105 protein-coding genes and 3 tRNA genes (2 of these 108 running past the window's edge) are annotated in these 115,343 nt (G+C 31.4%); 51 read left to right on the top strand and 57 right to left on the bottom strand.

All coding sequences use genetic code 11. The features are described 5' to 3' along the window. Positions 1–304, top strand: the final stretch of a protein-coding gene (locus D1817_07360; protein AXT19700.1) for a nitroreductase family protein. The gene continues 386 nt to the left of window position 1, outside the view; the window shows 304 of its 690 coding nt (coding positions 387–690); its start codon lies beyond the left edge, outside the window; it ends in the stop codon at positions 302–304. Positions 305–307: 3 nt separating this feature from the next. Here D1817_07360 and D1817_07365 read toward each other — a convergent pair whose 3' ends face one another. After that, positions 308–994: an NAD-dependent deacylase gene (locus D1817_07365; protein ID AXT19701.1), complete on the bottom strand. Its 687-nt coding sequence runs from the start codon at positions 992–994 to the stop codon at positions 308–310. A 111-nt stretch (positions 995–1,105) separates the two neighbouring features. Here D1817_07365 and D1817_07370 point away from each other — a divergent pair, with 111 nt between their 5' ends. From D1817_07370 to D1817_07380, 3 genes are read left to right on the top strand one after another with little or no spacing between them, the layout of a single operon-like run. Beyond that, a complete protein-coding gene (locus D1817_07370) occupies positions 1,106–1,759 on the top strand; it encodes a TrmH family RNA methyltransferase (protein ID AXT19702.1) in 654 nt (217 codons plus the stop codon). 53 nt (positions 1,760–1,812) lie between these two features. Beyond that, positions 1,813–2,340 carry a polyketide cyclase gene (locus tag D1817_07375; GenBank protein AXT19703.1) on the top strand — a complete coding sequence of 176 codons (528 nt, stop codon included), beginning with the start codon at positions 1,813–1,815 and terminating at the stop codon, positions 2,338–2,340. A gap of 11 nt (positions 2,341–2,351) precedes the next feature. Then, positions 2,352–2,729: a VOC family protein gene (locus D1817_07380; GenBank protein AXT19704.1), complete on the top strand. Its 378-nt coding sequence runs from the start codon at positions 2,352–2,354 to the stop codon at positions 2,727–2,729. Positions 2,730–2,734: 5 nt separating this feature from the next. Here the strand turns inward: D1817_07380 and D1817_07385 are convergent, their stop codons facing one another. Together D1817_07385 and D1817_07390 are read right to left on the bottom strand one after the other, a co-directional pair. Further along, positions 2,735–3,523, bottom strand: a complete 789-nt coding sequence (locus tag D1817_07385; protein ID AXT19705.1) for a carboxypeptidase-like regulatory domain-containing protein — start codon at positions 3,521–3,523, stop codon at positions 2,735–2,737. Positions 3,524–3,611: 88 nt separating this feature from the next. After that, positions 3,612–5,435, bottom strand: coding sequence for an ATP-dependent helicase (locus D1817_07390; protein AXT19706.1), 1,824 nt, complete (start codon positions 5,433–5,435; stop codon positions 3,612–3,614). A 206-nt stretch (positions 5,436–5,641) separates the two neighbouring features. Here D1817_07390 and D1817_07395 point away from each other — a divergent pair, with 206 nt between their 5' ends. Both D1817_07395 and D1817_07400 read left to right on the top strand, forming a co-directional pair. Further along, the gene (locus D1817_07395; GenBank protein ID AXT19707.1) at positions 5,642–6,436 is read left to right on the top strand and encodes an AraC family transcriptional regulator; all 795 of its coding nucleotides are present in this window, start codon (positions 5,642–5,644) and stop codon (positions 6,434–6,436) included. A gap of 74 nt (positions 6,437–6,510) precedes the next feature. After that, complete coding sequence (locus D1817_07400; protein AXT19708.1) at positions 6,511–7,878, top strand: hypothetical protein; 1,368 nt, start codon at positions 6,511–6,513, stop codon at positions 7,876–7,878. A gap of 184 nt (positions 7,879–8,062) precedes the next feature. Here D1817_07400 and D1817_07405 read toward each other — a convergent pair whose 3' ends face one another. Together D1817_07405 and D1817_07410 are read right to left on the bottom strand one after the other, a co-directional pair. Next, on the bottom strand, positions 8,063–8,353 hold the full coding sequence (locus D1817_07405) for an antibiotic biosynthesis monooxygenase (GenBank protein ID AXT19709.1): 291 nt from the start codon (positions 8,351–8,353) through the stop codon (positions 8,063–8,065). 46 nt (positions 8,354–8,399) lie between these two features. Then, positions 8,400–8,984, bottom strand: coding sequence for a non-canonical purine NTP diphosphatase (locus D1817_07410; protein AXT19710.1), 585 nt, complete (start codon positions 8,982–8,984; stop codon positions 8,400–8,402). 140 nt (positions 8,985–9,124) lie between these two features. On the opposite strand from D1817_07410, the gene D1817_07415 reads away from it, so the two are divergent. Together D1817_07415 and D1817_07420 are read left to right on the top strand one after the other, a co-directional pair. Beyond that, positions 9,125–10,144 carry a hypothetical protein gene (locus D1817_07415; GenBank protein ID AXT19711.1) on the top strand — a complete coding sequence of 340 codons (1,020 nt, stop codon included), beginning with the start codon at positions 9,125–9,127 and terminating at the stop codon, positions 10,142–10,144. Further along, entirely contained in the window at positions 10,131–10,370 is a 240-nt protein-coding gene (locus D1817_07420) for a hypothetical protein (GenBank protein AXT19712.1), read from the top strand. Before D1817_07415 ends, D1817_07420 begins: the two co-directional genes overlap by 14 nt. Before the next feature lie 9 nt (positions 10,371–10,379). Here D1817_07420 and D1817_07425 read toward each other — a convergent pair whose 3' ends face one another. From D1817_07425 to rlmH, 3 genes are all read right to left on the bottom strand, one after another. Then, positions 10,380–12,971 (bottom strand): glycoside hydrolase family 2 protein, encoded by a 2,592-nt coding sequence (locus D1817_07425; protein AXT19713.1) that lies wholly within the window; start codon positions 12,969–12,971, stop codon positions 10,380–10,382. Positions 12,972–13,031: 60 nt separating this feature from the next. Next, positions 13,032–13,418, bottom strand: a complete 387-nt coding sequence (locus D1817_07430; GenBank protein AXT19714.1) for a DUF393 domain-containing protein — start codon at positions 13,416–13,418, stop codon at positions 13,032–13,034. 86 nt (positions 13,419–13,504) lie between these two features. Further along, positions 13,505–13,978, bottom strand: coding sequence for a 23S rRNA (pseudouridine(1915)-N(3))-methyltransferase RlmH (rlmH, locus tag D1817_07435; GenBank protein ID AXT19715.1), 474 nt, complete (start codon positions 13,976–13,978; stop codon positions 13,505–13,507). Positions 13,979–14,067: 89 nt separating this feature from the next. Between rlmH and nadC the strand changes: the two genes are divergently transcribed. The 3 genes from nadC to priA are packed head-to-tail and all read left to right on the top strand — an operon-like array spanning position 14,068 to position 18,264. Then, positions 14,068–14,925: a carboxylating nicotinate-nucleotide diphosphorylase gene (gene nadC, locus D1817_07440; protein ID AXT19716.1), complete on the top strand. Its 858-nt coding sequence runs from the start codon at positions 14,068–14,070 to the stop codon at positions 14,923–14,925. A 1-nt stretch (position 14,926) separates the two neighbouring features. Continuing rightward, complete coding sequence (locus D1817_07445; protein AXT19717.1) at positions 14,927–15,802, top strand: YihY/virulence factor BrkB family protein; 876 nt, start codon at positions 14,927–14,929, stop codon at positions 15,800–15,802. Beyond that, on the top strand, positions 15,802–18,264 hold the full coding sequence (priA, locus tag D1817_07450) for a primosomal protein N' (protein ID AXT19718.1): 2,463 nt from the start codon (positions 15,802–15,804) through the stop codon (positions 18,262–18,264). Before D1817_07445 ends, priA begins: the two co-directional genes overlap by 1 nt. A 70-nt stretch (positions 18,265–18,334) precedes the next feature. Here priA and D1817_07455 read toward each other — a convergent pair whose 3' ends face one another. Continuing rightward, positions 18,335–19,030: a DNA-binding response regulator gene (locus D1817_07455; protein ID AXT19719.1), complete on the bottom strand. Its 696-nt coding sequence runs from the start codon at positions 19,028–19,030 to the stop codon at positions 18,335–18,337. 198 nt (positions 19,031–19,228) lie between these two features. On the opposite strand from D1817_07455, the gene D1817_07460 reads away from it, so the two are divergent. The 5 genes from D1817_07460 to D1817_07480 all read left to right on the top strand — a co-directional run bounded on the left by D1817_07460 (position 19,229) and on the right by D1817_07480 (position 22,324). Next, on the top strand, positions 19,229–19,567 hold the full coding sequence (locus D1817_07460) for a 30S ribosomal protein S6 (GenBank protein AXT19720.1): 339 nt from the start codon (positions 19,229–19,231) through the stop codon (positions 19,565–19,567). 2 nt (positions 19,568–19,569) lie between these two features. Next, on the top strand, positions 19,570–19,866 hold the full coding sequence (gene rpsR / locus D1817_07465; protein AXT19721.1) for a 30S ribosomal protein S18: 297 nt from the start codon (positions 19,570–19,572) through the stop codon (positions 19,864–19,866). A gap of 10 nt (positions 19,867–19,876) precedes the next feature. Continuing rightward, positions 19,877–20,326 carry a 50S ribosomal protein L9 gene (locus D1817_07470; GenBank protein ID AXT19722.1) on the top strand — a complete coding sequence of 150 codons (450 nt, stop codon included), beginning with the start codon at positions 19,877–19,879 and terminating at the stop codon, positions 20,324–20,326. 89 nt (positions 20,327–20,415) lie between these two features. Next, positions 20,416–20,886 (top strand): hypothetical protein, encoded by a 471-nt coding sequence (locus D1817_07475; GenBank protein ID AXT19723.1) that lies wholly within the window; start codon positions 20,416–20,418, stop codon positions 20,884–20,886. A gap of 67 nt (positions 20,887–20,953) precedes the next feature. Further along, positions 20,954–22,324 (top strand): histidine--tRNA ligase, encoded by a 1,371-nt coding sequence (locus D1817_07480; GenBank protein AXT19724.1) that lies wholly within the window; start codon positions 20,954–20,956, stop codon positions 22,322–22,324. Positions 22,325–22,380: 56 nt separating this feature from the next. On the opposite strand, the gene D1817_07485 is transcribed toward D1817_07480, so the two are convergent. The 3 genes from D1817_07485 to D1817_07495 form a co-directional block, all read right to left on the bottom strand. Then, the gene (locus D1817_07485) at positions 22,381–28,071 is read right to left on the bottom strand and encodes a choice-of-anchor D domain-containing protein (GenBank protein ID AXT19725.1); all 5,691 of its coding nucleotides are present in this window, start codon (positions 28,069–28,071) and stop codon (positions 22,381–22,383) included. A gap of 172 nt (positions 28,072–28,243) precedes the next feature. After that, the gene (locus D1817_07490; GenBank protein ID AXT19726.1) at positions 28,244–38,083 is read right to left on the bottom strand and encodes a T9SS C-terminal target domain-containing protein; all 9,840 of its coding nucleotides are present in this window, start codon (positions 38,081–38,083) and stop codon (positions 28,244–28,246) included. 400 nt (positions 38,084–38,483) lie between these two features. Continuing rightward, a tRNA-Met gene (locus D1817_07495) sits at positions 38,484–38,560 on the bottom strand. Between the two features lie 131 nt (positions 38,561–38,691). Between D1817_07495 and D1817_07500 the strand changes: the two genes are divergently transcribed. Together D1817_07500 and D1817_07505 are read left to right on the top strand one after the other, a co-directional pair. Further along, entirely contained in the window at positions 38,692–39,081 is a 390-nt protein-coding gene (locus D1817_07500; protein AXT19727.1) for an SRPBCC domain-containing protein, read from the top strand. 51 nt (positions 39,082–39,132) lie between these two features. After that, positions 39,133–39,978, top strand: coding sequence for an aminotransferase class IV (locus D1817_07505; GenBank protein ID AXT19728.1), 846 nt, complete (start codon positions 39,133–39,135; stop codon positions 39,976–39,978). Here the strand turns inward: D1817_07505 and D1817_07510 are convergent. The 5 genes from D1817_07510 to D1817_07530 all read right to left on the bottom strand — a co-directional run bounded on the left by D1817_07510 (position 39,975) and on the right by D1817_07530 (position 44,508). After that, positions 39,975–40,535 carry a YqgE/AlgH family protein gene (locus D1817_07510; GenBank protein ID AXT19729.1) on the bottom strand — a complete coding sequence of 187 codons (561 nt, stop codon included), beginning with the start codon at positions 40,533–40,535 and terminating at the stop codon, positions 39,975–39,977. The genes D1817_07505 and D1817_07510 overlap by 4 nt on opposite strands. Positions 40,536–40,647: 112 nt before the next feature. Further along, positions 40,648–40,920 carry an HU family DNA-binding protein gene (locus D1817_07515; protein AXT19730.1) on the bottom strand — a complete coding sequence of 91 codons (273 nt, stop codon included), beginning with the start codon at positions 40,918–40,920 and terminating at the stop codon, positions 40,648–40,650. A gap of 191 nt (positions 40,921–41,111) precedes the next feature. Further along, positions 41,112–42,065: a methionyl-tRNA formyltransferase gene (locus tag D1817_07520; GenBank protein AXT19731.1), complete on the bottom strand. Its 954-nt coding sequence runs from the start codon at positions 42,063–42,065 to the stop codon at positions 41,112–41,114. Then, the gene (locus tag D1817_07525; protein AXT19732.1) at positions 42,062–43,966 is read right to left on the bottom strand and encodes a RecQ family ATP-dependent DNA helicase; all 1,905 of its coding nucleotides are present in this window, start codon (positions 43,964–43,966) and stop codon (positions 42,062–42,064) included. The genes D1817_07520 and D1817_07525 overlap by 4 nt, the downstream gene beginning before the upstream one ends. After that, positions 43,966–44,508 carry an ATPase gene (locus D1817_07530; GenBank protein AXT19733.1) on the bottom strand — a complete coding sequence of 181 codons (543 nt, stop codon included), beginning with the start codon at positions 44,506–44,508 and terminating at the stop codon, positions 43,966–43,968. Before D1817_07530 ends, D1817_07525 begins: the two co-directional genes overlap by 1 nt. Before the next feature lie 150 nt (positions 44,509–44,658). On the opposite strand from D1817_07530, the gene D1817_07535 reads away from it, so the two are divergent. From D1817_07535 to murA, 3 genes are all read left to right on the top strand, one after another. Further along, positions 44,659–44,952, top strand: coding sequence for a DUF493 family protein (locus D1817_07535; protein ID AXT19734.1), 294 nt, complete (start codon positions 44,659–44,661; stop codon positions 44,950–44,952). Between the two features lie 125 nt (positions 44,953–45,077). After that, positions 45,078–45,728 carry a DUF4290 domain-containing protein gene (locus tag D1817_07540; GenBank protein AXT19735.1) on the top strand — a complete coding sequence of 217 codons (651 nt, stop codon included), beginning with the start codon at positions 45,078–45,080 and terminating at the stop codon, positions 45,726–45,728. Positions 45,729–45,819: 91 nt separating this feature from the next. Then, the gene (gene murA, locus D1817_07545) at positions 45,820–47,127 is read left to right on the top strand and encodes a UDP-N-acetylglucosamine 1-carboxyvinyltransferase (GenBank protein ID AXT19736.1); all 1,308 of its coding nucleotides are present in this window, start codon (positions 45,820–45,822) and stop codon (positions 47,125–47,127) included. Between the two features lie 83 nt (positions 47,128–47,210). Here the strand turns inward: murA and D1817_07550 are convergent, their stop codons facing one another. The 6 genes from D1817_07550 to D1817_07575 all read right to left on the bottom strand — a co-directional run bounded on the left by D1817_07550 (position 47,211) and on the right by D1817_07575 (position 51,411). Next, a complete protein-coding gene (locus tag D1817_07550) occupies positions 47,211–47,786 on the bottom strand; it encodes an RDD family protein (GenBank protein ID AXT19737.1) in 576 nt (191 codons plus the stop codon). A gap of 129 nt (positions 47,787–47,915) precedes the next feature. Beyond that, positions 47,916–48,287: a VOC family protein gene (locus tag D1817_07555; GenBank protein AXT19738.1), complete on the bottom strand. Its 372-nt coding sequence runs from the start codon at positions 48,285–48,287 to the stop codon at positions 47,916–47,918. Positions 48,288–48,319: 32 nt separating this feature from the next. Next, complete coding sequence (locus tag D1817_07560; GenBank protein ID AXT19739.1) at positions 48,320–49,762, bottom strand: amidohydrolase; 1,443 nt, start codon at positions 49,760–49,762, stop codon at positions 48,320–48,322. Between the two features lie 119 nt (positions 49,763–49,881). Further along, entirely contained in the window at positions 49,882–50,244 is a 363-nt protein-coding gene (locus D1817_07565; GenBank protein AXT19740.1) for a nuclear transport factor 2 family protein, read from the bottom strand. Positions 50,245–50,295: 51 nt separating this feature from the next. After that, positions 50,296–50,760 (bottom strand): cell division inhibitor, encoded by a 465-nt coding sequence (locus D1817_07570; GenBank protein ID AXT19741.1) that lies wholly within the window; start codon positions 50,758–50,760, stop codon positions 50,296–50,298. Further along, positions 50,761–51,411: an MIP family channel protein gene (locus tag D1817_07575; protein ID AXT19742.1), complete on the bottom strand. Its 651-nt coding sequence runs from the start codon at positions 51,409–51,411 to the stop codon at positions 50,761–50,763. A gap of 116 nt (positions 51,412–51,527) precedes the next feature. Here D1817_07575 and D1817_07580 point away from each other — a divergent pair, with 116 nt between their 5' ends. After that, a complete protein-coding gene (locus tag D1817_07580) occupies positions 51,528–52,376 on the top strand; it encodes a DUF2911 domain-containing protein (GenBank protein ID AXT19743.1) in 849 nt (282 codons plus the stop codon). A 93-nt stretch (positions 52,377–52,469) separates the two neighbouring features. Here D1817_07580 and D1817_07585 read toward each other — a convergent pair whose 3' ends face one another. The 7 genes from D1817_07585 to D1817_07615 all read right to left on the bottom strand — a co-directional run bounded on the left by D1817_07585 (position 52,470) and on the right by D1817_07615 (position 60,814). Beyond that, positions 52,470–54,296 carry a sodium:solute symporter gene (locus tag D1817_07585; GenBank protein ID AXT19744.1) on the bottom strand — a complete coding sequence of 609 codons (1,827 nt, stop codon included), beginning with the start codon at positions 54,294–54,296 and terminating at the stop codon, positions 52,470–52,472. Between the two features lie 123 nt (positions 54,297–54,419). Beyond that, positions 54,420–56,951 (bottom strand): PIG-L family deacetylase, encoded by a 2,532-nt coding sequence (locus D1817_07590; protein AXT19745.1) that lies wholly within the window; start codon positions 56,949–56,951, stop codon positions 54,420–54,422. Positions 56,952–57,045: 94 nt separating this feature from the next. Further along, complete coding sequence (locus D1817_07595; protein AXT19746.1) at positions 57,046–57,972, bottom strand: septum formation inhibitor Maf; 927 nt, start codon at positions 57,970–57,972, stop codon at positions 57,046–57,048. Between the two features lie 36 nt (positions 57,973–58,008). Beyond that, on the bottom strand, positions 58,009–58,602 hold the full coding sequence (maf, locus tag D1817_07600; GenBank protein AXT19747.1) for a septum formation protein Maf: 594 nt from the start codon (positions 58,600–58,602) through the stop codon (positions 58,009–58,011). Next, positions 58,602–59,513 (bottom strand): prenyltransferase, encoded by a 912-nt coding sequence (locus D1817_07605; GenBank protein ID AXT19748.1) that lies wholly within the window; start codon positions 59,511–59,513, stop codon positions 58,602–58,604. Before D1817_07605 ends, maf begins: the two co-directional genes overlap by 1 nt. A 25-nt stretch (positions 59,514–59,538) precedes the next feature. Continuing rightward, entirely contained in the window at positions 59,539–60,066 is a 528-nt protein-coding gene (locus D1817_07610; GenBank protein AXT19749.1) for an HAD-IIIA family hydrolase, read from the bottom strand. Further along, positions 60,050–60,814, bottom strand: coding sequence for a DUF2520 domain-containing protein (locus D1817_07615; GenBank protein ID AXT19750.1), 765 nt, complete (start codon positions 60,812–60,814; stop codon positions 60,050–60,052). Before D1817_07615 ends, D1817_07610 begins: the two co-directional genes overlap by 17 nt. A gap of 60 nt (positions 60,815–60,874) precedes the next feature. On the opposite strand from D1817_07615, the gene D1817_07620 reads away from it, so the two are divergent. The 5 genes from D1817_07620 (at position 60,875) to D1817_07640 (ending at position 66,555) form a co-directional block, all read left to right on the top strand. After that, positions 60,875–61,258 (top strand): group III truncated hemoglobin, encoded by a 384-nt coding sequence (locus tag D1817_07620; protein AXT19751.1) that lies wholly within the window; start codon positions 60,875–60,877, stop codon positions 61,256–61,258. A 114-nt stretch (positions 61,259–61,372) separates the two neighbouring features. After that, positions 61,373–64,591: a cytochrome C biogenesis protein gene (locus tag D1817_07625; GenBank protein ID AXT19752.1), complete on the top strand. Its 3,219-nt coding sequence runs from the start codon at positions 61,373–61,375 to the stop codon at positions 64,589–64,591. 130 nt (positions 64,592–64,721) lie between these two features. After that, positions 64,722–65,387, top strand: coding sequence for a hypothetical protein (locus tag D1817_07630; GenBank protein ID AXT19753.1), 666 nt, complete (start codon positions 64,722–64,724; stop codon positions 65,385–65,387). Positions 65,388–65,543: 156 nt separating this feature from the next. Next, positions 65,544–66,230 (top strand): aquaporin Z, encoded by a 687-nt coding sequence (locus D1817_07635; protein AXT19754.1) that lies wholly within the window; start codon positions 65,544–65,546, stop codon positions 66,228–66,230. A 1-nt stretch (position 66,231) separates the two neighbouring features. Continuing rightward, on the top strand, positions 66,232–66,555 hold the full coding sequence (locus D1817_07640; protein AXT19755.1) for a hypothetical protein: 324 nt from the start codon (positions 66,232–66,234) through the stop codon (positions 66,553–66,555). 1 nt (position 66,556) lies between these two features. Here the strand turns inward: D1817_07640 and D1817_07645 are convergent, their stop codons facing one another. Further along, on the bottom strand, positions 66,557–67,135 hold the full coding sequence (locus D1817_07645) for a pseudouridine synthase (GenBank protein ID AXT19756.1): 579 nt from the start codon (positions 67,133–67,135) through the stop codon (positions 66,557–66,559). 197 nt (positions 67,136–67,332) lie between these two features. Here D1817_07645 and D1817_07650 point away from each other — a divergent pair, with 197 nt between their 5' ends. From D1817_07650 to D1817_07665, 4 genes are all read left to right on the top strand, one after another. Beyond that, a complete protein-coding gene (locus D1817_07650; GenBank protein AXT19757.1) occupies positions 67,333–68,742 on the top strand; it encodes an MATE family efflux transporter in 1,410 nt (469 codons plus the stop codon). An 81-nt stretch (positions 68,743–68,823) separates the two neighbouring features. Then, entirely contained in the window at positions 68,824–69,996 is a 1,173-nt protein-coding gene (locus tag D1817_07655) for a PLP-dependent transferase (protein AXT19758.1), read from the top strand. Positions 69,997–70,020: 24 nt separating this feature from the next. Continuing rightward, positions 70,021–70,740: a bacillithiol biosynthesis deacetylase BshB1 gene (bshB1, locus tag D1817_07660; GenBank protein AXT19759.1), complete on the top strand. Its 720-nt coding sequence runs from the start codon at positions 70,021–70,023 to the stop codon at positions 70,738–70,740. 73 nt (positions 70,741–70,813) lie between these two features. After that, positions 70,814–70,889, top strand: a tRNA-His gene (locus tag D1817_07665). A gap of 126 nt (positions 70,890–71,015) precedes the next feature. Here D1817_07665 and D1817_07670 read toward each other — a convergent pair. Both D1817_07670 and D1817_07675 read right to left on the bottom strand, forming a co-directional pair. Then, a complete protein-coding gene (locus tag D1817_07670; GenBank protein ID AXT19760.1) occupies positions 71,016–72,563 on the bottom strand; it encodes a peptidase in 1,548 nt (515 codons plus the stop codon). Between the two features lie 109 nt (positions 72,564–72,672). Continuing rightward, positions 72,673–73,710 carry a M20/M25/M40 family metallo-hydrolase gene (locus tag D1817_07675; protein AXT19761.1) on the bottom strand — a complete coding sequence of 346 codons (1,038 nt, stop codon included), beginning with the start codon at positions 73,708–73,710 and terminating at the stop codon, positions 72,673–72,675. A 191-nt stretch (positions 73,711–73,901) separates the two neighbouring features. Between D1817_07675 and D1817_07680 the strand changes: the two genes are divergently transcribed. After that, on the top strand, positions 73,902–76,403 hold the full coding sequence (locus D1817_07680) for a S9 family peptidase (GenBank protein ID AXT19762.1): 2,502 nt from the start codon (positions 73,902–73,904) through the stop codon (positions 76,401–76,403). Positions 76,404–76,482: 79 nt separating this feature from the next. Here the strand turns inward: D1817_07680 and D1817_07685 are convergent, their stop codons facing one another. From D1817_07685 to D1817_07695, 3 genes are read right to left on the bottom strand one after another with little or no spacing between them, the layout of a single operon-like run. Continuing rightward, a complete protein-coding gene (locus D1817_07685; protein ID AXT19763.1) occupies positions 76,483–78,102 on the bottom strand; it encodes a hypothetical protein in 1,620 nt (539 codons plus the stop codon). Between the two features lie 27 nt (positions 78,103–78,129). After that, positions 78,130–79,086, bottom strand: a complete 957-nt coding sequence (locus tag D1817_07690; GenBank protein ID AXT19764.1) for a leucine-rich repeat domain-containing protein — start codon at positions 79,084–79,086, stop codon at positions 78,130–78,132. Beyond that, complete coding sequence (locus D1817_07695; protein ID AXT19765.1) at positions 79,079–80,008, bottom strand: hypothetical protein; 930 nt, start codon at positions 80,006–80,008, stop codon at positions 79,079–79,081. The genes D1817_07690 and D1817_07695 overlap by 8 nt, the downstream gene beginning before the upstream one ends. Before the next feature lie 169 nt (positions 80,009–80,177). On the opposite strand from D1817_07695, the gene D1817_07700 reads away from it, so the two are divergent. Next, on the top strand, positions 80,178–80,585 hold the full coding sequence (locus D1817_07700; protein AXT19766.1) for a hypothetical protein: 408 nt from the start codon (positions 80,178–80,180) through the stop codon (positions 80,583–80,585). A 36-nt stretch (positions 80,586–80,621) separates the two neighbouring features. Beyond that, positions 80,622–82,244: a peptidase M28 gene (locus D1817_07705; GenBank protein ID AXT19767.1), complete on the top strand. Its 1,623-nt coding sequence runs from the start codon at positions 80,622–80,624 to the stop codon at positions 82,242–82,244. A 71-nt stretch (positions 82,245–82,315) separates the two neighbouring features. Here D1817_07705 and D1817_07710 read toward each other — a convergent pair whose 3' ends face one another. Further along, positions 82,316–83,194: a sterol desaturase family protein gene (locus D1817_07710; GenBank protein ID AXT19768.1), complete on the bottom strand. Its 879-nt coding sequence runs from the start codon at positions 83,192–83,194 to the stop codon at positions 82,316–82,318. A 3-nt stretch (positions 83,195–83,197) separates the two neighbouring features. Beyond that, positions 83,198–83,713, bottom strand: a complete 516-nt coding sequence (locus D1817_07715) for a hypothetical protein (GenBank protein ID AXT19769.1) — start codon at positions 83,711–83,713, stop codon at positions 83,198–83,200. Positions 83,714–83,836: 123 nt separating this feature from the next. On the opposite strand from D1817_07715, the gene D1817_07720 reads away from it, so the two are divergent. Next, positions 83,837–84,403 (top strand): Crp/Fnr family transcriptional regulator, encoded by a 567-nt coding sequence (locus D1817_07720; protein AXT19770.1) that lies wholly within the window; start codon positions 83,837–83,839, stop codon positions 84,401–84,403. A gap of 24 nt (positions 84,404–84,427) precedes the next feature. On the opposite strand, the gene D1817_07725 is transcribed toward D1817_07720, so the two are convergent. Both D1817_07725 and D1817_07730 read right to left on the bottom strand, forming a co-directional pair. Beyond that, positions 84,428–85,351: an adenylate/guanylate cyclase domain-containing protein gene (locus D1817_07725; protein ID AXT19771.1), complete on the bottom strand. Its 924-nt coding sequence runs from the start codon at positions 85,349–85,351 to the stop codon at positions 84,428–84,430. 70 nt (positions 85,352–85,421) lie between these two features. Further along, entirely contained in the window at positions 85,422–86,210 is a 789-nt protein-coding gene (locus D1817_07730) for a PhzF family phenazine biosynthesis protein (protein AXT19772.1), read from the bottom strand. Between the two features lie 333 nt (positions 86,211–86,543). On the opposite strand from D1817_07730, the gene D1817_07735 reads away from it, so the two are divergent. After that, positions 86,544–86,999 (top strand): hypothetical protein, encoded by a 456-nt coding sequence (locus tag D1817_07735; GenBank protein AXT19773.1) that lies wholly within the window; start codon positions 86,544–86,546, stop codon positions 86,997–86,999. Between the two features lie 10 nt (positions 87,000–87,009). Beyond that, on the top strand, positions 87,010–87,417 hold the full coding sequence (locus D1817_07740) for a hypothetical protein (GenBank protein ID AXT19774.1): 408 nt from the start codon (positions 87,010–87,012) through the stop codon (positions 87,415–87,417). 53 nt (positions 87,418–87,470) lie between these two features. On the opposite strand, the gene D1817_07745 is transcribed toward D1817_07740, so the two are convergent. The 3 genes from D1817_07745 to D1817_07755 form a co-directional block, all read right to left on the bottom strand. Next, entirely contained in the window at positions 87,471–87,680 is a 210-nt protein-coding gene (locus D1817_07745) for a hypothetical protein (protein AXT19775.1), read from the bottom strand. A 623-nt stretch (positions 87,681–88,303) separates the two neighbouring features. Beyond that, complete coding sequence (locus D1817_07750; GenBank protein ID AXT19776.1) at positions 88,304–88,489, bottom strand: hypothetical protein; 186 nt, start codon at positions 88,487–88,489, stop codon at positions 88,304–88,306. Between the two features lie 207 nt (positions 88,490–88,696). Then, the gene (locus tag D1817_07755) at positions 88,697–88,942 is read right to left on the bottom strand and encodes a hypothetical protein (GenBank protein AXT19777.1); all 246 of its coding nucleotides are present in this window, start codon (positions 88,940–88,942) and stop codon (positions 88,697–88,699) included. A 242-nt stretch (positions 88,943–89,184) separates the two neighbouring features. On the opposite strand from D1817_07755, the gene D1817_07760 reads away from it, so the two are divergent. The 4 genes from D1817_07760 to D1817_07775 are packed head-to-tail and all read left to right on the top strand — an operon-like array spanning position 89,185 to position 92,217. Continuing rightward, the gene (locus tag D1817_07760) at positions 89,185–90,714 is read left to right on the top strand and encodes a hypothetical protein (protein AXT19778.1); all 1,530 of its coding nucleotides are present in this window, start codon (positions 89,185–89,187) and stop codon (positions 90,712–90,714) included. After that, a complete protein-coding gene (locus tag D1817_07765) occupies positions 90,698–91,378 on the top strand; it encodes a hypothetical protein (protein ID AXT19779.1) in 681 nt (226 codons plus the stop codon). The genes D1817_07760 and D1817_07765 overlap by 17 nt, the downstream gene beginning before the upstream one ends. Before the next feature lie 3 nt (positions 91,379–91,381). Beyond that, positions 91,382–91,795 carry a hypothetical protein gene (locus D1817_07770; GenBank protein ID AXT19780.1) on the top strand — a complete coding sequence of 138 codons (414 nt, stop codon included), beginning with the start codon at positions 91,382–91,384 and terminating at the stop codon, positions 91,793–91,795. 41 nt (positions 91,796–91,836) lie between these two features. Then, complete coding sequence (locus D1817_07775) at positions 91,837–92,217, top strand: hypothetical protein (protein ID AXT19781.1); 381 nt, start codon at positions 91,837–91,839, stop codon at positions 92,215–92,217. Here D1817_07775 and D1817_07780 read toward each other — a convergent pair. From D1817_07780 to D1817_07790, 3 genes are all read right to left on the bottom strand, one after another. Next, complete coding sequence (locus D1817_07780; GenBank protein AXT19782.1) at positions 92,171–92,554, bottom strand: DUF3800 domain-containing protein; 384 nt, start codon at positions 92,552–92,554, stop codon at positions 92,171–92,173. The genes D1817_07775 and D1817_07780 overlap by 47 nt on opposite strands. 27 nt (positions 92,555–92,581) lie before the next feature. Continuing rightward, positions 92,582–94,285 carry a hypothetical protein gene (locus D1817_07785; GenBank protein ID AXT19783.1) on the bottom strand — a complete coding sequence of 568 codons (1,704 nt, stop codon included), beginning with the start codon at positions 94,283–94,285 and terminating at the stop codon, positions 92,582–92,584. Positions 94,286–94,761: 476 nt separating this feature from the next. Then, complete coding sequence (locus D1817_07790) at positions 94,762–95,328, bottom strand: hypothetical protein (protein AXT19784.1); 567 nt, start codon at positions 95,326–95,328, stop codon at positions 94,762–94,764. Between the two features lie 120 nt (positions 95,329–95,448). Here D1817_07790 and D1817_07795 point away from each other — a divergent pair, with 120 nt between their 5' ends. The 5 genes from D1817_07795 (at position 95,449) to D1817_07815 (ending at position 100,128) form a co-directional block, all read left to right on the top strand. Then, entirely contained in the window at positions 95,449–96,114 is a 666-nt protein-coding gene (locus tag D1817_07795) for a hypothetical protein (protein AXT19785.1), read from the top strand. A gap of 542 nt (positions 96,115–96,656) precedes the next feature. Further along, positions 96,657–97,973: an integrase gene (locus tag D1817_07800; protein ID AXT19786.1), complete on the top strand. Its 1,317-nt coding sequence runs from the start codon at positions 96,657–96,659 to the stop codon at positions 97,971–97,973. A gap of 16 nt (positions 97,974–97,989) precedes the next feature. Continuing rightward, a complete protein-coding gene (locus D1817_07805) occupies positions 97,990–98,265 on the top strand; it encodes a DNA-binding protein (protein ID AXT19787.1) in 276 nt (91 codons plus the stop codon). Positions 98,266–98,425: 160 nt separating this feature from the next. Next, positions 98,426–98,632: a hypothetical protein gene (locus D1817_07810; GenBank protein AXT19788.1), complete on the top strand. Its 207-nt coding sequence runs from the start codon at positions 98,426–98,428 to the stop codon at positions 98,630–98,632. Between the two features lie 8 nt (positions 98,633–98,640). Continuing rightward, positions 98,641–100,128, top strand: coding sequence for a hypothetical protein (locus D1817_07815; protein AXT19789.1), 1,488 nt, complete (start codon positions 98,641–98,643; stop codon positions 100,126–100,128). Here D1817_07815 and D1817_07820 read toward each other — a convergent pair. Genes D1817_07820 through D1817_07860 form a run of 9 tightly spaced genes read right to left on the bottom strand, consistent with a single transcriptional unit; the run spans position 100,125 to position 110,977 of the window. Further along, positions 100,125–101,012: a hypothetical protein gene (locus D1817_07820; GenBank protein ID AXT19790.1), complete on the bottom strand. Its 888-nt coding sequence runs from the start codon at positions 101,010–101,012 to the stop codon at positions 100,125–100,127. The genes D1817_07815 and D1817_07820 overlap by 4 nt on opposite strands. A gap of 3 nt (positions 101,013–101,015) precedes the next feature. Then, a complete protein-coding gene (locus D1817_07825; protein AXT19791.1) occupies positions 101,016–104,027 on the bottom strand; it encodes a type I restriction endonuclease subunit R in 3,012 nt (1,003 codons plus the stop codon). Positions 104,028–104,031: 4 nt separating this feature from the next. Then, positions 104,032–104,424 (bottom strand): hypothetical protein, encoded by a 393-nt coding sequence (locus D1817_07830; GenBank protein AXT19792.1) that lies wholly within the window; start codon positions 104,422–104,424, stop codon positions 104,032–104,034. Next, a complete protein-coding gene (locus D1817_07835; GenBank protein AXT19793.1) occupies positions 104,417–104,932 on the bottom strand; it encodes a DUF1643 domain-containing protein in 516 nt (171 codons plus the stop codon). The genes D1817_07830 and D1817_07835 overlap by 8 nt, the downstream gene beginning before the upstream one ends. Then, positions 104,925–105,560, bottom strand: a complete 636-nt coding sequence (locus D1817_07840) for a hypothetical protein (protein AXT19794.1) — start codon at positions 105,558–105,560, stop codon at positions 104,925–104,927. Before D1817_07840 ends, D1817_07835 begins: the two co-directional genes overlap by 8 nt. Then, the gene (locus tag D1817_07845; GenBank protein ID AXT19795.1) at positions 105,560–105,814 is read right to left on the bottom strand and encodes a hypothetical protein; all 255 of its coding nucleotides are present in this window, start codon (positions 105,812–105,814) and stop codon (positions 105,560–105,562) included. Before D1817_07845 ends, D1817_07840 begins: the two co-directional genes overlap by 1 nt. 13 nt (positions 105,815–105,827) lie before the next feature. After that, positions 105,828–107,882, bottom strand: coding sequence for an ATP-binding protein (locus D1817_07850; GenBank protein AXT19796.1), 2,055 nt, complete (start codon positions 107,880–107,882; stop codon positions 105,828–105,830). A 6-nt stretch (positions 107,883–107,888) separates the two neighbouring features. Further along, a complete protein-coding gene (locus D1817_07855; protein AXT19797.1) occupies positions 107,889–109,229 on the bottom strand; it encodes a restriction endonuclease subunit S in 1,341 nt (446 codons plus the stop codon). Further along, positions 109,229–110,977 carry an SAM-dependent DNA methyltransferase gene (locus tag D1817_07860; GenBank protein ID AXT19798.1) on the bottom strand — a complete coding sequence of 583 codons (1,749 nt, stop codon included), beginning with the start codon at positions 110,975–110,977 and terminating at the stop codon, positions 109,229–109,231. The genes D1817_07855 and D1817_07860 overlap by 1 nt, the downstream gene beginning before the upstream one ends. A gap of 119 nt (positions 110,978–111,096) precedes the next feature. On the opposite strand from D1817_07860, the gene D1817_07865 reads away from it, so the two are divergent. Beyond that, entirely contained in the window at positions 111,097–111,543 is a 447-nt protein-coding gene (locus D1817_07865; GenBank protein ID AXT19799.1) for a hypothetical protein, read from the top strand. Positions 111,544–111,587: 44 nt separating this feature from the next. On the opposite strand, the gene D1817_07870 is transcribed toward D1817_07865, so the two are convergent. Next, a complete protein-coding gene (locus D1817_07870; protein AXT19800.1) occupies positions 111,588–112,568 on the bottom strand; it encodes a hypothetical protein in 981 nt (326 codons plus the stop codon). Between the two features lie 183 nt (positions 112,569–112,751). On the opposite strand from D1817_07870, the gene D1817_07875 reads away from it, so the two are divergent. The 3 genes from D1817_07875 (at position 112,752) to D1817_07885 (ending at position 114,288) form a co-directional block, all read left to right on the top strand. After that, positions 112,752–113,132, top strand: coding sequence for a hypothetical protein (locus D1817_07875; protein ID AXT19801.1), 381 nt, complete (start codon positions 112,752–112,754; stop codon positions 113,130–113,132). Between the two features lie 355 nt (positions 113,133–113,487). Further along, positions 113,488–113,913 carry a hypothetical protein gene (locus tag D1817_07880; GenBank protein AXT19802.1) on the top strand — a complete coding sequence of 142 codons (426 nt, stop codon included), beginning with the start codon at positions 113,488–113,490 and terminating at the stop codon, positions 113,911–113,913. Between the two features lie 24 nt (positions 113,914–113,937). Further along, positions 113,938–114,288: a hypothetical protein gene (locus D1817_07885; GenBank protein ID AXT19803.1), complete on the top strand. Its 351-nt coding sequence runs from the start codon at positions 113,938–113,940 to the stop codon at positions 114,286–114,288. Positions 114,289–114,837: 549 nt separating this feature from the next. On the opposite strand, the gene D1817_07890 is transcribed toward D1817_07885, so the two are convergent. Then, positions 114,838–114,925, bottom strand: a tRNA-Ser gene (locus D1817_07890). Positions 114,926–115,046: 121 nt separating this feature from the next. On the opposite strand from D1817_07890, the gene D1817_07895 reads away from it, so the two are divergent. Continuing rightward, a protein-coding gene (locus D1817_07895; protein AXT19804.1) for a sulfite exporter TauE/SafE family protein crosses the window boundary here: on the top strand, positions 115,047–115,343 show its 5' end (the start). The gene runs 462 nt beyond the window's last position; the window shows 297 of its 759 coding nt (coding positions 1–297); it begins with the start codon at positions 115,047–115,049; its stop codon lies off the right edge, out of view.

Genomic DNA, 115,343 nt, shown 5'->3' on the forward strand with positions numbered 1-115,343 from the left:
ACCTTGGGTAATTGTAGTTTTTAAAAGAGTATATGAATATGAAGATGATGTAAAGCATAATAATTATTATGTAAATGAATCTATTGGTATTGCTAGTGGAATGTTAATTACAGCAATACATAAAGCAGGCCTGGTAACACTAACACATACTCCAAGTCCAATGAATTTTTTAACTAAATTATTAAATAGACCTAGTAATGAACGTGCTTTTTTATTACTACCAGTTGGTTATGCAAAAGAAACTGCTTACGTTCCCGATTTAAAACGAAAAAGATTAGATGAAATTGCAGTATTTTATGAATAATATTTACAAGTTTTTTTTACTAATTAATGCTATAAATTTAGTCATTCCTTTCGTTGCTGGTTCAGCAATTACAGTAACTTTATTATTACTTTCCATAGCAGGTTTTGGATCTATATAATAAATAGGAATATCCTTTGGAGCATAATGCATTAAACCTGCTGCAGGGTACACTTGCATAGAAGTACCGACGATTAATAAAATATCTGCAGTTTCACAAATCTCTATTGCATGATCAATCATAGGTATTGCTTCTCCAAACCAAACAATATGTGGTCTTATTTGTCCATCTTTAGCACAAGTATCTCCTAAATTTAAATCTTTTGTCCATGACATTATATCATTGTCATCCTTTGTACTTCTTGCCTTTAACAATTCACCATGTAAATGAATAATATTTGAACTCCCACCACGTTCGTGCAAATCATCAACATTTTGAGTAATAATAGTAACCTTATAATCTTTTTCTAATTCAGCTAAAGCAAAATGTGCTGCATTAGGTTTAACTTCTAAAAGCTGTTTCCGGCGTTGATTGTAAAAATCTAATACTAATTCAGGATTTCGAGCAAAACCTTGTGGAGAAGCTACTTCCATAACATCGTGGCCTTCCCATAGACCATCAGCATCTCTAAAAGTATTAATCCCGCTTTCGGCACTTATACCAGCTCCTGTAAGTACAACAATATGTTTCATAGCTTTAAAAGTAATAATAACTTTATTTAATTACGATCTAATTTGTTCCTTTTTTAGGTGAAACGGATTTGCATTTTGTTTTTCATTAAATTGCAATTCATTTTAATTTTTATGACTGATATAAAACTTTTAGAACATCTTGAATCTTATCTTACAGAGCAGCGTTTAGAGCGTTTTAATAGAGTTATTTCGCAACGCACTAAACATTTTACAGTTGCTACAGAAGATGTATATCAATTGCACAATACGAGTGCTGTAATACGTAGTTGTGATGTATTTGGTATTCAGGAAGTTAATATTATAGAAGAACGAAATACTAAACGAATAGATCGAGAAATTGCAATGGGAGCCCAGAAATGGGTTGATTTAAATCGATTTAATTCTGTTGAAAACTGCATTAATAAATTAAAACAAAACGATTATCAAATTATAGCTACAACACCGCACACTAACGATTGTTTACTTAATGAATTTGATGTGACTAAAAAATCTTGTTTTTTCTTTGGAAGAGAAACAGAAGGTTTATCCCAAGAAGTGATTGATAATGCCGATTGTTTTTTAAAGATACCAATGTCTGGCTTTACAGAGAGTTTAAATATATCTGTATCTGCAGCAATTATATTACAACATGTAACCACAAAACTTAAACAAACAAATATAAACTGGAAATTAACACTTGAAGAACAGCAAGAAAAACGTTTAGATTGGTGTAAGAAAACAATAAAGAGTTATGAAGATATAATGACTCGTTTTTATGAAAAATAATTTTTTTGTACTTTTAAATCAAACGGATTTATAATAAACTAACTCTTTAAAGCATGATTTTTATATATGTCATATTAGGAATAATAGCTCTATTTATTATCCTAGCAATAGTCGCTCCTAAAAAATTTAATATTAGTAGAAGTATTGTAATAGAAAAACCTTTACCAGAGGTATTTGAGTATTTAAAATATATTAAAAATCAAGAACAATGGTCACCTTGGAAAAAGAAAGATCCAAATATGAAACAAGAATATATTGGTACTGATGGAGAAGTAGGTTTTATTTCTCGATGGGAAGGTAATAAAGATGTTGGTACTGGTGAACAAGAGATTATAAAAATTACAGATAATAAATCTATAGAGGTACAAATGCGCTTTTATAAACCATGGAAGTCAGAATCTGAAGCATCAACTAATGTTCAAGATATGGGTAATGGTAAAACAAAAGTAACTTGGGGGTTCTTTGGAAAAAACAAGGTGCCTTCAAACATTTTTATGTTGTTTTTTAATATGGACAAAGCTGTAGGTGGTGATTTTGAAGAAGGGTTAGCTAGTTTAAAAGAAATTTTAGAAATTGATTAAAAATAGAAACTATGGAAAATAATTTAGTAGGTTGGTTTGAAATCCCAGTAACTGATATGAATAGAGCAAAAGCGTTTTATGATAAAGTGTTTAATATCAATATTCAGGTTCAAGATTTTGGAGATACTTTAATGGGGTGGTTTCCTTTTGCTGAAGATAAACCTGGAGCTCCAGGATCTTTAGTTAAAAATGATGCTTATGAACCAAGTAATACACAAGGCGTTTTAATATATTTTTCTTCTGAAGATGTAACTAATGAATTGAATAAAGTAGAAATTGCAGGTGGTAAATTAGTTCAACCTAAAACTCAAATTTCTCCAGATATAGGATATATGGCAATTTTTATAGATAGTGAAGGGAATAGAATTGCTTTGCATTCCAGAGAATAAAATACTTAAAGCTTACTTGTTCTGCTTCTATTTAAAACCTTATATTCTTCATAACATTCACTTATAGCGTCTAACATTTGAAGATCATTTGCTGTGTTTATAAAATCTTTAGAGTAGTCACATTCACTAGCAAGTAAATCTAAATCTACTTTATCAATTTTTAATAAAGCAGTAAGCATTTCACGATCAAATCGTGTTGCTAAAAGATTTCGAAGTTCATCATCTTTTTTAAAATCTCTTAGACGACGTAATTCACGAGGTTTTTTACCAAATACGTTATGCAGAAAATCTACAGGATTAAAAATTGCACCTAATGTACGAGTCAATGCGTTTTTAGAACTACGGCCTCCTTCGTAACCTGTAGATGGTAAGCCAGAAATGCTATAACGTACATTTTTATTTAAAGGAACTTGCTGTATATCTAAAGCCAAAAAACCAGTTAATCTTAATTCATTTACCACAACTTCTTCTAAAGCTAATGCTAACTCTGTTAATTGAATTTTTGTAGCTGCAGAAGATTTATATTTAATCCAATCATTAGTTACACGAACTTTAATAGATTTATATCCTAAATAAGAAAGGTGAAGTGTATCATTAACATTTGCTCTTATTTCAAAAGCTCCTAAACTATCTGTTGCAGTACCTTTTACTAGATTTAAATTAACAATATTTACATTCTCTAAAGGAGTAACACCATCAGTTTTAACAATAGTCGCTTTAACGAAAGTTTCTTGAGCATTACTACTAATGCTACTAATACATATTAAAAAGGCTATTATTAAAAATTGTTTCATTAAAATCAATTATGTTATAAAAGTAATAAACAAAACGAATAAAACCCGATTTGAATATAAATTTGACTAAAAATTAACAAGAGGTCTGTTATCTCCTCGAACGCCTTGGTCTTGAAACTCCAGAATTTCCTGAAGATCTTGAATCTGAATTTGAACGCCTCGATCTTGATCTTCCATCACTGTTTCCTCGTCGATCGCCTCTGTTTCCTGAAGATGAAGCTCGTTTTTCATTATCACGCCTTCTTCTACCTCCAGTATTACCTCCACGTCTGTCGTCTCGTCTTCCTCCACGCCCTCTATTTCTGTTACGTCCTCTATCTTCAGAAATTTCTACATTTACAAAGCGACCATCTTGTTTAAAGTCGGTGAAAAATGCTAATACTTTCTCTTGATTAGCTATGTCGGTATTAAAAAATGAAAAACTATCCTTAACTTCTACTTTAAAAACATCATCTTGACCAAGTTCTAAAACTTCCTTTAAAAAATCTTTTAACTTCATCCAATCGTAACCATCTTTTTTACCAACATTAATGAAGTAACGTGTCGCGTTTTCATTATGAACGCTATCACGCTCACTACTATGATTAGCTTCGACATTGAGATCTTTAGCTTTATTATAATAGTTGAAAAACCTAGTAAATTCTACTGAAAAGAATTTTTTAATAAGCTCATCTTTGCTAGTATCTGCAAATAGATCATTAATATTATCTAGATAAGGATCTATTTCATGATTAATCTCTGTATTATGAATTTTATTTGCTAAAGACATTAATTGCACTTCGCAAATTTCTATACCACTTGGAATTTCTTTCTTTTCGAATTTCTTTTTAATAATACGTTCAATGCTTTTTATTTTACGTACTTCACTTTTAGAAACTATTACCATGGATACCCCAGTCTTTCCTGCACGACCAGTACGTCCACTACGGTGTGTATAAGTTTCTGTTTCATCAGGTAATTGATAATTAATTACATGAGTAATATCATCTACATCAATCCCACGAGCAGCTACATCTGTAGCAACTAACATTTGTATTTGTTTATTTCTAAACGAACGCATTACTAAATCACGTTGATTCTGACTTAAATCTCCGTGTAATGCTCCTGCGCTGTACCCATCTTCAATTAATTTTTCGGCCACTTTTTGCGTATCTCTTTTTGTTCTACAAAAGATAACAGAAAATATATCAGGATTTGTATCTGCTAATCGTTTTAAAGCAGAATAACGATCACGAGAGTTTACTAAATAGTATTCATGAGATACTTGATCACTACCTACATTTTTTGAACCAACCGTAATTTCTACAGGCTGATGCATAAACTTTTTTGCAATTGTAGAAACTTCTTTAGGCATTGTTGCCGAAAATAACCATGTATTTTTCTCTTCAGGGGTATGCGATAAAATATCGGTAATGTCTTCATAAAAACCCATATTAAGCATCTCATCTGCTTCATCTAAAACACTATATTCTATTTTAGAAATATTTACTAAGCGTCTGCTAATCATATCTTTCATACGACCAGGAGTTGCTACAATAATTTGCGCTCCCTTTTTTACATCTCTAGCTTGGTCTGTAATGCTTGCTCCACCATAAATGGCAACTACATTAAGCCCTTTACAATATTTGCCATATTGTTTAAGCTCATTGGTAATTTGTAAACAAAGCTCACGAGTAGGCGATAAAATTAAACCTTGAGTCGTACGACTATCAATATTTATTTTTTCTAACATAGGAAAACCAAATGCTGCTGTTTTACCAGTACCTGTTTGTGCCAAGGCAACTAAATCGGTTTCTTGATCTAATAAAATTGGAATTGCTTTTGCTTGAACGTCACTAGGTGTTTTAAATCCTAAATCATCAATAGCTTGTAATAGATCTTGATTAAGACCTAATTCTTGGAAAGTACTCATCTGTGTTTAATATTCGATTATATATGTAGTGTTACATATTGAAGAGTATCGACTTAAATTTTAAACTTCTGAGTAACACATCCTCACCCTGAGGAATTTTTAAAGGCGCAAATGTACAACTTTATTTTAACTACGTTGATTTTGAAATTTAAAACTATTAACTTCGTTATCTTACGGGATAAAACTACTTTTTTATAGTTAAAAAAATGCTACAGCTTAACAAGGGTGAATATACAGGCGAAATTATAAGTAATGTTAATATTGACGGGAGTATTTTAACTACAACTCATTATTCAAATAAAAAGAGTAGCTCAAATTGGCATTATCACGAAAATCTTCATATATGCTTTGTGTTTCAAGGAGGAAGAGCAGATAAAAAAAATGATACTTTATATACGGAAAAGAGCGGTAGTATTTTCTTTTACCATTCTGAAGAGAAACATCGTTGGATTTCTCCTAATCCTATTTCAAAAAGTGCAAATATCGAGATTGATAATACCTTTTTAAAAGAGTACAATCTTTCAGAATTTGATATTAAAAAATCGATAGAGGACAATGTCAATGCTAAGGCATTAATATTAAAAATGCAACAAGAAATGTTACTTAATGATACGACTAGCAGAACTAGTATTAAATCATTATTGTTAGAGTTAGTAAATCATTCAAATAAACCTCAATCAGAGTACATACCTCAATGGGTTAGTGATTTAGAGGAGTTAATTCATGAAAATTGGAATCAACCCATGTCATTATCAAATTTAGCTACTAATATTGGTGTGCATCCAGTAACAATCTCAAAATACTTTAGAAAATATTTTTCTTGCACTCTAGGTGAATATCTGCGTAAACTAAAGATTGATAAGAGTATTGAATTAATTAAAAATGCCAGTATGACACTTACTGAAATTGCTTTTCATTGTGGATTTACAGATCAAAGTCATTTTACAAGAAATTTTAAACAAATGACAGGGTTTTTACCAAAACACTTTAGAAAATTTTAAATACTAGCGCTAATCTCATTCTATTTTAATATATAATTACTATCTAATTTTGGTATAGATATAAAGCTGAAATTATGAAAACAAAACAAGGGGTTATAAAACAAAACAATTATGGAAGGGTTATAGATTATTTGTTAATTCTACTAATAACTTTAATTTTTAACTATACAACTTACGCTCAAAAAGAAGTTACTAATCCTGTTAATGAAAATGAATTAACTATAGTAATAGATTCGATCACTAAATTAGTAGAGCAATACTATGTCTCTCTAGAAATTGGTAAAGAAATTAGTGATTTTATTCAAGCTCAAAAGAAAAGTGGGGCATATAAAGATATAACCAACCCTAATGCTTTAGCAAATCAGTTAACTTCAGATTTACGGTCTGTGAATGGTGATTTGCATATGTCTGTAACATATAGTTTAGAAACAAATGTAGATGATACTTCAAAAGAAAATAAAGTGTCAACCCAAATTGATAATAGAGGCCAATGGACTAATTATGGGCTCCAAGAAATTAAAATTCTTGACGGAAACATTGGCTATCTAAAAATTAATCACTTTACAAGTTGGAATCATTTTGAAGAAGCCAAAAAAGTAATTACTAGATCTATTAATACGATACAAAATACAGATGCATTAATTATAGATGTAAGAAATAATAGTGGTGGTTTTGAAGAGATTGTAGCATATTTGATAAGTTATTTTTTTGATGGAGAATCCATTCATCTATCAGATTATTATTATAGATATTCTGATCAGCGTTACGGTGTTCATACTACTGTAAATATTCCTGGAACTAAGCTTCCTAATATTCCTATATATATTTTGGTGAATAGCAGATCGGCTTCAGCTGCAGAATCATTAGCATATATGTTAAAACACCTTAAACGTGCTACAATTGTTGGAGAGATTACTGCAGGCGCTGGCAACGGAGCAATGACACACCGTGTTAATAGCAGATTTACAGTTACTATTGCTAGTGAAGCTACCATAAATGCAATTACGAAAACTAGTTTTGAGCAAGTAGGAGTAATTCCAAATATTAAAGTTTCAAGTGATGAAGCATTTTCTAAAGGTTATCTGCTAGCTTTAGATTATTTAAAAGAGCATAATTCTGAAAAAATACATCCATCTAATTACGAAAACCTCGTTAATTTTATCCCTCAGGTGAGGGGAGTGAAAAAACTAAATAATGCTGAATATATAAAATACATTGGAAATTATAAGGATGCTAACCTGGAAATTATAATTTCTCTAAAAGAGAAAATTCTATATGCAGAAATCGTTGGTAAAGGTGGAAAAATTAAACTAATACCTAAAGCTGACCACATATTTATTGTCGATAATTTAAAAGAACGTATTCAATTTGTTTTTGATAGAGGTGAAGTTATTAAACTTATAGGTGTAGATTCTCCAATGGAATTAACAAAGCTTAAATAAGCAATACCTAATCATAATAACAGAATTAGAGTTATTGGTTTTTTTAGAATAGGGTTTTTAGTTTTAGATTTCAATAAATGGATTGAACATTTAATTAATGAAAAAGTGAATTTTCATGAAAATATTGTGACTGATGAAATTCTGAAAAAAAAATGATGATTATAACTGCTTTTTTTAATTCATGCTAAAATTCTCCATAATGCTTTAAACTAAAATCTGCCATATATTTTAACATATGCTCTGGGATAATAGCTTTTTTCCAACCATCTCCTCCAAATGCTTTTATAGAATCCAAATCTTTCCAAACAGAAAACATTAAGTATTCAGTATCCTCATCGTTTATAGATTTACCAACTTCTGCAGAGAGCATTCCTTCGTGGTTATCCACTACACCAAGTGCAGCATCTCTAAATTTTTCTTCAAATTCGTCTCTTAATTCCTCGACAACGTTTACTTTAAATACTCTGATGACCATAATTTTATATTTTGATGAGAGCAATTGCTTTAGAATAGCAACGATACTATTCTTTAAATTTGCTATTTAAAAATTGTACCAATTGCTGTACCGCTTTTCCACGATGCCCTATTTTATTCTTTAGTTCTAAATCCATTTCAGCAAAGGTTTGCTTGTAATCTTTAGGTTTAAAAATAGGATCGTAACCAAAGCCCTTTTTTCCAGATTTAGTTTCGGTTATGCTTCCTTCGCAAATGCCTGCAAAAATATGCCCTTTATTATGTAAGGATAATGCAATGATCGTTTTAAATTGTGCAACTCTATTAGATTCACCTTTTAGATTTTGTAATACTTTGTTCATATTATCTTTGGAGCTACGCTGTTCTCCTGCGTAACGTGCTGAATATACTCCTGGTTCTCCATTAAGTGCATTTATTTCTAAACCAGTATCGTCTGCAAAACAATCGTAACCATAATTTTCAATTACATAGTTTACTTTTTCTATAGCGTTACCTTCTATAGTATTTTGGTTTTCAGGAATATCTTCAAAACAACCAATATCTTTTAGACTAACAATAGTGATATGCTCAGGCATTAAAGCTTGGACTTCTTTTATTTTGTTACGATTATTGGTAGCAAAAACGAGCTCCATTTAAATATCTTTTTTAGTTCTCACAAATATAAAATTGTTAGATAAATTCTCACTTTTTAAAAACTTAAAAATTTAATAATTTTAAATGTAACAAAATAAATTTTTGTGAGACATACAGTTGGTTACCTTAAAGTAGTATTATGGTTTTACAGACAAAACAAAAAAATATAATCGCTTTTTTAATTCCCGCTTTACTTCTTAGTACTCTATTTTTAACTGCAAAATTTGTTACAATACCAAATCATCAGAATACATTTTATAATACAATTGTTTTAGATTTTGTCTTAACCATTCCTATAATTTATTTTTTATTTATTCGTAAACTTAATATTCCTAAAACAACTATAGTTCCAATTTTTATTATTGGTGTTATTATAGCATCTTATGTGATTCCTAAAGATTATCAAGCTTTATTAAATGCTATTAAAACATGGATAATTCCAATCGTTGAAATTTCAGTGCTTATTTTTGTTATTATAAACATAAGGAAAGCAGTAAAAGCTTATAAGAAGAATAAAGTCAACTCTTTTGATTTTTTTACGACCTTAAAATCTTCTGTTTTAGAAATCATGCCAAAAAGAATTGCACACTTTTTTGTTACTGAAATAGCAACGTTTTATTATGGCTTTTATTTTTGGCGAAAACTAAGCCTAAAACCAAACGAGTTTAGTTATCATAAAAACACAGGAACTGTTACTTTATTAATTGCATTAATTTTTGTGATTGCTATTGAAACACTTGTATTACATACACTACTCGCAAAATGGAGCGAAATTGCAGCTTGGATACTTACTATTTTGAGTATATATTCTGGAATTCAGATTTTTGGATTTGCAAAATCTTTAATGAAACGCCCTTATGCTATTGAAAACAACTTAGTGTATTTACGTTATGGAATAATAAGTGAAGCTATTATAGATATTACTAATATAAAAAATATAGAACTTAGTAGCAAAGAGATGGAGTTTAAAGGTAATGTTAGAAAACTATCTCCATTAACTGAAATAGAGGATCATAATATTATAATTACATTAAAAACACCTCAATACTTAACCGGGTTTTATGGAATAAAAAAGAAATTTACAACTTTAGCATTTTATGTAGACCATCGAAACGAATTTAAAAATGCAATACAAAACCAATTAGATGAAACCCTCTAAACATGCCAAAGCTGTTATTATTGGAAATGCAATTTATATTGCAGTATTTATAATTATTTGGTTTACAATCCCTTATTTTTATGAAATTGCTCAAACGGGGTATAGATCAGCAATAGCAGCAGTACTTACATTTGTCTTTTCTCCTAGAATGACAAAAATACGAACTCAATCTGGTGAAAAAATTCAAATAAAATGGTTGTTCTCTGGTAAAGCAATCACTATTTAAAATATTTTGTCATTCAATACTTAGTAGAGAATCTACTTTTGAATCCCTATCTATATCTGATAGTGATATTATTTTTAAAATAGATTTTAAATCGGTAATTTCTGAATCACTTGAAAATGTTACAGTTTTTGACTTTTCTGGGATCAAATCAAAATAATTGTTAGAAAAATGACCTTCAATAGTTCCAGTAGATAAATAAACATTTTTAGCTAAACTTGTAGCTGTTAAAGTAACTTCTGTTCCATTAACATCAATATTTATATTGGGCTTCTGCAATTTTAGATCTTTAGGATTTACAAAATAAAAAAGACTTTCATCAACAATCATTTCATTTTGAGATAATGTCATTTCTAAAAATACGTTTTCTAAAGGAAAACCTTCTAAAAATGCTTTTACATTTTCAGAATAGATAATGGTATTCGTTTGTGATTTAGTATAGCAATCAAACTCCCAAGATTTAATTGATTTTCCTGTTATGGTTTTTAAGGCAATTTTACACATTCCACTAAAACCTTCTAAAATGTCAGAAACTAGGTAAACATTTAATTGTTCGTCATCTATTTCAGCAGAAACAATGATAGGTTTATTAGCTTCTCGAATAGCGTAATGTGCAGCTTTCCAATTTCCAAAATAATCTACAGTAGACCATGAAATTGTTGGCCATACATCATCTATTTGCCAATATAATGATCCCATTGTATAAGGTTTGTTTCTACGATGCGCTTCAGTAGCAGATTGCAAGCTTAAAGCCTGTGATAATTGACTTAAATAAATAAGTTCTTCTAAATTGTTTGGAGAAGGAAAATACAGATCTATATAATAATTTATCATATCAAAGCCATTAAAATCTTCAGAAATCCATGGCATTTTGGAACGCTGTCTAAAATTTAAAGTTGGTGTATTTATGTTCCATTTATTAATAGAAGAATCAAACTTTTTAATAGTATTCAATTCAGGAAAAGATTGTAATCCATATTCACTAATAAACCGTCCTGCATTATCGGTATATTCTTTAAATGGAAGTTGGTTAAACCAAACTCCCCATTCGTGTTGATCTCCAGAAAATTTATTCTGAACAGTATTTATATTAGATGAAGGAGAGGAAGCCCAATAATTGTTATTCCCATATTCTGAAACGTAATTTTTAAGTGTGTGGTTAAAAAGTGTATCATAAGTATTCCAGATAGTTAAAGAATCGGTTTTGCTTAAATTATATGTGTTTTGCCAATCCCATTGTTTCCAACCTGTTAAATTCTCATTATTACCACACCATAAAGCTATACTTGGATGATTATTTAAGCGTTGAATAGCTTCTTTTGCTTCCTCCTTAATAGAGTTAATATGTGATTCTTGGGTAGGTACCATTGCACAAGCAAACATAAAATCTTGCCAAATTAAAATACCTTTTTCATCACAGAGAGAATAAAACTCGTCATTTTCATAAATTGCCCCGCCCCAAACACGAAGCATGTTCATGTTTGCGTCTATAGCATCTTGTATGACACGTTTATAATTTTTTGAAGCACGGGGATTAAAAAAATCAGATGGAATATAATTTGAACCTTTCATAAATAAAGGTTTTCCATTTACTTTTAAATAAAATGAGTTCCCAAGTGAATCAGATGATTGTATTAATTCAACTTTGCGAATACCTATTTTATGATAATAAGTATCTTCAATTTTATTGTCTATTTTTAAATCAACAGATAGATTGTAAAGGTATTGTTTTCCCATTCCGTTAGGCCACCAAAGTTTTGGGTTTGGTATTTTAACTTCATAAATTAATTTTTGATCTTTTTCTGTTATTTTTTTAGAACTAATCTCAACATCTTTAAGTTTGATAATTATTTCTTTGGAAACATTCTCTATAGATTTAGTATTGATAGTTACCATACACACAGCAGTATCTCTAACTATAGATTGTGTTTCGATCTTTACAGTCTCAATTTTTGCAGAATTCCATCCCTTAAAACTAAATAATCTCCAAATACCACTTGTAGTTAATCGAGGGCCCCAATCCCAACCATAATGATATTGTGCTTTTCGAGTGAAAATACTGTTTTGAAACCCTATAGGTTTCGCTTCATTAGATGCTGGAATATAATAAGGAAGTTGTTCTAATTTTTTTTGACCTTCTTTAACAGGTGATTTAAATCGGATATATAGCGAATTAAAACCATTGATTAATAATGATTTTATATCTGTTTTCCATGCACGGTGCATATTATCTGCACTAATAATTAGTGAATCGTTTAAATATACATCTGCATAAGTATCAAGGCCTTCAAAATTAATTTCTATATGCTCTTTTTGCATTAATTTTGAAGCTAATTGAAAAGTAGTTTTATATTCCCAATCTTTTTCTTCAATCCATTGTAAATCTAATTCGTTAGTATTTATAAAGGGATCTGGAATAAGATTATTTGCAAGTAAATCTGTATGTACGGTTCCTGGTACAGTTGCTGGATACCAAATAGTGTCATTATTTACTTGCTTAAACTTCCAAGCATTTACAGTTGTTTCATGACCACAACTAAATATAATTATACCTAAAAAACAAAATAAAAAGTATTTTAAAAGTGAAGTTTTGTAATTAGGCATTATAGTTAGTTTAGCGAGAACTAATATATAAATTCTAATAATAAATAATTTAGATTAAAATTATCTAAAACTTACAGTACAACTTTTGGAAGTTCCAAACCATTTTAATCGATTTTTTGATGCAGTTCTGTATATTGTATCTCTAATCATTCTAGGGACAAAAGCAAGGAGAGCAGCAACACGTTTCCATTTAGGGATACGAGATATAATTTTTAAAAAACCATCAGAATGTGTATGCACATTATTATTGCTGATTAAAATTACGGTTTCTAATTGTTCAGTTGGGAAGCCATATTGAATTAATAATTTTTGGCCTTCAGTAGATTGGAAAGCTATAAATTTAAAAATATCTGAATCTGCAAATTTTAATAACCAACCTACAACACCATTGCACAAATTACATTCACCATCAAATATGATAATATCTTTACTAAAGTTGGATTTCATAATGTTGCTTTTAAGCTTGTTATGGATTTTTGGTCGTTAAGATGATTAAGTCATTTCATAACAATAACTAAAAAAACCTTAAAATTTTAGCGATGATGATATGGTTCATTCTTTAAGATAGTGAACCCACGGTATAATTGTTCAATAAAAAACAAACGTACCATTTGGTGTGAAAATGTCATTTTTGATAATGAAATCCTACCTCGTGATTTATTATAAACGTCTTTTGAAAACCCATAAGGACCACCAATTACAAATACCAATTGCTTAATACCTGAATTCATGTGTTTTTGCAGATAATCAGAAAACGAAATTGAGTCAAAAGATTTTCCGTTTTCATCTAAAAGAATTAAAGCATCGGTTGATGTAATTTTATTTAAAATAAGATCACCTTCTTTCTGTTTTTGCTGATCTTCACTTAAGTTTTTTGCGTTTTTAAGATCAGGAATAATTTCAAAAGAGAATTTAATATAAAATCCAAGACGTTTTTGGTAATCGTCTATAAGTTGTTGTAACTGTTTGTTGTCTGTTTTGCCAATGGCAATGAGTTTTATGGTCATAGATCAAAGTTACATTTTTTTAAAATTTGGAATTTGATTTTTTAAATTTATTAAATCTCAATCCCTATTTTAGCAGTAAAGAATATATAATGATTAGTAAAGTACAATTCGATAAAGAGATAGAGTTAATTATAAGTAACGCTATACGAGAAGATGTAGGAGATGGTGACCATAGTTCTTTAGCTTGTATTCCAAATACTGCTATGGGAAAAGCGAAACTTTTAGTTAAAGATAATGGTATTATTGCTGGTGTAGAATTTGCTAAACAAGTATTTGCTTATGTAGATAAAAATATAATAGTAGAAACTTTAATTGAGGATGGTACAGAAGTAATTTATGGAGATATTGTGTTTTATGTTGAAGGCGCATCACAATCTATTTTAAAAGCTGAACGATTGGTATTAAATGCAATGCAGCGTATGAGTGCTATTGCTACTAAAACAAAGCATTTTGTTAACTTATTAAAAGGAACTAATACAAAAATATTAGATACACGAAAAACTACTCCTGGAATTCGTGCTTTAGAAAAATGGGCAGTAACCATTGGAGGAGGAGAGAATCACAGGTTTGCTTTATACGATATGATAATGCTAAAAGATAATCATATTGATTTTGCTGGAGGTATAACAAAGGCTATAGATAAAACAAAACAGTATCTTAAATCTGAAAATCGTGATTTAAAAATTATTGTTGAAGCTCGTGATCTAAATGAAATAAAAGAGATTTTAAAAAGTGATGGAGTATATCGTATTTTAATTGACAATTTTAATTATGAAGATACCAGGAAAGCAGTACAATTAATAGGCAATAAATGTTTAACAGAATCATCTGGAGGGATTAATGAAAGCACAATAAGAGATTATGCTGAGTGTGGTGTAAATTATATTTCTAGTGGAGCGCTAACGCATTCTGTATATAATATGGATTTAAGTTTGAAAGCGGTTTAAAATGACCAAACCAATAGAAGATAAAATAGATAAAATTCCAATATTAAACCTATTGGCACGATTTTTAAAGCAGGTAAAACTTCCTGGTTTTGAAGGCCTATCTATTTACGATTTGTTAGAAATGTATAGTATTGGTATTATTAAAGGCGCTTTAACTGCCAGAGCTGGTGCGATAGCTTATAGTTTTTTTATGGCGATATTTCCTTTTTTATTATTTGTTATTATTTTGATTCCTCATATTCCAATTGAAAATTTTGAAACAGAATTTTTAGGATTTTTAGAATCGTTTTTACCACCAACAACTACCGACTTTTTTTCTGATACAATTTTTAATAATATTAATGGAGCGGGATTAATATCATCAGTGTTTTTTGTATCAATGCTTTTAATGGCTAATGGAGTTAATGCAGTATTTTCTGGATTTGAAAACTCTTACCACGAACAGTTAACTCGTAATATGTTTAGACAATATTTGTATGCATTTTGGGTAGCCTTAATACTCGCGTTTTTACTTATACTAACTGTAGCAGGCTTAGGGTATTTTGAAATTTATGTTATTAAAACAGGTTTTGCTAAATATGGCTTTTTTATAATTATGGTTTATTTAGCTACGGCAGTATTATACTATTTTGGAACTAAAGAAGGAAGGCATTCTAAATTCTTTTCAGTGGGTGCTTTATTTACGACATTATTAATTATAATTAATTCGTATCTCTTTGGTATTTATATCGATAATTTTGCTCAATACAATAAACTTTATGGCTCTATTGGAGCATTATTAATACTGTTATTTTACCTATGGTTAAACTCCAATATTATATTGCTAGGCTTTGAGCTTAATGTATCACTACGACTTCTTAGAGCTAAATGTAAATAATGCAGAACTCTTATTTTATAGATGTTATATTACCTATTCCGTTAGAACGACTGTTCACTTATAGCATTACTAAAGCTGAAGCAGAGTTTTTAAAAAAAGGAATTAGAGTAGCAGTTCCTTTTGGGAAAAGTAAAATTTATACTGCTTTAGTGTATAACATACATCAAAATGCACCTGAAGTTTATGAAGCCAAACCAATTCATCAAGTGCTGGATGAGCATCCTATAGTTAACTCTCATCAGTTTAAATTATGGAAATGGATCGCAGATTATTATATGTGTACTTTAGGAGATGTTTTGCGTGCAGTACTACCAAGTGCTTTTTTACTAGAGAGTGAAACCATAATTTCTAAAACAGAAATAGAAATTAATGATTTAGAACTTAAAGATGATGAGTTTTTAGTGTATGAAGCGTTACAATTTCAGTCAACTTTAAAAGTTGAAGAGATAAGTCGTATAGTTGATAAAAAAAATATCCTTCCAGTTTTAAAACGATTACTCGAAAAAAAAATAGTAAAAGTAAATGAAGAATTGTATGAAAAATACAAACCAAAACTGATTCGATATGTTCGTTTGAATGAGCAATATAACTCAGATGAGGCAATGCAAGAATTGCTTAGTAATTTAAGCAGAGCTCCAAAACAACATAAATTAGTAATGACATATTTTGTGTTAACTACGAGTTATAAGAAACCGATTAAAGTTTCAGAATTAAAAGAAAAAAGTGAAGCATCTTCAGCGCAAATAAAAGCACTTATTGATAAACATGTTTTTGAAGAATATTACCTTCAAACTAATCGCATTTCGTTTTCTGGAGAGAAAAAATTAGCTTCAAAAAAATTAAACGAACACCAAAATGAAGCTTTAAGTAAAATAATTGAATCATTTAAAAATCATAATGTTACATTACTACACGGTGTAACATCTTCTGGGAAAACAGAAATCTATGTTAAGCTGATTGAAAATATTCTGGCAGAAGGCAAACAAGTTTTGTATTTAGTGCCTGAAATAGGATTAACTACTCAATTGGTACAACGCTTACAATTGTATTTTGGAGAACAAGTTTCTGTATATCATTCTAAATATTCATTAAATGAACGTGTTGAGGTATGGCATACCGTCTTAAATCACGATAAATCAAAAGGACAGTTGGTACTAGGAGCACGTTCATCAATGTTATTACCATTTAATAATTTAGGATTAATAATTGTAGACGAAGAGCATGAACAATCGTATAAACAATTTGATCCAGCACCACGATATCATGCTAGAGATTCAGCAATTGTATTAGCAAGCTTATTTAAAGCTAAAACACTTTTAGGTTCTGCAACACCAAGCATAGAAAGTTATTTTAATGCAACTCGTGAAAAAAAATATGGCTTTGTACAATTAAACAGACGTTATAATGACGTATTGATGCCAGAGATCGAGTTAGTCGATATAAAAGATAAGCATAAACGGAAACGTATGAAAGGTCATTTTAGCGATACTTTAATTGCAAAAATGACTGAAGCCATAAATGATAAACATCAGATCATATTATTTCAAAACAGGCGTGGGTTTTCTCCTATAGTTGAGTGTCAAACTTGCGGCCATTCACCACAATGTCCTAATTGTGATGTGAGTTTAACTTATCATCAATATACCAGTCAGTTACGATGCCATTATTGTGGCTATAAAATGGCAATGCTTCAAAACTGTTTGTCTTGTGGTAGTGTTGAAATGGATAGTAAAGGCTTTGGTACAGAGCAAATAGAACTAGAGGTAAAAGAATTGTTTCCGGATATTAAAGTTGCTCGTATGGATTTAGATACTACTAGAGGTAAACATGCCTATGAAACGATCATTGCTAAATTTGAAAACCAGGAAATTGATGTTTTAGTAGGAACACAAATGCTTACCAAAGGCTTAGATTTTAGAAATGTTAAACTTGTCGGGATTATGAATGCTGATAACATGCTTAATTTTCCAGATTTTAGAGCACACGAGCGCAGTTTTCAGTTAATGCAGCAAGTATCTGGACGTGCAGGACGTACAGAAGAGCGCGGAAAGGTAATTATACAAACATTTAATCCATATCATAATATATTACAACAAGTATCAAGTAATGATTATACATCTATGTTTAATGAGCAATTGGATGATCGCTATAATTATAAATATCCACCAATTTATAGGTTAATTAAAATTACATTAAAGCATAGAGATTATAATAAAGTAAATGAAGGAGCAGAGTGGTTTGCAAAATCATTACGACAAGTTTTCACAAAATACGTTTTAGGACCAGAATTTCCACCTATTTCTCGAATACGTAATCAATATCATAAAAATATATTGATTAAAATACCACAAGAACAGTCCTTGCCAAAAACTAAAGAGGTAATATTAAAAATCAAAAATAGTTTCTTAAGTGTTAAAGATTTTAGACCAATTAGAGTTATCGTTAATGTAGATAATTATTAATAGTTCTATAAAAACAAAAAAGTCTGCTAATTAGCAGACTTTTTTGTTTTTATAGTTTGTTTTTTTAGCTTTAAATATTGTTTAAAGCATCAACTAGTAATGTTTTTTTGTTTCGGCTTAACGGAATTTCGTAAGCACCAACTTCAACATTTTTACTATTAAATCGATCTATTTTATCTAAATTCACAATATAAGATTTGTGGATTCTCAAAAATTTTCCGTCAGGAAGTTCTTCTTCAAAAGCTTTCATAGTAGATAATACTACTAGACTGTTATCTTCGGTTACTAATTTTACATAATCACCAAGGGCTTCAATCCATTTAATATCTTTTATATATACTTTTCGCTTTTTAAGATTACTTTTTACAAAAATATGCTCTCCTTCAGTCTCATTAAAATCTAGTTTCAATTTATATTGCTCTAGAGCTTTTTCTACTGCGGTATTAAAGCGTTCTCTTGTAATTGGTTTTTGTAGATAATCTGTGGCATCGTAATTAAATGCTTTAAATGCATATTCCGTTTTACCTGTAACAAAAATAATTTGGGGTTTATTATTAAGTACATCTAGTAATTCGAAACCATTTAAAACAGGCATTTCAATATCTAAGAAGATTAAATCTACTTTGTGTGTATTGAGTCCGTTTTTAGTTTCCAAAGCACTACTATATTCTGCAATCAAATTTAGAGCAGGGTGATTCTCTATAAGTTTGACTATCGATAATCTTTGGATAGCGGAGTCGTCTACAACAACACAGTTTAAAGTCATAACATTTATTGTTTTTTAGGTTAAGATATCGACAATATTACTAAAAATTCGGACAAAAACCAAATAACATCGATAAAGTGTTTAAAAAAATAAAATTTTAACATTTCAAAAAGAGCTTAAAATCAATGTTATTTTTGTTGTAAGACTAACATATAATGATTATTTTTGCAGCCATTTTAAATAATTAAATACAATTTTATGAATCATTACGAAACTGTTTTCATCTTGAATCCCGTTTTATCTGAAACTCAGATAAAGGAAACAGTAAAGAAATACGAAGATTTTCTTATTTCTAAAGGAGCAAAGATGGTAGCCAAAGAAGATTGGGGGCTTAAAAAATTAGCTTACCCAATTCAAAACAAAAAAAGTGGTTTTTATCACTTATTCGAATTTACTGCTCCTGGAGAAGTAATTAATCCTTTAGAAGTAGAGTTTAGACGTGACGAACGTTTTATGCGTTACTTAACTGTAAGCTTAGATAAACATGCTATATCTTGGGCAGAGAGAAGAAGAACTAAACTTAAAGCAAAAGCGTAATTATGGCAAGTATAGAACAACAAGCAAAAGGAAAAAAAGATGGTGAAGTTAGATATCTAACGCCATTAAATATAGAAACTAACAAAACTAAAAAGTATTGTCGTTTCAAAAAATCTGGAATTAAATATATAGATTATAAAGACCCAGATTTTTTATTAAAGTTTGTTAACGAGCAAGGTAAATTGTTGCCAAGACGTTTAACAGGAACATCATTAAAATATCAAAGAAAAGTATCTGTAGCGGTAAAAAGAGCTCGTCATTTAGCTTTAATGCCATATGTAGCAGATTTAATGAAATAATATTATAACTATGGAACTTATATTAAAACAAGACGTTGAAGGATTAGGATTTAAAGACGATATTGTAACAGTAAAGAACGGTTATGGTAGAAACTTCTTAATTCCTCAAGGCAATGCAATTTTAGCAACACTATCTGCTAAAAAAGTATTAGCAGAAAATTTGAAGCAACGTGCTTTTAAAGAGAAGAAAATTATTGATGATGCCAATACATTAGCAGAAGCTATTAAAGCTTTAGAAATTAAAATTTCTGCTAAGGTTGGTTCTGGAGATAAATTATTTGGATCTGTAAATAACATAAATATTGCAGAATCTTTAGAAAAAGCAGGTCATACCATCGATAAAAAATTCATAAACGTTAGTGGTGGTAACATCAAGCGTTTAGGAAAGTATAGTGCAGCTATAAGATTACATAGAGAGGTTTCTGTAGGCCTACCTTTTGAAATAGTAGCGCAAGCATAATATATATTGATTAATATATTATAGAAACCGCTCATAGAGCGGTTTTTTTAGTTAACAAAAACACGCTTTGTTTGATATATAATAGAGAAATGAAATACTCAAGACTTACTAAAGAACAATTTGAAGAATTACACCAAGAGTTCATTAATTTTTTAGCTACACAATCTGTAACGGCAGAAGAGTGGGCCAATATTAAAACAAATAAACCAGAATTAGCAGAACAAGAATTAGATGTGTTTAGTGACTTGGTGTGGGAAGGCGTTTTAAATAAAGCGGAATATTTAGAAAATATTTCGGCACAACACATATATTTATTTCATTTGACAGAAGAGAGAATGGAATTAATAGGATTGAAACTAAACAATGACACTATTGATTTAACAACAAGGGAAGGTTTTGCTTGGTTAAGAGAAAATTTGTTATCTGATGATGTAGAGTTGTTTCAAGCTAAAAAAGAGTACTCAGACGATAAACAACTGGATAAATTTACATTAATACAACAAGGTGCAGTAATTACTAAGGGCGCACTTTTTCAGTATTTTGAAAAATTGGTTGGGTAAACTATTCTAAAAATAAGATATTTGCGTAAATAGAAAACTAAAATTTTCGAATTCTCGAAAAATACATATGGCAAAAAAACCAAGCATACCTAAAGGAACGAGAGATTTTTCACCTGTACAAGTTGCTAAACGTAACTATATATTTAATACTATTAAAAGTAATTTTGAACGCTTTGGATTTCAACCTATAGAAACGCCAAGTTTTGAGAATTCTGATACTTTGATGGGTAAGTATGGAGAAGAAGGGGATCGTTTGATTTTTAAAATCTTGAATTCTGGAGATTATTTAAGCAAAATTGACGATAGTTTGTATACTGAAAAAAAATCTAATAAGATTACCCCTCAAATTTCAGAAAAAGCTTTACGTTACGATTTAACAGTTCCTTTTGCACGTTATGTAGTTCAGCATCAAAATGAAATCAATTTTCCGTTTAAACGTTACCAGATTCAGCCAGTGTGGAGGGCAGATCGCCCACAGAAGGGTCGTTTTAGAGAGTTTTATCAATGTGATGCAGATGTGGTAGGATCTAACTCTTTATTGCAAGAAATAGAGTTTATACAATTATATGATGCTGTATTTACAACTTTAAAGTTAGAGGGTGTTACCATTAAAATTAACAATCGTAAAATTTTATCTGGAATTGCAGAAGTTATTGGAGCTCAAGATAAATTAATTGATTTTACAGTTGCTTTAGATAAACTTGATAAAATAGGAGAGGAGAAGGTAAAAGAAGAAATGCTAACCAAAGGGATTTCACAAATAGGAATTGATAAACTCCAACCGTTATTTAATATTTCTGGAACATTTGCCTCTCAAATAAGTGATTTAAAAACTATTTTAAGCACCTCTGAAGAAGGTTTAAAGGGAATTGAAGAATTAGAGTTTATTAATACAGCTATTTCTAATTTAGGCTTACAAACAGCAACATTACAACTTGATGTGACTCTAGCACGTGGTTTAAACTATTATACAGGCGCTATTTTTGAAGTTGCTGCACCTGAAGGAGTACAAATAGGATCTATTGGCGGCGGTGGTCGTTATGATGATTTAACTGGAATTTTTGGATTAAAAGATGTAAGTGGTGTAGGAATTAGTTTTGGTTTAGATCGTATTTATTTAGTACTTGAAGAACTCAACTTATTTCCTGAGGCTGTTACAAACACTATAGATGTATTATTTATAAACTTCGGAACATCTGAAGCTTTATATTGTTTAAAAGCAATTAAAGAATTAAGAAATAATGGTGTTAATGCCGAACTATATCCGGATGCTGCTAAAATGAAAAAGCAAATGAATTATGCGAATAGGAGACAGGTACCTAATGTTGTTCTTGTTGGTGACCAAGAAATGCAAAACAATGTATTTACTTTAAAGCAGATGAGTTCAGGAGAACAACAAAAACTTACTTTAAAAGAACTTATTTTACAATTAACATAAATAAAAAAAGCTCCAAATTATTTGGAGCTTTTTTTATTGTTTTCTGTTTAATTATTTTATTGTTGTACTAATACTTTTTTAGTTAAAATACCTTCATCAGTATTCATTCGTATAATATAAGTACCAGTAGCAAGCTTATTTGCTCTATATTCTACGCGATCATTATTAGGAATATCTTCAATACTGTAAACAGATTGCCCTAAAAGGTTAATCATTTCTAGAGAATTAATATTTTTAAACTCTGGATTAATAATAACAATGTTTTTACTGTTGTTAGAATAGAAAACACCTAAATTTTCGATTATATTTTCAGTGATAACGATGTCGTCGTCGTCGTCAATAATTTCTTCAACTACATTAAATACTAATTCAAAACGCTCTAGATGTTCACCAGCAATTAAAAAGAATTCGTAATCACTTTCTCTTAAATTGTGTTGTACGTTTAATTCTTTGTCATTAATGAAAATTTCTAAATTGTCAGGAACATTTTCTAATTCATCTAAAGTAAAGCTATTATCACCATCTGCACCTGTATGTATACCTATTGGCATAACAGTTTCGTTATTAATAATATCAATACCTTGAATGTTATATCTTCCATCTTCTACAAGCCAATACATATCATCTATTTGTTCTTCATTTAATGGCGCTTCATAACCCCAATCAAAACCTGCACTAGCATTTGGATCTACAGTTACTAACATTTGCCTGTGTATTGAGTTTACAGTATTTACAGCAAATCGTATTTTCATTCGATCATCAGTCGTACCAGTAGATTGTGTAGTGTTATTTATGCTACTAGGATTAGTTTCACCAAGTGTTAGATTTTGTTCCTCTATACCAAAGAAGACAGAGTTTCCGATACTTTCTACAACAAAGCGACGTTGCCCGTTATTAAAGTTAATGGTTCCATTAGTTTCTCCTAATACAAAGAATCCTTGTCCTACAGGAATAAATCGTCCTGGAACTAAAGTTCCTATACCACCAGTTGGTAAATCAGGGTGACTATTAGCCACTGAAGAAGAAGATACTGCTGGAGGTGTACCTCCAGCTAGATTATAAGTTGCATAACCTCCTTGGTATTCACGTAAAATATGTGATCCTCCACCAAAATGATCCCAGAAATATAAAGTTCCTGTAATCCCTGGAGCTCCCCCTTCTATAACTGGACCATTATCTAAAATAAATTGATTAGCATCAATCGCCGAAGCATAAGGGTTACCAACGAGATAATTATTATTTGCACTAATAGATAAGTTAATGTCTCCATTATTTGGTTTTCCTCTTGTTACATAATTTTGATTTAAATCCACATTTCCAGAAGTGTCAGCTACACCTTTTAAGGTAAACCCTTCACCAGGAAGTAAAGTTCCTGTACTACGTACCTGTTGAAACCCTGCAATGTTTCCAACTGCAAAATCTGTAAATTTAAAGATCCAATAATCTGCGATTCCAATAGGAACACCTGCGCTACCTGGGGTACCATTAAAGCCTCCAGTAATAAAGTTTATTGGTAATGGATTAGCAGGATCTGATCCATCCATATAAATATCTGCAAATGTATAAGAGTTATTATTTGTTGATGTATTACTTACACCCGCAGGAGACGACCAGTAATTATAAGTATATAGGTCTTGAGTTCCTTGTTGATCTTTTTCAATAATACCTGCACTTGTAGGATCTAAATCACTGCCTAAAGCCTGTATAAGTTGCGATTCCCCTTCTAGATCAATTTTACCATCTAATGATAAATAATGAGTTATCAATAAGCCATTACCAGTTCCCATACCTGTAGATAAGGTTGTGGTTCCCATTAATGTTAAATCACTTGTTGGACTATCTATAAATAAACCTAATAATGATCTAGCTCCTCCATTTGTTCCTTCGGGAACAAAGAAATTATCCATTGTTAAATCGTGAGTCATTCTAACAATATTCCATCCTACTGCAACAGTTGGGTCCGCAATAGATGCAGCACCAGGAATAGTTAATTCGTTTCCATTTGTCCAAGTAGCATTTGTATCCCAATCTCCATTTTGATTAGACTCATATGGTAAAGGTGCAGTTTGAAAATCGACAGTATCTAAGTTTCTTAAAGCTCCTTGATTGTTATTACTAGATTCATCATTAGTATTAGTATATGTGTAAACAGACATTGGATAATATCCAGCTAGATCTGTCCAAGGAATTGAACTCACATCGTTTCTTGTAATACTCGAAGGCATAACTTGACCATCTACAAAACTAGCATTTGCTTCAATTTCTTGATTCATTACATATCGTAATTGATCTACACTCAATGCAACATCCCAAACACGAACTTCGTCAACATTTCCTTCATAATATGCTGTGGTGTTTGGATCAAAACCATCGGCAGCAGCAATCAAAAAAGATTGATTAGTAGCTACTGGAGCACCCATGGCTACAGAACCAGTTAAATCCGGAACACCATCAATATATAAGGTTGCATTACCTCCACTATAAATTACAGCGACTTGATGCCATTCATCTTCTGGAATTACAATATTAGAAACTATGTTTTGAGCGCCACCGTTTATTGAAAATTCGAGATGACCTGTATTATCAATTTTAAAATCGTAGCCAACTGTATTTGCAGCATCTCTTTTAGAAAGGATTGAACTATTTAAAGAACCTGAAGCTCTTTTTATCCATGCTGAGATTGTATATTCTGAAGTATTTAAATCTAAATTATCTTCCATATCTATATAATCTACAACACCATCAAAAAATATAGAGCGTTCTACTATAACCTCTGGAGCATATCCAAATGTGATGAATTTTGTACCATCAAAATTGTAATTTGCTAATAAATTTCCACTACCATCAGGAGTCATAACTCTATAATCTGCAGTTGGATCAAATACTCCAGTATCTGAGATAAACATTAAAAAAGATCCAGGAGGTGTAATGTTTCTAACTGCATTTTCTGGAATAGAAACTTGTACACTTGGAATATCTCCACCATTTTCTACTACTTTCCATACACGTTGCATACCTATAAAAGTTACTGGGGTAGATAAGCCGGCAATACCAGCACTCATATCTACATTAATTGTTGATGCAGCTAAATTTAAATCTACACCATTATTTCCCCAGGTTAAATATTGTCCGTCTGTAAAAGTAGTTGGGTTACTTGCTATATTTTCACTATTAGTATCATAAAGTTGAGTTAATCCCATACTTACTATACCTAAAGTCTCTCCAGTGGCATCAACTAAAGTATTTACACTACTGGATTGCCTTTGATCTAGTCCTGAAGCATCATCTCTACCTATCCCAGCAATATCAAAATTAAAGCCAGCATTAGCAGATTGATCCCAAATTACAGTTCCGCTACTATTTACATAGTCTTGAGAAGTACCATTAGCACCTAGTGTAATACCATATTTTATAGCTAAATAAGATTGAATCCTATTACGTTCTTGTGTTAAATCTGCATCTCCTTTTCTATTAGAAAATGTAATAACTTCGGCAATACGACCATCATAACTTCCATCATAATACTGACTACGTCCTAACCAAAAACGTGTATCGGTAACAGTAGAAAAATCGGTAGGATCGTTCTCTATTGAAGTTAATACTGTTCCATTTTGAGCAATTTCAATTCCGTCATTTGTACTGTTATGTCTTGTATTTATAATTTGAATTTGATTAAAATTTATGGATGCGTCTGTAACTGCTCGCCCATATCCATCTTGTGTTACACCTGGGCCAGGATCGGTATCTGTTGTTGTACCTATAGCATAAGTAAAACGTTCTCCAGTAAACCTAGCGGTATAAGACCGAAATCCAAAACCTGTTACATCTTCAGAAAAAGACTCTGCATTAGGGTCATCACTTGTAAAGGTATCTAAAGGTAATGACGTTGAATTTACAGTTGGATCTGGTAATAGCACGACAAATATATCGTTACTATTAAACCCAGCGGTACTACTTAATACATCTCTATCTGGAGCTATATATGTCATATCTCCTGGAGCTGTATCTGGATTATTTATAAAGTCAATAACTGGATTGAAGTTAAAATTATTAGTTGCATTATTTCTATACACTGGAGCCAATGCAGAAAGTATTGGTGTAGCATCGTTCCCTAAACCACTATCACTCCAATTAATAACACTAGAACCATCAGTACCAGTAGAAACACCATCTAACTTATCTGCTTTTAGCCATAAATTTAAATCACTAGTAATTCCTCCAGGTCCAATTGTTGGGGTATTATATGTTGTTCCAGTAATTGTTATATTATCTATATAAACAAGATCATCATCATCACTAGCATCTGCTCGTATTCTAAATCTGGATATAGCACCAGAAGCAAATGTGAAATCTGCTCTGCGCATGGTTGCAGTTTTAGAGTAAAAGGTTAATGAGGTATCATTCTGAAAATCACCAGTTTGTGAAGGGACATCTCCACCTACATAAGTTGCTACAATTTGCCATGTGCTACCTCCATCTGGGCTATATTCTATAAAGAAATCTTCGCCTGTATCAAAACTAGATGCAGAAAAGAAAAATTTAAAATCAACTTTATCAAAAGGACTTATATCTACTAAAGGAGAACAAAATGAAGAAGCTACTCCAGAGTCATCTCTAATTTGTAAACTAAAATCGTTCGAATATGCTCTTGCAGGATCATTAACACGATTTGCATCTGCACCACCAGAATTCCATCCGTTGGTACCAGTTTCAAAATCCTCATTATAAGGTAATGTAATTACCATAGAGCTACATACAGAAGCTCCGGTACCTTGTATACTAAATGTATAAGAGCCTTCATCTGTATCATTATTTGCAATAGTTACAGTAGCTGTTCTTAAGCCGTCTGCACTAGGATTAAATGTAATACCAAAAGTAGTATTACTTAATGCTGTAACCGGTGTTGACGCATCTGTTGTAAGTGTAAAATCTGCTGCGTGAGTTCCAGATATAATAACACGAGGAGAGCTCGTTAAATTTAAATCATTAACACTTCCTAAGTTTTGAATTGTAAACGTATGTAATACTGATCCAACCGCTGTATCTACATTTCCATAATCTGTATCATCAGTAAAATCTGGTGTTACATCACCATTTAGAATATTATTACCTAATCCTGTAATATTGATTTCTTGAGGAGGTGAAGCTGCTACTACCGTTAATGATACATTATCGATAGCCATATCACTTCTAAATTGTGGACCAGTTGTTCCATTAAATCGCAATTTAATGGTTTGTCCTATAAAAGCACTTAAATCTATATTGACTGGTGTCCAGGCTGCTCCATTACTTGTTTGTTCTTGTTGCCCAGTTCGTGTAAAAAGTGTTGTTGGGTATGTAGCTCCATTATCTGTACTAACATCTACATTAAGAGTTCCCATATTACTTCCAAACATATGATATTCAAAAGTGAATTGAGCACTTGAAGTTCCAGATAAATCAAAACATGGGCTTTCAAAATTGGCAGTATTATTAAAGTTACTAGTGGCTTCTGTATACATATAGAAGCTACCTGCCGCTCCAGTAGAGGGACCAGTACCATTAGAAGGCGTGCCTCCAGAATCTCTTAACCAATTGAAATCATCTCCAGTATCTTGAGTCCAGACACCTATATTAGCTTCAAAACTTTCACTATATGGATATGTGGTTATTGCTGGTGTAACACATGTTTGCGAAAATATGCTCGTAGATATTAAAAAAATAAATATAAAAGCACATGACCTTAATAAAAAAGTAATTTTTTTCATAAGCGGTTAAATTTTAGTTTGGGACTAATTAATTTACCTCACAAATATATAAGCGTATTCCATGAAATGCAAAAAAAATCGATGAAATGCATTTATATTTTTTATATTACTGAATATCAATAAATTAAAAACATTGGATTTCGATCAAAACCCAATGTTTTAACATAGTTTTTTATCTATTTTGATATTTAATTAACTTTTTGGTTATAGTACTTCGCTCTTCTTTACTTGTAATTCTTATAAAATAAGCACCTTCTGCTAATCTGTTTAAGTTAGAAACATCTATTCTACCATTAATGCTAGACGGCGCTTCTCTATGTACAATTCTTCCATTAATATCAATTATAGTAATATTAAACTCACTATTATTGAAGCGCAATGGTAATTGTATTGTAATAACATCATTAAAAGGGTTTGGATATATAGTAACATTACCTAAGTCAAAATCATCAGAGCTTAATGTGTTATCAATTATACCATCACAATTTTCGTCAATATTATTATTTGGAATTTCGACAGCTGAAGGATTGATATTAGCGTCCGTATCATCACAATCCGGAGTAGCAGGCTCAGTTGTAGAGTACCCAGCTCCAGGAGATGTACATTGAGTTATTGAAGTTGTAGATCCAAAGAATCCATCACTATCACCATCGACACCGATATACCATATAGTATTCGGATTGATATTAGCATCCGTATCATCACAATCCGGAGTAGCAGGCTCAGTTGTAGAGTACCCAGCTCCAGGAGATGTACATTGAGTTATTGAAGTTGTAGATCCAAAGAATCCATCACTATCACCATCGACACCGATATACCATATAGTATTCGGATTGATATTAGCATCCGTATCATCACAATCCGGAGTAGCAGGCTCAGTTGTAGAGTACCCAGCTCCAGGAGATGTACATTGAGTTATTGAAGTTGTAGATCCAAAGAATCCATCACTATCACCATCGACACCGATATACCATATAGTATTCGGATTGATGTTAGCGTCCGTATCATCACAATCCGGAGTAGCAGGCTCAGTTGTAGAGTACCCAGCTCCAGGAGATGTACATTGAGTTATTGAAGTTGTAGATCCAAAGAATCCATCACTATCACCATCGACACCGATATACCATATAGTATTCGGATTGATGTTAGCGTCCGTATCATCACAATCCGGAGTAGCAGGCTCAGTTGTAGAGTACCCAGCTCCAGGAGATGTACATTGAGTTATTGAAGTTGTAGATCCAAAGAATCCATCACTATCACCATCGACACCGATATACCATATAGTATTCGGATTGATATTAGCGTCCGTATCATCACAATCCGGAGTAGCAGGCTCAGTTGTAGAGTACCCAGCTCCAGGAGATGTACATTGAGTTATTGAAGTTGTAGATCCAAAGAATCCATCACTATCACCATCGACACCGATATACCATATAGTATTCGGATTGATATTAGCGTCCGTATCATCACAATCCGGAGTAGCAGGCTCAGTTGTAGAGTACCCAGCTCCAGGAGATGTACATTGAGTTATTGAAGTTGTAGATCCAAAGAATCCATCACTATCACCATCGACACCGATATACCATATAGTATTCGGATTGATATTAGCGTCCGTATCATCACAATCCGGAGTAGCAGGCTCAGTTGTAGAGTACCCAGCTCCAGGAGATGTACATTGAGTTATTGAAGTTGTAGATCCAAAGAATCCATCACTATCACCATCGACACCGATATACCATATAGTATTCGGATTGATGTTAGCGTCCGTATCATCACAATCCGGAGTAGCAGGCTCAGTTGTAGAGTACCCAGCTCCAGGAGATGTACATTGAGTTATTGAAGTTGTAGATCCAAAGAATCCATCACTATCACCATCGACACCGATATACCATATAGTATTCGGATTGATATTAGCATCCGTATCATCACAATCCGGAGTAGCAGGCTCAGTTGTAGAGTACCCAGCTCCAGGAGATGTACATTGAGTTATTGAAGTTGTAGATCCAAAGAATCCATCACTATCACCATCGACACCGATATACCATATAGTATTCGGATTGATATTAGCGTCCGTATCATCACAATCCGGAGTAGCAGGCTCAGTTGTAGAGTACCCAGCTCCAGGAGATGTACATTGAGTTATTGAAGTTGTAGATCCAAAGAATCCATCACTATCACCATCGACACCGATATACCATATAGTATTCGGATTGATGTTAGCGTCCGTATCATCACAATCCGGAGTAGCAGGCTCAGTTGTAGAGTACCCAGCTCCAGGAGATGTACATTGAGTTATTGAAGTTGTAGATCCAAAGAATCCATCACTATCACCATCGACACCGATATACCATATAGTATTCGGATTGATATTAGCGTCCGTATCATCACAATCCGGAGTAGCAGGCTCAGTTGTAGAGTACCCAGCTCCAGGAGATGTACATTGAGTTATTGAAGTTGTAGATCCAAAGAATCCATCACTATCACCATCGACACCGATATACCATATAGTATTCGGATTGATATTAGCATCCGTATCATCACAATCCGGAGTAGCAGGCTCAGTTGTAGAGTACCCAGCTCCAGGAGATGTACATTGAGTTATTGAAGTTGTAGATCCAAAGAATCCATCACTATCACCATCGACACCGATATACCATATAGTATTCGGATTGATATTAGCGTCCGTATCATCACAATCCGGAGTAGCAGGCTCAGTTGTAGAGTACCCAGCTCCAGGAGATGTACATTGAGTTATTGAAGTTGTAGATCCAAAGAATCCATCACTATCACCATCGACACCGATATACCATATAGTATTCGGATTGATATTAGCGTCCGTATCATCACAATCCGGAGTAGCAGGCTCAGTTGTAGAGTACCCAGCTCCAGGAGATGTACATTGAGTTATTGAAGTTGTAGATCCAAAGAATCCATCACTATCACCATCGACACCGATATACCATATAGTATTCGGATTGATATTAGCGTCCGTATCATCACAATCCGGAGTAGCAGGCTCAGTTGTAGAGTACCCAGCTCCAGGAGATGTACATTGAGTTATTGAAGTTGTAGATCCAAAGAATCCATCACTATCACCATCGACACCGATATACCATATAGTATTCGGATTGATATTAGCGTCCGTATCATCACAATCCGGAGTAGCAGGCTCAGTTGTAGAGTACCCAGCTCCAGGAGATGTACATTGAGTTATTGAAGTTGTAGATCCAAAGAATCCATCACTATCACCATCGACACCGATATACCATATAGTATTCGGATTGATGTTAGCGTCCGTATCATCACAATCCGGAGTAGCAGGCTCAGTTGTAGAGTACCCAGCTCCAGGAGATGTACATTGAGTTATTGAAGTTGTAGATCCAAAGAATCCATCACTATCACCATCGACACCGATATACCATATAGTATTCGGATTGATGTTAGCGTCCGTATCATCACAATCCGGAGTAGCAGGCTCAGTTGTAGAGTACCCAGCTCCAGGAGATGTACATTGAGTTATTGAAGTTGTAGATCCAAAGAATCCATCACTATCACCATCGACACCGATATACCATATAGTATTCGGATTGATATTAGCGTCCGTATCATCACAATCCGGAGTAGCAGGCTCAGTTGTAGAGTACCCAGCTCCAGGAGATGTACATTGAGTTATTGAAGTTGTAGATCCAAAGAATCCATCACTATCACCATCGACACCGATATACCATATAGTATTCGGATTGATATTAGCGTCCGTATCATCACAATCCGGAGTAGCAGGCTCAGTTGTAGAGTACCCAGCTCCAGGAGATGTACATTGAGTTATTGAAGTTGTAGATCCAAAGAATCCATCACTATCACCATCGACACCGATATACCATATAGTATTCGGATTGATATTAGCGTCCGTATCATCACAATCCGGAGTAGCAGGCTCAGTTGTAGAGTACCCAGCTCCAGGAGATGTACATTGAGTTATTGAAGTTGTAGATCCAAAGAATCCATCACTATCACCATCGACACCGATATACCATATAGTATTCGGATTGATATTAGCGTCCGTATCATCACAATCCGGAGTAGCAGGCTCAGTTGTAGAGTACCCAGCTCCAGGAGATGTACATTGAGTTATTGAAGTTGTAGATCCAAAGAATCCATCACTATCACCATCGACACCGATATACCATATAGTATTCGGATTGATATTAGCGTCCGTATCATCACAATCCGGAGTAGCAGGCTCAGTTGTAGAGTACCCAGCTCCAGGAGATGTACATTGAGTTATTGAAGTTGTAGATCCAAAGAATCCATCACTATCACCATCGACACCGATATACCATATAGTATTCGGATTGATATTAGCATCCGTATCATCACAATCCGGAGTAGCAGGCTCAGTTGTAGAGTACCCAGCTCCAGGAGATGTACATTGAGTTATTGAAGTTGTAGATCCAAAGAATCCATCACTATCACCATCGACACCGATATACCATATAGTATTCGGATTGATATTAGCGTCCGTATCATCACAATCCGGAGTAGCAGGCTCAGTTGTAGAGTACCCAGCTCCAGGAGATGTACATTGAGTTATTGAAGTTGTAGATCCAAAGAATCCATCACTATCACCATCGACACCGATATACCATATAGTATTCGGATTGATATTAGCGTCCGTATCATCACAATCCGGAGTAGCAGGCTCAGTTGTAGAGTACCCAGCTCCAGGAGATGTACATTGAGTTATTGAAGTTGTAGATCCAAAGAATCCATCACTATCACCATCGACACCGATATACCATATAGTATTCGGATTGATATTAGCGTCCGTATCATCACAATCCGGAGTAGCAGGCTCAGTTGTAGAGTACCCAGCTCCAGGAGATGTACATTGAGTTATTGAAGTTGTAGATCCAAAGAATCCATCACTATCACCATCGACACCGATATACCATATAGTATTCGGATTGATATTAGCGTCCGTATCATCACAATCCGGAGTAGCAGGCTCAGTTGTAGAGTACCCAGCTCCAGGAGATGTACATTGAGTTATTGAAGTTGTAGATCCAAAGAATCCATCACTATCACCATCGACACCGATATACCATATAGTATTCGGATTGATATTAGCGTCCGTATCATCACAATCCGGAGTAGCAGGCTCAGTTGTAGAGTACCCAGCTCCAGGAGATGTACATTGAGTTATTGAAGTTGTAGATCCAAAGAATCCATCACTATCACCATCGACACCGATATACCATATAGTATTCGGATTGATATTAGCATCCGTATCATCACAATCCGGAGTAGCAGGCTCAGTTGTAGAGTACCCAGCTCCAGGAGATGTACATTGAGTTATTGAAGTTGTAGATCCAAAGAATCCATCACTATCACCATCGACACCGATATACCATATAGTATTCGGATTGATATTAGCGTCCGTATCATCACAATCCGGAGTAGCAGGCTCAGTTGTAGAGTACCCAGCTCCAGGAGATGTACATTGAGTTATTGAAGTTGTAGATCCAAAGAATCCATCACTATCACCATCGACACCGATATACCATATAGTATTCGGATTGATATTAGCGTCCGTATCATCACAATCCGGAGTAGCAGGCTCAGTTGTAGAGTACCCAGCTCCAGGAGATGTACATTGAGTTATTGAAGTTGTAGATCCAAAGAATCCATCACTATCACCATCGACACCGATATACCATATAGTATTCGGATTGATATTAGCGTCCGTATCATCACAATCCGGAGTAGCAGGCTCAGTTGTAGAGTACCCAGCTCCAGGAGATGTACATTGAGTTATTGAAGTTGTAGATCCAAAGAATCCATCACTATCACCATCGACACCGATATACCATATAGTATTCGGATTGATATTAGCGTCCGTATCATCACAATCCGGAGTAGCAGGCTCAGTTGTAGAGTACCCAGCTCCAGGAGATGTACATTGAGTTATTGAAGTTGTAGATCCAAAGAATCCATCACTATCACCATCGACACCGATATACCATATAGTATTCGGATTGATATTAGCGTCCGTATCATCACAATCCGGAGTAGCAGGCTCAGTTGTAGAGTACCCAGCTCCAGGAGATGTACATTGAGTTATTGAAGTTGTAGATCCAAAGAATCCATCACTATCACCATCGACACCGATATACCATATAGTATTCGGATTGATATTAGCATCCGTATCATCACAATCCGGAGTAGCAGGCTCAGTTGTAGAGTACCCAGCTCCAGGAGATGTACATTGAGTTATTGAAGTTGTAGATCCAAAGAATCCATCACTATCACCATCGACACCGATATACCATATAGTATTCGGATTGATATTAGCATCCGTATCATCACAATCCGGAGTAGCAGGCTCAGTTGTAGAGTACCCAGCTCCAGGAGATGTACATTGAGTTATTGAAGTTGTAGATCCAAAGAATCCATCACTATCACCATCGACACCGATATACCATATAGTATTCGGATTGATATTAGCGTCCGTATCATCACAATCCGTATTATCTGCTACAAAGCCAAGAGGCTGTGTAACAGCTATTGTTGTATTAGTAGGATCACCAAAAGTATCCATATCCGTATCAGCATACCAAGTTGTAGAAGTAACTATATCTGCTGTAATATTTATTTGATCAATCGCCATGTCACTTCGAAAACCTCCGCCAGTTATTCCTGAAAAACGTAAACGTATAACTTGATTATCGTAGTTACTTAAATTAATTAACTGCTGTCTCCAAGCGCCATTAATAACATTTGATACATCGTCTGTTGATTGTTGTTGTCCATTTTGATTAGAGATGGTAATTGTTCTTGGATTTTGTATAGCAGATGTAGTTCCATTTTCTGCTAATTGTAACCAGGTATTTCCATTATCGATACTAACATCAATAAATAAATCTCCCATGTTAGCTCCAAACATATGATAGTAAAATGAAAAATTCGCATTTTCATATCCGGTTAAATCAATACAAGGACTTATTAAATTTACTGTTGCATTTTGACCGACAGCTCCAGCTGTAACTCCAGGATCAGAAGATTCAATATAAAAATATTCTTGACCTCCAGTAAAATCATTATTAGGTCCAGTTCCTCCAGAGGGAGTACCATTAGCATCTAAAATCCAATCACCATCATCACCTGTTGCTTGTGTCCAAAGGCCAATTCCTCCATCAAAGTTTTCTGTATATGGGTATGACGATATAGCTGGTCCAGTACAAGGTGGTATTGGAAGTGTTGTAAAATTAATTAAAGTTGAATATGCAGAAGTTGCAGCAGTACAACGAGATCTTACTTGTACTTCGTATTGTGTATTTGGATCTAATCCAGTAATATTAGTAGTGCTTAATGCTATATTATTTATATCTGTAAATGTAGGTGTACCAACTTCTCTATATCGTAAGTCGTATGTTGCAGAAGGGATATTATCCCAAGTTATGGTAGCATCTGTAATTCCAATAGTTGAAGCAATTAGATTTGTAGGTACACTTGTAACACAAGGAATATCTATTCTTGAAATTGTAAAATCATCAATAAAAAAACCTCCATATGTAGTATTCCCTGGAGTTAATTTATAATTTTCTGGCATATTATTAGCGTCACTTCTAAATCTAAAACGAATTTGCGCATTGGTGGCTCCTACCAAAAAATTATTATGTGTAGGGTCTATTACAATTTGTTCTAAAACCCATTTATTCATTTGATCTCCATCATAGATTCTTCCTGAGCTGTTATTTTGTTGAAATGCATGACTAGTATTATTTTTATCACCATGCGAATCATTACTTGTAGTAGGAGCTTCAGGTTTATTATAAATACCACACAATGATTGCCATGTAGTACCATTGGTTGATCCTTCGATTTCTACAAAATCAAAATTACGTTCTAAATCCCAACGAGTATAGAATTGTATTAATACTTGATTTGCTCCTGAAAAATCATAACTATTAGTTGATGTTAATGTACTATTAGCATTATTAGGATAATTTCCTGTTCCAGCATTAGTACTTATAGATCTAGCTCCAGAAAAAGGATTAACAGTAGATGTTGTCCAATTCCCTCCTGTAACCGTCCAATTGTTTAAGTTATCTCCTGAATCTGTTAATAAAACAGTAGGTTGATAAATTTTTTCAATAGTTGCATCATAAAAGATAGTTCCACTATTATTTGCTAATTGTACACGATATTCTATTTTTTCATTAGGTTGAATACTTGGGTCTAAAACCATTTGAGCTGTAACATTTCGTTGTTCTAAAATGGTCATTCCTGTTTGAGTTGGAATGGAAGCAATAGAAGTAATATTAGAAGATACAGGAGTAATAGTTAATGTAAAATTACTAGATGTTTGCCCTAAACGTTCAATACCATATTCTAAATCTGAAGTAAGTGTTGAAATGTTACTTTGTGTTAAGTCTTGAAGTTTTGCATATTGTCCACCGTAATAAGCGTTCATTAAATTAATGCGCATAGCACGTTTTGCAATAGGCACAATATCTACTGGATTAGGCCAGAATTGACCAAATGCACCTCCTTCATCTCCATGACCATGCTCAGGAGTAGACGCTAATATATTACGACCAGAACCTACAGAACCATTACCATCTGTAACACCACCAAGCATCCAATCGTCTGCAATACCATTGGCTGGAGGAAAAATAGTAGCTCCAGAAACGTAACGATTAAATTTCGTCATATCTTCATGCCATTTATGCATTTCACTCTCTCTTCCAGACACCATAGTAGGAATCCCACCATAAGGATGTGGAATAGAGTTTGCAGCAGAATGATGCATTAACGCCGTTTCAAAATTCCTTGATAGTACAAAATCTCTTAAAATTCGAGATTCTGGCTCTGAAAAAGCACCTGTACCTCTATAAGAATCAGCAGTAAATGTTCCTGAAGACCCATTTATATCTCCTGCTGTGCCAAATAAATAATCAAAATTTCTGTTTAAATCTACTCCTCTTCTATCATTCCCTGCATTTGTACTCCCACTATCACCAGGATTAACTCTTAAATTTTTTCTTTGCTGCCCACCACCATCTGGTCTAATAACCTCATTCCAGCGTAAACCATCAGGATTAACTATAGGTACAAAATATAACTCATTATTATCTACTAGATTTTTAATAGCAGAATCGGTACTATAGTTTTCCAATAAATACCACATATAAAAAAGGTTCCCCATTAAACTACTAACCTCTCTCGCATGTATCATAGATGTATATAAGATTTCAGGCTCATTTACTTCATCTGTATCGGGATTATCTGAAATACGTACATAATATACTGTTTGACCAGGAAATTGAGCTGCACCTAATGTATTACCTAAAGTAGTTTCACCAGTTGGAGAAGCATCCATTTTAACAGAAATTAAATTAGGAAATAAAGCTCGCATTTGATCTAACTCAGCTTCAACTTGACTTACTGTTAAACAACCTCCAAAAGAATTAGGTGATGGGTTAGGGTTTAAATTAAAATTTACAGGTGTAGCCCAATCTACTTCATCACATTCTTCATATTGCAAATAATTATTAATTGCTGTACTTACTATAGATGAATTTGAAGTGTCAGTTGCAGATATAATACTTCCTCCCAAATCAATAGATGAATTTTGTATACCGTTTATTTGTGCTCCTATGTTTATTATTGAATTATTCCTCAACCTACCTTGCTCAGCTGCTAGATTTGCTTTAGCGATTTCTAAATTAGCTTCAAGGTTTTCTGAATATGCTTTATAAACATCCTCAATTAATACAGTATAAGTAATACCACGATCTTCTAAACTTTTTATTTGTGTTTCAGAAAGTTCTAATTCAATAGAGTTAGATGTTATAGTAGCTCCACAGCGTAAATCAATACCAGTTTGCAAGATTGCATTTACAGTACTATCTGATGTGCTAGGAATTAATATTCTTTTAGATATTTCTTGAGAAATAATTATTTGCGCAAAAAAGAATAAGAAAATAGTTAGTAGGGTAGTTCTTTTCATAATATTGGGGGTTATGAATTTTATAGCAATTATTTTATACTATAAATTTACTACAAATTGCAGGCGAATTTTTAGCTTCTAATTCTTTAGAAACTCTTATATATTTTTAAGAATAGGCTAAGCATTTTAATAGTAAATTTTTTCAATAATTTAGGTTTAATAGATTTGGTTAATTTGTTAATAGGGTGCTAATATAACAAATAATCTACAAAATGCAAAAAAAACCGATGAAATGCATTTTTTGTTTAAATTTATTTAAGAATTGTAATTAAAATATAAAGAGAGGTGAGTTGAAATGAAATTATAAGGATACAAGAAATTCACTACTAAAGATCTAAAAGGAAAGTGTGTTCGTATTTTAAAATATAAAAAAAACCCTCTATTTTAAAATAGAAGGTTTTTGTAGCGAGAGGGGGGCACGATCCCCCGACCTCCGGGTTATGAATCCGACGCTCTAACCAACTGAGCTACCTCGCCATAATTTTAAGGCTGCAAATATAAAAACAAAATAGTTGGTGACAAACAATTAGTAGGATAAATTATTTTATAAAATAAGTTTTAAACTCAATAATTAATGTATATATTGACCAACCAATTTAAAAGAACAAATGAACGACAAAATAAAATTCGAGCTTGAATTTCCTATACATGCTTCTCCTCAATTATTATTTCAATATATATCCACTCCATCTGGGTTATCTGAATGGTTTGCAGATAATGTAAATTCTAGAGGAGAATTATTCACTTTTATATGGGATGATAGTGAAGAACAAGCAAAATTAATAACTAAAAAAAGTGGAGAACGTATAAAATTTAGATGGTTAGAAGATGATGAAGATTCTAGTGTGTTTTTTGAAATTAGAATTCAAGTTGATGATATTACTAAAGATGTATCATTAATGGTGACTGATTTTGCTGAAGATGATGAAATAGATGAATCAAAAATGCTTTGGGAAAACCAAATTTCTAGCTTAAAACAAGTTTTAGGATCAGCATAAAAAATGCGTATTAATTAAATATATTTGTCCCGATATATTCGGGACTTTTTTATGATAATAATTAACGGAAATATAATAGAAAATAACAATGTAGCTTTATCTATAAATAATAGAGGGTTTACTTATGGAGATGCAGTTTTTGAAACTATAAAAGTTGTTCATAATAAAATTTTGTTTTGGGAAGATCATTATTTTAGATTAATGGCTTCAATGCGAATTTTAAGAATGGAAATTCCAATGAATTTTACTTTAGAGTTTATTGAAAATCAAATTAATAAGTTAATTAATATAAATGAATTATCTAAATCTTCAGTTCGTGTTAAATTAATAATAAATAGGAAAGAAGGTGGATTGTATACCCCTACAAATAATGATGTTGAATATGTGATTTTGACCAAGCAACTGGATGAAGATTTTTATACGTTAAACGATCAAAATTATCAGATAGATTTATATAAAGATTTTTATGTTGCTCCTGGTTTATTATCAACTCTAAAAAGTAATAATCGACTCATAAATGTAGTAGGAGGGGTATATGCAAAAGAAAACAATTTAGATAATTGTTTGGTACTAAATACTTCAAAAAATGTTATAGAAGCCTTAAATGGAAATTTATTTTTAATAAAAGGAACTACAATTAAAACACCACCATTAGGAGATGGTTGTGTAAAAGGAGTTATGCGTAAACAAATTATCGAAATTTTGAATGCATTACCGGAGTATACAATAAAAGAAGTATCTATATCTCCTTTTGAGCTCCAAAAAGCAGATGAGTTATTTATAACTAATGTAATTACTGGAATTCAACCTGTTACAAACTACAGAAAAAAAACATTTACATCTACATTTAGTGAAATGCTTATAGGGAAATTAAATACAAAAATTAGATTATCTTAATTATATGAAGGGTTTTCAGGAGCATTAGACCAAATACTGTAATCACCTCCAAGTTCTATCATTTTTTCTTTCCAGAATGTGACACAACATTTTTCAATAATATTTTCTTGATAGATATTTTTTGATAAAATCCATGTATTTGATACTAATTCGTTTGTAAGTTGATTATTTTCCCATCCTGAATACCCTAGGAAGAACCGAATATCTTTATCGTTTAAATTACCCTCATTAATTAACCTTGTTACTGAGTTAAAATCACCTCCCCAATAAATGCCATTAGAAATTTCGATACTATTTGGAATTAATTCGGGAATTTTATGAATAAAATATAAATTATCCTGCTCTACAGGGCCTCCATTATAGATTTTAAAAGGTGCACTTATTTCTGGAATTAAATCACTTATTGTATATTCTAAAGGTTTATTTAAAATAAAACCTACAGACCCTTCATCATTATGGTCAGCCAATAAAATGATTGAACGATTAAAAGACATATCACCTATAATAGAAGGTTCGGCAATTAATAAATGACCTTTTTCTAGATTTATGTTAGTCATTTTGGTTGAGTTTTATGCTTAAACATAATGCTTATTTATTAGATAACCAAGTTTTGATTATAAAAAAAGCCTGCCTAAGAGGCAAGCTTTTTTTATATAATGTATCACAAATTTAGTTTACAGCATCACTTAAATCTGATCCAGCTTTAAATTTTACAACATTTTTTGCTTTAATTTTGATAGTTGCTCCAGTTTGAGGGTTTCTTCCTTCTCTTGCAGCTCTTCTTGAAACTGACCAAGAACCAAATCCTACTAAAGATACTCTATTTCCTTTTTGTAAAGATCCTTCGATATCGATTAATAAGCTATCTAATGCTTTCTTAGCAGCTGCTTTAGTAATTCCAGCATTTTCTGCCATTCCATTGATTAAATCTGTTTTGTTCATAAATAAAAATTTAAATTGTTAATATATTTGGGCTAACGTATTTGTTAAAACCTTCTACAAATTTATACGGAATATCCATTCACGCAAGTAATAGCAAGGGAAATGCTTGTTTTTGTTGATAACTTATGTTAAATGTTAATAAAGCCTTAAGTTTTTATTCATTTTTTAATAACATCAATAAACATAGGGGGTTAGAGCATTTTTGCTTCAGAATTAAAATTATACCCGTTTAAAAGAGATTTAATATCCATTTTTCGCTTACCAGGAAGTTTAATTTCTTTTAGTATTATAAAGCCTTGATTTACTGAAACTTTTATTTCTTTTTTAGAAACAATAAGTTTGCCTATAGGAAATGTATGTGTTTCTTTAACTTTTTCAACAGCATAAACTTTTACGTTTAATAAATCTTCGTTGTTTTTGAGTAAACACCAAGCGGTAGGGTAAGGATTAAGACCTCGTACTTTATTATAAATATTATCTAAACTATCTTCTTGCCAGTCTATTTTACAATTGTCTTTATTGAGTTTATATGCGGTCTTAATTCCTGTGCTTTCTACCTGAGGTGTTGTATTTACAGTACCATTTTTAATTAGAGAAACAGTTTTTAATACTAAACTATTGCCCATATGCATTAATTTATCATGAAGCTCTCCAACAGTTTCATCTGTTTCTATATTAACTTCTTCTTGTAGAATCATTTCACCAGTGTCAATTTTCTCATCTATAAAAAAAGTAGAAACCCCTGTTTTAGTTTCACCATTAATAATAGCCCAATTAATAGGAGCAGCTCCTCTATAGTTTGGTAATAACGAAGCATGAAGGTTAAACGTACCATATTCAGGCATTTGCCATACTATTTTAGGAAGCATTCTAAAGGCAACTACAATTTGTAGATTAGCATTTAATGCTGTTAATTCTGAAATGAAATCATCATCTTTTAAATTTGTAGGTTGTAAAATATTTAATTCTTTAGATTTAGCATATACTTTAACAGCGGATTCATTTAACTGTCTACCTCTACCCGCAGGCTTGTCAGGAGCAGTGATAACCCCTACAATGTTATAGTTATTTTCAATTAATCCATTTAAAATGGTTACTGCAAAATCTGGAGTACCCATAAATACAATTCTTAAATCTTTACTCATCTTATTTTAATATAATAGGTGTTTGTATTAGTGATTTCTACAATACCTTGCTCTAATAACTGTTTTAATAATTTATTAATGAGTTCGTCACTAATATCTAAAGTAGCATTTATTTCTCTTGAAGACATTGCTCTGTCTTTTAATAACATAATAATTGCACCCCAGCTTTCTGTTTCATTTTTGCTAGTATAGTTTTTTTTTCTGGTAATACAAACAGAGCAAATACCACAATTTTTAATATCTTTTTCCCCAAAATAGGAGAGAAGCTGAATGCTTTTGCAAATATTATCATTATAGATGTAGTTTAATACAGAATTTATTTGATTTTTTTTATGTGTATTTTGCTGCTCTACAATTTTTGAAACTCTATTAATAGTCTTATCATCTTCTCTAGGTTGAAGAAACATAATTTCGACATCTGTTTTTAATAGTTTTAAAGAGATGATTTCATCACTTTGCAATTTTTCTAATGTTTTGATAATAACACTTTCATCAACACCTACTTTATTAGAAATTAATTGAGTATCTATTTTTATTTCTTGATCAAAAATACCGCCATAAGTTCTCAAGACAGTTTTTATAATAGTATTGGTTTCTTTGTGTGTTTCAATATAATTAAACAAACCAGTATTAGATACTAAAACCTTAACAGTTGTACGATTATAAAATTGAGGTGTTAAACTCACAATACTTGTTCTATCTAAAGTTTGTATGGCATTGTAAGTGATTAATTTGTTAAACTTATAAGTATTGCAGAAATCATTAAATTTAAATTGATGTGATGTAAATTCACCTTCTCCATATGGAATTTGGAAATAGTTACATAGTTTTCGATATACCTTTTTTATAAATTCTACCGATGCAATTACATTTAAAAATTGATTTTTTAAAAACGCTTCATCTCCTTTGTGTTTTAAAATAACTGCATAAGCTTTTTCACCATTTCTGCCAGCACGCCCAGCTTCTTGAAAATAACTTTCGATACTATCAGGGAAATTAATGTGGATTACAGTTTTTACATCTGGTTTATCTATACCCATGCCAAAAGCATTGGTAGCTACCATTACTTGTTTTTGATTGTTTATCCATTGCGAAAAATTAATCTCCTTTTCTTTATTACTTAATCCACCATGATAATAAGTACTTGTAAATCCATTTACTGAAAGCTGATAACTGATTTCTAAAGCATTTTTTCTATTTCTAACATATATGATAGATGAACTTGGGTTTTTCTTTAAAATTTGCTCTATTTTGTACTGTTTATCTTCAGCTTCAAATACCATATAAGCTAAATTTTTTCTTCTAAAAGATTGTTTAAAAATGCTTGGAGCTATAAAATCTAAAGATTTTATAATATCATCAATTACTTTTGGGGTTGCAGAAGCTGTTAAAGCTATAACGTTAGTACTTGGCTGAAGTTTTCTAAGTATAGCTATGTTTTTGTAAGATGGCCTAAAATCGTTACCCCATTGTGAAATACAGTGCGCTTCGTCTACAGCAATAAGGTTTACGTTCATTTGCTTTATTCGTTCTTGTACAATATCGTTCTGTAAGCGCTCAGGAGAAAGATATAAAAACTTGTAATCTCCATAGATACAGTTATCTAATAAAACATTTATATCACTGTATTTAAATTCGCTTGTAAGTGCTATTGCTTTTATTCCTTTTGCTTTTAAAGTGCTTACCTGATCTTTCATTAAAGCTATTAATGGAGAGATCACAATACAAATCCCTTCTTTTGCCAATGCTGGTATCTGAAAACATAAAGATTTACCGCCTCCGGTTGGTAATAAAGCAAAGGTATCTTCACCGTTTATTACTGCATTAATAATGTCTTCTTGCTGCGGTTTAAAACTAGTATAATTCCAATAGCGTTCTAGTATTTGTATTGGATGTTGCATTAATTAATTTCTAAATAGTTTAAAATAAAACTAACACGATTAACAACACTATCAAAAGGAACATCTATTAATTTATATTCATAAGCTTTGTATGTATTTACCAAATGTGTATGAATCTCTTTAGCCTGCTCAAAATCTTCATAGCGTTCACTATCATTTTCAAAAATAGCTTCCCAAGGATTTAAAATAAAGATAGTATCATATGTATTGTTTTTACAAGTGTTTGTGAAAAAATCAGGATACTTTTTTTTTGAATAATTTAAATAAGCAATAATATCTGGGATTCCTCTGTCATAAAACATAATATTGTTAGAAATGGTTTCTGCTTTATTAAATTGTGCTTTTCTCCCTTTTAAAAGAAGTTTACTAAATAGTATAGGATTAGTTAAAAATAATTGATCAATACCTTTTTCTTTGGCATCTATAGTGATTTGACGTGAAATTTCTTCAAAGCAAGTATAATTTTGCTGCATTAATTCTCTAATAATAGATGTTTTACCTGATGCCGGCCCTCCAGTAATTACTATTCGTCTTGTATTCAATTTGGCAAGGTTTTAGCTGTAAAAATCGTAATTAAAAAGGGAAATAAAAAATGTACTGTACAAGAGGTATTATAAAATTAATATCTAGTTGTTTTAATACTCAGAAATAAGGCTTATACTGTATATTTGCATTTCATTAATTACAAGATTATGACAGAGCAACCAGACTCAGAAGCATTTTATAAAAAACTAAAAGAACAATTAGCAGATACAACATTATGGCCATCCGAATACTTATATAAATTTATTGTAGTATCAGATAAAAATAAGGTTAGAGAAATAGCAAAACTTTTTGATAATACAGGAGCAGTTATTAGCACAAAAGAGTCTAAAAATGGTAAATATACTAGTGTCTCTATTAATGTAATAATGAAAAATCCAGATGCTGTAATCGCTAAATACGTAGAAGTTTCTGATAATATTGAAGGTGTGATTTCTTTATAAAAAATAGTGTTTTATTAAACTATTAGGCGATTAAAAAAGAATAAAAAGAACACCCTTTTCGTATATTTTTTGTAATTTGCAAATCTTAAATTTTTAAGCTTCAATAAAAATTCTACACATACATTTTGATAAATCAATTAGAGTACAATACAGAGCGTGAGCATTTAATAATTCCAGAGTACGGAAGGCATATGCAAAAAATGATTAATTACGCTACTACTAGAGAAACTAAAGAAGAACGTAATAAACTTGCTAAATCTATTATAGCTATAATGGGTAATTTGCAACCACATTTACGTGATGTTCCAGATTTCCAACATAAGCTTTGGGATCAGCTTTTTATTATGTCTGATTTTAAACTAGATTGTGACTCACCTTTTGAAAAACCTATACGAGAAGTTTTAGAAGCACGTCCAGAACCATTAAGTTATCCGCAAAACTTTCCTAAATATCGTTTTTACGGAAATAATATAAAAACGATGATAGATGTGGCAAATACGTGGGAAGATGGAGATATGAAAGATGCTTTAGTTTATACTATTGCTAATCATATGAAAAAATGTTTCTTAAATTGGAATAAAGATACTGTTGAAGATTATGTAATCTTTAATCATTTATACGAACTTTCTGGAAGTAAAATCAACTTAAAAGAAAGTACAGAAGATTTAAGTGATGCTACAAGCTTAATGAAATCCAAGCGTAAATTTGCTAATCACAGCAATACCAAAAAGAGTAAAAAAAATAACAATAATAACCGAAATCGTAAGCGTTATTAAATCCTTGTTATTTTAAAGCAAACTTTATAATTTCATTACAATTTTAATATCTTATACAGCAAATATATAATCAAAAAACAGTGATCTATTAATGAGAACATTTAAGATAGAAGGAGGTCATAGGCTTAAAGGAGAAATACAGCCTCAGGGTGCTAAAAATGAAGCATTACAGATATTATGTGCAGTATTATTAACTCCAGAAAAAGTTACGATTAATAATATTCCTGATATCATCGATATTAATAAATTAATAGACCTTTTAGGGAAATTAGGTGTGAAAATTGAAAAGTTGGATCACGGTTCTTATACTTTTCAAGCAGATAATATAAATTTAAAATATTTAGAATCCTCTGAATTTAAAGAAGATGGACGTGGTTTAAGAGGGTCAATAATGATTGTAGGCCCTTTATTAGCGCGTTTTGGAAAAGGATATATCCCGAAGCCAGGAGGAGATAAAATTGGTAGGCGTAGATTAGATACACATTTTGAAGGGTTTATAAAATTAGGAGCTACTTTTAGATATAATCGAGAAGACTATTTTTATGGTGTAGAAGCAGATGAGTTAAAAGGCACTTATATGCTTCTAGATGAAGCTTCTGTTACAGGAACAGCTAATATTGTTATGGCAGCTGTTTTAGCTAAAGGAACAACCACAATATATAATGCAGCTTGCGAACCTTATTTACAACAATTGTGTAAGATGCTTAATAGAATGGGAGCTAAAATCTCTGGTGTTGGTTCTAATCTATTATCGATAGAAGGTGTTAATGATTTAAATGGTACTGAACATACAATGCTTCCTGATATGATTGAAATAGGAAGTTGGATAGGTTTAGCCGCAATGACTAAGAGCGAGCTTACTATTAAAAATGTAAGCTGGGATAATTTAGGGCAAATCCCTGATGTATTTAGAAAATTAGGAATAACTATTGAGCGTAGGGGAGATGATATTTATATTCCTGAACATAATGATGGTTATGAAATACAAAATTATATAGATGGTTCTATTTTAACTATTTCTGATGCACCTTGGCCTGGATTTACGCCAGATTTGTTAAGCATTATTTTAGTAGTTGCTACGCAAGCGAGAGGAAGTGTACTAATACATCAAAAAATGTTTGAAAGCCGTTTATTCTTCGTAGATAAATTGATTGATATGGGGACTAAAGTTATTTTATGTGACCCACATCGTGCATCAGTTATTGGTCACGATTTTAAATCTCAATTAAAAGCCACGACAATGACTTCTCCAGATATACGTGCAGGTGTCTCATTATTAATAGCAGCTTTATCTGCAAAAGGAACTTCTATAATTCATAATATAGAACAGATAGACAGAGGTTATGAGAGAATAGATGAGCGTTTAAGAGCAATTGGAGCTAAAATTGAACGAATTTGAGATACTCTAAATTTTAAAAACATAAAAAAAGAGGCTAAATGATAATATTCAGCCTCTTTTTTTGATACTTACTTTCGTTAATATTACTTTCTGTATACTGCAGTTTTAGCAATCATATCATGTATAGATTGCTTTTTCTCTCCTAATACAAAGAAACAGCCAATAAAAATTACTAAGCCTAATAAAAATCCAAGAGTGCCTATTAGGGCTATACCTGTAATACCTGCAATTAAAGCTAAAATTACATATACATATTTTAATAATGCTCTTGTCCATAAAGTTCCAGCAGAAGCTTTAGAACCATCTACATTTGCATTTTTAATTTTGAGAATCATTTTCCCTACAGATTGTCCAGTCGCGCCTTCAATTAAAAACATGATGATGGTCATTAAAAATACACCAGCCATACTACCAATTATACCTGCAAAAATGGCAGCAAACCCTTCAATAGCTGCTGCTGCATCATCAAAACCTTCTGTTCCAGAAGGATCAGCTGCATCTGGGAAAAATATAGCTACTAATGTAGCTCCTAATACAGCTCCCATAATGGCTCCTACAATTATATTAATTACAAAATCTAATGCAGTAGCGCCTATTCTTGGACCAAATCCGATTTGTTCTTGTTCGTTTTCAAGATTTGTAGTAATCTCTTCACTCATAATTTTTAAAGTTTTAGTTATTTAGTAGATAGCAATATATCAAGATTTATATTACAAATCAAATTTATTAGATAACAAGAGTTTTAAAAAATAACAAAGATTAATCTTTTGAATTAATTCATGACAAATTTATATGTGTTGATCTATTAAAATAGTATTACCATCTGGATCCATTACTACCATGCTTGCTGGCCCTGAAGTAGTTTCATCGATTTCTTTTTTAATTTTAATATTATTAGTTTTAAGATGCTTTTGAATATCTCTAACATCGTCATACGATTCCAGAGTATTTGTACTTTCATCCCAACCTGGATTGAAGGTTAAGATATTATCTTCAAACATTCCTTGAAAAAGCCCTACAAGTGCATTGCCGTTTTTCATAATAAGATAATTGTGTTCAATGTTTCCTGCAAAAACTTCAAATCCCAAAGTTTCATAAAACGTTTTTGATATATTGATGTCTTTTACATTTAGACTTATGGAGAAAGCACCTAATTTCATAGTATTTTTGATTATATAACCTTTAATTCTAATTAATTTCCTTTAGCATTAATTGGTGGTGGTCCTTCAGGAATAATTGCCTTATACACTTCATCACCTTTACGTTCTTTATATTCCGCTTTTACTTTTTCGACCAAATCAGGATCTTCAAATAAATCTCCCATAGTCATAGCCATAGCTTTTGCAGCATAAGTCATTCCTTTATGCCCTATACTCATACCTCCACAAGCTACTACAGCCCAAGAATGCCAAGGTGTATCTTTAGGCGCTGTTGTAACCCTTAAATTAATATTTGCAACATTCCAACTTACATCGCCTACATCTGTAGAACCTCCTCCAGGACTTTCTTTAGTAGCTTCTAATGGTTTAATAGAACTATCCATACCTATTTGTTCTTTTTGTGTCACCTCTTGTATTTTTTTACCAAAAGCAATTTCTTCTGGTGTATACTCAATAGGGCCTAAGAGCTCTAAATTGGATTGCATGATTTTTCCACCTTCACGATTTACCAATACTTCATAAATTCCAGATATCAATGAAACTTTATAATCTACATTCGCCATAATAGCAGCACCTTCTGCCATTTTTTTAACACGCTCATAAACCGGAAGCATCCCTGAACGTTTACTATCCCGAACTCGCATCCATAAACGCGAATAATCTGGAACTACATTTACAACCTGACCGCCATCTTGTATGTGATAATGCATTCTTACAGTGGGTTTTACATGCTCTCTATAATAATTAATACCATTAGTGTATATCTCTAACGCATCAGAAGCACTTCTGCCGTTCCAAGGATCTCCGGCTGCATGTGCTGCTTGTCCGTAAAATTCAATTTTAAAATCAACTAGAGCTAAAGAGCTTTGAACATCTGCCTCTGTTTTTGCTGCTGGGTGCCAGCTTATATTTACATCTACATCATCCCAAATACCAGCATTAACCATCCATATTTTTCCAAAATATTTTTCTTCGCTAGGAGTTCCCATAAATTTAACGGTACCTTTAAATCGTCCACTTTCAATCTGCTCTTTTATAGCGATTGCTGCTCCTAAACTTCCAGCACCAAATAAATTATGCCCACATCCGTGACCAGGCTCCCCTTCGATTATAGGATTTTTAGTTGGAGACGTTTTTTGTGATAACCCAGGTAAGGCATCAAATTCGCCTAAAACACTTATTACAGGTTTCCCTGTACCATAAGTAGCTACGAATGCAGTAGGCATTCCTGCAACACCGCGTTCTACAGTAAAACCTTGCGCTTCTGCATAATCAGATAATATTTTTGAAGATTGAGTTTCTTCGAAAGCAGTTTCTGCAGCAGACCAAATTTTATCACTAATTTCAATAAGATTAGCTTCGTGTTTTTCAATAGATGCAATAATTGCTTTTTTAGTTTTGTTCATCTTCTTTTGAGCAAATGAAAGAGATAACATAAAACAAAATGCAAAAGTGAAGAGCTGTTTAATTTTCATACTATGGTTATATTTTTGATTTGTATAAATATAATGTTTTTATCAAAATGAATTTAGAGCATAAAAAACTCCAATTATATTTAACAATTGGAGTTTTTTATGCGTTAGTTCTAATGTAATTACATCGTATAGAAAAACTGTTCGCTCACTATTTTATTATTTTCATTAATTTCAAACACACAAACTTCTTCCATTTGTTGTCTCCCTCTATCCTTAAATGTAACATCAAAGGACATTTTTGTAGTGAAATGATTTCCAGCAATAATAGGATCAGAGATATCTCCTCCGTGAAACTCTTCAACATTATTTAACCAATCTTCACTCTTTTTATAAACATTCTCACGACCAGAAATAATTTCATCTGGATAACCAGGCATTTCTTTACTAATTACATTTTCATCATAAAGCTCAGTAATGGCTTCTAAATTTTGTCCTTGACGACACATCTCAACTAAACGGTTAGCTACATCTTGCGTATTCATAATTTATGTTTTTTAGATTGAAGCTTAAAGATAAGAAATAGCTTAAAAAAACTATGTATAAACCCCGAATAGTTCTATTAACTTTTGATGCCTGTAATTAAAAATTTCTTCTAATTTTGGCTTTACTATAAATGGATGAACTAATTGTCCTAATATTCCGAAAGGGATTTTATAGTCAATTATATCTTCTATTTCGACTCCCCCATGAATAGCTTTAATAAAATGTTTATGATGCCAAAGTGCATAGGGGCCAAAGCGTTGCTCATCTACAAAATAATGTTTGTCAACTACGTGTGTAATTTCTGTAACCCATTTCGTTTTAATACTTAATACTGGAGTTACAATATATTGAATTATTTGCCCTGCATACATAGGCCTATCGGCTCCTGAAAGTATATGAAACCCCATATAATCTGGTGTAATGACTTTTAAATTTTCAGGGCTAGATAGAAATTCCCACGCCTTATTTACAGAAATAGGAAGGTTCTGTTTTTTGTGTAACTTGTATATTTTCATTTAACAACAATTATCGTCTTTAATAAACTTACAGCTTACTACTGCTAAAATCGCCCCTATAAAAGGAGCAGTTACGTATAACCATAAATGTTCGTAATGTCCTGAAGCAATTGCTGGAGCTAAAGAACGAATAGGGTTCATAGACGCTTTGGTGATTGGTCCAGCAAACATGGCTTCTAATAAAATTGTAGCTCCAACTGCAATAGCAGCTTGTGTTCCAATTTCTTTACTTCCCGTAGATACATTTATGATAACGACCATCAAAAAGAAGGTAAGTAGTAGCTCTATAATAAAAGCTTTAAGAGGCTCAATACTAGGAATAGTGGTCCCTAAAGTTTCGCTTTCTGGAAATAAATAGAGGAGGAGTAAAGCAGCTGCTAGAGCTCCTAAAAATTGAAATATAATATACTTTGGAACTTCTTTCCATTCAAATTTTTTTGCATAGGCAAAACTAACTGTAACAGCTGGATTAAAATGTGCTCCAGAAATTTCTCCAAAAGCATATATCATTGTCATGACTACCAAACCCCATGTCACAGCAACTCCTGGATGTGTTATCTCACCACCAGTAATCTCATTAATAGCCATAGCACCACAACCACAGAATACCATAATAAATGTCCCTAAGAATTCAGCTGTGTATTTCTTCATCTTTTAAAAATTAGTTTCGAGCAAAGATACAATCTCTTGTTTTAAGCTAAAGTTAAGATATAAATTATGTAATTTTATAGCATTAATTTGATAACCATATCTAAAAATCACTAAAAATGAAAAAAATAGTATTATTAGTACTAGCATTTGTTATGATGTATAACGTAAATGCACAAATACAAACACCACAACCTAGTCCGTTTTCTAAAGTAGAGCAAAAAGTGGGGTTAACTGATGTAACATTAGAATATTCTAGACCAGCAATGCGAGGAAGGAAAATTTTTGGAAACTTAGTGCCATTTGGAGCAATCTGGAGGACAGGAGCAAATGCTAGAACAAAAATTAATTTTAGTACAGATGTTACTATAGACGGACAAACTCTTAAAGCTGGCTCTTACGCTATTTTCACTAAACCAGAAGCTAACTCTTGGGAAGTTTACTTTTATACAGAACATCAAGGTAATGGGGCACCTCAAGAATTAGACGAAAGTAAAGTTGCAGCAAAAACTACAGTAACTGCAAACCAAATTCCAATTACTATTCAATCGTATACAATGTCTATTGATGATATTACAAATACTACAGCTAATATTGGCATTATATGGGAAAATACCTATGTGGGGATTCCGTTTGGAGTACCTACCGATAAGGCAGTTATGGCAAGTATAGATAGGGCAATGAGTGGTTCTCCTAGTGAAAACGATTTTTATGCAGCTGCAGTATATTATTTAGAAAACGAAAAAGATATCACTAAAGCTAAAACTTGGATTGATAAAGCTATTTCTCTAACCAATGCTGAACCACGTTTCTGGTTTTTAAGACAACAATCATTAATATATGCTAAAGCAGGAGATAAAAAAGGAGCAATTGCTGCTGCTAAAAAATCTCTTCAATATGCAGAGACAGCTGGAAATGCTGATTATATTAAATTGAATAAAGATTCTATTGCTGAGTGGATAAAATAATAAAATGCAACTTTAATTTATAGAAAAAGAGCATAACGAAAGTTATGCTCTTTTTTATTATATCGATAATCTGATTTATTATTTCTCTACAAATTATAAATCATCAGTAGATTTCGTTTTGCTGAATGATTGAATAAGCATTGCTATTATAATTACAAGTATACATCCCACGAAATTTAACCATAGATATGGAAGGTTTATAATTTCGTATTCATCTAAAAAGTATAAACTGATAATAGTAATTTGAGTAATAATTGCAGCAACAAATACAGCATTAGCTTTTATAAATTTAAAGAAAAACCCTAACAAGAAAATACCTAGAACGTTTCCGTAAAAAATGGAACCAATAATATTAACTAATTGGATTAAGTTTTCAGCCAAATTGGCAAAACATGCAATAATAATTGCAACAATACCCCAACCAAAAGTGAACCATTTGGTAGCCTTTACCATGTGACCTTCTCCTTTATTTTCTTTTTGATTTCTTCCGTATAAATCTATAGATGTAATAGTTGCTAATGCATTAATTTCTGAAGCTGTTGATGACATTGCGGCAGATAAGATCACTGCCAATAATAACCCAATAAGACCAATAGGTAGATTTTTTAATACAAATGTGATAAACATATAATCTCTATCATTTGTTTTTGTGTCTTTAGCAGCGTCTCCATATAAAGTTTTCAATTCAGCTTGTTTTTCCTTATAAGCTTCACTTTCAGGATTTGTTTTAAGAGCTAAAACCTCTGAATTTAATTTATCATAATCGTTTGCATACACAGTGTCAATAGCTTTCTTAATTAAGAATTTTGACTCCAAACGATGAACTCTTTCAATACTATCTAAAGCAATTAAATTTTTTCTAGTAGTTGAATTATCACTTTTAGCAAGTTGTATACTTAATTCTTTTTTCTGTTCAAAAAGAACATTTTGCTTTTGTTGAAGTTCTTGATATTGTTGTGAATACTCTGAATTTAATACCGCTTTTGTTGATGAATCTATAAAATTTAATGGCGCAGGATTAAATTGATAAAATACAAATACCATTACACCAACTAAAAGAATAAAAAATTGCATAGGTACTTTTAATAAACCGTTAAAAAGTAATCCTAACTGCATCTCTTTCATTGACCTTCCAGAAAGATAACGTTGTACTTGGCTTTGATCAGTTCCGAAATAAGAAAGCATTAAAAACGTACCTCCTATAAGTCCAGTCCAAACGGTATATCTATTTTCTAAATCAAATGAAAAATCTAAGATTTCCATCCTTCCGCTTGCTCCAGCTATATCAAGTGCATTAGTAAATGAAACGTCTTCTGGGATTAAATTTAAAATAATAAATAATGCTGCTAACATCCCTGCAAAAATGACAATCATTTGCTGCTTTTGAGTCACATTAACAGCTTTAGTTCCTCCAGAAACTGTATAAATAATAACAAGTAATCCTATAATAATATTGAGATATACTATATTCCAATCTAATACAACAGATAATATAATGGCAGGCGCAAAAATAGTAATCCCAGCTGCTAATCCTCTTTGTATTAAAAATAAAATAGCTGTAAGTGTTCGTGTTTTTAAATCAAATCGCTTTTCAAGATATTCATAGGCAGTAAACACTTTTAAGCGATGATATAACGGAATAAATACTAAACAAATTATAACCATCGCAATTGGCAATCCAAAATAAAATTGAACAAACCCCATTCCATCAGAATAAGCTTGTCCAGTAGTAGACAAGAAAGTAATCGCACTAGCTTGAGTAGCCATTACAGATAAACCTATAGTCCACCATTTTGAAGTATTACCACCTCGTACATAATCTTGTACGTTTTTACTTCCTCTTGTTTTCCAAGTGCCGTATCCAACAATAGTTAATAATGTGATACAAAGCACTACCCAATCTATCCAATTTAGTTGCATATTATGAGAATGTAGCAGTTATTAAATAGAAAAGAATGATGTAAAGCACATTAGCAATAAGGACAATGGAGTATAACTTCTTCCATTTTTCTTTAGGTTGAATGTTGTCGGACATATTAAGTTTTAATCGTTTAGTTTTTTGTCAATTTTTATATTGTCTTTCCCAATGGATAACATATTTGCAAATAATCTATAAGCTCCAGAAACACCAGCAGGAAATTCTCTAAAGAAACTTAAACCTGTATAAATGTAATGTCCTTTACCGTATTTAGCCACAAGTAAACTACCATTTTTTGGTGTTTCTCCATTATCATTTATTGAAATAATAGGAGTGAATTCACTAGCCCATTCATTTGGAAAATATAAACCTCGCTCCTGAACCCATCCCTCAAAGTCATTTTTTGTAATTTTATTAGGGTAATTTAATATAGAGTGATTTGTATTTAAAAAACGTACTTCTGCATGTTCATCTGTAACACGATCACGAGACAATTTTAAATCAAATGGAGCTAATTCTTTAGTATCCACAGTTAATCTAAAACTAGTATTGTATTGTACAATCATATTACCGCCTTGTGCCACAAAATCTAATAAGTGCCTTTGTCTAAATTTTAACTCAGCAATAGTATTGTATGCTCTAATTCCAACAACTACTGCATCAAATTGAGATAGATATTCTGGAGTAATCTCTTCAGGCTTAATTTTTATAACATTATATCCAATTTGCTCTAAACTTTCAGGAACTACATCACCAGCACCTTCTATATAAGCAATATTATTACCTACTTTTTGAATATCTAAACGAACCACCTTACTTTCGCTAGGTAACAATACAGTTTGAATAGGAATATGACTATAATTAATCTCTATTAATTCTTTTGAATATATCTTTCCATCAATATTAACTTTAGGGGTAATAATTCCTTCACTTTGAAATTGAGGAGGAGTGATTGTAAATACTAATGTTCTAGTTTCACCTTTATTGACAATATTAATATCTTGAGGAGGTGTTACTTTCCAACCTGTTGGAATATCTAAGCTTACACTTCCTCTTAAGTTATCTCTTCCTGCTGTTATTGTAACTGGTATTTCTTTTTGTTTATCATTTTCAAAAATGAATACTTTATCATTAATGCTTACTGCTACTTCAGGAATAATTTCAAATGGACGATATAATTCACCTTTATCTGGTTGCGAATAGCGATATACCAAATCTTTAGTAAATGTGATAGGTATTTTATTTATAGTTAAATAAAAATCTACAGTTACAGTTCGTGGTGTTTCTGGTAAACCAATTAAAGTGTCATCATTTACATGATACATTCCTAAACTTCCTTTATTATCTAACCAATATGGAGAAGTAGTATGTAATGTATTTGGAATAGTAATTTGTTCTCTAAAGTTTTGACGCGTGTTTTCTTTTAATGTCGTATTTTTTAGAATAGGAGTATTTGTTGTTGAAATATTATAAGAAAGTAATTCTATTTCTATATTACTTCTGTTTAAAGCTTCAATATTTAAATTAATGTCACTACCTGTACTTACTGTAGGTAAGCTAACAGATGCTTCTAAATACAATCCAGCACAAGCTTCAATAATAGCTTTTAATTCTTTACTCTTAATCGTTTTCCAGTGCGCATCACTTGTTTTTTGAAGTAAATTGTAAGCTATAAGTAACTCTGGTAAATGAGTTGATGGGTCTTTAAAATTAAAATTCTTTTCAATATCATATAAAATACTACCTATAAACTGACCGCCTTCACCAATACGATTCCAAGTAGTATCTACACCAGAAAATACATTAGACTTATCCTCTGGGAATTCTCCCTTTAAAAATTCAATATACTCCTGTTGTGAGCCACGTCGTGTTAACCTACCAAACCCTTGACAAAGATGTTGACTACTAGCTAAAGATGCTACTTCATTATTAGATAATCCTTTTAATGGATAATAAACGCCTACATCAAAATTTATTAAATCTTTACTTGCTTTATCAAAATCTTCTTGATTTCTATAAAAAAACCGCCCTGTGTTAAAGAAGAGGCGTTTAGGTTGCCAAACATCTACATTTTTAAGTTGATCTGGAAATGCGTTTTTGTCATTTACCAAATCAAAAGCTTCAACACTTAGCATTGCAGAACTCGTATGATGTCCATGTGTTGTACCTGGTGTTCTATGGTTAAATCTATTAATAATTACGTCTGGTTTAAATTTTCGTATAGCCCAAACTACATCACTTAATACATTATCTTTTTCCCAGATTTTAAGCGTCTCGTCTGGATGCTTAGAATACCCGAAATCGTTGGCTCTTGTAAACATTTGCTCACCACCGTCTACACGTCTTGCAGCCAAAAGCTCTTGTGTACGAATAACTCCCAATAGTTCTCTAATTTCTGGCCCAATAAGATTTTGACCACCATCACCTCTAGTTAATGAAAGGTAAGCAGTTCTTGCCTTAACTTTATTAGACATATAAGAAATTAAACGTGTATTCTCATCATCTGGATGTGCAGCAACATATAAAACTGAACCTAAAAAATTTAGTTTTTGAATAGATTCTAAAATTTCTGAAGCTGATGGTTTTTGTGGTTGCTGTGCTTGGGGCACATAAGAAGTAAATATTACTAAAAGTAATATAAGTATTGGTTTTCGCATTATAAAATTAGATTTTTGCTAATCTGCCAAATATAAAAAAGACAGTTAGGATACAAACAGGTTTTAATCTTTATTTAACGAATAAAAAAATGCATTAATTAAGTTGAAGTACTTCTCTTAAAGCTTCATCTTTAGGGCTGTTTTTACCCCAATAAGGAGATTTTATTGTTACTTTTTTTGTCGCTGTTGTTATTAGTGTTTTTCCTCTTCGTTGAGATGTTTCTGTCCATCCAGAAACATCATAAGGAAAAACTTCATTAAATGAAATTACTAGTGTACGTTGTAAATCGGGATATTCAATAGTATAACTTCCTTTTGTTAAAGTTGCTTTAGCTTTATAAGCTTTAGTTGGCCTATGAGTTAAACGAAAGTATTCTAAAGAAGGAATAATTTGTAGATTACCAATTGGTAAACTTTTAGGGTCAATACGAAGTTTAGTCCAAAGCTCGTTCTCTAAAATAGCTTTATCTAATGAAAGATCATTATCAGCATCTCTTTCGAAATATGCATGTGATTTGATTTCAAATTTACCTCTATTATTTAATTGTGCATATTGGTGCCCACACCATTCTTGTACAGAACTTGATACTTTTATAGCATGTCGATTATTTGAAACAGGGAAAAAAGTACTCTGCATAATTGAATAAGGATAAATACCAGTAATAAAATTTTTAGTTCTGTTTAATTTTAAAATAGGTATATTATTTGGATTTTGGCGATCAGCTTTTACTTGTTTTTCAGGTAAAAAATCTTCGGTAACATATATTAAAACAGCACTCCCATCTCTTGGCTCTCCATATTGTACTTGTTTTAAGTTATAAGAAGTAATTTCTGCTTCTCCTGAATACCAATATTTTTTAAACTCTTCAGAAAGATCAGTAGCTTCTTGGTAAATTTCTTTTGAGGTTTCAAGATTCGTTGCTAAAACCTCAGATTTAGAAGTTTCATTTTTACAAGCATTAAAGCTCAATAAAAGAATACTAGCAATAAAAACCCGATTGATATAATATAACGTTTTCATTTTTTAATCATTTTAAATTAGCATAAAGTTACAATGCTATGACTTATCTACAAGTTCATTTAACGTTTCGTAAACAAGATGTACAGGCAATCCCATTACGTTAAAATAAGAGCCTTCAATTTTAATGACACCAATTTGACCTATCCATTCCTGTATACCATAAGCCCCGGCTTTATCCAAAGGATTATAAGTATTGATATAATACCAAATTTCAGCATCTGTTAAATTTTTAAAAGTAACTTTTGTAGTTGCATATACTGTTTTTTGAGTTGTTTTAGTTTTAAAACAAACCGAAGTAATCACCTCATGTTCTTGCCCACTTAGTGATTGTAACATTTTAAATGCATCTTGATGGTCTAAAGGTTTTCCTAATGCTTTATTATTGTGCCAAACTATGGTATCACTAGTAATTAAAATAGTATTATCTTTTAAACTATTATCGAAAGGAAGTGATTTTAATTGTGCTAAATAATTACTGATTTCAATATGACGTAAACGTTTTGGGTATTCTTCTTTTACAGGTTTTAATATAATTTTAAAATCCAGACCTAAATCCTTAAAAAACTGTTGTCGTCTAGGTGAACCAGATGCAAGAACTAATGTATAATCTTTTAATTTTTCGTTTAGCATTATTTTAAAATAAAAGGATAAAGTAAGATAGATAAAATACCTGTTAGCATTATTAGTTTTAAAAGATTAGATAGTGTTTGCAATTCTTTTTTTGTTTCAACATTAAAAACCCTAATTGTAAAATAGAATAGCGGAGCGATAATAAAAATAATAAAATAACCTACAGAAACAGGCTGTTTATACAAATAATTAATAACGTAATATACAATTGCAAATAGTGAAATTAATGAAAATCCAAAAACCACTTTAGTTGCACGTTCTCTACCGATTACTATTGGTAATGTTTTCATTTCTAATTTGTTGTCGCCATCAATGTCTTGAATATCTTTAATGATTTCACGTAATAAATTAATCATAAATGCAAATAGGGCATAGTCTAACAAAATGTTAAATAGAGTTAATTGTAATTGCTGATTTTGAATTGTAATCGCAGGTAATAATTCAAATAACCCAACGATTATAATGCCCATTCCTACTAATGCCGACACAATTATATTACCTATTAAAAATGTTTGTTTTAAATAAGTAGCATAGATATAAAGTAATGCAGAAATAATCACAAATATTGCTGAAAAACCGCTTCTTCCAATAAAATTAGAAAGATAGAATCCTAAACCAATACCGATCACAGAAAAAATAATAAAATAAGTGAGTCCTGCTTTTTCCGAAATTGTTTTACTAATGATTACCTTATTGGGTTTATTTATTAAATCTGTTTCTACATCGTAAATATCATTAATAATATTTCCTGCTGCTGCAATGCATAATGTTGCTATTACTAGCAGGGTAAATACAAAATCGTTTAATGTAATTTCAACATTAAAAGGTTTGAATAAAGCATATTTAATTAAATATTGCACTAATGCAATCATTAATAAGTTTTTCCAACGGATGAGGTTTAATAGAGACATTAACTGTTGGTTTGTTCAAAATAAATCAATCGTACTTTGCATCAAAATTACTATCCCATTTACCTTGTACTTTAAGTACTTGTTCAATCACATCACGAACAGCTCCTTTTCCACCATTTTTATGAGAAATATACTTGGAAATGGTTTTTACTTCATTAGCCGCATCTTGAGGACAGCATGGTAAAATAACTTGTTTCATAATAGGAACATCAGGAATATCATCACCCATATACAATACACTATCTGGGTTTATTTCATAAATATGTAAGTATTCCTCATATTGTTTAATCTTTTGATGTGCCCCGAGATAAATATCTTTAACACCTAAGCCCTTTAATCGGTTTCGAACACCTTCATTAGAGCCTCCAGAAATAATACAAATGTTATAACCTTTATCAATAGCAGTTTTTATAGCGTAACCATCTTTAATATTCATTTTACGTAGCATTTCACCTGAAGTCATAATGGTAACAGTACCATCAGTAAGCACACCATCTACATCAAAAATAAAAGTTGTAATTTGCTCTAAATATTCTTTATAACTTTTTGCCATAAGTATCTTGTATTGATTTTGTCATAAGCTCATAAACAGCTTTATGTTTTTTATTGGTTAAAGCACTTAAATGCTTTTGAATTGTTTTTTTATCGTTACGCTTTGCAGGCCCAGTTTGTGCCATAAAAGGAGATAATCCTTCTATTTTACGAGCTGTTTCTTTAATTAAAGGTTTTAATATATCAAATTCTACATTTGAGGCTTCTGTGATCTCATGCCCAATACGATAGAGCTGATTACTAAAATTATTGACAAACACAGCAGCGAGATGTAAAGCACTGCGTTGTTCTGAGTTCACTTTATAAAAAGGACTGCCAATTTCATTAGCTAAAGTTTTTAGAAGATTAAGATCTGCTTTTCGTTCAATTTCTATGCAAATCGGAACTTCAGAAAAATCTATTTCTGCTGTTTTTGAAAATGTTTGTAATGGATAAAATACACTACGATGATTTTTATTATTTAGATCAGGTAAACCTACACTTCCAGAGGTATGTGCTATAAGTTTATTACTAAATGGAAGCTTAGACGATAACGACGCAATGGCATCATCACTAACAGCAATAATATAAATATCTGCATCATTCAAATCAGATAATTTATCTGTGATTGCTGTTTTATTAGAAAAAACTTGAATATCATTTAAATTACGAGCATACCATTGCGAAACAGATATGTTTTTTGCATTGTAAAAAGCATTAAATAAATGCGTTGCAACGTTTCCTGCGCCTATTATGACGGTGTTTATCATGAAGCTAAAATAAGTAAGTCTTGTGGTATTTAAAAGTAGATTACTATATCTTTGTAAACAATGATTAAAAAAGATATTAAAACGCGAGAGGATGTATTTTTATTAGTGAGTTCATTCTATAAAAAAGTAAGAAACGATAGTGTTTTGGGACCTTTTTTTAATACTACTATTAAAGATTGGGATGCACATTTTGAGCTTTTAACTACATTTTGGGAATCAAGTTTGTTTTTAAAAACAAAATATTTAGGAAACCCTATGGAGGCTCATATTAAAGTAGATAAAGTTCATAATAACACAATCACAGAATTACATTTTGGACTTTGGCTTAACCTTTGGTTTCAAACAATTGATGAGCTTTTTGAAGGAGATTATGCTGAAAATGCAAAACGTAGAGCTCGAAAAATGGGAACATTTTTATATTTAAAAATATTTGAAGCTAGATAACACTAAATATAATACTTTATGAGGGAATAATGTCCTGTTAAAACATTGTGGATTAAAGCATCTTTATAAAGAAATTAATTACCTTTGCACGACTTTAAAATAGACGTTTTCGCTATGTTGAAAAAACTTTCCAATATTCTGTTTTCCACTCGACTTACTGGTATTTTATTTATTGTTTTTGCGGCTGCAATGGCTACAGGAACATTCATGGATGCAGGGCAAGATACTTCTCCAACACCTTACTCTAGAAACTTAATTTACAATACCTGGTGGTTTGAAGGTATTATGTTTATGTTTATGGTTAATTTTTGTGGTAATATTTTTCGCTACCGTTTATTTAGAAAAGAAAAATGGTCTGTTTTAATATTACATTTATCTTTCATTTTTATTTTATTAGGTGCATTTATTACACGCTATATTGGATTTGAAGGCGTGATGAGTATTAGAGAAGGTGCAACAGAAAATACTTTTTTAAGCCGAAACACATATATCACTGCTTATGTAGATGGAGATTATTATGTTGATGGCGTACAACAGCGTTTACCCATTTATAAAGAAGTTGATTTTTCACCTCGTCTAAAAAACAAGTTTAAATATAAAACAAATTATAACGGGCAACCAATTATCATAGAACTACAAGATTTTATAGCTGGTGCCGAGGAGGATATTGTTGAAAGTGATTCTGGAGATTCATATTTAAAAATAGTTGAATCTGCTGGAGGACAACCTCATAATCATTTTTTAAAAGTTGGTGATATTGCTAGTATTCATAATGTTTTGTACGCATTAAACAAACCTACAAATGGCGCGGTAAATATAACTTATACAGATAGTACATTAACAATTCAATCTCCTTATGAAGGAGATTATTTAGTAATGGCAACGCAACAACAGGGCACTGTAGTAAAAGATAGCGTGCAGCCTTTGCGATTAAGATCCTTATATACTATTGGGAATCAGTCCTTAGTGTTTCCAAAACCTGTAGTAAGAGGCAAATTTGCTGTCGTAAAAAAATCAGAACGTCTTAAAAATGATGAAGATGGAGTTATATTAAAGATAACTGCAAATGGAGAAACTAAAACTGTAGGTCTTGTTGGTAGCCAAGGTAGAGATAATGCATTTAAAGAAATTAAAATAGGTGGATTAGATTTTGCATTTAAATATGGTTCAAGAGTACAGAAATTACCTTTTGATGTAAAGTTGAATGATTTTATTGCAGATAAACAACCAGGGACAGAAAATGTGTTTTCTGCCTTCGCTAGTGAAGTAACTATTATAGATAGTAAAGAAGGAGATTATGATTATCGCATTTTTATGAATAATATTTTAGATCATCAAGGCTATCGTTTTTTTCAAAATGCATTCGATCCAGATGAATTAGGAACAATTTTATCGGTTAATCATGATGCTTGGGGAACCAGAATTACATATTTAGGATATTTGCTATTATATTTTGGGTTAATGGCCATTATGTTTGCTAAAAACACACGTTTTGATTATTTGAGAAATCAACTAGAAAAAATAAAATCTAAAAAATCAAAACTGCTTTCGGTAATACTTATTGCATTTGCACTAAACAGCCAGGCACAAGAGCAACACAGTGCAAATGATGGCCATGATCATAGTAGTAACCCTGTTGCAAGAATTGCACCAGATAAAACGGTTGTTGATTCTATCTTAAAAGCTAACATACCTCCTAAATCTGAAGCTGATAAATTTGGAAGACTTGTTATACAGGACCTTGGTGGGCGAATGATGCCTATAAATACATATGCTTCAGAATTATTACGAAAATTAAGTAAAAGTGATACTTATGAAGATATTGAAGCAAATCAGGTGTTTTTATCCATTCAGGAAAGTCCAATATTATGGTATAATGTTCCAGTCATTTATTTAAAGAACAAAAAAGCAGACACTGTTAGAGATATTATTGGAATTGAGTATTCTCAAAAATATGCAACTCTAGCCGATTTTTTTACTGATGATGGTGTATATAAATTAGAACCTTACAGAAGGGAAGCTTATGAAACTGCTCCTCATCTAAGAAACGGATATCAAAAAGAATTTATTGAAGCAGATGAGCGTGTTAATTTACTGTATAATAGTATTGAAGGGCGTTATTTAAAATTATTTCCAATTCCAGATCATGAAAACAATAAATGGGTTTCTGCATTAGAAAATCAAGAGACTGATTATCAAATTAGTGATTCTCTATATGACAAGTTTATAAATACTGGATTTAAAGCTTATTTGTATATGCTTAATCAAGGTAAAACTACAGGAGATTTTACTGAAAGTCAACGCTTGTTAGAAGCTGTAAAACGTACACAGCTTAAGTATGGAGGAGAAGTGATGTTAAGTGATAAAAAGATAGATACAGAAATACAATATAATAAATACGATATTTTTAAAAAACTCTTTAGTTGGTATATGTATGCAGGTACATTAATGTTTATCTTTTTAATTGTTCAGATTTTTAAAGATAGAAGTAAAGCTATAAGTATAAGCGTAAAGATCTTTAAGTATATTATTATTGGGTTATTTGCATTGCATACTTTAGGACTAATTGCAAGGTGGTATATTTCTGGTCATGCACCATGGAGTGATGCTTATGAGTCAATGATATATGTAGCTTGGGCAACGATGTTATTTGGATTGCTTTTTGGTAGAAAAAGTGAAATCACAATTGCAGCCACAGCGTTTGTAACTTCTATGATTTTAATGATTGCACATTGGAATTGGATGGATCCTGCCATTGCAAATTTACAACCAGTTTTAGATAGTTACTGGTTAATGATACACGTTGCAGTTATTGTAGGGAGTTATGGGCCATTTACATTAGCAATGATTTTAGGTATAGTTGGATTATTCTTAATGTTACTAACTAATAAAACTAATAAGGATAAGATGTGGCTCAATATCAAAGAGCTTACAATTATTAATGAAATGTCTATGACTGTTGGTTTGGTAATGCTAACTATCGGAAACTTTTTAGGAGGTATGTGGGCTAACGAAAGTTGGGGGCGTTATTGGGGTTGGGACCCTAAAGAAACTTGGGCATTAATAAGTATTATGATTTATGCATTTGTGTTACATATGCGTTTAATTCCTGGGTTACGAGGGCGTTTTGGATTTAATTTAATGTCTATTTTTGCTTTTGCGAGTATTATGATGACATATTTTGGTGTAAACTTCTATCTTGCTGGACTACATTCTTATGCAAAAGATGACCAAGAGATAAGTGTTTTATACGCAGGTATTTCTGTTGCCGTAATTGCTCTTATTGCATTTTTTGCTTATAGAAAATACAAACTATATTTTAGTAAAACATAGAGCTTAAATTCTCAAATAGAATTTGTAACTCAACTCTCCATAAGCTCAATTTATCGAAAAATGTAAGAATTTTTTGAATAGGACTTTTTTTGTACTAGTTTTAAGGCATTAACCAATAACTTAAAATTAGATGACAAGGGACGAACACTTAAAATTCTGTAAAAAATGTGTTAATAGAGAATTGAATATGCAAATTGGGCTAGTTTGCAATATTACAGGAAAAATTGCTGATTTTGATAATGAATGTAAATCATATGAACTAGATGATACAATTGTCGAAAAATTAGATGATACTCAAGCAGTAGAACATCAAGATGCATTATATAAGTTATCTGATAAACATATTGAAAAATTTAAATTAGAACAAAACTATAGAAGAGCACTTATAGGAAGTATTGTTGTTGGTGTTATTGGTGCTATATTATGGGCAGCTATTACAGTAGCTACAGAATATCAGATCGGTTATATGGCAATAGCTATAGGAGCAGGAGTAGGATTATCAATGCGCTTTTTAGGGAAAGGAATAGACCAAATTTTTGGAATTACTGGTGCAATAGTAGCAGTAATTAGTTGTTTGTTGGGTAATTTCTTTGGGATTATTGGATTTGTTGCAAATTTGGAAAACTTAGGATATATAGAGACACTTGGAATGTTTGATTATAGCCAATTAATACCAATAATGTCTGAAGCATTTAGTCCAATCGATTTATTATTTTATGGAATCGCAGGTTTCGAAGGATATAAATTAGCTTTTAGAAAATTCACTGAAAAAGAATTACATCAACTAGAAAATTAGAAAATATATTGAGTAAGATCACTGATTTATAAAATTTAATCAAAGAAAACCTTAACGCTTTTTAATCCACTTAAATTAATTGACTATAATTAATTTTTAGCAAGACTTAGTTTTTTATGTTATTTTTAAAACAACTATTAACTAAAAATTAAGAATATGAAAAAATTAATTGCAGAATTTATAGGAACCTTATGGTTAGTGTTAGGAGGTTGTGGAAGTGCTGTTTTAGCTGCTGGTTATCCTGAGTTAGGAATTGGATTTGTAGGAGTAGCAATTGCATTTGGTTTAACTGTTGTTACAATGGCTTATGCAATAGGCCATATTTCAGGATGTCACTTAAACCCAGCGGTATCTATTGGACTTTGGATGGGAGGGCGTTTCGATAAAAAAGAGCTCATTCCTTATATTCTATCTCAAGTGTTAGGAGGTATTGCAGGTGCAGGAATTTTGTATCTTATTGTTAGCGGGAAATCGGGATTTGAAATTGGAGGCTTTGCAGCTAATGGTTATGCAGAACATTCTCCAGACGGATATAGTATGATGTCTGCTTTAGTAACTGAAGTCGTGATGACTTTTATGTTTTTAATCATCATACTGGGAGCAACACACTCAAAAGCGCCAAAAGGTTTTGCTGGCTTAGCAATAGGCCTAGGATTAACTTTAATACACTTAATAAGCATACCAGTAACAAATACATCTGTAAATCCAGCACGTAGTACAAGTCAAGCCTTATTTGTCGGAGATTGGGCATTAGACCAGTTGTGGCTATTTTGGTTAGCTCCAATAGTTGGTGCTATTTTAGCAGGAATAACTTATAAGTTTATGTCACCTGAAAAAGAATGATATGTGGGAAGAAAAACTAAAAACATATAATGCTTTAGTAAGTAAATGCTCAAGGTTTAAAAGAAAAGGTAAAACAATGCCATATACCTCTGCAAACGGTTATATGTTTTCTTTATATAATAAAACTTGTGAAATAGGAATTCGCTTTTCAAAAGAAGCTCAGGAAAAATATATGAAGGAGTTTGATACTACTCTATATAAATCATATGGAGCTATAATGAAAGGCTATATTTTAATTACAGAAGAAATGTTGTCTGATTTAGGTAATGTGGCAAAACTTTTAGATGAAAGTTATGATTATGTGATGTTTTTAGAGCCGAAGTAAACTAAAAGTGTTTTACTTCTATTACATCACCAGTTTTAATATTTAAATGAATATCTCCAATACGAACCCGTACTAAACGCAATGTGGGGAATCCTACTGCTGCTGTCATTTTACGTACTTGTCTAAATTTGCCTTCGGATATAGTTATAGATGCCCAACTTTTTGGACCGTGACGTTCATCTCTTACGTGCCGGTTTGCAATAGGTAAATGTTCTGTAGAACTAATTAAATGAGCTTTGCAAGGTTTGGTTAGATATTTTTCACCATCAACACCAATTTCAACACCTTTTTGCAGCTTTTCAATAGCTTCTGCATTAATAATACCATCTACTTGTATATAATATTCTTTTTCTACCTTTTTACTTCTAATATACTCGCTTACTTTTCCGTCAGTTGTTAAAAAGAGTAGGCCTTCAGAAGTTTCATCTAAACGACCAATTGCCATTGTTCCATCAGGGAAATTATATAATTCACCTAATTTTCTCTTACGAGCTTTACGCTTGCCTTCGTATATAAATTGACTTAAATAACCATAAGGTTTATGCAATATAAAATGACGATGTTCGGTGTGTGTAGGCATTTTTGTAATTAGAGTGCAAGATACAAATACTTATAATTAGAAGAGGTTGTTGTTAATCTCAAAATAATTTATCATATTTGTGACTATGATTGCTTAAATTATGTTTCCGAACTCTGTCGACAATATCTTCTCGACAATCAAAAAATGCTAAATATGTATAATGTTTAGCTATGTCTTACTTTTCAACATAATTAAAAATGCATTCAAAAAGCAAAATATCAATAAAACAATTTCTTCAATATTTTAAAATAGCTTTTTCTGGAAAAGAGCAAGAATTTACATCAGGAAGCATACGTCGGGCAGTATTTATGCTATCTATACCGATGATTCTTGAAATGCTTATGGAATCTATTTTCGCACTAGTAGATACATTTTACGTTTCTCGTGTTAGTGTAAATGCAGTTGCAACTATAGGGTTAACAGAATCTGTAATTACTTTAGTATATGCTGTAGCGATTGGTTTGAGTATGGCCGCTACAGCAATTGTAGCTAGACGTGTAGGAGAAAAGAATGTTAAAGGAGCTTCTCAGGCTGCTGTACAAGTAATTATATTAGGAATAAGTATTGCTGCTATTATTAGCACTATTGGTATTCTCTATTCTAAAGAAATCTTAGGATTAATGGGTGCTGAAGAAGACCTTATTGCCGAAGGGTATGGATATACTAAAATACTCTTGGGAGGTAATGTTACCATTATGCTTTTATTTTTGATAAATGCCATTTTTAGAGGTGCAGGAAATGCTTCTATTGCCATGTGGACTTTAATATTATCAAATGGTTTAAACATTATATTAGACCCCATATTTATTTTTGGATTAGGTCCTATTCCTGCTTATGGTGTTGAAGGAGCAGCTATTGCAACTACAATAGGTAGAGGGTCTGCTGTTATATTTCAATTACTTGCTTTATTTTATGGATGGAGTAAAATTAAAATTGCATTTGCAGATCTTAAGATTAAGTTAAGCATTATGCTTAATTTAGTACGAGTATCTTTAGGTGGTATTGGTCAATTTTTAATAGCAACATCTAGTTGGGTGTTTTTAATGCGTATTATGAGTGAATTTGGTAGTGATGTAGTCGCTGGATATACCATAGCCATTCGAGTAATGATGTTTACATTAATGCCTTCATGGGGAATGAGTAATGCTGCTGCAACTTTGGTGGGGCAAAATTTAGGAGCTCAAAAACCCGAACGAGCAGAACAGAGTGTTTGGAAAACTGGAAAATATAATGCCATTTTTATGGGTATTGTATCTGTTATTTATATAGTGTTCTCTACTCAAATTATTAGTTTATTTAATAATAGTCCAGAAGTGGTAAAATCTGGAAGTTTGTGCTTGAAGGTGATTGCTGCAGGTTATATTTTTTATGCTTATGGAATGGTAGTAATTCAATCATTTAATGGAGCAGGTGATACAAAAACACCAACTTATATCAACTTTATATGTTTTTGGATGTTTCAATTACCCTTTGCATATATAGTTGCAATTACATTTGAAGCTGGCCCTAAAGGGGTTTTTTGGGCCATAACACTCGCCGAAATATTAATAGCAGTAATAGGAATTATATGGTTTCGAAAAGGAAAGTGGAAGCTAGTGAAGGTGTAATGCTATTGCCATTATTTTGTTAAGACCAGAACTGTTTCTCCTATTCTTTTCATAAATTTGATGTTTAAAATAAATAGGTTTATGGCAAAAGAAAATATAGGGTTAAATACAATTTGTACCCATGTAGGGGAAATAAAAGACGAACAATTTAAAGGTGCTGTTTCACCTATATATTTATCATCTTCTTATGAATTTATGGATGTGGATGTAAAACGTTACCCTCGTTATTTTAATACACCTAATCAAGAGTTTTTAAGTAAAAAAGTAGCAGCTTTAGAGCATGCCGAAGCAGGAATGATTTTTGGATCTGGTATGGCAGCTATTAGCAGTGGGTTATTAGCTTTTTTGAAAGCAGGAGATCATATTGTATTACAGAATGATATTTACGGAGGTACACGTAACCTAATTGAAACACAATTTGATAGATATCAAATTGAATATACATTTACGAAGGGGCTAGAAGTTTCAGATTTTGAAAACGCAATTCAAGCGAATACAAAAATGATTTATATTGAAACACCTTCTAATCCATTATTAAAGCTTGTTGATATAAAAGGAGTAGCAGATATTGCAAAATCTAAAAATATAATTACGGCTATAGATAATACATTTGCATCTCCGGTAGTACAAACTCCAATCGACTTTGGAATTGATATTGTAATGCATAGTGCAACTAAATACCTTGGTGGTCATAGTGATATTTGTGCAGGTGCAATAGCAACTTCTCAAGAAAATATGGATGCAATCTGGAAATTTGCTATTACAACAGGAGGGAGTCTAAGTGATTTTACGGTTTGGATGCTTGAACGAAGTATGAAAACTTTAGGGATCCGTGTAAAAGCTCACGGACGTAATGCAAAAAAGATAGCAAAGTATTTAGATAAGCATGAAGCAGTTACTAAAGTATATTATCCAGGATTAAAATCTCATCCAGATCACAAATTAGCAAAAACGCAAATGAATGGTTATGGAGCTATGCTTTCTTTTGAGTTGGCGGAAGTAATAGATGCAAAAGCATTTTTAAAGGCTTTAAAAATGATAAAACCATCGATGAGCTTGGCAGGAGTAGAAAGTACTATGATATTGCCTTCAGAAACGTCACATGCATTGTTAACTCCTGAAGATAGAGCATCACAAGGTATTACAGATAATTTAATTCGTTTTTCAGTAGGTATTGAAGATAAAAAAGATATTATAAAAGATATAGATCAAGCTATAGCAATTGCTGCAAAAACTCCAGCAATGAGCTATTAATATATTACACTTAAAAGTAAAATAATGAAATTAGATATATTGTGTATTGCAGCACATCCAGATGATGTAGAATTAGCTTGTTCTGCAACAGTTGCTAAAGAAGTTGCCAGTGGTAAAAAAGTTGGAATTTTAGATCTTACCCGTGGAGAGTTAGGTACCAGAGGAAGTGCTGAAATTAGAGATGGAGAGGCTGCAGAAGCCGCAAAAATTTTAGGAGTCGCCGTAAGAGAGAATATGGCTTTTGCAGATGGATTTTTTATAAATAATAAAGAACATCAATTAGAATTAATAAAAAAAATAAGACAATATCAACCAGACATTGTATTATGCAATGCAATTGATGATAGGCATATAGATCATCCAAAAGGAAGTAACCTTGCTAGTGATGCCTGTTTTTTAAGTGGATTGATTAAAATTGAAACTGAATTGAACGGAGAGAAACAGAAACCATGGAGACCCAAGCAAGTATATCATTACATTCAATGGAAAAATTTAGAGCCAGATTTTGTAGTAGATGTTTCTGGTTATATGGATGTCAAGATGGCTGCAGTTGAAGCGTATCAAACTCAATTTTTTAACCCTAAGTATGAGGGTGAACCAGATACTCCAATCTCTAGTAAAAACTTTACAGAGAGTATTGTTTACAGAGCCAAGGACTTAGGACGTTTAATAGGAGTAGAATATGCTGAAGGATTTACTGTCGAACGTTTTGTTGCAGTAGAATCATTATTTGATTTAAAATAATAATGTAAAAACCTTTGCAGAAAAAGCGAAATAATTTACATTTGCACACGCGTTTAAAAACGCACTACAAATGGTGGTTGTAGCTCAGCTGGTTAGAGCGTCGGTTTGTGGTACCGAAAGTCGCCGGTTCGAACCCGGTCTTCCACCCAAAAAGTAAAAGCTTCTTAGAAATAAGAAGCTTTTTTTGTGAAAGTAATTTAAATACGGAATGATAATAAAAAAGCCTTTCAATATGAATATTGAAAGGCTTTTTTATTTTGAGAAGTAACTCCAGTTTATTCTATAGCTGAAACTTTATCTACTACAATACGATTTTCGCGATTTGCTAATTCCCATGCTGTATAGAATACTAAACGTGTACGATTTTCTAATAAATCATATTCTATTTTATCTGGTGTATCAGATGGCCTGTGATAATCATCATGTGTACCATTAAAATAAAATATAATTGGAATATTATTTTTTGCAAAACTCCAGTGATCAGAACGATAGTAAATACGATCTGGATGATTCTCATCATTATACGTATAATCTAATTCAAGATTTGTATATTTTGAATTGATCTCTTCTGAAATATTATGTAATTCAGAACTTAATTTATCAGCACCAATTAAATAAACGTAATCACGGTTGTCACTTTCACGTTTAGGATCAATACGACCAATCATATCAATATTTAAATCAACTACAGTGTTTTCTAATGGAACAATTGGATCAAAATCTGCATAATATTGAGAACCTAAAAGCCCTTTTTCTTCACCAGTAACGTGTAAAAATAAAATAGAACGTTTAGGACCATGTCCTTTTTCTGCAGCAGCTTTAAAAGCTTCAGCAATTTCTAAAACAGCAACCGAACCAGAACCATCATCATCGGCACCATTATTTATTTGACCATCAGCACTTATACCAATATGATCTAAATGTGAAGAAATAATAATATATTCATCAGGCTTTTCTGTTCCTTTTAATACTGCTGCTACATTTTCAGAACCTACTTGTGTAGTTACAGCTTCATAATTAAGAGACACTTTAGAATTTACTATTGCTCCTGTATTACTAGAGTTGATATTTTTAACTAAAGCTTTTCCTAAATTTTCATTTATCATAAAATGATGAATAGGTGCTTCACCACCTACAATAGATAAGCGATTACTCCCTCCACTTTCTGCTATTCTCTTATACCCTGCAGAATACCTTGGGAATAAGTCATTGCTCATAAAGAATACTGCAGCTGCACCTTTTTCTTTCGCTGCTTCACGTTTAGGAGTTAAAGCTTGACGTCCATTAGACCAAACTGAATTCTCTTTAGTGCCACTAATTAAATAAGTACCATCAGCATTTTGAGGCTCACCTTCTTTAATTACTACGATTTTTCCAGTTACATCAAGATTTTCATAATCATTATATTCTTCTGTATTGATTCCATACCCAGCATAAACAATATCAGTTGCATCTAAAGTAGCTGAAGGAGCTCCGTTTAAAGAAACTAAATCATCAAAATAATTAAATGTTTTTCCATTAACAGTAAGCTCTACATTAGGTGTTCCTATGGTTTGTAAAGGGACTTCTTGAAAATAATCACCTTCAGCAATTGGTGAAGGAATATCTAAGTTTACATAGTGATTTTTAAGATACTCAACTGCTTTTTTCTGACCTGGTTGCCCAGTTTCACGACCTTCAAATTCGTCAGATGCATAAGTATATAATTTTTCTTTTAATTCGTCTGAAGTAATCGTATTAGCATACTCATTTACATCAGCTGGTTCAGGCTTGCAAGATGATATCATTGCAATAACTCCCAAAAATAGGATTGTTTTTTTCATTATAAAATGATTAAAGTGAATGTTTTGCGATATTACAAAAAAGAAAACCTAAGGAAGATTTTTATACTTTGTTTTTAACAATTTTTAACAATAAAATCCTTTTAAATTACTATTTATCTACAGTAATACGATTCTTTTGATTGGCTAGTTGCCAAGCTGTAGCAAAAATTAAACGCGTTCGTTTTTCTAATAAGCCATACTCTATTTTATCTGGAGTATCTGTAGGTTTGTGATAATCGTCATGTTCTCCGTTAAAATAAAAGATTACAGGAACTCCTTTAGCAGCAAAATTATAATGATCTGATCGGGAATAAAAATCATTACTATCATTTTCATCATTAAATTTATAATCTAATTCAATATTAAAAAAACGATTGTTAATTGCTTCAGAAACATAATGTAATTCTGTACTTAAGCGATCTGCTCCAATTAAATATAGATAATCTGTTTTAGTTTTTTTTTCGTGAACCCTATCTATACGGCCTATCATATCTATATTAAGATTTACTACAGTATTCTTTATAGGAAACACAGGGTTTTCTGTATAATATCGTGATCCTTGCAATCCAATTTCTTCTGCAGTTGTGTGTAAAAATAAAATACTTCGTTTGGGGCCAAAACCCGCATCTTTGGCTTCTTTAAAAGCCTGTGCCATTTCTAATAATGCTACAGTACCAGAACCATCATCATCTGCTCCTAAATAGACTTCTCCATCTTGAATACCTTCATGATCTAAATGTGCAGAAACTATAATGATTTCTTCAGGAATTTCACTTCCTTTAATATAGGCCAATACATTTTCTGAATCATTAAAATCATCACCTAAATATGATTTTGGTATTGTTTGAAAGTAATTGTCGTTTTTAAATGGAGAAGGAACATCTTGAGAAATATAATAATTTTTTAAATATTCTGCTGCTTTTTTCTGCCCTTTAGTACCTACACCCCTTCCTTCAAAATCTCTAGAAGCGTAAGTATATAAGTGTTTTTCTAAATCATAAGATGTAATCGTATTAGCATATTTCATTATTGTATTTGGTGATTCAATAACTATATTATCCTTGATTACTTGAATTTCTTCTTTATTACTTAAGTTAGAACAAGATCCAACTATAGATAATGCAGTTGCGCAAATAAGAGCTCTCATATATAATGATTGATTATTAGACAAATAAACTAAAAAAAACCTTAAATGTTTAATTTATATGCTCATAATTGTGATATAAAATAAAGCTTCTTATTTAAATAATTTGTGATTTCTTTAAGAATGATTTAATTAGAATAAATCATTAATTTGCAACACGAACTAAATTTTAAACTTCTAGTAGCTTATTCATTATGAAAAAAATTACATTATTATTAATACTATTTCTTAGTATTAATTTTGTTTTTGCACAGCAAAAAGAAACTCCAATTCCCAACTATAGATTAGCTTCTAAATTTTCACCTACTAAGTTAGGTAAGATTGTACATTCTACAAATGTAAACCCACATTGGTTAAAATCAGGGAATAGGTTTTGGTATCAGTATAAAACTTCTGAAGGCTCAAAATATTATCTAGTAGATGCAGACAGGCGCACACGCTCAGAATTATTTGATAATGAAAAAATGGCAAAATGGCTAACAGAGATCACTAAAGATCCTTATGATGGCCAACACTTGCCAGTATTCAACTTTAAATTTGTTAAAAATGAAACAGCAATTCGTTTTAGAGTAACATCTACAGAAGATGTTCCTGTAAAAGAGGATGAGAAAGATAAAAAAGAAGGAGATAACAAAAAGAAAAGTAAGAAAAAGTCTAAAACAGAGAAAAAAGTATATCATTTTGAGTATCGTTTAGGAAGTAATAGTTTAACACTAATAGACAACTCTAAAAAAGAAGATGATAGAAAGCGTTGGGCTAACATAGCTCCAGATAGCTCTATTGTAGTGTTTTCTAAAAATTTCAATTTATATTGGATGGATAAAGAGAACTACCTAAAAGCAGTTAAAGATGAAAAGGATAGTACAATTGTAGAACATCAATGGACTACAGATGGTATTGAGCATTTTAGTTATGGTGGTGGTTCTAGAGGAGAGAATAATGAAACTAAAGAGAAAAATAAAGATGATAGAAAACCTGTATTTGTTATATGGAATCATGATTCTAAGAAGTTTGTATTTCAAAAAACAGATCAAAGAGATTTAAAAGATCTTTGGCTAGTAAACACAACTAATAGCAAACGACCTACATTAGAAACATATAAATATCAAATGCCTGGGGAACAAGAATTCACGAAAACAGAGCTAATGATTTTTGATGTACCGTCTAAAAGTATTAATAAAGTACAATTAGATACTGTAAAACAACAAAATGTACAAGTGTATCGTGCTCCGACAAAACGTTCAAATTTTGATGATGATTTTAGACCTTCTTTACTATTATCTAAACAAGGTAAAATTTATTATAATACCATTAGCAGAGATCGTAAAAAATTAGATATCTGTGTAGCAGATATTAATACCGGCGAAGTAAAAGTATTGATCGAAGAACGTTTTAATACCTATATAGAATCACGCCCATTAGTTTTATTTAATAATGAAACCGAAATGTTACATTGGGCAGAGCGTGATGGATGGGCACATTTCTATTTATATGATAGTAATGGTAATTTAAAAAATCAAATTACTAAAGGGTCGTATCATGTTAGTAGTTTTGTTGGCGTAAATGAAAAGGCAAGAACGTTATTTTTTAATGCTAATGGTGTGCCAAGCGATCAAGATCCATATTATTCTCATTTGTATCGTATTAACTTGAATGGTACTGGATTAAAAAGTTTAAATCCAGGAGATTATAATACGACTGTAAGTATGGGAGATTCTAATGGATTCTTTGTGAATAATTATTCTAGAGTAAACACGATACCTAAATCTGAATTAAGAAATAGCGCGGGTAATTTAGTGATGAAGTTAGAAGAAGCCGATTTATCTCAGTTATTTGCCTCAGGATACCAATTCCCTGAACCTTTTAAAGTAAAAGCAGATGATGGAATTACTGATATTTATGGAGTAATTTATCGTCCATTCGATATTGATACTACAAAATCGTATCCACTAATCGAATATGTATATCCGGGACCACAAACAGAAGCTGTTGGGAAATCATTTAGTGCAAGAATGAATAGAACAGATCGTATGGCACAATTAGGGTTTGTAGTTATTACCTTAGGAAATAGAGGAGGGCATCCAGATCGTTCAAAATGGTATCATAATTATGGATATGGTAATTTAAGAGATTATGGTTTAGCTGATAAAAAATATGTTGCAGAGCAGTTAGCAGATAAATATGATTATATTAATATTGATAAAGTTGGAATTTTCGGTCACTCTGGAGGTGGTTTTATGTCTACTGCCGCAATGTTAGTATATCCTGATTTCTTTAAAGCAGCTGTATCATCATCCGGGAATCATGATAATAGAATTTATAATCGTTGGTGGAGTGAAACACATCACGGTGTTAAAGAAGAAGTAGATGCTGATGGCAAAGTGAGTTATAAATATAAGATTGATACTAATCAAGAATTAGCTAAAAATCTTAAGGGCCATTTAATGCTGGTTACTGGAGATATAGATAACAATGTACATCCGGGAGGAACTGTACGTATGGCTGATGCTTTAATAAAAGCCAATAAACGTTTTGATTATAGAATTATGCCAGGGCAACGTCATGGTTATGGCAGACTAAGTGAGTATTTCTTTTGGTTAAAAGCGGATTTCTTTAGTGAGCATTTTTTAGGAGTAGAACCTAATAGTGTGGATATGGTTGAGATTAATAGAGATATTCCTCAGAATAAGAAATAATAAATTTTACTGAATTAACAAGAACTAAAAAAAGCCGAAGTACATACTTCGGCTTTTTTTATAATCTTAATAAGATAATTTATCTTTTTTCAGGAAATAGTTCTGTATTCCATTCTAATGCTTTTTTAGCTTCTTCTAGCTGTAATCCATCTTCTAATACTTCTGCCAAACGTTGTAAATGATGTTTTTTTATAGTGTAGTTTTCATTATCTTCAACTGTCGGATATTTTGCTCTAACGGCATCAATTCCATTTCGTCTTACATCCATATAAATATATTGATCAAAATCTGTTGATGAATATTCAGATAAATCTGCTAGTTGATTTGACTTTAAATCATCTAAATTTTCATCAGTATGCAATTGTCCGTTGTATAGTACAGCGTGAATTCTTTGTGTATTGGTAATATCTTCTAATGGGTTGGCATCTAAAATTACAAGATCTGCAATATAATTTTCGTCAACTAAACCTAAAGACTCACTATGCTTAAAATATTGAGCAGGGTATAGGGTTGCTGTTTTTAAAGCATCGGCAGGAGTCATACCTGCATTTACATATTGCACTAATTCTTCGTGTAAACTAATACCAGTAATTATATATGGGTTTGGTACATCAGTACCTGCTAATACTTTTACTCCTAAATCGTGAAGTTTATTAATAATTTTTCCGTTAAATGCTAAACGCTTTTTAAAGTTATTATAATTATCTTGACTGAAATTTTCCATATTTCGTTTCCTAATTGAAGACCACCATGCTTTAAAATAAGTGGGTGTAAGCTCCAATTGTGGATTGGTTTCAAATAATAATTTTTCTAAATTCTTATCCTTACTAGCTTCTCCAAGTTTTACAAAATATTCTAAATTTACCATCGTAGGCGATTGATAAGTTTCATTTTCAATAAGAACTTTAGCTAATGCTTTAATTTCTTCTTCTGTAAAGTTAAAATCGCTATAATTGGATAGAGTATTACCAATTCCAAATAAATGTTCAATAGAACCTAAACCAGCTTTGGCAGCAGAAATCTGATTCATATCTCCAGGGATATGACCTGAGGTTACAATTCCTTTTTCTTTAGAATAACTTATAATTTCTTTAAATACGTCGGATGGAATGTTTTGAAATAGTTTAACGACTTCAATATCTTGGGCAATTAACGAATCTAAGGTGGGCTTTACATCTTCTAACTCATTTATAACTACTGAACTTGGAAAACGAGCACTTGCGCCTTCAATAATAACTCCAGATGAAATAATACGAGGTCCTATAATTTCTTTATTTTCTATTTGTTGTTTCCAGTGTTTTATAAGCTCATGATTGGTAATTCCTAAATCTCTTATACCAGTAACACCATACATAATAAACATAGGTAAGTTATCACTATCTGAATACGATCTAATATGTGCGTGCATATCCCATAAACCTGGAATAACATATTTATTTGTACCATCTACAATATGATCAGACTCTAGGTTAACTTCATTATGAGGAAGAATAGTTTGTATTTTATTTTCGTTAATAAATACATCCATATTTTTAGATAGCGAACCATCTTCAATATTCACAATATTAATATTTGATAAAATAACATCACCTGTTTGTGTTTTTTTACAACTAAAACATAATGTTAGTAGGAGAGAGGTAATTAAAAAATTACGAGAGATATAAACGGTCATAAAAATATTTTTTTCAAATATAAGCATCCCATTTTGTTAAGTACAATCAAAAAGTTATTTTGAAGGATACAATTTTTGCTCAAATGATAATAAGAAAAACCCTTTAAATATTTTTTTTGCATGAATACGTTCTTGAGTAGAAATAGGATTGTTATCGAGCAATAATCCTTTTAAACTATAATTGCCTTTTTCATATTCTACAGGAAAGCTAGTAATATCGTTATTATTAATATAAACCATAAGAAGTGCTTTCATGCCTATAAGTGCTTTAGGAAGTTCTTTAAATTTATTAAAACCAGCATGTATAACCCAAACTTTAGACATTCCTGAGATTTCTTTAGGAAGCTCTAAAAGATCGTTGTGATCTATATATAAATAACGAATTTGACTAATCGTATTTATAGTAGGCGGAAGCTTTGTTAACTTATTATGATCTAACCATAACGAATACAATTTGGGTATAGAACCTATATACGTATAGCTTTTCTCATCAGTAAGCTGATTATAAGATAAATTTAAATCGCGTAACAGTTTTAATGATGAAATTGACGATGGGAGTTTCTTAATTTTATTCTCTTTTAAATTTAAAAAAGCAAGAGGTAATTTATTAATTTGATTAAAAACAATATCTAAATTTATCCCTGGATTATAACCTAGAGATAACTGCTTTAGGTGTTTAAATCGTAAAATAGATTTTGGTAATGTTGAAATAGATAAACTATCTAAAATAAGAATTTCTAATTGATTTGGGTATTGTAAACTTTGGAATGCTTTATCTAAATCTAAGCTTGTATTCCCAGTTAGATCCAGCATTTTAAGTGATGGTAATTTGGTTATTGCTTTAGGTAGAATGGTTAAGTTTTGATGGCTTAAATCAATACGATGTGTTTTAGAAAATGATGTACTTGTATCTACACTAGTTACTGTTTTGCTATAAAATGCAGTATAAGTAGAACAACTACTTATAAGTAGCACTAATAACAAACCTAATATGATAATTTGTTTAATCATCGCTTAGTTCGTTATAAAATAAATTGCCACTAAACTCAAAAAACAATTTATCTTTTGCTTCTACATTCCAAGGAAACCTTGGGTTTAACCCATAACCATCGTGTAATATATTTTGAATATAAGCTCCAGCTTTCTGACTATTTACACCAAGCTTAGTGTAAAGAGAGTAATTGTTGTTTTGATATAGCCCATAACCATATACGTTACCATAAAATAAATCTTTAAAAGGAGGGAGTGTAAACCATACATTTTTACGACCATCATCAGAATTAATAGGGTTTCTAGGAGATAAACTATAATTGGGACGAGCTGTAAATAAATCGACTACAAACCCTAATTTATATAAGGTATTTACATTTTGAATATTAGTGAACCCAATATTTAAAGAACCTGTAGATCCGTAATCTGTACCTTGCCCGTTAAAAACTCCAAATTTAAGATCATTTCTAAAAGCGAGATGTATGCTATGATTTGCATTACTGAAACGAAGTAAAATAGCACCATTACGCAAGCCATAAGATTTTAAATTACCAGGTAAATAATCTTTTCCAAAACCTAAACCAATACCATTAAATCCTCCTTCTCCTTCTGGATTAAAAAGCAATGCTGTATTAACATTTGAGATTGCAGATCCTAATAAATTTGTATTCTGACCAATACCTCCTAAAGCAAAAAACTCATAAGAATAACCTAATCCAGATTGTTTAACTGTATGTCGTTTTAAAAAAGAATAAGCAGCTAATGATAAACCACTCTCAATAGAAATATCTCCATAGTTAGCAGTACCAAATCCAAATACTCCAACTTTTAACCATTGATTCTGGTTGCCTAAAGTAATTTCAGTTTTTAATAAAATACCTGCATCAATATTAAACTCTTGTGCACTGTTAGTAGTATATATACATAAGCATAACAAACACATAATGAATTGTTTTGATATGTATGATGCCATAAATATTTACGAAGTTTAGTTTATATAGTCGTAATAATACCATTATAAGTTACAATTGAAAACTAAAAACTATACTAATTTTAGAGTTGAAAAAATAATAGAATAAGTTATCTTTGAAATTCACTAAAAATTGAATCTGATGAAACGAATTATTACTGTTTTTTGTATGCTAATGTTGATTGGTATGACTTCTTGTAAAAAAGAACAGAAAACTGACGATACTCAGCAAATGAAGGAAGTTGTTGCTATTCATGACGAGTTGATGCCAAAAATGAATGTCATAGGAAATTTAATAACTCAGCTTAATAGTAGTCCAGATTCTTTAAAACATCAAACAGCTGTTAACGATTTAAAAGATGCGCATGAATCGATGATGAATTGGATGCAAGGTTTTGGAGATCGTTTTACTTATGAAGAAATATTAGAAGGAAAAACTTTAAATAAAGAAAAACAAGAACTTCTTGATAAAGAAGAGCAATTGGTAAAGGCTTTAGAAACTAAAATGCTTAAGAGTATAGAAAATGCTAAAGTCTTATTAAAAGAATAGTTTAAATTTATAACTAGTCAATAATTAATATAACAGATGAAAAAATATATAGCAGTAGTACTTGTTTTATTTCTTGCAAGTTGTAAATCCGAAACTAAAGAAGAAAACCAACTAATAGAAGTAGATGAATCAACTATTGGAAAACACATCGAGCGTTTAGCATCAGATGAGTTTTTGGGACGGATGCCTTTTACAGAAGGCGAAATTAAAACAACAACATATTTAAAAGAAGAATTTTCTAAATTAGGTCTTTTACCTGGAAATGGAGATAGTTATTTTCAAGACGTTCCTATGGTAGAGATTACAGGGACACCTTCAGAAAAAATGACTATTTCTGGACCTAAAGGTGATTTTGATTTAAATTATTCTGAAGATTTTGTGGCACTTACTCTTAAAACAGATAATGAAGTTAGTTTAGAAAATTCTGAACTTGTTTTTGCAGGTTACGGCGTTGTTGCTCCTGAATACGGATGGAATGATTATGAAGGTATTGATTGGGAAGGTAAAACAGCTGTTGTTTTAGTAAACGACCCTGGATTTAAATCAGGAGATAAAACATTATTTAAAGGAAATGAGATGACTTATTATGGGCGATGGACATACAAGTATGAAGAAGCGGGTAGACAAGGTGCAGCTGGAGTGATTATAATTCACGAGACTGAGGCAGCATCATATGGGTGGAATGTTGTTCAATCAAGTTGGAGTGGCGCTAAATTAAATTTAGAAAGCGAAGCTCCTGTTGCAGATGTACAAGGTTGGATCTCTAACGAAAGCACTGCAAAATTATTTGAAGCTTCAATTCTAGAAAATAAAAATTATCAAGAACTGGCAAAGCGAAAAGATTTTAAACCAATGCCGTTAGGCTTAACAGCATCAGTAAAGATTGCAAATAAAATTAAAAGAGATGCTTCTAAAAATGTGATTGCTATACTTCCTGGTTCAGAACATAAAGATGAATACATTATATACTCTGGACATTGGGATCATTTAGGTGTAGGGAAACCTGTGAAAAATGATTCTATTTATAACGGTGCTGTCGATAATGCATCAGGTACAGCTTGCCTTTTAAGTATTGCTGAAGCGTTTACTAAAGGAGAACAACCAAAACGTTCTATTGTTTTTATTGCAGTAACTGCAGAAGAGCAAGGATTATTAGGCTCTGGTTATTATGCAGAACACCCCATATATGATCCTAAAAAAACAGTAGCAAATATAAATATGGATGCACTCTCTAGTCCTGGAAAGATGAAAGATTTAACTATTACAGGATTTGGACATTCAGAAATGGATGAATATGCTAAAGAAGTTGCAGAAACGCAAGGACGTTATATTATCCCAGATCCTGAAGCTGAGAAAGGATATTTCTTTAGGTCTGATCATTTTAACTTTGCTAAAATTGGAATACCCGCATTATATGCAAGCGGATCGTATGAAGGATTTGAGCATAGTATTGAAGAGATCAAACAATTAAATGATGAATATCGTATACATAGATATCACCAACCATTAGATGAATATGATCCGAATACAACAGAATTAAGTGGGATTCAACTTGATGCTCAATTATTTTATCAAGTAGGTCTAAAATTATCTAATGAAGACTATTTCCCTAAATGGTATGACGGTAGTGAGTTTAAAGCGGCAAGAGACAAAGACTAATGAGTTTAAAATCTAATTTATTAGTAAAAGGTTTTAAACTGAAATAAAGATATATCAAGAAACAGGCTTTTTTACTTAGGCTCCCAATCAGGAGGTTTAATAAATATTAAAAATTTATTTTTAACTCCTTTAGTATGCTGTATTTTACGATATAGTCTAGTTAAACCGTGCAAGAAAACTTTAATAGGATTATTTGAGTTTAAAGCTTCAGAAATACCATAGTTTACTTTCTCTACTTCTGGTTCAAAAGTACCAAACATTCTATCCCAAATAATTAAAATACCTGCATAGTTTTTATCCCAATATTGTCTATTTGACCCGTGATGCACTCTATGATGTGAAGGGGTATTAAAAATAAACTCAACTGGCTTTGTGAGTTTGCCTATAATCTCGGTATGTAATAATGTTTGGAAAACCTGAACAAATACTTCAGATAACAATACTAAAATAGGATCATACCCTAGCATGACAATTGGAATAGAAAATATAATTGGGAGAATAGCGTCTAAAGGCCCAAATCTATAAGCTACAGACATATTAAAATGCTCAGAACTGTGATGTACTGTATGTGTAGCCCAGCCAATTCCGATACGATGCATCATTCTATGTTCCCAATAATAAGCTAAATCTGCTAATAGAATACAACTGAAAATTGTAATCCAATTTAAAGATAAATGAGGAAAACTTAAATGTTCATAAACCCAAAAGTAAACTTTAGTTACTGCTAATATTCCTAAAATAATTTCTATTATTAAAAAGGCGCCAAAAGTTATAATATTAGCAATAGAGTCGAATACCAAATCCTTTGTTAAACGTTTTTGAAAACCATATCGAATAAGTTCCAATATAAAGAAAGGAAGAATGATATAAATTAAACTCAAGTCGTTTAGGACATAAAACCAATATTCTACATCAATCCATTGTAATTCTTTTGATAAAAACTCAATCATAATTTATAATTTTTTCCAAGTTTCTGTATCACCATAACCATAATAATCATAGCTTAGTTCAAAGGTTGTTTTGTTAATAATTTTAATCTCACAATCTACATCATATTTTTTGCCTTCATACATAATGTTATATGAGCCTTTTCCATTACTACCATCAAACTCTTGAATAATCAAAGCAATTTCGTTTGCTGCTTTTTCGCCATTACCGTTTTCATCTTGATACTCCCAAGTATAAGCATTTATAAGATTGTTTTCATTTATAAGGTTATATATAATTGAGCCTTTAAACTCTTCAGAATTATAAACCACTTTCCATTTGCCTGTGATATCTTTAACGGATAACGGTATTCTATTTTGAAGAGCACTTTTTTCTTCTATATTATTTTCAGATTTTAAAAGATTGGAATTAGTTTCAATTGATGAGGTTTGATTAGGAGATAAATAATTGAATAAATGCGCTCCTCCTGCTATAAAAATGATAATAGCCAAACTTCTAAATAATAGTATTGATGATTTCATTATTGTAATTTTTTACAAAAGTATTTAACCTTAAAACTCAATCTTTTGACTTAAATCAAAAAATAAGATAAAGAAGTTCAATTTTACTGATTGAAATTATAATCAATTTATTATTTTAACTTAATGAACCCATTTCTGACTTACATAAAGCAATATATTGATATTTCTCCTGAAATAGAAGTTGAGATGACTAATATAATGCGTAAAGAGAGTATCATAAAAGGAGAATTACTTTTAGAAGAAGGGAAAATCTGTAAAAGATTGTATTTTTTGTCAAAAGGGACGATACGAACTTATTTTTTTCAAAAAGGGAAAGATATTACGTATTGGATTTACCCTGAAAACACTATAGTTACTTCTTGGCATAGTTATTTATTGTGTAAACCATCTACAGAATATATTGAAGTGATTAATGATGCAATCGTCTATTCAATAACTTATGATCAATGGGAGGAACTTTATTTAAAATACCCAAGTTTAGAGCGTTTTGGAAGATTAGTTATGGAAGAAGTAGTAGCTTTAATTGATGATTTTTATAAAGGGTATTATTTGCTGTCTGCAAAAGAAAAATATGAATTATTGATTTCTGTTTTTCCAAATATTACTCAACGTGCAAACCTAGGTCATATAGCATCAATGCTAGGAATTAGTCAAGAAACCTTAAGTAGAATCAGAAGAGGTAAAAAGTAACTTATCTTCGCTAATTAATGTGTGTTATATTTTAATTTCATAAAGTTTATACTGCCCAGTCTTCCCTTTTAAAGTAGTACTAAAAGAATTGTGATTAGGGTATTTTTTATTGATTTTTTGATAAGCTTCTTCAGAGAGTAAAAGCTTAGTATCAAACTTTTTGTTTGCTGCTTCAATACGACTTGCATAATTTACATTGTCTCCTATTACAGCCAATTTTTTCATTGCACCAGTATCAAAAGGGCCTACAATAACATTTCCGTAGTGAATACCCGCTCGAATTCCGAATTGAATATTAAAATTTTCTTTAAGATATACATTAAATAATTCTAAATTTTTATGCATTCCTTCTATTGCATGTATGGCATCTAAAACAGAATTGCGACCTTCGTTATCTATACCAAAAACAGCCAAAATCCCATCACCAGCTACATCACTTATAATTCCTTTATTATCTTGAATAATCGTATTCATAATTCGATAATATCGATTTAATACATGTACAATATCGTATGGAGGAAATTTTTCTGCTAAAGCTGTATAGTTAATAATATCTATAAATACTATTGTTAGTTTTTGCTGGCTACCAAGAGCGATTTTTGAATCCTCAGAAAATTGTTCATTAATAATATCCATATCCAATTTATCTGCCACCATCCTTCGGATTGATACATCTCCTGTAATATGAGTTTGACAAGCTAAACGAATTTCTATAGGGAAATTTAACTTCTCTGCAATTTGTTGTTCTGCATTACTTCTTGAGCTGCAATTCTCTATTCCTTTAACGATACTTACTCTGCAAGTAGAACATTTTGCTTGTCCGCCACAAGCGTGTGCATGATTAATATGAGCTGCTAATGTAGCTTCAAGAATTGTGCTATTCTCATAACAATTAACCTCCTCTTGCTCTTTAAACAAGCTAATTTTATGTGACTTAGAGCTTTTCATTATTTTGTATTTATAGTATTAGAATTGCTATGCTAAACGTAACTGAGTGAATTAAAATTAACTGCTTTTTTTATTCTGTATATATTTCTCCTATCAAATATAATTTTGCTTGCCCGCAAATCTCAACTCTATCACCTAAAAGGTTACATTGTAAATATCCTTTACGCTCTGAAAGTTGAATTGCAGATAACTCTGTTTTACCAAGTTTATTTGCCCAATATGGAGTTAAGGTGGTATGAGCCGAACCAGTTACTGGATCTTCATCAATCCCTGATTGTGGTGCGAAAAACCTTGACACAAAGTCTACGTTATCTCCTTTTGCAGTGGCTATTAAACCTCTGCCATTAAGAGTTGAAATATGTTTTAGATCAGGCTTTAAATGTTTGACCTGATTTTCGTTTTCGAAAACTAAAACAAAATCCGTTTTGCCTTTTAAAGCTTGTATGGGTGCAATATCAAATCCACTTGTTAAATCTTTAGATAGATCTATATTTTCAATAGTATCTGTTGGAAAATTTAATGTTAAATAGTCATTTTTTTTAGTGACAGTTAGCTTTCCACTACGGGTAGAGTAAAAATTAATTAAGCCCTCTTTATAGTTTTCCAAATTAAATAAAACATATGCTGCTGCTAAAGTTGCATGTCCACATAGGTTAACTTCTACTTTTGGTGTAAACCATCTAATTTGATATTGATCGCCTTGTTTTACATAAAAAGCAGTTTCTGCTAGATTGTTTTCCATTGCAATTCTCTGTAATAGTTTATCACTTAACCATTCTTTAAGTGGACAAACTGCTGCTGGATTTCCTGAAAAAACCTTATCGGTAAAAGCATCTATTTGGTAAATTTTATAATTCATTTTTTGTTTAGTTTCTAATTCTTCAGTTCATGGGAGATTAAACATAATACAGAGAAGACATGTTCACTAGTGTATATACCTTAATTATTTATATATACTCTCAAAATTAGTAAATTAATTGCACACCTATCACTTAACGAACCCTTAAATATACGTAGCCTTACGTACAAAAAATAATTATTTATCTTTCTTAGAAATTCTTATACTTATGAAAATTATATTAATACTTTGTGTATTATTCATTTCCTTTAATTCATTTAGTCAAAAACTAAAAGAGTGTAAAGCTTCAAATAATATTGTTATATTATAATGGTACACTTACAAAGGAAGAGTATGAGTCAGATAAGAAAAAATACTAAACAAAAACTAACTATAAACATGAAACAACTATTAACAATAGCCCTATTATTTATTTCTTTAAACTGTATTAGTCAATCAAATGATTTCATTGGTAAATGGGTTGGTGAAGATAAAGGAGAAGTAGGATATATGAATTTTGACAAAGAGGGATTTATAACTTGTGAATTTGATGGACAAACAATTGGAGGAAAAGAATTTATTATGTCCAATCAGAAAGCTTCTATGGTATATGAAATAAATACTAATGCAAATCCTGTGAAAGTTGATTTTATAATTACATTTAAAGTTAATGGTGCTAAACAAAAGTTGATGTTCATAGCCAAGTTTAAAGATAAAAACACACTCGTTATGGCATCAGGATTCAATAGCGGAGTAAGACCAACCGAATTCACTGATGACAATTCAATTGTATTGACAAGAACTGAATAAACAAACAACTATGAAACAATTACTAACCTTATCACTTTTGCTTATTTCTCTAAACTGTATTAGTCAATCAAATGATTTTATTGGTAAGTGGGCTGTTGATGGTTTGGGAAGTGATGGAATTATAAGTTTTGATAAAGAGAAAAATGTTATTCTTTATCTTGAAGGACAAACTCTAGGAGGAGATGATTATCAAATAGAAGGAAAGAAAGCTTCTTTTACTTATGAAATAAATTATAAAACAAACCCAATTCAATTAGACTTTATATATACTTTATTAGAAACTGGTGAGCAGTATAGAATTTTGTTTTTGGCAAAATTTACTGGTAAAAATGATTTATTATTGGCTACTAGTTCCAATAATGTTCGCCCCATAGAGTTTAAAACTGAAAACACAATGATTTTAAAAAGAAAAGAATAATTAGTTAAGATGAAAAGGGAAAATAAAAGCGACCCGAAGATCGCTTATTTATATTAACGAACACAACAGACACAATGCCCTAAAGTAGGATGAGGATAGTCCCCTGAATCACAAATTCCATCTTCGACAAAATATGGAGAGATGCAATTTGAAGTAGATAATCCATCTCCACTAATAGATTGTTGTTCCGACTTGTTTAAAGCTTTGCCTAAGCTCAATAAATTTTTCATAATAAAAGTTTTGATAATTAAAACCGTGAACATTTAATGGCATTCACGATATCTGCCAATCCCTCGCGAAGAATAATATATCTAAAGTAGGAAATAACATATAAGTTTATATATAAGTAAATGTTAAAGCTGTAATTAAGTGAAAACTCTAAGAATTAATAATATAAGAAAAAGTATAATACAAATTATGGAAATTGCTCTTGATTGAGGGGATTCGAATAAACTATAAATCGGTATTATAAAAAGTGTCATTAAAATAAATAATAATTTATTCCAAATTTTTTTCATAATCCAAATATAATAAAACTGAAACCTGTAGTTAATCAATGTCATTTTTATCACCCTTCTCTTTTTTAAAAAGTGTTTCAGCAGGTATCCCAAATATCTTAACTCCTTTTGGAAAAAAGTAAGCCCATAAAAATAAAAGCGCAATTATAATAATTAAGATTAGAAATTTCATATAATAATTAGTATGAGAAAATGAATAAAAGTTACAAACCTATAAACTTGTAATATTTATAAAAATATTAAATGCACTTCAAAGCAAAGAAAGAAATACATGGCTCATGATTTGGAATACTAATCGAATTAATATTGGATACACAATAGAGAGACAAGTATTAAACTTGCTCTCTATTTATTAAATATATGATTTATTATTCTAAAATGCATCGCCCAACAAAACATACATATTGTATATCCTCAAATGGATCACCACATAAATTTACGGGACATTCACAATCTTCATTTGTGAAGCATTCACCATTTGGAGAGAACCCTCCATTAATAAATTTTTGTTCTGATTTATCTAGGACTTTACCTAAGTTCAATAAATTTTTCATAATAAAAAGTTTTAATAATTAAAACCGTGAACATTTAATGGCATTCACGATATCTGCCAATTCCTCGCGAGAATTATATCAAATGTAATGAATCAAAAAACATACGTAGTTCTACGTATATAGCAATAGAAATGAAACTATTTTTTCAAGGTTATAGTTTAAAATTCCATTTATATTTTGGGTGAATTACGAAGAAAATTAATCCAACTAATTTCTCCCATCTAATTCCTTTTTTATTTTTTTCATTTTTCCATAATTCAAAGGAATAAACACACCCAATGCGGGAGGAATTATAAGTAAAGCTGTAAAAATACTGTCTTTTTCTTTTGTCACCAATCCGTATGTACAAACAATAAGTAGTAAAGACATAATGCTTATCAATGCTGCACTAATAAGTTTTAATGCTTTTAATTCTCCATTTAATTCTCCAGTAGATTTATCTTTTAAGGCCATATTTATTTTCTGTTTTATTTGGTTTTTATATTGATTATATCGAATTATAACATTCTTAGACGTGTATTAAATGTATTTGTTACTTTATTTTATAGTGTTAATTATTCCTTGATAGCAAGAATGACATTTACTCATTAAAAAATACCACTCCCTAATTTAAAAATAGCAGTTCCCTAATTAGCTGTTTTAATAGCATTTTGTAGTATTTAATATTAATCCATAATTTAAAAACAAAAATGTAAATGAAACAACACAAACCTATTTTAAGTGCTTTCTTAATATTATTTCTATTATTAGTAAGTTGTACACAAGATGATGCGCCTCTAGAAATTATTCAGGAAGAACAAGAAATTTTTCAAACCACCAACCCCGAAGATATTTTAAATTTATTTCAACCAAGTAATACAGAAGGAGAACTTACTTTTTCTGTTTTCGGAGGTGAAAATAGCAATTCTGCTTTCGTTGTCCCTGATTTGGAGAATGTAAGGCAAGAGCAATTACGGAACAGTAATGCTTTTATGACAGTTATACCTGCTACTATTCCATCTGCTCCATCAAATGTTTATAGTCGTGTGTTAGCACTTAACGCTAATGATGAAATGCATACAGCAGTATTAAGTATGGTTCGTGATGATAGCAATCAAGACAACGGGTTTAATGGATATTATTTCTTGCATAGTTTAGAAGGTAATCTTATTCATTTGTATAAGGTTGAAAGTGGAGTTATTGTAAAAAGATTAGCAGATACAAATACTAATCAAGTTGCTCAAACAACTAGTCAGGAAATAGAATTAATTGAAAACAAACCGCTAATAGCAACTAGTACAGGAGCTAATTGTGTATGTTCAATAGATAATTTTAGTTGTTGTGAATTCATAACTGAAGTATATCTTACAGGTGGTGGTGGTTCTCCAAATACCATTACCCCTATTGAGATATTTGAACCGTCTAATTTACCTGATTATGACCCAAATAATGATTCTGAACCTATTACTTATCTTACTGGAGGCGGTGGAAGTGGAGGCTCAAATGGTGATGGTAATGACAATAATACTTGTGGACCAAATGCATATTTTGATACAGTAGCTAATGAATGTAAACCAGCAATAAACTTGTTAGATTTGCTATTTGAAATTGATGTAAGCGATCTTACAGGTAAAGAAAAATGTGCTTACGATTTATTAGCACAAACTAACGGAAATCTATTTAATGAAACTATTGGATTATTTGGAATACCTGGAGCCAAATACAATTTAAAATTTACTTATGGTTCATGTAATACTGGTGGTGAAGCCTGCACAAATACCGATGATTTAGCAAATAATAATTTAACAATTAAAATTGCTGATAAAGGGCTATCTGTTTTAGAGCAAGCAGCAAATATTTTGCACGAAGGCATACACGCAGAGATTTATAGATATGTGAAAGAAAATGGTGGTAGTGTAGACCCTAATGATAGAATTAATTTATATAATAAATATAATCAATATAACGTTCAAAATGGATCATATACTAACACATCAGTGGCGCAACACCAACATATGGCTGACAGATTTGTTTACCCTATTGCAAGAGCTATAAGAGAATTAGATGGATTAAGACTTCCAGTTGAAGATTATTTACCGTTCGCTTGGGCTGGTTTAGAACCATATGGTGTAGATGGATATTTTGATGAAAATATCAATTTTGTTCATTTTGTAAATGAAGGAATAGAAATTAAAATAAAAAAAATAGTAGATGAAACGATGGTTGGTAATGATTGTGTTAATTAAGAGAAATGTGAAGATATTTTCTTTCCTTTTTTTAATATTTATTCAATCGTGTTATAATGACACTAAAACTCAAGAAATTAATTTTGAAGTAAATACTGACGATTATGAAATAATTAGTAAAGTAATCGATAATGTTGGCATTCGTATAAGCCCTAGAAATTTATCTCCAATTTCTGCTAAAGGAAGGTATTCCACAAAAGATTCTTTAGAAGCTAATAAAAAAATGATTGATTTTGTAAATAAATTTAGAACGATTGCTATAGATACTAGCTTATTGTATTTTATTCCTGAATATGAAATTATAACAGAAAGATATAAGACTAATAATTTTAATAATCTTAAATTAATTGATTCTATAAACAAGGTCAACCCTATTGATATTAGTTACATTAAATTAAAAAAAGTAAAACAATCAATATATTTTGACTCTATAACGTATTTTAATTCTTCAAAACATTTAAAAAATGGTAGGTATAGCAATTATATAGATATTGATTATAGGTTTAATTTTTCAAATATTGTTTATAATGAAGTAAAAAATAAAGCTGCCATTCGCTGTCACTACAGGTATAAAGATCGTTATCCAGAAGGGGGTATACTTTTTTTAGAAAAAGTTAATAATGAGTGGATCATTGTAGATGAACATTGGTTTATGCCTTTTTAAAATATGCTGAAATACATACTAAAAATAATCCTAATATTAATTGTGTTTAGTTGTAAGGCACAAGATCAAACTGTTAAAAAAGACACTCTTTTTTTTGAATTACAAAAAGATTACATTATCAAAGGGGAGCATTTTTCAAATGAAAATAAGTATTTTATTAAAGATGGAGCAAAGAATAATGGAGAAGTCCTTTTTTTTAAGCAACAAAATATAAAATACCAGATACCAGTAAGTAAGAACAGGATTAAAAGCCTTAAAGAATATATCAGAAGTAACTCTAAGATATATAATAATGGTAATATCTCATGCTACTATGCTTTAAATGAATTTGAAAATCATGCAATCTTTTTTGTGGATATGAAAAATTTAAATAATCCAGCATTTATTGAGGTTGCTGTTGCTTCTGAAATAGAATAAAGATTATGACCGTTAATAACTGTCCAACAGATTAAGAGGCTATGAAATATATAATTGCTTTACTAATAATATTAACTACGATTACTCTTAATGCACAGGATCAAACGGTTAAAAAAGATACGCTGTTTTTTAAGATTGAAGAAAATTATTTAGTAAAGGGTAATGAGCTTTACGACAAGAATCATTACTATTTTAAAAAAGATAAAATGAAATCAGAGGGAGGAGGTGCTTTTTCGTTTGAAATACTGGAAGAAAAATATAAAGAAGTAAAATCTCTTAAATCCTTTATTGAAAAAGGAGATAAATATGGATTAGAATCAGCATCTGAAAGATATAAATTACTTGCAGAATTAGCGAAGTATGAAGTCTTTTTTGTCAAAGAAAAACATTGTATTTGTGATGACTATGTATATTATGATTAAGTAAATAATAATACATTTTATAATAAAAATCGTCATATGATTGGTAAAAAGCACCATTGTTAATTTTAGATTTATCTACTCCTACTGTTCTAAAACGTAAATCTGTTGCAAAGAAATAATCTACTAAGTCTAAGTAAAATCGAAGTTTAGATTTAGATACTTTTGACCATTTAATTTCAGCATAGAAATTATGTTTTTTTTTAAGTTCACTTATGTTTTTTGTGTGTAACTTAACTTGATTATAAGCTGAACTTACTGATCCTAAAAACATAAATGATTTATGATCATTTTCTAAATGACAACTTTCATCACAGTATATATTAAATGTTTTATTCATTCTAAGGTCTTATAATTAAGTTAGGGTCTAATCACATTTCTTACTACCTAAGGCCTTTATGTTGGCTATAACAGTATTAAAAGCTGGATATGATATTACACCATTTACAACATTAGAAGTTAAATTATTTGCAACTGCCCATGTAGTAAATTCAGTGGTTTGCTCTAACCCAACCCAACTGATATATTCAGATGTTTTTTCTTTCCAATCTGTCCCAAACTCATCTTGCATACTCGAAATTAAAAAAGGATTTTCGTTAGCCCAGTCATTTTCTTCTAAAATTAAATTTTCGATTTGTGATTTGTAGCTCATAACATTAAAACTAGCTGTGTTAAATAAAGAATGTGTCCATTGCAAACTTGTAGGGTTAGCCTGATTATATACACAAATTAACGCAGCGAATCTATGTTTTACTGATAAAGGGCTCAATAGTAAATTAATAGCATAGTTGCCACAATCTACATTAAGTTGAGGATCTCCATTAGGTAGAAACACTATAAGACCCAATTCATCCAATGTTCTCATTAACATAACATGTGTCAATTCATGAGCCAATGTTACCATTCTTGCTAAATTTGAAGAATTTTCAATTGCATGACTAGTTGTTATTGTATAAAAGTCAAATCCACTACTAAAGTTGTTTGCTTCATGCCCTTTTGTAATTCCCCAGTCCTGACCTGGAGTAATCCCAACTTTATATTGTAAAATATCAGTTGGATCGCTTCTAAAAAGACTAAGCAATTGTTCATAGAAATTATTATCAGATATGTCATTTGCTAATTTATCATGAATACATTTAGTTTTTGTATTGACAAAACTTTGATGATTCGTAAAAATTTCAAAGTCCTCAACTGGCGTACATTCTCCATTTCCACCTATTATGCCCACATCTCCAATATCGTTTCCAAAACCAGGTAATGTTTTAGATGGTATACAAGGGTTTGCAGGTAATGGGCTAGTATTTACAGAACCGTTGCCACCACCACTGCCGCCGCTTAATGGTGTTGGATTATCATTATCACTCAATGTAACATCAACACAGGTTGTAGTACAACCAACATAAGAAAATGCCATTGAATCGGGATATTTTGGAATAAAATCACATTGTGGATCATTTACTTCATGCAGACCACTAGCACACGGTACATTAATTGTTGAACAGGTAACACTACATGTTGAACCTCCAGCAGATGTAGTATATGAATCAAAAGTACCTTTATTTAAAGGTGTTATTATAGTTTCAGCTTTTTCTGTTAATAATTCACCTCTAGCTAGTGATAAATATTGTTCTGCAGTAACATCATATTGAACTAAGTATTCATCATAAAAATTACTTTCAATATTATAGTGTAGTACAATGTTTTCGATATAATATTTTGGTTTCTCTCTAATAACTGTAAAAGTATACGTGTGAGTATTTGCATAAGTCATGTACAACACATTATCATACAATACTTCTACTCCTTTTGGTTCTGTGTTCTCATTTTGAATATTTAATCCAGAAACATAACTCTCTTGCATTTGTCCAATAGAAGATTTTAAATCATCCATCTTAGATTGTATTTGAGAGTAATGAGGGATTTTTTCAAACGACATCAAAGTACTTGAAATTTCACTTTTAAATTCTGATTGTTCAGGAATAATCTCTAACTGATCATCTTCTGCTTGACAACTTACTATTACTAGTAAAATAGCTAATAACTTTTTGTACGTTTTTAATAAAGATTTCATTGAATATGTATTTGTTGGTTAATTTTGAATCAATATTCATTTATAAAGCTACGTAGGGATAACTTGTTTTATTCTGTTCTATTTAAGACAGCTGTATTGTCATTATTAAATTCTGTTGGTCTTATGGTATTAAATGTTGTTGCCAATAATAGAGTGTTTTTATCTCTGAATTTGGCTATACACAACATTTTATGTTTTTCATCAGAGTTTTTTACAGAAAGTATAAAATCAATTTGAATTGGGGTCGTTTTAGTATTTATTTCATAAGTAAAAGAAGCTTTTGTATTTCTAAAATCAAACTCTTTACCACCAATTTTTTGACCCTTAGATTCTAATAGAACATACCCTTCTTTATCAAAATTAAGATGCCCTATTCTTCCATTATCATTCCCTTTTCATTTTCCAATAAAATCATTAGTCTGACTAAAACAATTAAGTGTAATAAATAGTAGGGTAATTATTGTTAGGTTTTTCATTTAGTCTTTATTTAATATTTTCTTCTTTTCAGTTTCGTATTCTTCTTTTGTCAAAGTTCCGTTATCTAATAGCTCTTTTAATTTTGCTAATTGATCATACTTATCAGATTTTACAACTATACCATTTGTTTTCTCTTTACATGGCTTAATTTCACACGTTTCTATTGCTCCTTCTATATCTAAAATATAATTTGTTATGTTTCCACCTCCAATAGTAAACATAACTCCTCTGAAGTTTCTGCCGTTGTATCTTCTAATTCGTTTTAATTTAAACCTTAATCCCCTATTAGCAGCAGGTAATCTATTGGCTTCTGTATCTAAAGAGATTGCCCATCCTCCAATATTAGCGTGAACAAATTTTCCATTTGTATCAGAACCTTTGTTTAACTCATAGAATTCACCAACTTTATAAGTAACACCATTACTTGCTAGATAGCTTTTTTTAGATGGTTTTTCTTTACTAGTCTTTCTTGCTTCTAATTCTTGTTGCCTCTCTTCTTTAGTCTTTTTTTGGGAAAATGAATTGAATGAAATTAATACAATAAGCAGAATAGTAATTTGTTTCATAGAATATAATTTCCATGAAAGATATATAAACTATTTATATACGTAACTCTACGTATAAAAAAGTTATTTATAGGTTTTATATTTATAACACTTACTATAATTGACTTCTTAATTCTTTTGTTGCCATTATTAATAAAGGATTATAATTTCAGTTCACTTGGTTCATTAGGTGATACAGTGGGTGGTTTTTTAAACCCAATCATTGCTATCTCTGCTGCTATGTTAACTTTTTTAGCATTTTACATACAGTATCAAGCTAATATTCAAGTACAAAAACAATTTTTGAAGCAGCAATATGATGATTCAATTAATTTTGAATACAATAAATTAAAAGAAAGAATTTACTTAATTATAAATGAGGTAGATAATTTCAATGTAGCTTTTCATGAAGGTAAATTAATTTCTAAGTTAAATGAAATACCAAAAACAGGAGGGAAAAAGTATAATTTCAGCGGAGTACAAGGATTAAATCTTTTCTTAATAGAGTATTTTAGAGATAAAAAAGAAAAAGAAAAAAATAAAGATTTTAAATTTGATGACTCATTTCACTCAGTAGCATTAAATATTAATAACTTATTAATTCTATTCTATAATGCCCATATTACCATTATGGATTCTTCACTTAAAGAACCCTATCATAATGAGCTTATTGAGTTATTGGCATATGTTTATTATTTTAAGATTGGTTTTTTAGTTGAGCATTATATCAAAAATGATCCATCAGGCAAATTATTTGAACAAATTATTGTGCTTAAAAACTATTATTCTACAGAACCTGAAAAATAAAGAATTGTCAACGATAATGTCAACTAAAAAATAAAACCCTTGTAAATCAAAAAATTACAAGGGTTTTTGCGGAGAATGAGGTTCGGCTTTAATGAAACTCAATAATACCAAATGAAACTGTTTATGCTCTAAAACCCTTTAAACATCAACACTTCATTCTCATTTGGGTTAAGTAGTGTTTAATAATCAAATAGTTAAAACTATATTAAGTTTCATTAATGTGGGGAACAGGTGGGGATGAAAAAGTTTGTTTTTCTCAATTATTTTTTATATCTTTGCTTTTATAAAGCAAAAGTCCAAAAAAATTAGAGATTTTTGCAATTGTTTTTTAATATTCTGAATCTATAGAGTTTGCTTTTTTAGCAAACACCAACCTGCGAGACAAAACTCGTAAGGTGGTTCAATGATTCGGCATTCAATGCAAGGCTAATAAGCTAAACAAATGAGTAGATTCCTATCTACAATCATTCATAGAAAAGTTTACACAGACCTTGCTTTTCAAAAACAATTTGAACAAGTGTTAATTTTAAACTTAATGTATTATGAATGTCAAATTTTTTATTCGAAAAAGTCCTAAGCAAGGCAAAAGTACAATACACGTTCGTGTTCGTATAGGTAGGGGTATAGATTTATCTATGGCAACTAAAGAATCCGTGTTTATTGAGGATTGGGATTCAACAGCTCAATGCCTAGTAGAAACTTACAACTATACTAAAAATGGAAAAACTGTTTCTAAGAGAGATGCAGCAACAAAAATTAAAATCCACGAGAACAAAAAAGTAAACTATAGGCTGTATGAGTTAAAGCGTAGTATTGAGGAAAGCTATAAATCTGGTGATGAGACAATTAATAGCAAATGGTTAAAAACAATCATTTATCCAGAATTAGATAAAGATAATACTTCTGACACCTGTTTTCTAAGCTACTGTGATACTTTCCTTATTCAAAAAGGGAATAACATTAGTGAAGCATATAAAACTAAAGTAAACAGTATTAAAGCCATCTTAGAGCGTTATATGGCGAAAAGAAAGATTAAGCAACTAAACTTACAGGACATTGATACAGGCTTTAAAATAGACTTTGAGGAGTATTGTATAGAGACAGAAAAGTATTCCTTGAACTACTTCGAAAGAAACTTTAAGTTTATCAAGACTATCTTATTTCACGCTCAACAGAATGGGCATCAGATTTTTTCTGGATTAAGCAGAATCAAATGTAAGACAGAGAAAACTACGTTTGAAATATTAACTCAGGAAGAATTAGACATGATAGAGCAGGAAACTTTTTCGGATGAACATTTAGAGACAGCTAAAGACTGGCTTTTAATTTCCTGTTATTGTGGTCAGAGAGTTTCTGATTTTATGAATTTTGACGTGAATAGAATTACTGAAAAGTTTATTAATGGAGAGAAACGTTTCTTCATAGAGTTCACACAAGAAAAAACAGGAAAGCAACTTCTACTTCCGTTACATTCAAAGATTGTGGATATTCTCAAAAAAAGAGACTGGTCTTTTCCGAGAAAAATGTCTTCTGTTAAATATAACCTTCACATCAAAAAAGTTTGTGAATATGTTGGTATTGACCAGTTAGTGAAAGGTTCATTAGCAGTTAAGGAAACCCAGTCTGAACAAATTAAGAAGAGGAAGAAAAATAATCGGAGAAAAGTTGTTGATTATTACCCAAAGTATAAGCTCATTTCTTCGCACGTGGGACGCCGAACCTTTAGTTCGTTAAACTTTGGTAAAATACCTACGCCGCTATTAATGGTGGCTACAGGACATTCTACACCACAAATGTTAATGAAGTATATAGGTAAAATAGATGAACAACAATCTTTAGCATTAGCAGAGTATTTATAACATAAAAATTTAATATATGAGTGAGATAACTATCATTAACCCAAACGATTTGAGAACAATAGTATCAGATGTTGTAGAAGAAAAATTAATCGCATTTGCAAACTGGTTTGAAGCAAAGCTAATCCAAGAGGAAAGACCGTTAACTGCAAAAGAAGCCATGAAATATTTAAGTATGTCTAGAGCAACTTTTTATCGTTATGTAGATAAAGGGGTTATCCCTAAAAGAATGCTTGATACAAAGGTTTACTATTATAAATCAGACCTTGATAATGCAATATTGAAAGTAAACTAAATTATTAACTACAGAATCCTTAGAGTTTTCTATTTGATAGAAACGGCAACCGAGTTGAAAAACCACGGTGCTTCACGGGTTTAATCCCAGATTCGGAACTTTAAATAGTTCAAAAATATTCAAAGAGTATTGCTCTAAGGGTTTTTAATGCAGAAAAATTATGATTGTATTTAAAAACATTAGAAGTCCAAAAGTTTCAGATAAAAATATAACAAGAAAGAAAGTTGTCCAACTTTTTAAAGTTAGTCCTCAAACTATCAACAACTTGAAGTATAGAGGAGTGATAAATGCCTATGGTATGCCAGAAAGCGACAAGGTATACTTTAAAAGAAGTGAGCTTGAACAGGCAATGATTAAAATAAACTAACCATTGCCATGAGAATAGATACAAAACATGGTAGGTTCTATGTAAATCTACCAAGCAAACTATTTAACAAGATTGAAGAGATTGCACAGGCGTATGAAGATATTGATTTAGGAATGTTAGGGCTACTGTTACACTTTATTATAACAGGTAAGTTCAATGACAAAAACTTAGAAAATGGTGCTGAATGGGTGGCTCTAAACAGCGAGATACTAAGAAAGTATGACTACTTAGAATTTAAAACTAAAACCCATCTCGAAGTTATGGTCAAAGAAAAAATACTGGATTTCAAAGACTATTATATAACAAGAACTCGTTCCAGAAAAAAGAGCAAAAGTAGAACCTATAAAATTAAAGATGTGTATTTTGAAAAAGTCTCTATTCCTTATTGTTTTAGTAGCCCTAAGCTGGTCGGAAAAGTATCTAAATATCACACTCAAAGAAGAGTAATAGCGGAGTACAGATGTGAGCATCTTACCAAGTGGTTACAACATGATGGGTTTACCATTAATACAGTGAAAGCAAAAGCATATGTCGAAAGCAAATATGTAGATAAAGATGATGATTATAAAAGAGAAAAACGTATACAAGCAATCGACAATTTCGACTCGTATCAAACAGCCTACTCTCGTGAGGGCAAAGACGATAGACTTCATAGCTATTTTGTTAGGTTGCCATCAGATTTAAAGCAGTTTGTACGGTTCGAGGGTCAAACATTAAAAGAGGTTGATATAACAAGTTCTCAACCATTCATCTTTAGCTATATATTAGATACTATAAAGCAAGAATATTTTATAGAAATAGATAGATATAAATCAATTTCATACAGGAGGTTTAGTAATAGATTATATAAAAGATTTAATAGTCTAATTAATGTATATAATGATAAAGATTTTATGTTAGATATTAGAAATATTTGTAATAGTATCACTATAATGTTGCAAGAATCTCCTAAACCTATTGATTTTACTGAAATTTCTTCCTTCATTTCTTTGATTAGGTCTGGTAAGATTTATGAATTTGTAGGAGAAGAATTGCTAAAGAAAGGGTCAATATTCTTTATAAAAGACAAGTTCTGGGTTCGGCTTTTTGACAAGGAAATTAATCGAACAATTTTGTATGACTTTGAAACTTTACGAGATTGTGCTAAAAAAGTAACCATCAATGCACTATATGGCTCTCCAAATCATAAAGGAGTTAAAGCTATAGAGCACTTCAAAGAACTATTTCCTGAGGTTGCAGTATTTCTTTCTGCAATGAAGAGTAATGACAAGGCTGATTTACCAATTCTAATGCAGCGTATTGAGTCAAAATGTGTTCTAGACTGTTTTGCTAAAAAGATTTCTAAAAAGCATCCTAAAATGCTTCTTATTTCTCGTCATGACAGCTTAATTACTACAGAAGACAACTTTGAAATCATGAATAAAGAGTTTGAAATATTGCTTAATGATTATTTTAAGATAAAAGTTAAACTAGGAGAAGAGGCTTGGGCTGATTAAATCAGTCCAACTCTTTTTCTCATAAAATCTGGACTAACATTTTGGTCGAGATAATACGTAAGATTATTATCCTCACCTAAAACCGAACGAGTATCTGTACCTATAATCATTTCCATTTCATTTTTGTAGATTGTGCATTCGGATGAACCAACAAATTTTATTTTTGGTAACGCTTCTGGTTTAATCGCAACATTCATTCCTTCTCCTGCTAATCTAACACTTGGATACATAACACCATCATATTTCTCACAAGCTAATTCTGAAAAAACAGCAGACACCATATAATCAAAATCATCTTTTATGGTTTCCTTTGCAAAAATATCCCCTATAAACTCAGAAATAGCTAGCGACCTACTTTTTAATTCGTCATTACTTAAGATGTCCTTATATTTTTCCTGTAGCTCAGTGATTAATTTAGGAGTTCGCTCAAATTTTTTGTGGTGTATTATTGAAACTAGATTAATATCATCTAATACATCCCAACGAGAAAAAGTGATTTTTTTCTCTCCGACACTGCTATTATCACTCAAAAAAGTATCAGAATGAGCTAATTCACCAAACACAGTAATTCGTTCAATTATTCTTTCGTCCACTCCAATCCCTTCTGGTACAATAGCCCCATAAAACATTGATTTATTTGGTGTACTTGCTCTTTGGTATGTAGTATTAAATTCCTCTGGTTTAAATGATAATTTTGAGGTGTTATCAAAAACTTCATTTCCATTATTTAAACGCCCTCGTATTATTTTTTTTCCTTTATGTAGGGTTGTTAATAGTACCCCGAACTTATCTAATTCCCTTAATAATTCTTTCAATTTATCGTAAGGATATTTCCTTAAGTCTAATTGGTCTATATTGTTTAATATATCGTTATAATCTTTCATGTTTTACTCATTTAATCGCTTATAAACCTTCTTCAACATATAGTTCCGTACAATCTTTCCAAAATCCTTATCATCCATCATTTTTGAAAAGATATCTTGATTTTGCTCCATCCTTCCAATAAGCTTATCCATAAAAGCATCTTCAAAACCAAATTTAAAGTTGTCTAACGTATTATTTTGGGCTTGCTCGGTTAGTTTGTCATCAGCTACCAATTCTTCTTCTATCTGGTCAAAAAATAGTTTGTCTGCTTCTGTAAACTCTGTTCCAAATTTTGTGTTTATTACACTTATGATTTCAGACAAAGCTTCCTTTTCTTCTTTTGTAACTCTTATTCCAGATTCTGAAATACCATCAAGTCCATACTCACCTTGACTCTCTAATGCTAAATTCTGTTCCGTTATCTTCTGAAGTCTGTAGTATTCTAAAGAAACTTCATCTCCTAACTTAAATCTATCTCTTTGATTTTTCCTTGGAAGCTTCTTTAATAAAAATCTACTATAGGTGAAGAGCTTCTCTAAATCAACATCTGTAAAGGGCATTATTTGGGTCAGAAAAGAATAGGTTCTGGTAAAAGATTGTAAAGCATGTTTAAAGTTGTCTTGAGTAGTTTCTGTCCCAATTACATCTTCTTTTGAGTTCTCTTCAGGAAGTTGCTTAAAACGTTCTACAGCAGGGTCTATATAAGCATTTAGTTTGGCTTGCTGCTTAACATTCAAAGCATTCAATGAATTAAAATAAACATTGCAAAAATTATCAACTTCTGATTGCCAAATTATTTGAGCCTTCTCAATCTCGTTCTTCAAGTCATAAAGATGGTTAGGGTCTGTATTTGACTCTATAGTTGTCAACTCATAATATGGCTGAAAAGAGCTTATTATGTCTTCAACTTCATTTGTGAAGTCTAAAATAAAGGTATCTTCCTTTCCTGCATGCATTCTGTTCAATCTGGAAAGTGTTTGAACACATTTAACACCAGACAGTTTTTTATCAACATACATGGTATGTAATAAAGGTTGGTCAAACCCTGTTTGATATTTATCCGCTACCAAAAGCAGTTGGTATTCATTTGTTGCAAACTTTTTAGGAAGCTCTTTTTCTTTAAAGCCATTAAGTTCAACTTCGGTTACACCTTCAGGATAAGATTCATAGATAACTTTTCCAGAAAAAGCTACAATGGTTTTAATATCTGAATAACCTTTGCTTTTAATATATTTATCAAACTCCTCCTTATATCTTACGGCATGAAGTCTAGAACCAGTGACTAACATAGCTTTTGCTTTCCCACCAATCTTTTTAGAAACAACTTGTCTAAAATGTTCAACAATAACTTCCGTCTTTTGGGCAAGATTATGTGGATGTAATGATAAAAAACGACCAATTGCTCTTGAAGCTTGTTTCTTGTTTACCTTTGGGTCTTCTTCTATCTCTTTAGAAAGTCTAAAATAGGTCTTATAAGTGGTGTAGTTTTGAAGCACATCTAAAATAAACCCTTCTTCAATGGCTTGTTTCATGCTATATAGATGAAACGGTTTTGGTTTATCATCTACATCAGGTGTTCCGAAAACCTCAACAGTTTTAGCTTTTGGAGTAGCAGTAAAAGCAAAGAAACTTAAATTGTCTTGTTTGCCTCTTGCCTCCATAGATTTTCTAATTGCATCTTCCGCATCATCATCCAATCCAGAGTCTAACTCAAGTTCTTCAGCTTCTTCTAATGTCTTAGCAGAAAGAACCTCTTTCATTTTCTTTGTAGCTTCACCACCTTGAGATGAATGAGCTTCATCTATAATGACAGCATATTTACTGGTTGGTAGCTCTCCAATTTTATCAAGTACAAAAGGAAATTTCTGAAGTGTTGTAATAATAATATTTGAGCCTGCCTCAAGGGCATCAGCTAATTGTTGTGAATTTTTGTCAATCTTTTGAACAACTCCTTGTTTATGCTCAAATTGATAGATTGTATTTTGTAGTTGACTATCAAGTACCTTACGGTCAGTAATGACTATTACAGAATCAAATATTCGTTCGTTATTAGAATTATGTAGACTTGATAAACGATAGGATAACCAAGCTATAGAGTTTGATTTACCTGAACCTGCTGAATGCTGAATTAGGTAGTTTTTACCAGCTCCATTATCCTTAGCATTTTGAGTTAAGTTTCTAACAACATCCAATTGATGATAACGAGGAAAAATCATGGTTTCCTTTTTCTTTTTAATACCATCTAATTCATATTCTTCAACATTAAGGTGCAAAAATTTACCAATAATGTCCATGAAACTATCTTTAGCCCAAACATACTCCCAAAGATATTCAGTTCTATAACCTTCTTTGTTCGGTGGATTTCCAGCTCCGTTATTATGACCTAAATTGAATGGAAGGTATCTTGTTGCTTTACCACTAAGCCTTGTAGTCATGTAACATTCATCTGTGTCCACAGCAAAATGAACTAAAGCTCTCTTTTTAAAGGCAAAAATGGGTTCAGTTGGTTCTCTGTCAAAAACATATTGCTTTTTAGCATTAGATACATTTTGTCCTGAAAACTGATTTTTAAGCTCTATAGTTGCTATTACTAGACCATTTAAGCTTAATACCATATCCAAAGAATTATTACCGTTACGCTCATAATAAAGCTGTCTGGTAACACTTAAATGATTCTTGCTGTATAATAACTTATCATCTTCGTTAAGTGTTGTCTCAGGCTTAAAATAGCCCATTTTAAATTTAACACCATAATCCGTAAATCCATTTCTAACAACATCAAGAGTTCCTCTTAAATCCAATTCTCGTATTAAGCGTTGAACAACTTTGGTTTCTACATCCTCCTTATGGATATTACTTAATTTATCCCAAGCTTTAGGTTGGGAGTCTTTAAGGAAGTTAGTTATATATGTTGGAAATAATCCTAATTGAGCATCAAAGTCTTGAGACAGTCCTTTAACATAGCCTCCATCTTCCAATAAGGATGTCTCAATTGCTTCTTCAAATGTTAACTCTGTATGTATACCTTTAGCCATAATATTATTTTCTTCTTTTATTTAGTTCCAAAAGAATCATTTCACATTTTTCATCCAATTCTTGTAACGTTGGAACTAACTCCATTGCACCATCTTCTTGTAGCCATCTCTGTGGATTACTCCAAAACCTACTTTTGTCTCTTAATCTTCCTGCTAATTCTTTGTCAATTTTTATCATGGAAGTAAATGCTTGCAGCCACAACTCGGATAACTCTTGATTAGGAGTATAATTTCTATTAGATTGAGTTAAATAAGTCTCTGTTGCGTTGATGGCTCTTTGCAAAGAAGATATTGCAATTATCTTATGCTCTATTCGAGTTCCCTTTTTTGGTAAAACTCTATCGGCTATAGAGTTGGCTGTTCTTACTCCAGAAAAAATAGTGGTTAAATCAATCATTGCTTAAATATTCTTTAATGTTAAACTTGGAAAATTTAGCAGAAGAGGGAAGGTATAGAGGATGTCTTGGATGATTGTACTTTGTTAATTCGTGTAAATAAATCCAGTTCTTATCATAGCCAATGGCTTCAGCCAAATCCTTTAAACAATCTTTTAAGTACGTTCTTCTATCTATTTCTGTTCCCCAAGCAGCACAAATGTCAAAGTTCTCATGTTCCTTGATAAATTGTTTAACCTGTTCAATGTGTTCTTGGTGTATTTTAGTATTAATCTCAAGGTGCATATCCTTTGGGTTTGTTGCTCTTTGAGGGTATACATTAAGCATCAACCAACCATCATAACCATTATTGAAAGCGAAATTCTCAACTCTTGCAACTGTTCTATCTAAATCATCAGGTCTAGCAGTACTCGGATTAATTCCAACAAAGAATAACATTTTACTACCGAGCTTACCAAGTGTATATCTAGCAGAATTATCTTCATTAGTTATGTATGTCCATTTAATCATTAGACTCAAGCTTTAAGAAGTAGTATTTATTAATCTGAACCCAATTAAAGCAATAGCTTTTAGTTAAGGCAATATTGACATCGTAACCGCCAATTGGAGTACCCTTTATAGTCTCTGCTTCAACAAAAGTCCCCTCTGAAATATCATAATCCCATTTCTTTCCTCTTTTAGTTTCAGGAAAAACTAATCCTCTAAAATCGGTCATCACTAAACTAATACCATTAGTATATTTGGTGGTTTTAGAATAGCTTTCCAATAACTCCAAATCCTGATAAACATCCTTCATAAAAATATCAGAAGCTCCACGTTTGCCACCACTGGAAGCATACTCTTTATAACATTTCATTTCGATAGGTAGATACAGTTCAATTTCGCCTTTAGTTATTTGGATAACTATATCACATTCTCTTAAACGACCGTTTACATGAATGGCTGTTTCCAGTTCAAGTTCTACTGTTTCATCATCATTGTAAATAGTTAAATCCAGTGCATTTTTTAAGATATAAGCAAACTGCAATTGCATAGAAGCTTCTTTGTTAACAGCAATAAGACCTGAGCCGACCTTTGCTGAAAAGCTTTCCCAGCAAATGCCAACCATGTTTCTTACCCTATTAACTATCTGTTCCATTATATTGCATCAATTATTTTAGCCAGAAAATTAAACTCCTCTGTCAAAGGGGAGTAAGCTTCTTCAAATTCGTCAACTTTTAAATAAACCTCTTGTTCATTCTTATCAATATTATTGCGTCTATCAATAATTATTTCCTGTCCATCCCAATTAGTTTCATATCGAGTATTCCCAGTCAATTCCCAGTCAAACTGTTCACTTTCTTTAGCTTCGTGTAGTTCTGTGAATAATTCTATAATCTCTTCAAATTTCATGTGATAATAAGTGTTAATCAATCTTCAATTTTTCAAATAATATCCTATTTCTTTTTTTAGCATCATCTAAAACCTTTTCAAAAGGTAACACTTCAAAATATGCCGAATAATATTTGCTCTTTACCTTAAAGTAACCCTTACCATCTGGTGTTTTTTCAAACTCTCTTCTTTTTAATATCTTTTCTAATGAAGGCGTTACATCACAAACAATATAAATGTAGAAAGGGGTGTGTTCATTAACCTCTACAAAACGCCCATTCCTTCCTTTTACTTTTCCTTCAAGAAGATTATCAATATATTTTTCAGATTGCTCTATAGGGTTTTTATCTTCATCATAATCCTTATAATCATCCCTCATAGGTTTTTTGAACTCAACTATGGTAAATGAGTTGTGTGGAGAGCTTTTAGAATCAGAAAAAGCAAATGCTTCATTATAGATTATAAGGTCAGCTCTTTGCTTACTATCAGAAGTTACACCTTCAACACTCTTAAAAGATTTATCCGATGCCAAGAAGGAATGGTACGTTAGTCTTTCATCGATAAGCCATAAATTTTGTTTATCTGGTGTAATCTCATCTGAAGTAGTCTTGATAGGAAAAAAGACAGAATGTACTAAGTCTTCATTTTCAAATTTTTCATCTTCCTTGTGCTCAATGAGGCTTTCGAGCAGCTCAATAATTGTTTTCCTATGCACCACGTATCTTGCCAAATCAGATTTACCAATCTCATTAAAATCACTTAAAAACTTTTCGTATTTCTTAGTGTATTCTTCAAGGTTTGTAACATCTTTCTTTTCATCAAGTAGCTTTATTTTTTCCTCCTTGACTTCTAATCTCCATTTGGACTCAATTTTATAAAGTTCAATATCTAATTTATCTTTAGGAAGGTCAGGAGGGAGTTTAGAGACTTCTTCCTTTCTGTGAGCCAGTGTACTTCTGTATTGTGGTAAGTCTTCATCTATTGTTGGTCTATAGGTTTCAATTTTATTTTCTCTAACTTCAGTTAGGTAGTCTTCCAATAATTCTTCAATAGATTTTATTGATGCTCTTCGCAGTTTAGCAAGATTTATATCTAAAGACTCTTCATCCTCTTCATCATGACCATCGGGAAAATTAAAACCGATTCTTTCAGTATCTACGTGTTCATCTAATAATTGTCCAACTACATAGGCTTGATAATAGAATTTGTTCCCATCCTCATCAGTAATTGGCTTTTTACCAAGGTCAACAATCCTTGAATAAAGACCTTCTCTAATTACACTTCTATTGTGTGCACAAAAGTTAATCTTATGGCTTAAGTTTTTAAGAGACTTAGTAAGGTAAAGCTCAAATTCTTCCTCCTGAATATCAAAAGTTGCATCTAGAACTTCACTTTTAAATTCTGTATTAAAAACATTGGTCAAATTAAATTCTAGATTGTTTTGATTTCGAACAATAATTGTAGGTTCTTGTTTCCTAATAAAGTACAATTTAAAATGACTAACAATCTCTTGAGCTACAGAATGCAAAGCAAAATTTAGATTTTTTTGATACTCGTCTTTAATATTATTTAAGGTTACTTTAGTGCCTACTGATGAGTCTTTTGTTTCAGGGTATTGAATGTTTTCAAAACCAACCTTTGTTGCCTTAAAGTCAAACGAGATAGCTTTAAGCGATGTGTCTGAGTCAATATATTGGCTCTTAATATTAAGTTTCTTAAATGCTTTTAAACAAACAAACCTTCCAACTCCTTTACCACCAATTTCAATTTTATGGTCTGTATCAGATTCAATGAAGGATGTTAAATTATCTTTATTCATACCAATACCATTATCTTCTACTTCAAAGGAATGAATAGGGTAATTATCAATGACTTTTAGTTCCTTTAGGGTTTCTTCTGCGCCATTGCGTATACACTTTATTACAATCTTGCTTTCACCTTCTTTTATTAAGCCAGCTTTAATAGCCTCATCAATGGAATGAATAGAGTTACTAATTACTTCAAACAAAGGCATTAAAGGCTTTGTTCTAGGTAGATTAGTATTTCTTACCTTGTTTGCTATATTTGAAGTTGCAATTAATTGTTCCATACTATTTTAGTTTTCTTCTCTGATATCTATTTTACCAGTAACCACCTCACTGATTAATGTGGTTTTATATTCTTTAAGATGTAATATTTCAGCTTTAGTTTTTGAAATTACATTTTCTATTTGTCCAACTTTTTCATCAAGGTATTCTGCTATTAAAACTTGCTCTTTTAATGAAGGAAGTAAAATAGGTAGTCTTTTTAATAGTTCTTGACTCAATGATGCTCTGGTCACCAAATTCATTTCTTTTACAAAAAAGATTCTAGGAATGAAGCATCTGAAGTAATACTTGGAAAACTCAGTGATAAGAGTGTTAGGGTATGGTCTGAACCTAATTAAGAACCCAGCGAAAGTGCCTTTGTCTATGCTTTTTTGACATACAGAGGCAATACCAATTTCTTCAATCGTTTCTGACGTTCTTGTAAAAAAAACATCTCCTTCAATAACTGAATAATTGTTCCAATGTTTATCTTCTGATTTTGCTAATCCTTCAACTTTAAATGGCAGTGTTCTATTATAAAACACATCAGAATAACTTACAAATGGGTGACCTTCACCGAAAAAATCTGCTCCTTCACTAATTCCGTTTTGACAATTTCCAACATACCTTAATCTTTTTATACCCCAATGCTTAGGAATAGAACCTAACCAATCAATACCAGAATCTTTCATTGGCACATCTGGATTTAATCCTTTGGTTATAGTTTCGTTAATGATGGCAGTTCCCTCTTCTTCTAGTAGTTGGATAAGCTGTTCTTTTTTTGTAACTAACTCATCTATTTTGGTTGTTTTTTGGTCTAGGTAATTAGCGATTTGGATTTGTTCGTCCAATTCAGAAGGTTTAACCATAAAGTAGTTGTTAATTTTGGCTTGTGATATAGTTCCAACAACTCCACCAGTCAAATCACTAAAAACCTGATTTTGAATTAAAGGGGAAATTAAAGAATAGTAAAAAAATTTGTTGAATATTTTACAATTTTTAAAAACAATTAATTGAGGGTTGAGTGTGCTTTCACAAGGCAGATTGGTTACATAAGCACATTTACCTACTGATGCAGTTTTAACAAATACTATATCATCATTCTGAATCATTATTTCAGGTGATTCAAAATACTTATCAAAACTTATAAATGTCGAATCTTTAAAAGTTATTTTTTGGTCAACAATATTTGATGGACTTAAAGATATAGCTCCTTCATTTTTGTCTACTATATCATCTACTGTATAACCTCTAAAACCTATTCTGCCATAAATTCTAGAAACAAATTTTATTTTAGTAACCTCCCAATTGTCAGGAATTTCTCCTATCCATTTGACCCCAGAGTCCGTGTATGAGCTATACCTTTTCATTAAAAAATCACCTTTTTTATTAACCCATCGGTTTGTTCTTCCAATGCTAAAATATCTGCTCTAATCTCTTCTAAAGACCTCAATGGTTTATACTCGTAAAAGTATTTTGTAAAGTTAATTTCGTAGCCAATTTTGGTTTTCTTTTCATCCACCCAAGCATCAGGTACATGAGGCAATACTTCACGTTTCATATAGTTTGCAATATCTTCTTTTAAAGGGATGTTCTCGGTATCTCTTAATTTGCTGTCTGGTTTTGGGTTGCCACTACGGTCTGTAACTATTTTATCATTTTCTTTTAGAGGTCTCTCAACTGTAACTTTTGAGTAACCAAAATCTTCATTATCAAAAATTTTGCAGTATTTACTCTCTCTAAAACTACCATAAAGCTCAGTGATTTCCTTTATATGGTCATCACTTAATTCATTACGTTTATCACCTAAAGACTTACTCATTTTCTTGTAGAAGTCTATTGCGTTAACTAGTTGCACTTTGCCTTTTCGTTCAGCAGTTTTGTGATTGCTAATTATCCAGATATAGGTGCTTATACCAGTATTGTAAAACAATTGATTTGGAAGTGCTATAATAGCTTCTAGTAGGTCGTTTTCTATTACCCATTGACGAATAGAGCTTTCATTCTTTTTACTGCTTGGTGAGCCAGAAAACAATGGAGACCCATTAAAAACAATTGCTAAACGAGAACCACCCTTATCAGGACTTTGCATTTTACTCATAAGGTTCATTAAGAAGAGGAACGAACCATCACTTACAGAAGGTAAACCAGCTCCATAACGTCCTCCATGACCAAGCTCATTATGCTCATCTTTCACCTCTTTTTCAACCTTTTTCCATTTCACCCCAAAAGGAGGATTAGTAATTAAGTAATCGAACTTATGATTAATAAACTGGTCGCCTTTAAGTTTAGTGTCAGTAATACGTTTTAAGCTGTTAGCATGCTTGATATTGGATGGGTTTTGCCCCTTTATAAGCATATCGGATTTACAGATAGCATAAGATTCTGGGTTTAGTTCCTGACCAAACACCTCCAATCGAGCATCAGGATTAAGTTCAGATAAATATTCTTCTGCAACAGACAACATGCCTCCAGTTCCTGCACAACAATCAAAAATGGTCTTTACTATACCTTTTTGGGTGAGAATTTCTCTATCATTCATAAACAAGAGGTTAACCATTAAGCGAATCACCTCTCTAGGTGTAAAGTGTTCTCCTGCTGTTTCATTTGAGATTTCAGCAAATTTTCTGATTAGTTCTTCAAACATATAACCCATTTGCATGCTTGAAATTTTGTTAGGGTGTAAGTCAACTTCTTGGAAACGTTTTAGTACCATAAACAACAAATTAGAATCATCTAGTTTGGTGATTTGGTTATCGAACTCAAATTGCTCAATAATCTCTCTAGCATCTTCAGAAAACCCATTAATGTAGTTTCTCAAGTTGGATGCAATATTATTAGGGTCTGCTATAAGCTTATCAAAGTCAAAAGGACTTTTATTATGAAAGTTGTACCCTGCTTCTTTATTAAGGATGGGGTCAAGATTTTGTATGTTCATAGTCTTAACCTGATTATACTTTTTAAGAACCTTTGCTTTAGAGCTATCTAGAACACAGTCTAAACGTCTTAAAACCGTTAATGGCAAAATGACTTTTCCATAATCACTTTGCTTATAATCACCTCTGAGGAGGTCTGCTATAGACCATATAAAGTTTGCTGACTCTTTTACGTTTGTCATATATTTTCTTAATTATTAAAGGGAGAGAGAATAAGTGATAAATATAGTAAAGATGTAAGGATTTTCTATGAAACAATTGAATTATATTTACGTCAATTTTTTAGAAAACCAGTTATATAATGTTACACAGGAGATTACGTATTGGAGACTTAATTTATGATTTAGATAAAAAGGCAATAGTTTGTTTTAATACCAATGTATTTAAGGAAATTGAGGGCAATATCGATACCCATAATTACGTTAGAATACCCCTCAATTCAAAATGGCTCACAGAGGTGTTTGAATTTGATTCTAAGTACCTTAATATGCAGTACATGACTGTTTATACCTCAAGAATTAATAGCTTTAAAATTCATGAGCAACATTCAGGATTTTCCTTAAGCTGTACTTTTAGGGATAAAATAAAAAACCAATTAGGAGAAGGGATGCATGTGGGCAAACCTAAAGTAACTTATGTGGACGAATTAACGGCTTATCTATCTCTTATGGCTAATCAGGAGTTTTATTTTGAAGATAAACTTGAAGAACTGAATGAATTGTTTTCTGAATATCGTCAAATCTCTTAATCTATTATATAATCAATATTAGACAATTCAAGGGTAGTAATATTTTACTTTGTTAATTCAGTGGCAAAAACCATCGTAGCATCTTTGACACTAGCCTCAAAGTCTTCAAACTCTTTTGATTTGTTATAAGAATCTCCGTAACCGATTTTTGTAAGAAGGTTATTTAAGTCCGTTAAATTTTGAATATTCAGTTTTAATAATTCGATTATGGTCATTGATGCTAGACTTCTTAAGTAGGGTAAATATTCATTTATTTTGGACTCTTTAAATTTTCCTGAATGTGCTATTTTAGACCTTAGACCATATATTAACCCAACGTTTTTAAATATTCTCTCACCAAAAGTATCTTCCTCAGACAACAAAACAGCTATATTTCTTTTAATACGATAGTTCAATTCTGTTGTTGCTTCAACAACTGTTTCAAGTGAAATACATAAACTTAAGTATTCCATGTCTTTAAAATTCATCAAAAAACTTGAAATGTAAGAGTTGAAAGCTGGAATGAGATAACTTATATGCTCATATCTTTCTGTAAATATTGTAATTAATCTGTTAATATCATCTATAGAACTATCATAGTAATAAAAATAATCTTTAAACGGTTTTCCAAAGGTCATCTCACGTACATAATACCTATCATACATAAAGAACTCTAAAGTTTTCTCATACCTCCTAATACCAAACAAACATTGTAAAGTAATGTTCGATGGATTAATTAATAATAAAATGTTTCTAACCTTAAACAAATCCAACTCTGTTACATCCTTCGTGCTATCTATTGGTACTAAAGCGTAATTTTTGTCAATTTTTTTATATTTAGAATTATCATACTCTTTGATTGCATTCTTTAATATCTCTGAATTATCCTCTATACCAGCTATATATTGTTCAAATTCTTCTGATTCTCTTTCAATGAACTTTAAATTGAGAATACTAAAATCAAGTTTACTTAAATCGGCTCTATTACCCCCAAATAAGGCAAAATAAGTTTCTCTATCGTCCAAAATTGCTGCTTTGTCTGTCATTTATATAATTATTAAAATGCGTTCTTAAATTTACATTAATCACCTTAAACAAAAACTAAACAAACTATTAATCTTACAATTATAATTCATAACTTTGAACATCATTAAGAACTACATTGAGTAGTGGCAACCTGCCAAAACAGGCGAAGGTGCTTTAACAATGAGCCTTAACAAAGGAAAAATATGTGTGTAATCAGCAAAACAGTTATAAGAATTAAAAGGCTCTTAAAATACAAGAGGTTAAGTAACCAACAGTTTAAACTGTATTTAGATTATGACCTTGTGTTCTATGATATAAACTTCGATGGTCTCTCTATCAATTTCGTTTATAATGAATCTGAACTATATGATAATACTATAGAGGGTGTCCCTGCATGTATAAAACTCCAAAGACCAGACAAAAAAAGTTATGAGTTTTACCCTGATATTATAGACAATTCCAAGTTACAACGAGGGCAAAAATTTGCCATTTTAGAGTTTAAGTATATAGGTTGGTACTCAACTAAATCTGTAACAACTGTTCAAAGGATGAGGTTGACAGATATAAGAATAGAGAAAACCTAAATATTACAAATAGATTAAGTAATTTTACGTTACAAACATTAGAGTAAATTATAAGAAAAAAGATTTAAAACATTAAAATATAATATAGCGTTAGCTATTATTCTTGTTATCGAAATACTGGTAATATTTAAACTTCACAAGCATAATAGACTGAACGCCCTTTTATGGGCGTGGTCTTTCTTATTTGTGAAGTGGGTTATACCAGTAACCTCGATAACGGTAAGCTAAGTTCCACGCTTTTTTTTTATTATCAACCATCACTCTGGAACTGGGTGCTAATACATACAATATGAAAGTTATCTGGTTCATACTATCTTACGGTCTAATCTTACTCATACTATTTTTCCCCATTATCTTGTTAAGTGATGAAATAGAAAAGTTAGGTATTGAAGAGGGTTTACAAATTATTATTTGGCTATTATTACCCATTCTACCAAGTTTTAAAATCTCTTCAGTATTATTTAAAAAGTATAAGGGTAATGAGTTTTCTAAAATTACTAACATTCAAGCAATAACAGGTATTATGGAGCTTCTAATACCTTCAGGGTTGACATTCCTTCTATTCGAATACACAGATAAATACAACGTGGGAAGATATTATTTAGCAGATGAGATACCGTTTGTGTTTTCAGGGGTATTTTATATTATACTATTACTTGAATGGATACGAAGGTACAGGTCAAAGAAAGACAGCTATGCAATCTTTAGATATATTTATGTCTTATTCATGATAATAGTATTTATACTGAGCATACAATATATAGAAATGTTAGTTGATTAAGTATATAATAAAACTCTATAGAATTTGTACAAAGTAACACTCAACTGGGTTGATAATCTCTATAAAAATAACTTTTGGCAGGATATAAGATTCAAAAAGCTTAAGTCTGGTTACCCAAAATTTGATTTTCCAGAACATCTTATTGATGAGGTTGAATTGGAGGAGTTTCTTTTAGTGGAAGACAACAGACTCCCCCTATTTATTGGTTCGCAATATGGAATACATCCCAATCCCGAAGAAACTTTTAAAGGTTATGATAGGTCTATACTTGTTGCTAAACTTGATAAATCTTTATTATCTGGTCATGTTTCTGGATTAAGCATTTGCAGCTACAAAGGAGGTAGGTTTTATGAAATAGAGTTTTTTAAGAACTAAAATTTTTGAGAAAAATCGGGAGACAAAGGACTCTGTATAATTTACCCCCTATTACGTCAAAAGGAAAATCAGTTTTAAATGAAGCCCCCCTATAAGACAAAACACTTTTAAACAAAAACTTTTGGACTTTTTAAAATCACTATCATAGAGAGAGGCTAAATGTATCCTTTATACTGATTACATAAACTTATAGTAATATATTTATTTTTGTAGTGTTTAGACCTAAGGATTGAATAGGAGAACTCAGTAATAACAGCTAATAGACTTGTTTTTACAGATTGTCACTTGTTTGTTTTGTATAATCTGCTGCAAAAATCTTAACTTGCCATTAATTCAATTTAGAAGGTGTAACTTTCTTCAAAGGGTAACTTAATATTCATTGATGTTTGTTATATCGACATTTGTTCTTTGGAATATCGAATGCCATATATATAAGATTCATTATTCAGCTTAAAACACACTTTTTAACCCTAATGTGGGGAACATGTGGGGAAAGAAATTTCATGAAAACAAAAAACCCCTTGAAAATCAAGAGGTTTCTTAAAAGTTTCGCGGAGAATGAGGGATTCGAACCCCCGGAGGTGTGACCCTCAACAGTTTTCAAGACTGCCGCATTCGACCACTCTGCCAATTCTCCAGTGTTAAATCTCATCAGGTATCCCCTGAATGCGGGTGCAAATATAAGATGCTTTTTCAAAAAAAAGAACTTTTATTTAATTATTTTACTTCAACATTATTATATGTGTATTTTTGAATTCATGGAACACTGGTATCACTACCTCTTATTAATTATTGTAGGCTTTGCTGTTGGATTTATAAATACTTTAGCTGGAGGTGGTTCGCTACTATCTCTACCAGTTTTAATCTTTTTAGGATTACCTCCAAGTGTTGCAAACGGAACCAACAGGGTGGCGATAGTAATACAAACAGCAATGGCTGTTTTTGGATTTAAAAGTAAAGGTGTTAGTACATTCCCTTTTAATGCTTATTTAGGTGGCGCAGCATTAATTGGAGCTATTATAGGTGCGAATATTGCTGTAGATATTAATGGGGCA

The organism is Flavobacteriaceae bacterium (assembly GCA_003443635.1).
Lineage (GTDB): Bacteria > Bacteroidota > Bacteroidia > Flavobacteriales > Flavobacteriaceae > AU392.

What these genes read in the sequence shown, in the direction of transcription:
- D1817_07550 (AXT19737.1), bottom strand. Translation starts at nt 47,786, where the DNA reads ATGAGTGAAGAGATTACTACAAATCTTGAAAACGAACAAGAACAAATC.
- D1817_07445 (AXT19717.1), top strand. Translation starts at nt 14,927, where the DNA reads ATGACCAAACCAATAGAAGATAAAATAGATAAAATTCCAATATTAAAC.
- D1817_07390 (AXT19706.1), bottom strand. Translation starts at nt 5,435, where the DNA reads ATGAGTACTTTCCAAGAATTAGGTCTTAATCAAGATCTATTACAAGCT.
- D1817_07630 (AXT19753.1), top strand. Translation starts at nt 64,722, where the DNA reads ATGACAAGGGACGAACACTTAAAATTCTGTAAAAAATGTGTTAATAGA.
- D1817_07800 (AXT19786.1), top strand. Translation starts at nt 96,657, where the DNA reads ATGAATGTCAAATTTTTTATTCGAAAAAGTCCTAAGCAAGGCAAAAGT.
- D1817_07825 (AXT19791.1), bottom strand. Translation starts at nt 104,027, where the DNA reads ATGGCTAAAGGTATACATACAGAGTTAACATTTGAAGAAGCAATTGAG.
- D1817_07735 (AXT19773.1), top strand. Translation starts at nt 86,544, where the DNA reads ATGAGTCAGATAAGAAAAAATACTAAACAAAAACTAACTATAAACATG.
- D1817_07535 (AXT19734.1), top strand. Translation starts at nt 44,659, where the DNA reads ATGACAGAGCAACCAGACTCAGAAGCATTTTATAAAAAACTAAAAGAA.
- D1817_07710 (AXT19768.1), bottom strand. Translation starts at nt 83,194, where the DNA reads ATGATTGAGTTTTTATCAAAAGAATTACAATGGATTGATGTAGAATAT.
- D1817_07670 (AXT19760.1), bottom strand. Translation starts at nt 72,563, where the DNA reads ATGAAAAAAACAATCCTATTTTTGGGAGTTATTGCAATGATATCATCT.
- D1817_07580 (AXT19743.1), top strand. Translation starts at nt 51,528, where the DNA reads ATGAAAAAAATAGTATTATTAGTACTAGCATTTGTTATGATGTATAAC.
- D1817_07590 (AXT19745.1), bottom strand. Translation starts at nt 56,951, where the DNA reads ATGCGAAAACCAATACTTATATTACTTTTAGTAATATTTACTTCTTAT.
- D1817_07400 (AXT19708.1), top strand. Translation starts at nt 6,511, where the DNA reads ATGAAAACAAAACAAGGGGTTATAAAACAAAACAATTATGGAAGGGTT.
- D1817_07830 (AXT19792.1), bottom strand. Translation starts at nt 104,424, where the DNA reads ATGATTGATTTAACCACTATTTTTTCTGGAGTAAGAACAGCCAACTCT.
- D1817_07680 (AXT19762.1), top strand. Translation starts at nt 73,902, where the DNA reads ATGAAAAAAATTACATTATTATTAATACTATTTCTTAGTATTAATTTT.
- D1817_07585 (AXT19744.1), bottom strand. Translation starts at nt 54,296, where the DNA reads ATGCAACTAAATTGGATAGATTGGGTAGTGCTTTGTATCACATTATTA.
- D1817_07475 (AXT19723.1), top strand. Translation starts at nt 20,416, where the DNA reads ATGAAATACTCAAGACTTACTAAAGAACAATTTGAAGAATTACACCAA.
- D1817_07455 (AXT19719.1), bottom strand. Translation starts at nt 19,030, where the DNA reads ATGACTTTAAACTGTGTTGTTGTAGACGACTCCGCTATCCAAAGATTA.
- D1817_07870 (AXT19800.1), bottom strand. Translation starts at nt 112,568, where the DNA reads ATGACAGACAAAGCAGCAATTTTGGACGATAGAGAAACTTATTTTGCC.
- D1817_07385 (AXT19705.1), bottom strand. Translation starts at nt 3,523, where the DNA reads ATGAAACAATTTTTAATAATAGCCTTTTTAATATGTATTAGTAGCATT.
- D1817_07610 (AXT19749.1), bottom strand. Translation starts at nt 60,066, where the DNA reads ATGGCAAAAAGTTATAAAGAATATTTAGAGCAAATTACAACTTTTATT.
- D1817_07785 (AXT19783.1), bottom strand. Translation starts at nt 94,285, where the DNA reads ATGAAATCTTTATTAAAAACGTACAAAAAGTTATTAGCTATTTTACTA.
- D1817_07505 (AXT19728.1), top strand. Translation starts at nt 39,133, where the DNA reads ATGATAATAATTAACGGAAATATAATAGAAAATAACAATGTAGCTTTA.
- rpsR (AXT19721.1), top strand. Translation starts at nt 19,570, where the DNA reads ATGGCAAGTATAGAACAACAAGCAAAAGGAAAAAAAGATGGTGAAGTT.
- bshB1 (AXT19759.1), top strand. Translation starts at nt 70,021, where the DNA reads ATGAAATTAGATATATTGTGTATTGCAGCACATCCAGATGATGTAGAA.
- D1817_07480 (AXT19724.1), top strand. Translation starts at nt 20,954, where the DNA reads ATGGCAAAAAAACCAAGCATACCTAAAGGAACGAGAGATTTTTCACCT.
- D1817_07490 (AXT19726.1), bottom strand. Translation starts at nt 38,083, where the DNA reads ATGAAAAGAACTACCCTACTAACTATTTTCTTATTCTTTTTTGCGCAA.
- D1817_07395 (AXT19707.1), top strand. Translation starts at nt 5,642, where the DNA reads ATGCTACAGCTTAACAAGGGTGAATATACAGGCGAAATTATAAGTAAT.
- D1817_07635 (AXT19754.1), top strand. Translation starts at nt 65,544, where the DNA reads ATGAAAAAATTAATTGCAGAATTTATAGGAACCTTATGGTTAGTGTTA.
- D1817_07555 (AXT19738.1), bottom strand. Translation starts at nt 48,287, where the DNA reads ATGAAATTAGGTGCTTTCTCCATAAGTCTAAATGTAAAAGACATCAAT.
- D1817_07615 (AXT19750.1), bottom strand. Translation starts at nt 60,814, where the DNA reads ATGATAAACACCGTCATAATAGGCGCAGGAAACGTTGCAACGCATTTA.
- D1817_07760 (AXT19778.1), top strand. Translation starts at nt 89,185, where the DNA reads ATGAAACAACACAAACCTATTTTAAGTGCTTTCTTAATATTATTTCTA.
- D1817_07860 (AXT19798.1), bottom strand. Translation starts at nt 110,977, where the DNA reads ATGACAAACGTAAAAGAGTCAGCAAACTTTATATGGTCTATAGCAGAC.
- D1817_07685 (AXT19763.1), bottom strand. Translation starts at nt 78,102, where the DNA reads ATGCTTATATTTGAAAAAAATATTTTTATGACCGTTTATATCTCTCGT.
- D1817_07675 (AXT19761.1), bottom strand. Translation starts at nt 73,710, where the DNA reads ATGAGAGCTCTTATTTGCGCAACTGCATTATCTATAGTTGGATCTTGT.
- D1817_07805 (AXT19787.1), top strand. Translation starts at nt 97,990, where the DNA reads ATGAGTGAGATAACTATCATTAACCCAAACGATTTGAGAACAATAGTA.
- D1817_07770 (AXT19780.1), top strand. Translation starts at nt 91,382, where the DNA reads ATGCTGAAATACATACTAAAAATAATCCTAATATTAATTGTGTTTAGT.
- D1817_07695 (AXT19765.1), bottom strand. Translation starts at nt 80,008, where the DNA reads ATGTGTTTGTTATGCTTATGTATATATACTACTAACAGTGCACAAGAG.
- D1817_07730 (AXT19772.1), bottom strand. Translation starts at nt 86,210, where the DNA reads ATGAATTATAAAATTTACCAAATAGATGCTTTTACCGATAAGGTTTTT.
- D1817_07850 (AXT19796.1), bottom strand. Translation starts at nt 107,882, where the DNA reads ATGGAACAATTAATTGCAACTTCAAATATAGCAAACAAGGTAAGAAAT.
- D1817_07845 (AXT19795.1), bottom strand. Translation starts at nt 105,814, where the DNA reads ATGAAATTTGAAGAGATTATAGAATTATTCACAGAACTACACGAAGCT.
- D1817_07820 (AXT19790.1), bottom strand. Translation starts at nt 101,012, where the DNA reads ATGAAAGATTATAACGATATATTAAACAATATAGACCAATTAGACTTA.
- murA (AXT19736.1), top strand. Translation starts at nt 45,820, where the DNA reads ATGAGAACATTTAAGATAGAAGGAGGTCATAGGCTTAAAGGAGAAATA.
- D1817_07815 (AXT19789.1), top strand. Translation starts at nt 98,641, where the DNA reads ATGAGAATAGATACAAAACATGGTAGGTTCTATGTAAATCTACCAAGC.
- D1817_07565 (AXT19740.1), bottom strand. Translation starts at nt 50,244, where the DNA reads ATGAATACGCAAGATGTAGCTAACCGTTTAGTTGAGATGTGTCGTCAA.
- D1817_07650 (AXT19757.1), top strand. Translation starts at nt 67,333, where the DNA reads ATGCATTCAAAAAGCAAAATATCAATAAAACAATTTCTTCAATATTTT.
- D1817_07370 (AXT19702.1), top strand. Translation starts at nt 1,106, where the DNA reads ATGACTGATATAAAACTTTTAGAACATCTTGAATCTTATCTTACAGAG.
- D1817_07810 (AXT19788.1), top strand. Translation starts at nt 98,426, where the DNA reads ATGATTGTATTTAAAAACATTAGAAGTCCAAAAGTTTCAGATAAAAAT.
- priA (AXT19718.1), top strand. Translation starts at nt 15,802, where the DNA reads ATGCAGAACTCTTATTTTATAGATGTTATATTACCTATTCCGTTAGAA.
- rlmH (AXT19715.1), bottom strand. Translation starts at nt 13,978, where the DNA reads ATGACCATAAAACTCATTGCCATTGGCAAAACAGACAACAAACAGTTA.
- D1817_07690 (AXT19764.1), bottom strand. Translation starts at nt 79,086, where the DNA reads ATGATTAAACAAATTATCATATTAGGTTTGTTATTAGTGCTACTTATA.
- D1817_07790 (AXT19784.1), bottom strand. Translation starts at nt 95,328, where the DNA reads ATGAAACAAATTACTATTCTGCTTATTGTATTAATTTCATTCAATTCA.
- D1817_07485 (AXT19725.1), bottom strand. Translation starts at nt 28,071, where the DNA reads ATGAAAAAAATTACTTTTTTATTAAGGTCATGTGCTTTTATATTTATT.
- D1817_07375 (AXT19703.1), top strand. Translation starts at nt 1,813, where the DNA reads ATGATTTTTATATATGTCATATTAGGAATAATAGCTCTATTTATTATC.
- D1817_07745 (AXT19775.1), bottom strand. Translation starts at nt 87,680, where the DNA reads ATGTTCACGGTTTTAATTATCAAAACTTTTATTATGAAAAATTTATTG.
- D1817_07645 (AXT19756.1), bottom strand. Translation starts at nt 67,135, where the DNA reads ATGCCTACACACACCGAACATCGTCATTTTATATTGCATAAACCTTAT.
- D1817_07715 (AXT19769.1), bottom strand. Translation starts at nt 83,713, where the DNA reads ATGAAATCATCAATACTATTATTTAGAAGTTTGGCTATTATCATTTTT.
- D1817_07525 (AXT19732.1), bottom strand. Translation starts at nt 43,966, where the DNA reads ATGCAACATCCAATACAAATACTAGAACGCTATTGGAATTATACTAGT.
- D1817_07500 (AXT19727.1), top strand. Translation starts at nt 38,692, where the DNA reads ATGAACGACAAAATAAAATTCGAGCTTGAATTTCCTATACATGCTTCT.
- nadC (AXT19716.1), top strand. Translation starts at nt 14,068, where the DNA reads ATGATTAGTAAAGTACAATTCGATAAAGAGATAGAGTTAATTATAAGT.
- D1817_07700 (AXT19766.1), top strand. Translation starts at nt 80,178, where the DNA reads ATGAAACGAATTATTACTGTTTTTTGTATGCTAATGTTGATTGGTATG.
- D1817_07460 (AXT19720.1), top strand. Translation starts at nt 19,229, where the DNA reads ATGAATCATTACGAAACTGTTTTCATCTTGAATCCCGTTTTATCTGAA.
- D1817_07470 (AXT19722.1), top strand. Translation starts at nt 19,877, where the DNA reads ATGGAACTTATATTAAAACAAGACGTTGAAGGATTAGGATTTAAAGAC.
- D1817_07740 (AXT19774.1), top strand. Translation starts at nt 87,010, where the DNA reads ATGAAACAATTACTAACCTTATCACTTTTGCTTATTTCTCTAAACTGT.
- maf (AXT19747.1), bottom strand. Translation starts at nt 58,602, where the DNA reads ATGCTAAACGAAAAATTAAAAGATTATACATTAGTTCTTGCATCTGGT.
- D1817_07620 (AXT19751.1), top strand. Translation starts at nt 60,875, where the DNA reads ATGATTAAAAAAGATATTAAAACGCGAGAGGATGTATTTTTATTAGTG.
- D1817_07570 (AXT19741.1), bottom strand. Translation starts at nt 50,760, where the DNA reads ATGAAAATATACAAGTTACACAAAAAACAGAACCTTCCTATTTCTGTA.
- D1817_07365 (AXT19701.1), bottom strand. Translation starts at nt 994, where the DNA reads ATGAAACATATTGTTGTACTTACAGGAGCTGGTATAAGTGCCGAAAGC.
- D1817_07520 (AXT19731.1), bottom strand. Translation starts at nt 42,065, where the DNA reads ATGAGTAAAGATTTAAGAATTGTATTTATGGGTACTCCAGATTTTGCA.
- D1817_07415 (AXT19711.1), top strand. Translation starts at nt 9,125, where the DNA reads ATGGTTTTACAGACAAAACAAAAAAATATAATCGCTTTTTTAATTCCC.
- D1817_07655 (AXT19758.1), top strand. Translation starts at nt 68,824, where the DNA reads ATGGCAAAAGAAAATATAGGGTTAAATACAATTTGTACCCATGTAGGG.
- D1817_07705 (AXT19767.1), top strand. Translation starts at nt 80,622, where the DNA reads ATGAAAAAATATATAGCAGTAGTACTTGTTTTATTTCTTGCAAGTTGT.
- D1817_07625 (AXT19752.1), top strand. Translation starts at nt 61,373, where the DNA reads ATGTTGAAAAAACTTTCCAATATTCTGTTTTCCACTCGACTTACTGGT.
- D1817_07425 (AXT19713.1), bottom strand. Translation starts at nt 12,971, where the DNA reads ATGCCTAATTACAAAACTTCACTTTTAAAATACTTTTTATTTTGTTTT.
- D1817_07595 (AXT19746.1), bottom strand. Translation starts at nt 57,972, where the DNA reads ATGAAAACGTTATATTATATCAATCGGGTTTTTATTGCTAGTATTCTT.
- D1817_07560 (AXT19739.1), bottom strand. Translation starts at nt 49,762, where the DNA reads ATGAAAATTAAACAGCTCTTCACTTTTGCATTTTGTTTTATGTTATCT.
- D1817_07420 (AXT19712.1), top strand. Translation starts at nt 10,131, where the DNA reads ATGAAACCCTCTAAACATGCCAAAGCTGTTATTATTGGAAATGCAATT.
- D1817_07640 (AXT19755.1), top strand. Translation starts at nt 66,232, where the DNA reads ATGTGGGAAGAAAAACTAAAAACATATAATGCTTTAGTAAGTAAATGC.
- D1817_07725 (AXT19771.1), bottom strand. Translation starts at nt 85,351, where the DNA reads ATGAAAAGCTCTAAGTCACATAAAATTAGCTTGTTTAAAGAGCAAGAG.
- D1817_07855 (AXT19797.1), bottom strand. Translation starts at nt 109,229, where the DNA reads ATGAAAAGGTATAGCTCATACACGGACTCTGGGGTCAAATGGATAGGA.
- D1817_07380 (AXT19704.1), top strand. Translation starts at nt 2,352, where the DNA reads ATGGAAAATAATTTAGTAGGTTGGTTTGAAATCCCAGTAACTGATATG.
- D1817_07875 (AXT19801.1), top strand. Translation starts at nt 112,752, where the DNA reads ATGTGTGTAATCAGCAAAACAGTTATAAGAATTAAAAGGCTCTTAAAA.
- D1817_07765 (AXT19779.1), top strand. Translation starts at nt 90,698, where the DNA reads ATGATTGTGTTAATTAAGAGAAATGTGAAGATATTTTCTTTCCTTTTT.
- D1817_07515 (AXT19730.1), bottom strand. Translation starts at nt 40,920, where the DNA reads ATGAACAAAACAGATTTAATCAATGGAATGGCAGAAAATGCTGGAATT.
- D1817_07510 (AXT19729.1), bottom strand. Translation starts at nt 40,535, where the DNA reads ATGACTAACATAAATCTAGAAAAAGGTCATTTATTAATTGCCGAACCT.
- D1817_07410 (AXT19710.1), bottom strand. Translation starts at nt 8,984, where the DNA reads ATGGAGCTCGTTTTTGCTACCAATAATCGTAACAAAATAAAAGAAGTC.
- D1817_07755 (AXT19777.1), bottom strand. Translation starts at nt 88,942, where the DNA reads ATGGCCTTAAAAGATAAATCTACTGGAGAATTAAATGGAGAATTAAAA.
- D1817_07775 (AXT19781.1), top strand. Translation starts at nt 91,837, where the DNA reads ATGAAATATATAATTGCTTTACTAATAATATTAACTACGATTACTCTT.
- D1817_07405 (AXT19709.1), bottom strand. Translation starts at nt 8,353, where the DNA reads ATGGTCATCAGAGTATTTAAAGTAAACGTTGTCGAGGAATTAAGAGAC.
- D1817_07605 (AXT19748.1), bottom strand. Translation starts at nt 59,513, where the DNA reads ATGTCTCTATTAAACCTCATCCGTTGGAAAAACTTATTAATGATTGCA.
- D1817_07750 (AXT19776.1), bottom strand. Translation starts at nt 88,489, where the DNA reads ATGAAAAATTTATTGAACTTAGGTAAAGTCCTAGATAAATCAGAACAA.
- D1817_07780 (AXT19782.1), bottom strand. Translation starts at nt 92,554, where the DNA reads ATGAATAAAACATTTAATATATACTGTGATGAAAGTTGTCATTTAGAA.
- D1817_07430 (AXT19714.1), bottom strand. Translation starts at nt 13,418, where the DNA reads ATGAAATCCAACTTTAGTAAAGATATTATCATATTTGATGGTGAATGT.
- D1817_07835 (AXT19793.1), bottom strand. Translation starts at nt 104,932, where the DNA reads ATGATTAAATGGACATACATAACTAATGAAGATAATTCTGCTAGATAT.
- D1817_07865 (AXT19799.1), top strand. Translation starts at nt 111,097, where the DNA reads ATGTTACACAGGAGATTACGTATTGGAGACTTAATTTATGATTTAGAT.
- D1817_07720 (AXT19770.1), top strand. Translation starts at nt 83,837, where the DNA reads ATGAACCCATTTCTGACTTACATAAAGCAATATATTGATATTTCTCCT.
- D1817_07840 (AXT19794.1), bottom strand. Translation starts at nt 105,560, where the DNA reads ATGGAACAGATAGTTAATAGGGTAAGAAACATGGTTGGCATTTGCTGG.
- D1817_07575 (AXT19742.1), bottom strand. Translation starts at nt 51,411, where the DNA reads ATGAAGAAATACACAGCTGAATTCTTAGGGACATTTATTATGGTATTC.